Genomic DNA, 112,166 nt, shown 5'->3' with positions numbered 1-112,166 from the left:
CGGTCAGGGACCGGGCGATGACCACCGAGCCGCCGCCGTGGAGCAGAACGCTGCCGAGCACCGTCAGGGTCATGGCGTACAGGGCGGTGTCGGCGTACCGCCCGTCCGGCAGCGCGTTGAACGCGAGCAGGCCGAACACGATGGAGGTGGTACCGCGTGGTCCGAGCGCGCCGACCATGAGCCGTTCCCGCCAGGTGAACGTCGAGCCGAGGAACGCGAACATGATCGGGAGGACGCGCACGACGGTGAGCGCGGCGAGGCAGAGCACGACGGCGGGCCAGTCGATGCCCTCGCCCAGGGCGAGCACCACGGCGTTGCCGAAGAAGAACCACATGCACATCGTCATCATCGAGGTGGTGTCCTCGATGAGCTGGAAGTCCGAGGCGTGGGGAGCCGAAGCGCCCCGTCGGCGGACCGGCGCCTGCCTGACATAACGGAACGCGATCCCGCACACGAACGAGGCCACGAAGCCATTGCCGTCCGTCGCCGTGGTCACGGTGTAGGCGAGCAGCGGTGTGACCAGCACGACGATCCGCCGGGACTGCTCCGTCATCCACTCCGCGCGGTCGGCCATGTTGATCAGCCACGCCACCAGCGCTCCCAGCACGAAGCCGGCCAGGAGGGCCTTCAGCGCGAACGGCACGGCCGTGCCGAGGGCCTGCATGGGAGTGCGGGTGACGGAGTCGGTGCCGACGAGGATCAGCGCGAACAGGAAGAGGGGCGAGACGATGCCGTCGTTGTAGCCGCCCTCCACGTTGAGCACGCTGCGCACCCTCGCCGGGATGCGCCGGTCGCGGACCAGCGTCTCGGCCGGAGCGAAGTCGGTCGGGACGACGATGCACGCGACGAGCAGCAGCAGCGCCACCGGCAGTCCGGGCAGCAGCAGCGTTCCCAGCAGCACCATCGTGACCAGGCTCAGCGGCAGGGCCACCAGCAGTGCCCGCGCGGCGGAGCCGGGGTCGTTGCCGAACAGTCGCCCGCCCGGCAGCTCGGTGGCGTCGACGAACAGCAGGACCGCCAGGATGACCTCGGCCACATGCTGGGCGACCTCGGAGTTCAGGGTGACGGCGATATGGCTGTGGGTGAACACCCCCGTGATCACGCCCGCGAGCACCAGCACCAGAGGAGCCCGCACATGCCGTCGCTCCAGCCGGCCGGCGATCAGCGACCACCCTGCCACCACCGTGGTGATCACAATCAGGACAGAGATCATGTGAATCCGCTTCTGAGCTCGGAACAGGCCTTGTGGCCGCCCCACCGGGACCTCCACAAGGGCGTCGACCGGTATGAGCGCAGGCAGACGGTACATCGGACGAGGCCCGGCGGCCGGCACCGGCCCTTGCGCCCGGCTCCGGCATACCGCCGCCGGATCCCCGACCGGGCGGAGCGCGGTCAGAGGCGGCGGGCCGCGCGCAGCCTCTTGCGCGGCGCTCCGGGCGGTGGGGACGGCGGCCATGGTGAAGGTCCCTGGGTCGGTGTTGAGGCGGAATGGCGTTCCCGGGGTGCCCGCCCGCAACTCAGCGGACGCGATTCGCCAGTCGGGTGGCGCTGTTGAGCAGGTACTCCAGCGGTCCGCGTCGGAAGAAGCGGGACCAGATCGCAGCGAACGCGGTGGCCCCGAGGATGAAGCAGAGCAGCAGCGCGGCGGAGGCCGACTGCGGCGGGGTTGCCGCTTCGCCGGGCAGGGCGAGGATGACCAGGATGTGGCCGACGTAGAGGGTCAGGGACATGGTGCCGACGGCGATGATCGGAGTTGCCGCTCGGCGCAGCCAGGGCAGTCGGTCCAGCGCCACCGTCAGGCACAGGAGCGTGGTGATGGCGATCCCGATGCTGCCGACGAGGTCGAACGTGGAACCGGTGTGCGGCTCGGCTGCCAGTAGCCCCCACGCGTCGGGGCCCCACAGCCCACCCCCGACCGGCGCGTCGAAGGATCCCGCCGCCATGCCGGGGTCCTTCATGGCACCGGGGTCCTTCATGGCGGGCATCCCGGCCATGATCTTCTCAGCGCCGCCGGTCAAGCGGAGCGCCAGCCACGAGACGCCGTATCCGAACGCGATGAGCGCGGGACCGACCACGGCCAGCCGCCGCCGTACCGCGCCGGAGGTCAGATCCAGTCGGCCCAACGCCATGCCGGTGACCACGAATGTCATCCAGGTGATCGCCGGGTAGAGGCCGGTGAGGAGAAGGTCGAGCACGCCCACGCCGGAGAGTCGCGCGATCGGATCCCAGAAGTCGATGGTGTTCACGATCGACTCGGTGAGCAGTGCCCGGATGACGTACGCCAGCTGCGGCGTGACGACCGCGAGCGCGACCGCGGTGATCGCGAGCGTCCTGGCCCGCAGCCGCAACAGGGGCAGGGCCAGCAGGAAGTACGGCGCGTAGAAGTTGAGGATCCCGGCGCCGCCGAAGTTGGTCATCGCCAGCGCGCTGCCCACCACCAGCAGGATCACGGCCCGGATCACGATCCGGGCCCTCGCCTGCCGGCCTGCCAGTCCGGTTTTCGGCTCGAGGCGACCGGCGATCAGCATCAACGAGAACCCGGCGAGGGTGGCGAACAGCGCCGACGCCCGGCCGCTCGCCAGGCCCAGGAACCAGTCGCCGACGCCGCCGCCCGGCGTGGGTGCGGGGCCGACGTGCACGGTGAACATCCCGAACACGGCCAGTGCACGGGCGAGGTCCACCCCGACCAGCCGCGCCATCGGCGCGGGGCGCTGCGTCGCCGTGCCGGACTCGGGTGAGGGCAGGGGCCGGGGAGGCGCCTTGTCGGCGCTTTCGATCTCGGTCACCGGGACAACCCTGCCGAGGCGGGGGGCGGTCGACCATCCGCCGGGCTTCGGAAGATGTCCCGCCGGTCGGCCGACTGCCCCCTCCGATCGGCGGGGGTCGGCATTGCGCCGCGCAGGGGCCGGCGGCCTCACCCGGTTCGGGTGCCGGTTCGACGCGCGAGCCCAGCTGGGGGTGTCTACGCTTGAGTGGCAACCGCCGGGCAGGCAGGGGGGATCGCCGCGTCGAGCGGTTGACGGTTCAACTCCCTACACCACCAGAAGGCGGTCCCACCATGGCCACTGCATCTGAGACTCCTGTACTCGACACGATCACCGCCATGACGATCGATTCCCTCGAGCGCTGTCACATGGAGGACCGGACGCTCCTCCTCTCCCGCATCGCCGCACTCGTGGCCATGGACGCACCGGCGATTTCCTACATGGCGCACATCCCTCCCGCGATCAAGGCCGAGTTCACAGTCGAGCAACTGCAAGACCTGCTCGTCGCCATCGCCCCCGTCGTGGGGACAGCACGCGTGATGTCGGCAGCAGGTCACATCGCCGAGGCGTTTGGTGTGGCGCTCGCACTGGCCGAGAGCGAAGCCGAAGCCATCGCCCAGGCCGAAGCCGACAGCCGTACCGGCACCTGAGGGCGCACCCTCACCGCAGTGAGGATGACCGCGATGAAGTCGCGCGCCGCGCGGCACCGGGGCCGGCAAGGGCGGCGGACGCCCGCGTGGAGGTCCAGTGCATCAGACGCTCGAGCGGACCGCGGCCGAGGAAGCGGCGCCACAGACCGCAGAACACCACGGCAGCGAGGACGAAGCCGAGCAGCGGCACCCAGGGGTGCGCGGCCAGGGCCTGTGCGGACGGCAGGAACCGCAGCGTCACCACCTGGGCCGTGTACGTGGTCAGGGACAGCGCCCCGACAGCCGTGAGCGGCGCGAGCAGCGTGCGGTGGCGGTCGCCGGCGAGCAGGCAGAGCGCGAGTACCGCCAGGGCACAGCCGCCCGAGCCGACGATCTCGAACGGGGTTCCGCTGTGCGGGCCGTCGAGCAGCAGCCTCGCCGGAGTGTCGGTGGGGACGGTTCCGAGGTGCGACCTCTCCATCAGTTCCAGCGGGTCCCTGCCGAGTCCAGCGGCCACCGGACGCATGAAGTCCAGCGTCGGCTGTATGGCCTGGAGGCCTCCGAAGACGTGCAGCGCCAGCCAGGAGCCGCCGCTTCCGACGACGGCGAGAGCGGCACCCGCGGCGAGCAGCCGGAGGCGGATCGCCGCCGATCGGAGGTCGAGACGTCCGACGGCGACCCCGGCGAGCACGAGCGGCATCCAGGTCATGACCGGATAGGTGCCTTCCAGCAGGAGACGGAGGAGCCCCGATCGAGCCTCCGGCCACGAGGTGAGATCACTGAACTTCAGCGTGCCCCCGATGGTGCCGACGTCCCCTTCCACCTCGCGCCGGATGAAGAACGACATGACCGGCCCGGCCACCGCCCAGGCGGCGGCGAGTACCGCGAGGAAGCCGGGCGGCAGGCGGAGGAGCGGCAGCGCCAGCAGGAAACAGAGGGCGTAGAACGGCAGGATGACGACGACCTCGGTGCTGAACTGAGCCAGTGCCATACCGAGGACGAAAAGGATCGCGGCGCGCACGGCGATCAGGGCCCGGTCCCGTCGCCGTGCCACACCGTCGTGCGGCCGGCTGCCTCCGGTCAGCAGGGCCAGTGACACCCCGGCGAGCGTGGCGAACAGGATCGAGGCGTGCCCGTCGCTGACAGCCCCCATGAATTCGGCAGGGAAACCCGCTTTCCGCCCGTGTCCGGACAGGATCAGGGCCGGACCGATGTGCGAAACGAACATTCCCAGAACAGCAAGTGCCCGCGCCAGATCCACCCCGTCGAGACGACCGCTCTTCAGCGGAATCGACGGCGGAACCGCGGGCCGAATTCTTGGTTCCGCGTGAATTGATGAGGTCATGCGAGCACGCTATGTGTTGATCCGGCCACGCTCGCCGAGTGCCTCGCCATGGCGAGAGCGTCAACTCAATGTGATGCCATTGGCGCGTCAGCCGTCATGCGGTTCCTCGAACACGGCCAGAGAGCCGTCCGGCTCGAGCCGCAGCACGCGGGGCCGTGGAGTCTCCCGGGACGGCGACCGCTCGGCCGGGTCCGGCTCGGCATGAAGTTCTCCGTAGCGCTGATGGTAGAGATCAACCGCTTCGCGGAGCGAGCATCCTCGTACCTCACGGATCGTCTTCACGGCGAGGATGGTGCGCCCCTCCAGAATGTCGCGATCCACACTCTCCGGCAGTTCCGCCACACGTTCTCCCCTACGGTTCGGAATGACGAGTCGACCCTTCCTGCACCCGTCTGCCGTATGCGTGGCGATCCACCCCGTCTCCCGCGGAACTGCCGTGGGAGACGGGGTGACGGGTCTTCGGGGCGGGCAGGCGGCTCAGTGGACGCTGTCCAGCTTGGCCCGCTGTTCCGGGGTCAGGTCGAGGTCCACCGCGCCCAGGCTCTCCTCCAGCTGTGCCACGGACGAGGCGCCGACCAGCGGGAGAACGGGGATGTCGCCGCCCATGAGCCAGGACAGCACGACCTGGTTGACGGTCGCGCCGGTCTCGGCGGCCACCTCGCGGATCGCCGTCAGCCTGGGCCGGGTGCCCGCGTGGTCGAAACCGGGGCCGAGCGGCTTGTCGTCGCGGACGTACGCGCCGGCGATCAGAGGGGAGTACGCGACCTGGGTGAGCGACGGGTTGGCGCGGAGGTAGCTGAGGAGCTCACCGCTGACCAGGCCCTGGTTGCCGTCGGGGGAACGCATGCTCGGGATGTCGGTGCGCTGGCGCAGGTAGCTGTGGTGGTGCTGGAGCACCTCGTAGCCGGGAACACCGGATGCGGCGGCCAGGGCGCGGGCGCGCTCGATCCGCCACGACCAGTGGTTGCTCGCGCCGAGCAGGCCGGTCACTCCGTCCGCGACCACCTCCGCGAAGCCCTGGACGGTCTCCTCCAGCGGGGTCCGCTCGTCCATGATGTGCGCGTAGAGCAGGTGGATCCTCTCGATGCCGAGGTTCTCCCTGCTGCGCTCCGCCGACTCGCGTATCACCTTGGCGGACAGGCCTTCCACGTCCAGGCTGAAGGTCTCGGTGGGCTGGTTGGGGCGGGCACCGAGCTTGGTGGCGATGGTGATCTCGTCGCCGATCCCGCGGCTGCGCAGCCAGCGGCCGACGAGCTGCTCGCTCTCGCCGCCCTGTGTGCCGTTCACCCAGAACGCGTAGTTGTTCGAGGTGTCGACGAACGTGCCGCCCGCCTCGGCGAACCGGTCGAGGATCGCGAACGAGGTTGCCTCGTCGACGGTGGTGCCGAAGGTCATGGTGCCGAGGCTCAGGACGCTGACCTCACGACGGGTGCCGGGTGTGCTGCCGATGACGCGGTACTTCATGGTGGACCTTTCAGTGGTGGGAGGTGGCCGGCCCGGCGACGGAGGGCGCGGCACGGACCGCCGGATCCGCGAGCGGCTCCGGAACGGCGGTACCGGTGTGGGGTGGCGAGGAAGTGGCCGCCGGTGTGCACGCCCTGGCGGAGCGAGCCGGTGTGGCGGTTCCCCCCAGGGCTTCGTTCAGGAGTCGGTCCGTCCCGGGCCGTCGGGAGGGACCACGGCACGGACAACGGACCACAGCGTCTCCGGCAGACCGCACAGAGCGGGCTGTTCGAGTGCCGTCTCCCGTACGGCGGCCGAGATCACCCGGAACGGTTCCGGGCCCCGGACCGGGCGTACGACGACAGCGGTGACCACCGCAGGCGGGACCTGAAGCCGTCTCACATCGAACATGCAGCTCAGGTTAACCGGAGAGGTGAAACCATTCAGTCGTTCTGAATACATGACTGAGACACCGTCAACAAAGCCCTGCCATCGAGCGGTTCCTGAGCGCACGACCCCGGCGGTCGTGATCGCGGGCCGGGGCACGGCCAGTGTCGGCCCCCTGCTCGTCGGCACCGTACTGCGCAGGCGAACCCCGACGTAGGCTCCACGATAGATCCGAGCTTTTTTGGAGACCCAGCAAGAAGACGACGGGGCGATCTTGACCATACAGCCCATGAAACAGGCATATTGACGAGTTGATGTCCCACCCCTGGACGCCACAGTTGCGCAGCATCTATAAATTCATCCGATGTAACCGAACTGGCGACCCAGGACCCAGGAGCCGCACCATGTCCTCCGCACCCCTGAGCAGACGTTCCCTGATCAAGGCCGCGGCCCTCGCCGGAGGCGTCGTGGCCTTCGGGCTGCCGCAGGCGCTATGGCCTGCCACCGCCGAGGCCTACTCCGTCCCCTCCAAGATGGACTGGTGGTACCAGGCCCGGTTCGGGATGTTCATCCACTTCGGGTCGTACTCCTACCTCGGCCACGGCGAATGGGCGTTCAGCACCGAGAGCTGGAAGAAGGCCGACTACCAGACCCAGGTGTCCGCGCACTTCGATCCGACCGCGTTCGACGCGGCGGCCATCGCCCGACTGGCCGCGGACGCCGGCATGAAGTACCTGGTGATCACCGCCAAGCATCATGAGGGCTTCGCCATGTGGGACACCGACGTCCCCGGGTTCACCGACACCACCGGCACCAAGCGCTACAACATGCACGACTACGCCGGTGTCCAGGGCGATCTGCTGGCTGCGCTCAAGACCGAATGCGAGGCGCGGGGCGTCAAGTTCGGGCTCTACTACTCGATCCTGGACTGGAACCACCCTTCCCAGACCATCCGGGGCGGCGGTCTCACCGCCATGGCCTCGATGGCCGCCCGCACGGGTTACATCGCGGACATGAAGGCCCAACTGCAGGAGCTGCTGGACCGCTACGACCCGGCGCTCCTGTGGTTCGACGGCGACTGGTTCGGCGACCCCGCGAGCCCCACCCTCCAGGACTGGTGGCTCAAGTCGGACGGCGTCGACCTCTACAACTGGCTGATCGCCCGCAAGCCCGGGCTCGTCGTCAACGAACGGGTCAAACGGGACCTCGGTCTGGGCGACTACGCCGTCGCGGAGTTCGGTGTGCCCGCCGCGCCGCTGGACCGCCCGTGGGAGCGGTGCGACACCATGAACGGCGCCTGGGGATACAACGCGGGTCTGGAGAACTCCTACCGGCCCGTCAAGGACTTCGTCCAGGAGCTCGTCACCTGCGTCTCGCGGGACGGCAACTTCCTGCTGAACATCGGGCCGAAGGGCGATGGTTCGGTCACCGCCGGATCCGTGACCGTTCTGCGCGGCATGGGCTCGTGGATGGCGACGTACGGCGACAGCGTGCACGGAGCCACGGCGAGTCCCTTCGCCACCGACCCCTCCTGGGGCACGGCCACCAAGAAGGACGGCAAGCTGTTCGCCCACGTCTTCTCCTGGCCCACGGGCGGTGTGCTCCAGATCCCCGCGCTCACCAACACGATCAACCGTGTCTACCTGATGAACAACCCCTCCGCTTCCCTCGCTTACACCGTCGGCGGCGGCCGGATCAGCGTCACCGTCCCGGCCACCGCCCCGGACGGCAGTGACTCGGTGGTGTGCGTCGAGGTCAGCGGCGTCCCCCAGGCGGCCGGCGGAGCCCGGGTGACGGTGTTCCAGGACGTGGGGTACTCCTCGGCGAGCGCCGAACTGAAGCTGGGCGGCTACACCTCCTCCCAGCTGTCGGCGGCGGGGGTGGGGCGCGCGACCATCTCCTCGCTGAGGGTGCCCCGGGGGTACCGGGTGACGGGCTACTCCGGGGACGACTTCAGCGGCACGGTGTGGACGTTCACCTCCGACAATCCCGACCTTCGAGCGACCGGCAACAACGACGCCATCGTCTCGCTGAAGGTCACGTTCGATCCGGCCACGTACTTCCGGCTGATCAACGTCACGAACGGGCTGGCCCTGGACAGCGGCGGCAACGTCGCCAGTGGCTCGAACCTCAAGCAGTGGACGCCGGTCGACAGCACCAACCTCCAGTGGCAGGCCGTCGACCTCGGCAACGGCTACTACCGGCTGGTCAACCGCACCAACGGCATGGTCGCCGACGGCTGGGGCTCGACCGGCGACGGCTCTCCCGCCCGGCAGGCGGCCTGGAACAGCGGCGACAACCAGCAGTGGCAGATCACGGACCGCGGCAACGGCCAGTACTCCCTCGCCAACCGCACCACCGGGCTCGTCCTGGACGGCGGCGGACAGGTCCCCTCCGGATCCGTGACCAAGCAGTGGACCTGGGTGAACAGCACCAACCTGCTGTGGACCTTCCAGCCCGTCTCCTGACCGGCCCGCCCCGGCCCGGCGGCCGACGGCGCGACCCCGCCGGGGTCACCCCGCGACGGCGTCCCTCGGTGCACTGTCCGCTTCCGGGGTCCCCTGGGCGTCCGGTGACACGGCGGGGCCCGGAACGGAGACGAGCGTCCGGGTCGCCCTCCCGCGGGTGACCCGGACGTAGCCGTAGATCACCGAGGTCATCGCCAGGACGAGGAGAGGCCCGGCCACCTCGGGAAGGGTGGCCATCTCCATGGGCAGGTAGCGGTAGGACACCAGGAGGGCGGCGAAGACCGCTGTGCCGTAGGCGACCAGCCGGATGCCCGGCCGGTCCCAGCCGCGCTGCTGTGCGCGCAGGGCCGCCTCGATGGTCAGGGCGAACACCACGCCGGCGACCAGGTCCACGCCGTAGTGGTAGCCGAATCCCAGCGTCGCGGCGAGCGTGACGACCAGCCAGAACGTGCCCGCGAACCGCAGCAGCCGCGGCGCCCGGCGGGTGTGGACGAAGATCGCGACGGCCCATGCCGTGTGCAGGCTGGGCATGCAGTTGCGGGGCGTGATGCCGTCGTATGTCATCGGGGCCGGAGTGCTGACCGGCAGCGCCGTGTGCGGCCACAGGTCGGCCGCCGCCCACTCGACGCCGCCGGTGCCGGAGGCGCCCGGGCCGTAGGCGAAGACCGGTCCGACCACCGGGAAGAGCATGTAGATGCCCGGCCCGAGGAGGCCGATCACCAGGAAGGTGCGCACCACGTGGTGGCTCGGGAAGCGGCGCTCGGTCGTCACGTCGCGCAGCTGGTAGAGGGCGACGACGACGGCGGCCACCGCGAGCTGGCCGTAGACCAGTTGGAGAAGGTGGGTACTGAACGGCGCCGTGGCCTCGACGAGACGGCCCGCCGCCCAGGACGGGTTGCCCAGCGCGTGATCGGCCGTCGCCACGTACTGGTCGAGCACCGTAGGGCGGGTCTTCGCCGTGATGAACAGCCAGGTGTCGCCCGTCTTGCGGGCCGCCACCAGCAGCAGGCCCAGTCCGACGCCCTTCAGCAGCAGGACGCGTTCACCGCCGGTGCGGCGCGTGACGGCGACCACCGCGAAGCCCAGCATCACCCACAACGCACCCGTGCCCACGGAGTGGCCCTCGACCGTCTCGGCGCCGGCCGCCCGGCGCACCACCAGCAGGACGGCGTCGATGCCGAGCGCTGTGCCGGCCGCGATGAACCGTTGCCGCCAGGTGAGCACCACCATCATCAGCGCCAGACCGCCGTACAGCGGCCCCGGCTTGGGGGCGAAGACCAGCGCCTTCACCTGGGTGCTGACCGGGCCCGGTTCGCCGTAGCGGCGGGCGGCGATCTCCAGCGCGACGAGGAACGCGAGGGCCACCACGGCCGCCGCACCCCACAGCACCGCGCGCCGATGGCGCCACGCACCCCACGACGTCATGCCGCTTATCCGCGAAAACACCCGCGATGCCCTGGCTATCAATCTTTTGGCCGATTCATCCGAATGGCTGGGTTGATGGAGAGCGATGGAGGGACCACCGCGAGTTCGAACATGCTAACGGAGTCGGAGTCCGGCGGATCGGCCGCTCTGCCGCAGACCGGACACATCAGCCGGCGTGGCTCCGCCCCGCTCCTCACGAGCCCGGCCGCTCCGCCGGCCGTTGGGCCCCACGCGCTGCCGTCCGGTGAGGCCGGCCCGGCGCCGTCCCCCTCACGCGCTCACCCGCACCGCGGCCCGGACCAGTCCCGCGACCCCCCGGGACCGGCTGTGGGGCGGCCAGGCGATCAGGGTCGTGACCGTGGGCGCGTCCCGTACCGGCACCGCGGCCAGGCCCTCACGCAGGTGCGTCCGGCAGGACTCCGGTGCGATCCAGCAGGCGCGGCCGAGCGCGATCAGCTGGAGCAGCTGTGTGTGGTCGCGGGCCTGCGGGCCGGGGCCGTCCGGGTAGGTCCCGTCGGGGCCGGGCCAGCGCGGCATCGGCAGGTCGGGAAGGCCGGTGACGTCGGCCGTGCGCAGATGGGGCCGGTCGGTGAGGGGGTGTCCGGCCGGGAGCAGCACGACCTGGCCCTCCGTGCAGAGTTCCTCGGTGTCGAGGCCGGACGTCGTGTCGAACGGCAGGTGCAGCAGCGCCACGTCGGCCCGGCCGTCCCGCAGCATCGGCCCCTGCTCGCCCACTCCGCACAGGAGCAGATCGACGGTGACCGCGTCGGGCTCGGCGGCGTAGGCGTCGAGGAGTTTCGCCAGCAGATCGCCAGACGCGCCGGCCTTCGTGGCGAGGACCACGCCTGCCCGGCCGGTGGGGGCGAGCGCGGCCCGGCGGGTGCGGCGTTCGGCGGCCTCGACGGCCTCGAGCGCCGCGCGGGCCTCCCGCAGGAGCACCGCCCCGGCCTCCGTCAGGGTCACCGCGCGGCTGCTGCGTTCCAGCAGTACTGCCTGCAGGCGCCGTTCGAGCTGCCCGATGGCCCGCGACAGCGGAGGCTGCGCGATCCCGAGCCGCCGCGCGGCCCTCCCGAAGTGCAGCTCCTCGGCCACGGCCACGAAGTACCGCAACTCCCTTGTCTCCACGGCGTGATGGTACTGCCCCGAGCTGGGTCGATACCGGTGCGGTATCGCCGCCCACCCGATCGGTGTTGGCCGTCGGCGACCGGGCCCGGACAGGATCGACGGCATGAGCGAACAGACGATCGCGCTGGTGACCGGCGCGAACAAGGGAATCGGATACGAGATCGCGGCCGGTCTGGGCGCCCTCGGCTGGAGGGTCGGGGTGGGCGCCCGGGACGAGGAGCGGCGCGAGACCGCCGTGGCGAAGCTGCTGGCGGCCGGCGCCGACGCGTTCGGCGTGCCGCTCGACGTGACCGACGACGCGAGCGTGACCGATGCCGTCCGGCTGGTCGAGGGCAGCTCGGGACGTCTCGACGTGCTGGTCAACAACGCCGGGATCACCGGCGCGGCGCCGCAACTGCCCACCTCGGTCGATCCGGCGACGGTGCGGACGGTCGTGGAGACCAACGTGATCGGCGTCATCCGCGTCACCAACGCGATGCTGCCGTTGCTGCGCCGCTCGCCCTCGCCGCGGATCGTGAACATGTCCAGCGGGGTGGGCTCACTGACCCGGCAGACCACGCCCGGCAGCGAAACGGGCCCGATCGCCGTCGCCTACTCACCGTCCAAGACCTTCCTCAACGCCGTCACCGTGCAGTACGCCAAGGAGCTCCAGGACACGAACATCCTCGTCAACGCCGCCTGCCCCGGCTACTGCGCGACCGACCTCAACGGGTTCCGCGGCGTCCGCACCCCGGAGCAGGGCGCGGCGATCGCGATCCGGCTCGCGACCCTGCCCGACGACGGCCCGACCGGTGGCTTCTTCGACGACGAGGGCGAGGTGCCGTGGTGACCCCGGGGGGAGCGGCGGGTTCCATCAGCTGAAGGCACCTTCAGGTGGACCGGGTCGGAGTCGTCGTCACCGACGGTGACGATGATCTGCTCCCCCACGGCCTGCTCAGCGGGACCTGGGGATGTGACCTTTGTCGCCGGGCGGCGTCCCGGCGCGTTCACCGGCACGGTGCCCACCGACGGGCCTGACAGCGACGCATCTCCCATCGGAGGAGGTCACAGGACGGGTGCGCAAAGGTGCGGCAGGAAGGCCCGTCCCCCTGGAGGGCAATATCTGCGCCCTCAAAATGAGAAATAGGAGCGGGGCCCACCGAATATTCCTCGATCGCCCGCCGGACCGGAATTATCGAACGGGCACGGGACGGAACCGCCGTGCTACTGTCGATCTCAGTTGCAGGTGTGGTTGCCAGAAGGTTCATTTCCTACGGGGTAATCAGCACGGCGACACGGAATTACCAGAAGGTTAATTCCTGAAACCGCCTCCGAAGGAGAAACAAATGGCTACCGGCACCGTGAAGTGGTTCAACTCTGAAAAGGGCTTCGGCTTCATCGAGCAGGACGGCGGCGGCCCCGACGTCTTCGCCCACTACTCGAACATCGCCACCCAGGGCTTCCGCGAGCTGCTGGAAGGCCAGAAGGTGTCGTTCGACATCGCGCAGGGCCAGAAGGGCCCGACGGCCGAGAACATCGTGCCCGCCTGACACCGGCGCTCGCGCACATCTCGCAGCTGGGGCCCGCACCTGAAGGGGTGCGGGCCCCAGCTCGCTGCTTTTCGCCGCCGGTCCGACCGACCCGGCCGCATCCACTCCGGCTCGTCTCGAGATTCTCTGCGCCGCTCCTCTGCTGCGGATTTCCTTGCTACGCGCCCCGTCAAGGAAGGTCTCGCATGAAGCGTGCCCACACATCCCGTACCCGTGACCGTCACGCGCGGGGTGACGGTGCCGACCGCCGCTCCCGGAGCCACGGAAGCCGCCGCGCTCCCCAGGGCGAGTTCGCCCCGCCGAAGACGGTCACACCCCCGCTGCCCGCCGTCGAGGCGTTCGCCGATCTCGCCCTGCCCGCAAGACTGTTGGCCACGCTCGGCCGGGAGGGCGTGACCGCGCCGTTCCCGATCCAGGCGGCGACCCTGCCGAACTCGCTGGCCGGCCGTGACGTCCTCGGCCGTGGCCGGACCGGCTCGGGCAAGACCCTGGCCTTCGGCCTCGCCGCACTGGCCCGGACGGCGGGGCGGCGTGCCGAGCCGCGCCAGCCGCTCGCCCTGGTCCTCGTGCCCACCCGCGAGCTGGCCCAGCAGGTCACCGACGCGCTCACCCCGTACGCCCGCTCCGTGAGCCTGCGGCTCGCCACCGTCGTCGGCGGCATGTCCATCGGCAGGCAGGCCAGTGCGCTGCGCGGCGGAGCCGAGGTCGTCGTCGCCACGCCCGGACGCCTCAAGGACCTCATCGACCGGGGCGACTGCCGTCTGGACCACGTCGACATCACGGTCCTCGACGAGGCCGACCAGATGGCCGACATGGGCTTCATGCCGCAGGTCACCGCCCTGCTCGACCAGGTACGCCCGGGCGGACAGCGGATGCTGTTCTCGGCCACCCTGGACCGCAACGTCGACCGGCTGGTCCGCACGTACCTGCACGACCCGGTGGTGCACTCCGTCGACCCCTCCGCCGGCGCCGTCACCACCATGGAGCACCACGTGCTCCACGTGCACGACGCGGACAAGCACCGGACGACCACCGAGATCGCGGCGCGGGACGGCCGAGTGATCATGTTTCTCGACACCAAGCACGCCGTGGACCGGCTGACCCGGCACCTGCTGAGCAGCGGGGTCCGTGCGGCGGCCCTGCACGGCGGCAAGTCCCAGCCCCAGCGGACACGGACCCTCGGCCAGTTCAAGAGCGGGGACGTGACGGTACTGGTGGCCACGAACGTCGCGGCGCGCGGGATCCACGTCGACAACCTCGACCTGGTCGTCAACGTGGACCCGCCCAGTGACCACAAGGACTACCTTCACCGCGGCGGCCGTACGGCCCGTGCCGGCGAGTCCGGCACCGTCGTCACCCTGGTCACGCCGGGCCAGCGTCGCGGTATGAGCCGGCTGATGACATCGGCGGGCATCACCCCCCAGGTCGCCCAGGTGCGTTCCGGCGAGGCGGAGCTGAGCCGCATCACGGGCGCCCAGGCCCCTTCCGGCGTACCGGTCGTCATCCCCGCGCCGCGCGCGGAACGCCCGCGCGGCGCGTCCGCTTCGTCCCGGGGCCGCCGGGGTCGCCGCCCCGCCGGCGAGGCGGCGCGACCCAGGGCACAGCGGCGGACAGGCTCCGGATCGGCCGCGTAGACCGGCACACAGACCAGTGAGGGCCCTGCCGACGCGCGTCGGCAGGGCCCTCACTGCCGTGTCGCCACGCGACCGGACGCCACAAGATGCCTGCTCCCGGCAGATTCCAAAATCTGTCTTTGTCAGAGTAGACATTGGCGCTCACCGGAGCTAGCCTTCTTCTCGTAGACATGGTCAGACAAAATCCGAGGAAGGACGGAGGAGCAGACGCCATCAGGATCGCCCGGCCGAGGAGCTCTCGGTCCGGGTACCGCAAGACCCCGGATTGGATGGTGGTCCCCGGTCACGCAGCCGCGATCCCCGCACCCCTCCCGCAGCCGGGCCGGGTAGCGGAAACAGAAGGTCGGCACCGCATGAGGGCCGACAGATGGTGTTGAATTTCCTTCGGGGCCCTGGTGCCGTACGGCGCCAGGGCCCCTCGACGCGTTGTACTACGAGGTGACATGCCAGCAGATACCCCGCTCAGTGATCGTCTGGACGACGACGACTACCCGGCCTACACCATGGGCCGGGCCGCCGAGATGCTCGGCACCACCCCCGGCTTCCTGCGGGCCATCGGCGAAGCACGTCTGATCACGCCGCTGCGCTCGGAGGGCGGGCACCGCCGGTACTCCCGCTACCAGCTGCGGATCGCCGCGCGCGCACGCGAGCTCGTCGACAGGGGAACCCCGATCGAGGCCGCCTGCCGCATCGTCATCCTCGAGGACCAGCTCGAGGAGGCTCAGCGCATCAACGCCGAGTACCGCCGTGCAGCGAAGGAAGCCTCCAGCGGTTCCGATTCCGGTTCGAGCTGACCACGTGACAGCAGGCGGGCCCGTCGCCCGCCCGGCATCGTGCAGCCCCAGGTCGGCGACCTGGGGTTTGTTGTTGCCTCCGCACCACGTCCCGGCCCCGCCCCTGGGCCAACCGGACACGCCCCTCATCAGGTCAACCGTCCCGGACCCTTGACTCGTCAAGCGGGAGTGGCGATTCTCGTCGCACGCTTTGCGAGGTCATGACAAGAGGGTCTCGCTGATCCGCCGACCGAGGGACGTGGGCTGTGACCGGTTCCGGACGCCCGTACCACAGGCGCGAGAACGTCACCGTGGTGTCGCTCCTGCTGCTCGTGCTGTCGATCGCGCTCGGGCCCACCCCGAGTGCGGCCGCCGGAAACGACTGGTGGGAGCCGACCGCACGGCCCGCCCCGGACTCCCGCATCGGCGTCACGGGCGAGCCCTTCACCGGCACGAACGCCAGGGGCGAGGTGCGCGGGTTCGTCGACGCCCACGACCACATCTTCGCCAACGAGGCCTTCGGCGGCCGCCTGATCTGTGGAAAGGCCTTCTCGGAGCAGGGCGTGGCCGACGCGCTCAAGGACTGCCCCGAGCACTACCCCGACGGCTCGCTCGCGATCTTCGACTTCATCACCAACGGCGGCGACGGCAAGCACGACCCGAACGGCTGGCCCACCTTCAAGGACTGGCCGCGGCACGACTCGCTGACCCACCAGCAGAACTACTACGCCTGGGTCGAGCGGGCCTGGCGCGGCGGGCAGCGGGTGCTGGTCAACGACCTCGTCACCAACGGCGTGATCTGCTCGGTGTACTTCTTCAAGGACCGCCCCTGCGACGAGATGACGTCCATCCGGCTGCAGGCGAAGCTGACGTACGACATGCAGGCCTTCGTCGACAAGATGTACGGCGGGCCCGGCAAGGGCTGGTTCCGGGTCGTCACCGACAGCGCGCAGGCCCGCAAGGTCATCGAGCAGGGCAAACTCGCGGTCGTCATGGGCGTGGAGACCTCCGAGCCGTTCGGCTGCAAGCAGGTCCTGGACATCGCGCAGTGCAGCAGGGCCGACATCGACAAGGGGCTCGACGAACTCCACGCGCTCGGCGTGCGCAGCATGTTCCTGTGCCACAAGTTCGACAACGCCCTGTGCGGGGTGCGGTTCGACTCGGGCGCGCTCGGGACGGCCATCAACGTCGGGCAGTTCCTGTCGACCGGCACGTACTGGAAGACGGAGACGTGCAAGGGCCCGCAGCACGACAACCCGATCGGCAACGCGGCGGCGCCCGAGGCCGAGAAGAAGCTCCCGGCGGGCGAGGAGGTCCCCTCGTACAGCGCCGACGCGCAGTGCAACGTGCGTGGGCTCACCGACCTCGGCGAGTACGCCGTGCGCGCCATGATGAAGCGCGGCATGATGCTGGAGATCGACCACATGAGCGTCAAGGCCACCGGCCGGGTGCTCGACATCTTCGAGTCCGAGTCCTACCCCGGCGTGCTCTCCTCGCACAGCTGGATGGACATGGACTGGACCGAGCGGGTCTACGGCCTGGGCGGCTTCATCGCCCAGTACATGCACGGCTCCGAGGGCTTCGTCGCGGAGGCGAAGCGCACCGAGGCCCTGCGCGACAAGTACGGCGTGGGCTACGGCTACGGCACCGACATGAACGGCGTCGGCGGCTGGCCGGGACCGCGCGGGGCGGACGCGCCGAACAAGGTCACCTACCCGTTCCGAAGCGTCGACGGCGGTTCGGTCATCGACCGGCAGACCACCGGTGAGCGCACCTGGGACCTGAACACCGACGGCGCCGCCCACTACGGACTCGTCCCGGACTGGATCGAGGACATCCGCCGGGTCGGCGGCCAGGACACCGTCGACGACCTGTTCCGGGGCGCCGAGTCCTACCTCGGCACCTGGGCCGCCTCCGAGAAGCACGAATCCGCGGTCAACCTCGCGGCCGGCGCCGACACTTCGGCCAGTTCCTCGGAGTGGAGCCTGTTCACCAGCTACAAGCCCCACCGGGCCGTCGACGGCGACCGCGGCACCCGGTGGGCCAGCGACTGGAGCGACGACCAGTGGTTCCAGGTCGACCTCGGCTCCGCGCGGACCGTCGGGCGGGTCACCCTCGACTGGGAGCGCGCGTACGGGAAGTCGTACCGGATCGAGCTGTCGACCGACGGCACGACCTGGCGGACCGCCTGGTCCACCACCGCCGGTGACGGCGGTCTGGACACCGCGCGGTTCGCCGGCACCCCCGCCCGCTACGTCCGCGTCCACGGTCTGGAGCGCGGAACCGGCTGGGGCTACTCGCTCCGTGAGGTCGGCGTCCACAGCGGCTGACCGCCACGAGAGGGGCTCCATGGCACGGTTGCCGTCCGCCGAGCGGCGGCGACAGCTCACCGAAGCGGCGATCAGGGCGATGGCCCGGGACGGCGTCCCCAGGACGACGACCCGGTCCATCGCCGCCGAGGCGGGCGTCTCGCTGAGCGTCTTCCACTACTGCTTCGACTCCAAGCAGCAGCTGATCGAGTCGGTCATCACCACCATCACCGGGCACTACGTGAGCGTGGTGAAGGAGGCCATACGACCCAGGGCCACCCTGGAGGAGACCGTCCGGGCCGGTTTCCAGGCGTACTTCGACCATGTGCGCGCCCACCCCGACGAGCACATGCTCACCTACGAGCTCACGCAGTACGCGCTGCGCCAGCCCGGTTTCGAACACCTGGCACGCCGTCAGTACGAGCTGTACGCCGAGGCGTACACCGAACTCATCGACCAGCTGCGGCAGTCCATGGGGCTGCGCCTGCACGTGCCCGTGCCGGTCCTGGCCCGCTACCTGGCCGCCATGACCGACGGACTGACGCTCAACTACCTGGTTCTGGGCGACGACCCGGCCTGGGCGGGCAGCCTCGACACGGTCACCGCGCACGTCGCCGGGCTGGTGCGGGAGAACTGACGGCACACTCCTCCGAATTGGTTGTCATGGGAACGCCACTGAGGGGCATTCGAACAAAACAAGTCGAAACAGTGAGGAGAGTGCGGCCCGTTCGGTCCGCGCCATCGACAACTGGGAGTTTTCCATGGCGAGTTATGGCGGTTCCTCTGCCGCGTCCTCCGGTTCGCGCGCCAACGGCCTGGCGATCGCGAGCCTGTGCTGCGGCATCATCGGCCTGTTCTTCCTGAACATCGTCCTCGGCCCGCTGGCCATCGTCTTCGGTGCGGTCGCCCGCCGTCAGGCGTCGGTCCGCAACGGTGCCGGGATGGCGAAGGCCGGCATCATCCTCGGCATCGTCGACGTGGTCCTGTGGCTCGTCCTCCTGGCCGTGGCCAGCAGCAACGGCGGCTTCAGCTGGTACGTGGGCGGCTGACGGCCGTCCGACCGACGTGGGGCGTGCGGCGGACCGGCCGGCGCCGGTCCGCCGGGTCAGGGGGCCGTTCCGGTCCTCTTGCGGGCGCGGTAGGCGGCTGCCTTGATCTTGTTGCCGCAGGAGTCCATTCCGCACCACTGCCGTCGCATGCCCCGCGAGCGGTCGATGTAGATCCGTGTGCACTCCGGGTTCCCGCACTCCTTGAGCAGGGGCACGTCCGGGCCGCTCAGGAGCTCGACGGTGTGCCGCGCCACCATGGAGAGGGCCTCGTCCGGCGTCGCCTGCGTCCAGCGTCCCGACGGGGTGAGCTGGGGCACGGCGGGCGGCGTACGGGCCGCGTTGTTCACCACGGTCAGCGCCGCCCCGTCGTACTCCTCCCCCAGCCGGCGGGCGGTGACCAGCCGGTAGACCGCTTCCCGTACGGCCCTCGCCCGCTCGACGTCCGCCTCCTGGCCGGGCGAGACGGCGTCGACCAGGCCGGACTCCACGTACCACGCGGTCAGCCGGTCCGGCGTCACGAACATCTCGAACGGTGCCGAACGGCGCGCCCGGAGCGTGGCGGCGAAGTCGAGTGCCGGGTTCCCGCAGACGAAGACATGGTCCAGATTCACGTCACCATTCTGACCGGTGACCCATGGTGCGGCAAGCCTCAGAGGCGGTCGGTGCTCGTAGGGGCCGGTGAACCGGTCGCGCTACGAGGCGCCGCCGCCCGGGGCGGTGAACGGGTCCCGCTCGACGTCGAGGGTGACGGCGGGGACCGGGATCACGAGGGGGTGGCGAGCCGCTCCTCCAGTGCGTCGTAGCGGCGCTGCGCACACCCCCACTACGCCATCACCCCTGTAACGGGTGACACCGAAAGAGAAGTGATGGCGGTCAGTATTCGTACGGGCCGTCGCCCCTCGTGGAGTCGGGGCGGGCACGGCCGGGGACCAGGCGGCGGTAGGCGGCGCGGGCGTGGACGAGTCGGGCCAGACCCGTGCCGATGAGGGCTGCGGTGAACAGGCAGGCCAGCCAGGTGGTGTCGCGGTGACCGGCCCAGGTGAGGACGCCGGCGGGCGGTATGGCGAAGCCGTTGAGGAACAGCCAGCACATCACGGCCGTGCCGGGAGCGGCGGTGAAGCGTGCGCACAGGCCCAGCAGGGCGGCCAGCAGGGACAGCGCGAGCAGGGCCAGTTCGGGCCGGTCCGGCCCCACCGCGGTGTTGAGAAGGGCCACCAGTGCCAGTGCGCCCGCCCCGGCCCCCGCCCAGACCAGCGGCGTGGCCACGGGCTGGGGCACGGGCCTGGCTCCGGTGGCCAGGGGCTTCCACTCGATCATGCCAGTGTTTCCTTCCGGTCCTCCTGGACGGAATTCTCCCCTGGTTGCCGCGGCCGGCCCCCGGGGTGCTCGTCAGCGTGCCAGCCGGTCGCCCTCCGGAGAACAGCCGATCCGGACAGCCACTGCCCGCTCAAGGGCGGGCGGCAGCGGTCGCCTTGGGCGTCTCGGCGACCGGCCCGGCGGCCGGCGTCCGGTCCGGGCGGCGGACGACGCGGCGGGCGAGGGGCTCGGTCCAGCGGGCGGCGAGCGGGCCGAGGACGACCAGGATCAGGACGTAGGCGGTGGCCAGGGGGCCGACGCGGGGTTCGGCGCCGACGGCGAGTCCGGCGATGACGATGGAGAACTCGCCGCGGGCGACCAGCGTGCCGCCCGCGCGCCAGCGGCCCCGGGGCGAGATCCCGGCGCGGCGGGCGGCCCACCAGCCGGTGGCGATCTTCGTCAGGGTGGTGACGACGGCCAGGGCGAGTGCGGGCAGCAGCACGGGCGGAATGGCGGCGGGGTCGGTGTGCAGCCCGAAGAAGACGAAGAACACCGCGGCGAACAGGTCCCGCAGCGGGGTGAGGAGGCTGCTGGCGCCCTCGGCGACCTCGCCGGACAGGGCGATGCCGACCAGGAACGCGCCGACGGCGGCGGAGACGTGCAGCTGCTGGGCGAGACCGGCGACCAGGAGCGTCAGCCCGAGGACGGCCAGCAGCAGCATCTCGGCGCTGTCCGAGGACACCGCGCGGCTGACCAGGCGGCCGTGCCGCAGCGCCACATAGAGGACGGCGCCGACCGTGCCCAGCGAGATCAGCAGTGTGACCGCGCCGCCCGCGAGGCCCGCCCCGGCCAGCAGGGCGGTGAGGATCGGCAGGTACACCGCCATGGCCAGGTCCTCCAGGACCAGCACGCCGAGGACGACCGGTGTCTCGCGGTTGCCGAGGCGGCGCAGGTCGCCCAGCACCTTGGCGATGACCCCGGAGGAGGAGATCCAGGTGACACCGGCCAGGGCGACGGCGGCCACCGGCCCCCAGCCGAGCAGGAACGCCATCGCGGCCCCGGGCACGGCGTTGAGGATGAAGTCGACGGCCCCGGACGGGTACTGGGTTTTCAGCGTGGTGACGAGTTCGGAGGCGCTGTACTCCAGGCCCAGCAGGAGCAGCAGGAGGATGACGCCTATCTCGGCGCCGGTGGCCACGAACTCCTCGCTGGCCCGCAGCGGCAGGATGCCGCCCTGGCCGAAGGCGAGCCCGGCCAGCAGGTACAGGGGTATCGGCGAGAAGCCCACCCGTCCGGCGAGGCGTCCCAGGAGCCCCAGGGCGAGGATGATCGCCCCGAGTTCGATGAGCATGGCGGTGGTGTCGTGCACGGGCGTCTGACCTCCGTTGATCGGGTCTGCGGCGTCTGTGCCAGGGGGCGTGAGCGCCCGGGGGTACGGCTCGGTGAGCGGGGGGGGGTGGCAGAGGGGGCGTGACCTCGCGCGCCGGGCGACGGGCCCGGGCCACGCGGTGTGCGGCGCCGGCGGTCCGCTGCGCTCCGGCCGTCATCGGGCGGGCTACGCGTGACACGCCATGTCACGCCGCGAGGCCGGGCGTCGGGGCAGGCATCACGCGCCGGCGTCACACGTCGGGCGAGAGGGGACCGCTATGCGGCGCGGCCGGTATCAGGGACGCCGTCACGGGCGGCGTTGTGGACGCGGACGGGCACCACTCGCCCCATGTCACGCCCCCCTCACGCCGGCCCTGGTAGCGGGCGGCCACTGTGTCGTCGTACCGAGCGGCCGAGCGACTGTGCGCGGCCACGCTCAACCGAGCGTAATGGCTCGGTAAAGAATCCTAGCGCACGTCAACCTTCCTCCGTCGTGCGACAGTTCTGAAGGCGACGGCCGGCATCCCGGTGACGGGCCGTCGCCCCTCATGTGCCGGCCGACCGCCGCACGGCCCGCGGCGACGCGCCGAGTTCCTTGCGGCAGGTCTTGTTGAAGGCCTGGAGGTCGGGGATGCCGACCGTCGCCGCGACGGCCGGGATCGCCAGCGTCGACGCGATGAGCAGGTGACGCGCGCGCTCCATACGGCGGCGCCGCACCCAGCCGACGACCGTGTGCCCGGTGCCGTCGCGAAACAGCCGGGTCAGGTGCGTGTGCGACACCCCCGCGGCCCGGGCGATCGCGGGAACGCTCAGCGGGTCGGCCAGGTGCTCCTCGATGTGGGCCATGGCCGCCCGCAGCGCCGGGTGCCGGGCATCGGAGGGCGATGCGGCCGCCTCGGCCAGGCCGGTCGTGCGCCACAGCACCGTCCACAGTTCCGCCGAGGCCCGGACCGGGGACTGGGCACTCGCCGAGATCGTCTGGCGCAGCAAGGCGCTCAGCGCCGCCGCCTCCGCACCGGCGTCCTGCATCGCCGGCAGCCGCCGCCGCTCCCCGTCGCCCGGCAGCCGGAAGTGGGCGTACAGATGCTCGCAGCGCGGGGCGTCGTAGTGGAAGTGCACCTCGGTGCCGGGCGGTACGAGGCTGAGGTGGCCGGGGCGGATCGGGTGCCGGGCGTCGTCGAACTCCAGGGTGCCGGAGTAGCCGTAGAGGTGGAGCTGCCACAGGTGCGGGAGGCGGAAGACCTCGTGCGGGCCGGCCGAGCCGTGCACGCCCACGCCCGCGTGCACCAGGTCGGGCGGCAGGTCGAGGGGGAGTTCCACGAAGGTCGCCATGGTGGAAAATTACCAGTGGTTGCCGATTACAGCCCACGACTGCGGGGCCACGCGCTTCTACGGTTGCGTCATGTCAACCACCACACAGCTGTTGAGCTCCGTCGAGGTGGCGCGGTTCACGGCCCACGGTTTCCTGCGCCTCGACGGCGTCGTGCCCCGCGAGATGAACGAGGAGGCGCTCGGGCTCTTCGCCGCCGGGACGCTGCCCGCCGTGCCCTACGGCACTCCGGTGCCGGCGGCCTTCCCCGACGGTTCCTTCACCCGCCGGCTCCTCGGACTGCCCGCGGTGGCGGGTGCGTTGCGGAGCCTGGTGGGGCCGGATCCGGACGTCGACCACCACTACGTTCACACCCGCATGCCCCGGGAGGGCAGTGCGCAGGCGCTGCACGCCGACGCCCTCATCGACGTGCGGCCCGACGCGTTCGACGTGCAACTCATGTACTACCCGCAGGAGGTGACCGCCGACATGGGCGGCACGCTCGTCGTCCCGGGCAGCCATCTGCGGCGCATCAACGAGTCCGACACCGGCCGCTACCAGAACCTGCTCGGCCAGACCCGGCTGACGTGCCCGGCCGGGACCGTGCTCCTGATGCACCACGGCATCTGGCACGGCGGGCGGCGCAACGACAGCGACACCGTGCGCCACATGTACAAGATCCGCTTCAACCCGACCGTGCCGCAGGTGCGGCTGTGGGACACGCGGGACCTGGACTCGCCGGCGGTGCGCGAGGAGCTGGGGCGTTTCTTCCCCTGGTACGAGCAGGCCACCGGCCGGCTGGAGATCCACAACCGGGTCCTGCTGTGGCGCTCCCTGTCCGCCGACCCAGGCTTCGACATCGAGCACTGGGCCACCCGCATCGCCAACCGTCCCGGCGCGTCCACCCCGCCCGCCACGCCCTCCGCACCACCCGCAGCACAGAGGAGCACCGTATGACCACCACCCGGCAGCAGGTCCTCGTCCTCTACCTCGACAACTCGGCCCTCGATTCCCGGGTCGTCGGCTGGGCCCGCTACGACGGCACGGGCACGACCCGTCCGACCACCGGCGACAGCGACGAACCCCCGTACAAGTCGGGGGTCGACGCCCTGGAGGACGGCTGGCGGCTCTTTCAGGCGTCCCCGCTCGTTCCGCCGTATCCGGGCGCGGAACACGCGACGTCGTTCCTCAAGCACGAGTTCTTCTTCGAGAAGCTCGTGCGCCGGTGAGCCCGGACGCCCCGAGCGCGCTTCTGCGGTTTCCGGGCCGGGCATGACGAAACCCCGGGTGAAGACCCGGGGTCGGTTCGTCCTCGTGTGCGGGTGCTCAGACGAAGGCGCTCTGGCCCGTGATCGACTTGCCGACGATCAGGGTGTTCATCTCGCGGGTGCCCTCGAAGGAGTAGATCGCCTCGGCGTCGGCGAAGAAGCGGGCGATGTCGTGCTCCAGCAGGATGCCGTTGCCGCCGAAGATCTCCCGGCTCCAGGCCACGACCTCGCGCATCCGGGAGGTGACGAACGCCTTGGCCAGCGAGGAGTGTTCGTCGCGGAAGATGCCCGCGTCCTGCAGCCGGGCGAGCTGCGTCATCATGCCCCAGGAGGCGGTGATGTTGCCCAGGCTCTTGACCAGCAGGTCCTGCACCAGCTGGAAACCGCCGATCGGGCGGCCGAACTGCTTGCGTTCCCGGGCGTAGTCCAGGGCGAGTTCGTAGGCGCCGACCATGACGCCCAGCGCCTGCCAGGCCACTCCCGCACGGGTCGCGCGCAGGATCTCGGCGACGTCGCGGAAGGAGTCGATGTTCTGCAGCCGGTTGGCCTCCGGCACCCGGACGTCGGTCAGGGTGATCTCGGCGTTCTCCACGATCCGGAAGGCGATCTTGCCCTCGATCTTCACGGGGTCGAAGCCGGGCGTGCCCTTCTCGACGACGAAGCCCTTGACGTGGTTGTCGTCGAGGTCGCGCGCCCACACCACGACGTAGTCGGCGAAGGTGGCGTTGCCGATCCACTTCTTGGCGCCGTTCAGGACCCAGGTGTCGCCCTCGCGCTTGGCGGTGGTGCGCATGCCGCCCGCGACGTCGGACCCGCCGAGCGGCTCGGTCATCGCGAACGCGCCGATCTTGTCCATGGCGGCCATCGCCGGCAGCCAGCGGTCGCGCTGCTCCTGGTCGCCGCCGGAGTAGACGGAGTACATGGCCAGGCCGTTGTGGACGCCGAAGAAGGTGGACACCGAGGCGTCGGTGCGGGCCATCTCCATGGCCATCGTGCCGCTGAGCAGGTTGCTGACGCCGGGACGGTGCTCGCCGTAGCCCTCGTAGGGGAGACCGGCGAGGCCGCTCTCGCGGAACAGGCCGATGAGCTCCGTCGGGAACTGGTCCTTGCCCCAGTTCTCGTTCACCAGCGGCTTGACCTCGTCGCGCATGAGGGCGCGGGTCTTGAGGAGGAGCTTGCGCTCGTCGTCGGGCAGCAGCGCCTCGTAGTCGTAGAAGTCGGCGACCAGCTGGTCCTGGAGAGGTTCTTGCGTGGTGGTCATCTCAGTTCTCCTCCTTGTCCGCGCTGTCCAGGGCTGCCAGGACAGCGAGTTGCCTGCGGTCGCGCGTCTCGGTGAGCTCCGAGTACGTGGAGGAGCCGTAGGCCTTTTCCACGGCTTCGATGAGCCGTTCCTGTGCTTCCTCTTGTTCCTTCTGTTCCATGTCATGCGCCGGGGTGCCGAGTCCCGCGCCGGTCTTCTGCATCGACTTGCCGATGTGCTCGACCAGGTGCCGGTAACCGCCGGGTCCGCCGCCCAGGTGCGCGCCGAGGAACGGCCCGACGGTGGCCCAGCGCAGGCCCAGCGAGTTGATCACGACCTTGTCGAGGTCCTCGGGGGTCACCACGCCCTCCTGCACGAGGTACGCGGCCTCGCGGCTGAGGGCGTTCTGCAGGCGGTTGCCGACGAAGCCGGGGATCTCCTTGCGCTCGACGACCGGGGTGCGGCCGACCGATGTGTAGAAGTCCACCGCGTCCAGCACGGCGTCCTCGCCGGTGCGTATCCCGGGGACGACCTCGACGAGCGGGACCAGGTGCGGCGGGTTGAAGGGATGGCCGATCAGCACCCGTGCGGCGTCCTCGTCGGACAGCTCCCCGGTGAACGCGCTCGACGGGATCGCCGAGGAGGAGCTGAGCAGCAGGGCGTGTGCGGGTGCCTCCCGGGCGAGCGTGGCGAACAGGTCCTTCTTGAACTCGGCCCGCTCGGGTCCGTTCTCCTGGACCACGTCGGCGTCCCGGACGGCCTCGGCGACGTCCGCGGCGAGGTGCACGCGGTCGGCGAGGCCGGTGACGTCCAGGCCGCGGGCGGCCAGATGCGGGGTGTAGGTGGCCAGGGCCTCGTCCACGGCCTCGGCGAGGTCGGGGCGCGGGTCGCTCACCCGGACGGTCAGGCCGTGCGCGGCGAACAGCGTGGCCCAGGACAGTCCAATGGTCCCGGCGCCGATCACCGCGGCGGTACGGAAGGCGCGGTTCATGACGCGGCTCCCTTCAGGTAGTCGTGGACCGGCTCGACGCCTGCCAGCGTCAGGTCGGTGAGGATGTGGCTGGCGGAGACGACGTCCAGCACCGGCAGGTCGGCCAGCGGGGCGAGCACGTGCTGGAACAGCTGGAGCCGGGCGGGGCCGGTCCAGGCGCCCTTGACGGTGACGTCGGTGATGCGGGTGCGGACGAGTTCCTGCACGCGCGGCAGACCGTCGTAGCCGGGGATCGTCTTCAGCATGAAGGTGGGCACGGTGATCTGTGCCTCGGCCTCGGCCCGGTCCAGCTCGTGGTGCTTGTAGCCCATGGTCGCGGTGGCGACCCGCAGGCTGCCGTGGTCGAGGGTGCCGACGAGCGCGCCGGAGTCGACGTACAGCGCCGGGGAGCCGATGACCTTCGGGTAGGCGGAGACCTCGCGGCCGGAGGCGGTGGCCGGGAAGTTGTCCAGGTGCATCGTGTGCAGGTACTCGCCCCGTTCGCCCTCGAAGCTGACGGGGATCGCCTGGCCGGCCTCGGTGTAAGGGCCGTAGCCGCTGACGTCGCCCATCTTCATGACCTCGAACCGGACCAGCGGCTCGTCGATCCGCAGCGGTTCGGGGACGACGGCCCGCAGCGCGTCGGGATCGGTGCGGTAGACGACGTTGAGGTACTCGCGGTCGGTGAAGCGCGGCACCATCGGCGCGTACGCCGGGCTGGTGAGGGGGGTGGTGACGTGCTGTCGTACGTCTGCGGCCATCATGTCCGGCTCACCGCCCGGTCCAGCGCGCGGGGCGGCGCTCGGCGAAGGCGGTCATGCCCTCGCGTACGTCGTCCGAGGCCATCAGCGACTTCATCCGCGTGCGCTGGAAGGCGAAGGCCTCCTCGTCGGACGCCCCCTCTGCGGCGCGCACCACGCGCTTGACCGCGGCGAGGGCGAGCGGGGCGTTCTCCGCGACGCGTTCGGCCAGCCGGAGCGCCTCGGCGACGGCCTGCCCCTTCCCGGTCACCCGGTTGGCCAGGCCCAGTTCGCCGGCCCGGCGGCCGTCGACGGGGTCGCCGGTCAGCAGGAACTCCATCGCCAGGTGGTGCGGGATGCGCTGGGGCAGCCGGATCACGCCGCCGCCCGCGGCGATCAGACCGCGCTTGACCTCGGGCAGACCGAACCGGGCGTCCTCGGCGGCGACGATCAGGTCGCAGGCCAGGGCCAGTTCGAAGCCGCCGCCCATGGCGAAGCCCTCCACGGCGGCGATGAGGGGCTTGTCCGGCCGGGCCTCGGTCAGGCCGCCGAATCCGCGGCCCTCGACGTCGGGCGACTCGCCGCGCAGGGCCGCCTTGAGGTCCATGCCGGCGCTGAACGTGCCGCCCTCGCCGGTCAGGACGCCGACCCGCAGGGCGGGGTCGGCCTCCAGCTCGTCGAGAGCGTCGGCCAGCGCGGTGGCGGTCGCGGCGTTCACGGCGTTGCGGGCCTCGGGGCGGTCCAGGGTGATGAGCAGGGTGGAGCCGATGTGTTCGGTGCGCACGACGGGAGATGCGGGGGCGCTCATGGCTGTTCCTCCTGTGACGGTCTGCTGACGATCAGCGGGTGGTGGCGTCGAGTTCGGCGAAAACGTCCTCGGTGTCCTGGCCCGCGACGGGAGCGAGGCGGCGGATCGAGCCGGGGGTGGCGGAGAAGCGCAGCGGGATGCCGATGGTGCGGACCGTGCCCTCGGTCGGGTGCTCGACGCTGTCGAGCAGGTGGCCGTCACGGACGTAGGGGTCGTCGTGGGCACGGTCGAGTTCCAGCACCGGGGCCATCGGGATGCTGTGCTTGGCGCACACCTCGGCCCACTCTTCGGTGGTCAGCGCCGGTGCGCAGGCCGCCAGCAGCTCGGCCAGGTCCTCGTGGTCGGCGCTGTCGATGGCGTCGCCGTTCACGCGCGGGTCCTCGGCGAGGTCCGGGCGTCCGGCGGCGGTGAAGAAGTCCCGGTAGTTGTGCGGGTTGTACGGCATGACGCAGGCCAGACCGTCCTTGGTGCGCACGGCCTTGTGGCCCTTCAGCATCGACAGCGCGAAGCCGGTGGGGCCGGTCTCGGGCACGTGGGTGTGGCCCGCGAGGTGCTCGACCAGGTTGAAGGCGATCAGGGTGTCGGTCATCGGGATCTCGACGAGCTGGCCCTGGCCGGTGTTGTTGCGGTGCAGCAGGGCGGCCAGCACGCTGTAGGCGATGGTCAGCGAGGAGACCTTGTCGCCGATGATGGTCGGCAGGTAGACGGGCTCGCCGAGCGCCCGGTCGGCGATGTCGACCAGACCGGAGGCGGCCTGCACGGTCTCGTCGTACGCGGCGTTGCCGGCCCGGTCCGAGTCGCTGCGGAAGCCCTGGGCGTGCGCGTAGACGAGGCCGGGGTTGCGGGCGGCGATGTCGTCGTAGGACAGGCCCAGGCGGTGCAGGGCGCCGGGGCGCATGTTGGTGATCAGTACGTCCGCGGTGTCGATCAGCCGCAGGGCGCGCTCGCGGTCGGTGTCGTCCTTGAGGTCGAGGGCGACGCTGCGCTTGTTGCGGTTGACGTTGAGGTTCAGCGGGGTCATGCCCGGGGTGGTCTTGTAGTGGCCCACGCGGACGGTGTCGGCCGGCGACTCGATCTTGATCACGTCGGCGCCCAGGTCGCCGAGGATCTGGGCGGCGTAGGGGCCCATCACCACGGTCGAGAGGTCGATCACGCGGACGCCCTGCAGCGGGCCGGCGACGGTGTCATTGATGTCCGCCATCGGTTTCTTCACTCCTTCGCTCGCCATGTGTGTGTATCTGGAAACTAAGTTAGCGCGGCGAGCCTGCGAGGGGAAACGAATGGCATGACCGAATAACGAAAAGCGGTATGACCACAGTGGTCATACCGCTTTTCGTGAAGGTTTTACGGTGATTATGAGTGGAGCGGCTCGGCGAACACCTCTCGAGCCACCTCAATGACTTCCCGCAGGTCACCGCCGTTGGCTCGGTCCTTGCGCCAGATCAGACCCGTCTCCAGACGGGGGTGGAAATCGGAGAAGGGAAGGACGGTGACGTTGTCGAGACGGTAATTCTGCACCGGACTTCTCGGATCCAGCATGGAAATGGAGAACGCCAGACCGCTGGAGACTATTTCGGAGATTCCCTCGAATGTGGCGGTGCCCAGTTCGATGCGCTGCTTGATGCCGAGTTCGGCGAGCTGCTGGTCGAGGCCGCGGAAGTAGGCGTTGGTCACCGCCGTCGGAGAGCCCGCGTAGGCGAGTTCCGCCAGTTCCGCGAGGGCGACGGACTCGCGCCCCTCGAACCGGTCCCGGGGCACGACCGCGCCGAGCCGCTCCGACATCACCGGCATCTGCTCCAGCGCCGGATCACCGCCGGCCGGGAGCCGGGCCAGCGTCAGCGCCAGCCGGCCGTCGCACACCGCGTCGACGAGCCGGTCGGTGCCGCCGGGCCAGCGTTTGATCTCGAACCGGTCGCCGACCCGCTCGGCCAGGGCGTCCATCCGTTCCCGCAGGTCGGGATGGACGCCGGTGGGCACACCGAGCAGCAGGGTGGTGCGCTGCGGGCGGGCCGTCTCGTCCAGCCGCCACTTGATGGAGTCGACCTGCTCCAGTACTCCGCGGGCGATCGGCAGCAGCGCGTTGCCGGCCGCGGTGAGCCGTACGTGATGGGTGTCCCGGTCGAACAGCCGGTGCCCGACCTCGTTCTCGAGGTCCTTGATCCGCCGGCTCAACGGGGAGGCGGCCATGTGCAGTTTGCGGGCGGCGGTGGAGAAGTTCAGTTCTTGGGCGACGGCGAGGAAATAGCGCAGGTGCAGGAGCTCCACGGGATCAAGCCTAAAGGGTGGCGCCCAGGTCAGGGCGGTCCGCGCCCCGCTGGACGACTTCGCCGCCTCGTTCCCGCACCAGCCGAAGCAGCGGCGCGAACCGTCCCGTCAGGTCACCCCCTTGCCCGCACGAACACTGTGATCAATGGATAAATCGCCTAGAATTTGCCGGAGTTGACTTCAGCTAGGGGTGAGGATGCGCTCTGCCGTCACCAGCTCCCCGGAAGGCCGGCCGACCTGATGTCCCTCCTCCCCGAGCCCGGGCCGGATGACCTCGATCCCCCGCCCGCCTCCCTGGCGGGGCCCGAGGGTGATGCCGTGGCCTGTGGACCCGGTGCGGCCGCGCGTACGTGGGTGGCCCGAATCGCTATGCCCTCCGTCATGGCGCTCGGTGGCGCCGTCGTCTCTTACGCCAGCGTCGGCGAGGGGTTCGCCGGAAGCCCGTCCCTGTCCCAGGTCGTCGCCACGGGCCTGACGGCCGGCATCACCTATCTCGGTACGGCTGCCGTGACCGACCGCGGCGTGGCGGATCCGCGTGGTGTCAGCGAACCGCGCGGGGCTCAGGACATGCCGTCGGAACAGCCGACCATAGCCCTCTGCTACCTGCCAGGGGAGCGGACCTGGGCGGACTGGACCGCCACGGTACTGGTCCGCGCCGGGTTCACCGTCCTGCGGCGGGGCGGACTGCCGCCCCGGGACGACGAGCCGGAGCAGGCCGTACAGCAGCTTCTGGACGGTGCCGACAGCGCCCTGGTCCTGCTCCCCGAGGTCCCGCCGCAGAACCTGGCCCATTACACCGGATGGCAGCACCAGCTGATCGCCGCCCATGAGGCGGGCGAGCCGATCAGCTGGATCCGCTATGGATCACTAGATCTCTGGGGCGACGCGCGGCAGGGGGAGGCCGATCCGCTCGAGACGCTGCCCCACGACGCCTGTCTGGACCTGTCGTCCCGGGAACCGGATGTGGCCGCGTCCGCTCTGGTGACACGACTCCACCGGTTGGGCCTCACACCAGGGGGTGCGGTGACAGACGTGGCACTCCTCGCCGCTGGGCTCGGCTACCCCGCATGGGGCGCGGCCATCACCAACTTCCCCCCGCGCAACCCCCACTTCACGGATCGTGACACTGCTCTGGCCACGCTCGCGCAGTGCTTGCTCTCGGACGACGGCGGGTCCCGCCCCGACGCCGGTGGCTTGGTGGGTCTGCCGGGAGTCGGCAAGACCCAGACAGCGCTGGAGTTCGGACATCGCTTCGGCAGCCACTACGACGTGGTGTGGTGGGTCAATGCCGAGCGCCAGGTGTCGTTGAGCGGCCAGCTCTCCGAACTCGCACGGACCCTGGGGGCGGAGGAGGTCCCGGACCTGACAGTGATGCTCACCCGGCTCTGGAGCGCTCTACGCGAGCGGAGCCGCTGGCTCCTTGTCTACGACAACGTCGAGCAGCCCCCGGATGTCTCCACTATCTGGCCCCGAGCGTCGAACGGCGACGTGCTGATCACGTCGCGCAACCCCAATTGGGGCTCCCTGGGCGTGACCCGGGTCCCCTTGAGAGCCTTCGACGTGGACGACGGGGAGGCCTTTCTCCTCAAACGCACGCGGGAGTCCGACCGCGAGGCCGCGCGGGACGTCGCCGCCCGGCTGGGCGGTCTTCCCTTCGCCTTGGAGTACGTCGGCGCCTATGTGGAGGAGCGCCGTGCGTCGCTGGCCGGATACCGAGCCCTGCTGGGCGAGGGACCGCGCCACATGTCAGCAGCAGCCGACACGGATTGGTTTGCCTCGGCCATGGCCACTTCCTGGAATGTCAGTTTCGACTCAGCGAACGACGAGAATCCGCACGTCCGGGCGCTGCTCTCCGTCTTCTCCTTTCTGGCGCCGGACGACATCCCAAGAGACCTGGTCCCCGAGCACGTGGGTGTCGTCGGCGGGGAGCGAGGGGGGCTGCCGGCCACGCGAGCCGAGTACGACCGCGCGCTGGCGGTCCTTGTCAGGCTGTCGCTGGTCGACGCCACGGAGGACCGCATCACCATCCACCGCCTGGCTCAGGAGTACGTGCTCAGTCGGATGGCCGGCCCCGAGGAACAGCGCTGGGCGGTCTGTTCGGCCCTGGCCTTGGTGAACGCGGCGTTCCCTCTGGAGCCTTCGAGCCCGGCGTCCTGGGTGACGTGCCAACGTCTCATGCCGCACGTTCTGGAACTCACCGAGGCGCGGGCGGCCCACTCCCCGCTGCTACGGGAGCGCTGTCCCGCCGTATTGGGATCACTGCTACTGCGTGCCGGACGCTATCTGCACCTCCGGGGCGAACACCGTCCGGCGCGGGCACTGCTGGAGCAGTCTCTGGAGGTGGAGTCGTCACGAGTGGAACCCGACCGACTGGCGAGGGCCACGGTGCTCGCCGCACTCGGCCGTGTCTACTACCACCAGGCCGAGCTGAGGGAGGCCCGCCGCGTGATCGAGCAGGCCATCGCGGCGGCGGTCGGCGAGCTCGGCGACCAGGATCACTTCGTGGGCCGGCTGCGCCTCCATCTGAGCCGAATTCTGAGAGAGTCGACCGCATTCGAGGAAGCCGAGCGGGTCGCCCTTGAGGTGCTGGAGCACGTGCGTCAGTCCGACGGCGTCCGGCCTCCGCTGGTAGCGGAGGCGTGGGTGACGTACGGAGACGCCCTGTGGAGGCGCGGCCGTCTCCAGGAAGCCGCCGACGCCTACCGCAAGGCGCTCGAGGTGCGTTCGGCCCTGCCGGACACCCCGGCCATCGACATGGCCACGTGTCACAAGCATCTCGGCATCATCAGCAGGGAACTGGACGACCTCGACACAGCGGAGCAGGAACTGCGCACGGCGCGCACCCTGCTCATCGCAGACTACGGGGCCGACTACGGGGAGAACCACCGCGACGTGATCGATGTCGACGGTCATCTCGCCGAGGTCCTGCGGCGCTCGGGGCGCCTGGAGGAGGCGTACGGACTGCTGCGGCGGGTTGTCGCGGTGCGGGAGGAGGAGTTCCAGGACCACCCGGATGTGGCGGGCAGTCTCACGAAACTGGGTGCGCTGCTGTGCGACCAGGGCCGCTACGAGGAATCGATGTCAGTGCTGAACCGGGCCGTCGCCATGTTCGAGCGGTGCATGGGCAGTGAGCACCCCTACGTTGCCGACGCGGTGGTCGAGCGCTCCCTGACCCGGCGTGCGGCGGGGGACCAGGAGGGCGCGGTGACTGACATCGACAGGGCCGTGTCCCTCTATGTGGCCCGGTATGCGGTCGGGCACCCCGACCTCGAGCGGGCGCAGCGTGTGCGGCAGGCGATCACTCCGTAGGAGCGGGCGGGCCGTACTCCGCCCTGTACGCACGCCGCCGGGGCGGCCGCTTTCTCCCTCGGCTCGGATGGGCCCGCCTCCCGAACGCGAGGTCCGCGCCCTCGTGGAGAAGGTCGCTTCAACACCGCGATGGCCTCCTGACAGCTGCCGAGCGAGTGAATACGACCTTTTCCGTACAGCGATCGTCGGCGCACCGGGAAGGCATGCCCCACCTCCGACAAGCGATGGGCGGGAGACAGCCATGCCGAAGTTCCTCATTCAGGCCGGCTACACCACCGAAGGCACCAAGGGCCTGCTCAAAGAAGGGGGCAGTGGGCGCCGGGCCGCCGTGGAGCAGGTCGTCAGCGGGCTCGGGGGGCGGGTCGAGGCGATGTACTTCGCCTTCGGGGACGACGACGTCGTGATGATCGTCGACTTCCCCGACAGCGTCTCCATGGCGGCAGTCAGCCTCACCGTCAAGGCCAGCGGGACCGTCCGCACCCGGGCGACGCCGCTGCTCACCGTCGAGGAGATCGACGGGGCCGTCCGCCGGGAGGTCACCTTCCGGGCGGCGGGAGCGTGAGGGGGGTATGCGCCCGCGGCGAGGCGTCGCGCCCCGTCACGCCGGCTCGGACACCCGGCGATGGCCGGAGAGGACGACGAGCCCGCCGATGGCGGCGAGGCCCGTCAGGACGGTGCCGAAGAGGGTCGTACCGGCCGGCAGTCCCACGGCGTCCATGAGGTAGCCCGTGGATACCGGGAGCAGGCCGGCCGGGATGTAACCGCCCACGTTCAGCGCGGCGTTGGCCTCGGCGAGGCGCTGCGCCGGAACGGTGGAGTTGAGCAAGGACAGTCCGCCGAGCTGACCCATGCCCTGACCGGCCCCGGCGAGCAGGGCGGAGGCGACGAGCAGCACGACCGAGGAAGCGTGCACGGCGGCGATCAGCGCGGCCATGCTGAGGGTGGTGCTGATCGCACCGGCGGTCAGGATGGTGCGCCGGGGCAGCTTCTGCACGGCGAACTGGACGCCGGTGGCGGCGAGGAACATGACGAACGCCATGGATCCGGCGACGATCCGGCTGGTGGTGCCGAGCAGTTCGGTCAGCAGGGTGGGGCCCAGCGACAGCACGAAGGACGTGGCGGTGATGCCGGGGGCGAACACCGCGATGCCGAGAGTGAGGTGGATGCCGTTGCCGTGCGGGACGCCGGGCACGCGCAACCAGGCGCCCTCGCCGCGGGCGGCGGGGCGGCGTACCGGCATGTGCAGCACGGCGAGGACGGCCGTGAACAGCAGAACCGCCTCGACGACGAAGACGGTGGCGGTGGGGGCCGGGAGCGTCTCGGACAGCACGCCGGCGAGCAGCGGGCCGAGGCCGGCGCCGAAGACCATCGCGCACGAGGCGAGCAGGGCTGCCAGCCGCTTGCGCCCAGGGCCCGCCACGTCCGTCACGGCGGCCATGCCGGCGGAGACGACCGCGCCGACGGCGATGCCGGTGAACAGCCGGGCGACGATCAGTGCGGCGACCGACGTGGCGGTCGCGAAGATCGCGCAGGCGGCCAGGGCGAGCGCGAGGGCGGGCAGCAGCACGGCTTTGCGTCCCAGCCGGTCGGAGACGACGCCCGACATGAGCAGCGAGCCGAGCAGTCCGACGATGTAGAAAGCGAAGACGACGGTCAGGGTGCCCTTGGAGAACCCGATGTCGCGCTGCCACAGCACGTACAGCGGGGTCGCCGCGTTGGACAGCACGAAGACGGCGGTGACCGGCCAGGCCGTCAGCCAAACCCACCAGGTGGGCGTGGGCGCCGTGGGCGGGGCCGGTTCCGGCTGTGCGGCCTGCTGTTCGTCCACCGTCTCGGCGAACAGGGTCCGGCTCTGCGACATGAGGTGCTCCCTCCGGCGAGGTTGGTACGAGTTTTCTCGAACCTAGCATGCAGTACGATTGAACTCGTACAAAGGATTTCGGCGACAGGGAGCTGGCCATGTCCGCGACGGTTCGACAAGCGCCGGTCGTCAAGGTGGTGCCGGAGCCGGAGAACCTGCCCGATCCGCTGCCCGAGCCGGCGGTCGGTGAGCTGCGGCTGGAGACCGTGCTGGGCGCGCTGAGCGACCCGCTGCGCCTGCGCATCGTGCGCAAACTCCTGCTCGAGTCGGAGGCGTTCGACCACTCCTGCGGCTGGTTCGGCCTCGACCGCCCCAAGTCCTCCCTCACCCACCACTTCAAGGCATTGCGCGAGGCCGGCGTCACCCGCCAGCGCCAGTACGGCCTGGAACGCCGCAGCCACGTCCGGGTGGACGACCTGAACGCCCGTTTCCCGGGGCTGCTGGATCTGGTCGCGGCTTGGACACCGCCTGACGCGCCCTGAAACGGGGCTTCCCCGTCCGGCGCGTGAGGCCACCGCCCCCGTTACGGTTTCGGGAATCGGCCGCACACGAGGGGGCGTACGTCGGCATGGGCACACGAGGGCAAGGGCGAGGGCGGGAGCGGGGCAGGGCCCTCGCGACGGCTCATCCGCTTCTGGTCGACATCGGCGTCGCGCTGCTTGTCCAGGGCGCGATGACCATGCCGTTCCTCGTGCCGCGCGCGCCGGGGCTGCCGCCGGCGACCTGGGCCGCGTACGGGCTGAGCACGCTCACCGTCCTGCCGCTGGTCTGGCGCAGGCGCGCCCCCGTCGCCGTGCTGTTCGCGGTGCTGGCCACCAGCGCGCTGTACCGGCTGACCGTCGACGGGCCGGGACAGCCGTTGCCGTACACCGGGCTGATCGTCACCTACACCGTCGCCGCGCTGGCGAGCCCCCGCAAGCGGCTCCTGACCGGACTCGTGCTGCTGGCCGCCGTGCCGGTCGGGGTGTGGCTCAACACCCGGTCGGCCCGTGAACTGACCTTCTCGCTCTTCGTGTTCGCCTCCGCCTACGGGTTCGGGCGGCTGACCGACGCCCGGCAGCGGGCCCACCGTGTCGAGGCCGAACAGGCCGCCGCGCGCGAACGGGCCCGGATCGCACGGGAGATGCACGACGTCCTCTCCCACGCCGTGAGCCTGATGATCGTGCAGGCCGAGGCCGGACCGGTGGCCGTGCGGGTCGCGCCCGATCGGGCCGTGGCCGCCTTCGACGCCATCTCCGCGACCGGGCGGGACGCCATGACACAGTTGCGGAACATGCTGGGCGTGCTGCGGGACGACGCCGACGAGCCCGGTTCCGCCGCCCCGCGCGAGCCGCAGCCCGGACTCGCCGCCCTGCCCGGTCTCCTCGACCGGGTGCGCGGGGGCGGACTCGACGTGACGTACCAGGCCGTCGGCGACCTCCGGCCCGTTCCGGAGGGCGCCGGGGCCACCGTCTTCCGGGTGGTCCAGGAGGCCCTGACCAATACCCTCAAGCATGCGGACGCACGGTCGGTGCACGTCCGATTGCACTACGGGGCAGACGAGTTGGGGGTCGTTGTGATCGATGACGGAAAGGGACCGCGAGGGACGTCCCGCCGGGGCGGGCACGGGCTCGCCGGGATGCGGGAACGGGCGGCGGCGCACGGGGGCAGCGCGACCGCGGGGCCCGGCGCGGACGGGCGGGGGTTCGAGGTGCGGGTGCGGATTCCCGTGCCCGAGGCGGCGGAGGCCGGGCGATGACGCTGCGTGTCGCCGTCGCCGACGATCAGGAGCTCGTGCGCAGCGGCTTCGCGATGATCCTGGACGCGCAGCCGGACATCGAGGTCGTCGCCGAGGCGGGTGACGGGGCCGAAGCGGTCGAGGCGGTACGGCGGCACGCTCCGGACGTGGCGCTGCTCGACATCAGGATGCCGCGCATGGACGGGATCGAGGCCTGCCGCGCGATCAGCGCCCTGGGCGACTGCCGGACCGTGATGCTGACGACCTTCGACTCCGACGAGTACGTGTACGACGCGCTGCACGCGGGCGCGAGCGGCTTCCTGCTCAAGGACGTCCGCCGGGACGACCTCGTGCACGCCGTGCGGGTCGTCGCCCGGGGGGACTCGCTGCTCGCGCCCTCCGTCGCCCGGCGCCTGGTGGAGCAGTACACCCGGCCCGCCGCCGCCCGGAACCGCCGGCCCGATCCCCGGCTGGACGTCCTGACCGCCCGGGAGCGCGAGACGCTGCTGCTGCTCGCGCGGGGCCTGTCGAACGCCGAGATCGCCGCGGAACTGGTGGTCAGCGACCACACGGTGAAGACGCACGTCGGCAACGTGCTGGCCAAACTGGGCCTCAGGGACCGGATCCAGGCCGTGATCTGTGCGTACGAGACGGGCCTCGTCGCCGCCGGGGATCCCCCGCCGGGGGGAGGGGCCCGGGCCGGGTCCTCCCCCATGCCGGCGAGAAAGTGACGCCGCAGGACCACCGGCGGAGGCGATCCGCGCGGCGGCTCCGCTCCGGAGGATGAAGGCGTCGCACAACGTCGGCCCCTCTCACCGGAGTTCGCCATGAAGACCCGTACTCGTCTGCTCACCGCCGTCGTGCTCGTCGCGGGCATCGCCGCAGGACCGGCCGTGCTCCCGGCCGCCGCCTCCGCCCCGGCCGCCCCGACGGCCGCACGCGTCACCGCGGAGCAGTCCCCGGACACCGCCCTACAAGCCGCGATCGCCGGGCTGCCCGCCGCCGACGCCACCGCCGCACTCGTGCGGGTAGGGGGCACGGAAGGGGTGTGGCGGGGCAGTTCGGGCGTGCACGACCTGCGGTCCGGACGGCCCGCGGATCCCGCCGCCCGCTTCCGCGCCGGGTCCGTGACCAAGGTCTTCACCGCGGCGGTCGCCCTGCGACTGGCCGAGGAGGGCCGCCTGGACCTCGATCGCACCGCCCGCTCCTACCTCCCGGACCTGATCCCGGCGTCGTACGCGGGCGTCACCGTCCGGCAGCTCCTGAACCACACGCACGGCATCCCGGCGCCGGACTTCCCCGGCACCACCGTCGAGGAGTGGTACGCGAACCGTTTCCAGGTCCACGACCCCGAGGACATGGTCCGTTCGGCGACGTCGAAGAAGCGCGAATTCGCGCCGGGCGAGCGGCAGCACTACCTCAACGTCGGGTACACCATCGCCGGCCTGCTCATCGAACGCGCCACCCACGACACCTACGAGCGTCAGGTCGCCCGGCGGGTGCTCGGGCCGCTGGGACTGCGCGACACGTACTTCCCGGGGGCGAACCCGCGCATCACCGGGCCGCACAACCACGGCTACCAGACCATGCGGCTCGACGACGGCACGACCGGACTCCGGGACGTCTCCGTGTGGGGGTCGACGGACGGCTGGGCGGCCGGGGACATCGTCTCGACCACCGCCGACCTGGAGCGGTTCACGCAGGCCCTGTTCCGTGGACGGATCGTGCGCGGGCCGCTGCTGGAGGAGATGTTCACCCTGCCCGAGGCGAGCGACTTCGAGACCGGGGAACCGGCCGCCTACTCCGTCGGTCTGTCCATGAAGGTGCTCGGCGGGCGGGAGGTCTGGGGCAAGACGGGCGGGCGCTGGGGATACAACGCCGCCATCGCCTCCACCCGCGGCGGCTCGCGCACCCTCGTCTACAGCGTCAACTCCACCGACGCCAAGGGCCGGGGCATGAACCGGACCGCCGAGAAGATCATGGTCGCGGCCTACGGCAGACCGTGAGCGGGGCGGGCGCGGGGCTCACGCCGGTGGCGTCGCCCGCACGAGGCCCGTCTGGTACGCGATGACGACCAGCTGTGCCCGGTCCCGGGCGTGCAGCTTGGTCATGGCCCGGTGGATGTGCGTGCGGACGGTCAGCGGGCTGAGGGTGAGGTCGTCGGCGATCTCCGTGTTGGACCTGCCCTCCGCGGCCAGGGCCATCACCTCGCGTTCGCGGACGGTGAGCTCGGCGAGGCGCTCCGGCGGTGCCAGGTGGGTGCCGGGGGCGGGGGCCATGAGGAAGCGGGTGATGAGGGAGCGGGTGGCGACGGGCGACAGCAGGGCCTCGCCGGAGGCCACCGTGCGCACGCCGTCGAGCAGGGTGTCGGCGGTGACGTCCTTGCCGAGGAAGCCGCTGGCCCCGGCGCGCAGGGCCTGGGCGACGTAGTCCTCGGTCTCGAACGTGGTGAGGATCAGGACCCGGGTGGCGGACAGCTCCGGGTCGGCGCACAGCTCGGAGGTTGCGGTCAGGCCGTCGGTGCCGGGCATGCGGATGTCCATGAGGACGATGTCCGGGCGCAGCTTCCGGGTCAGGGCGACCGCCTCGGCACCGTCGGACGCCTCGCCGACCACCTCCATGTCCGCGCAGGAGTCGATGAGGATGCGGAAGGTGGCCCGCAGCAGGGCCTGGTCGTCGGCGAGCAGCACCCTGATGGTCATGCGGTGGTTCCTTCGGAGAGGTGGGAGGAGGGTTGCAGGGGCAGCGCGGTGGTGACCTCGAAGCCGCCCTGGGGGCGGGGCCCCGCGCACAGTTCGCCGCCGATGGAGAGGGCGCGTTCGCGCATGCCCATGACGCCGAAGCCGCGGCCCCGGGGGACCTCCGGCACGCTGGGGCCGTCGTTGGTGACGGTGATCAGCAGCCGGGAGCCGGTGTAGACGAGCAGCACGTGGGCGGTCTCGGCGGTGGCGTGCTTGGTGACGTTGGTGAGGGCTTCCTGCACGATCCGGTACGCGGTCAGGTCGACGCCGGGCGACAGCGGCCGCGGTTCGCCTCGCGTGGTGACCGTGACCTCCAGGCCCGCCGACTCGCACGCCGAGACCAGCTCCGGCAGGCGGGACAGGCCCGGGGACGGTTCCAGTCCCGAGGAGCCGGGGGCGTCGTCGTCGCGCAGCAGGCCGAGCGTGGCCTTCAGTTCCCGCAGCGCGGAGGACGTGGTGCCGGTCAGGTCGGTGAGGATCTTCCGGCTCTGTTCGGGGCTGGTGAGCGCGAGGTGCGCGGCCGTGCCGGCCTGGGCGTTGGCCAGGGCCATGTGGTGGGCCACCACGTCGTGCAGCTCCCGGGCGATGCGCACCCGCTCCTCGGTGACCCGCAGGCGGGCCTCCTCCTCCCTGGTGCGCTCGGCGTGTTCGGCCCGGGCCCGCAACGACTGGAGGTAGGCGCGCCGCAGCTGCGTCATCTTGCCGGCGGCGAGCGGCAGCATCAGCCAGAAGATCGGGCCGATCGTCCGGAGCAGCAGGGAGACGTGGTTCATGGAGGCGGAGAACACCGCCGCGAGCGTCACCGCGAGCAGGACGGGAAGGCCGTGGACGCGGGTGGACCTGCGGTCGGTGAGGGCGGCCAGCCAGTAGAGGGCAGCCATGACCGGTGCCAGCAGCAGGGGTGTGACCAGGTAGCCGAGCGCGACCGCGGCCACCGTGCAGGTCCCGGCCACGACGACGGCGGTGCGCGGGTGGGTGCGGTGCTTGAGCAGGACGAGGCAGGCCACGCCCATGAGGGCGGTGGCGGCCTTGTCATGGTCCGGCGGGTCGGCACCGGGCATGGTGAGCGTGCCGCCGAGGGCGGTACAGCCCATCAGTGCCAGGACCATCGCCAGATCGACGAGGAACACGTGGCGTGCCGAGAATTCCTCGAGGCGATCCTGGTAGCGCCGCTCCGGGCTGACGTTCATCGGGCTCTTTCGGTCGGTGGGGCTTCGACCATCGTGGTCGAGGTCGAGCGGGAACGCCCGAGGGGCCGCCCGTGTCCTTCACCACGGACGGCCCGGCGTGCGGGTGTCTCAGGTGCGGGCCGGCTCCAGGTCGCGGGCGCGGTCCCCGGCCGGTACCGGCTCCGGCCGGCTGAGGCCCTCGCCCTCCACGTCGACCCGGGGCAGTGCCCGGTCCAGCCACTTCGGCAGCCACCAGGCCTTCTCGCCGAGCAGGGCGAGGACGGCCGGCACGATCGCCATCCGTACGACGAAGGCGTCGAAGAGGACGGCGGAGGCCAGCCCGAAGCCGATCATCTTGATCATGGAGTCGCTCTCGCCGATGAACCCGGCGAACACCGCGATCATGATGAGGGCAGCGGCCACGACCACCCGGGCGCTGTGCCGGAAGCCGGACGTGACGGCCTGGGCGGGCGACTCGCCGTGGACGTGGGCCTCCCGCATCCGGGAGACGAGGAACACCTCGTAGTCCATCGCGAGGCCGAAGACGATGCCCACCAGGAAGATCGGCATCAGGCTCATGATCGGGCCGGTCTGCTCCACGCCGAGGAGCTCGGCGCCGTGGCCCTGCTGGAAGACCACCACGACCGCGCCGAGGGAGGCCAGCACCGACAGCAGGAAGCCGAGGGCCGCCTTGAGCGGGACGAGCAGGGACCGGAAGACCACCAGCAGCAGCACGACCGCCAGGCCGACCACGACGATCAGGTACGGGACCAGCGCGGCCTGCACCTTCTCGGCGATGTCGATGTTCATCGCGGTGCTGCCGGTGACCTCGTAGGTCGCGCCGGTGCCGGATTCGAGGCCGGGGCGCTCGTCCCGGATGGTGGTGACCAGGTCCTTGGTCTTCTCGTCGGTCGGCGCGGTGGAGGGCACGGCCGAGAAGACCGCGGTGTCGCCGGCTTCGTTGAAGCGGGCCGGGGAGACGGACACGACGCCCTTCGTGCCGCCGATCTCCTTCGCGATCGTGCCGGCGGCGGCCTTCGGGTCGGCGGCGCCCCTGGCGTCCACGACGACGGTCAGCGGCCCGTTGAAGCCCGGCCCGAAGCCCTCGGCGAGCGCGTCGTAAGCCCGGCGCTCGGTGGAGGAGACCGGCTTGGCCTCGTCGCCGGGCATGCCGAGCTGGAGATCGGCGGCGGGCAGGGCGAGGGCGCCGAGGCCGACCACGCCGAGGAGCAGCACGGGGAGGGGGCGGCGCAGCACGAACCGCGCCCAGCGGGTGCCGGCGTTGTCCCCGGTGCCCTCCTCGATCCGGCCGCTCCTGCGGGCCCGCCGGGTGAGCACGGCGTTCGGCCAGAAGCCGAGGAGAGCGGGGACGAGGGTGAGGGCGACCAGTACGGCGACGACGACCGCGCCCGCGGCGGCCAGCCCCATCTTGGTGAGCATCGGGATGCCGACCACGGCGAGCCCGGCCAGCGCGATCACGACGGTGAGCCCCGCGAAGACGACCGCGGAACCGGCCGTGCCCACGGCCAGCGCCGTCGCCTCCTGCGGCGTGCGGCCCTTGGCGCGCTCCTCCCGGTAGCGGGAGACGACGAACAGGGCGTAGTCGATGCCGACGGCGAGGCCCAGCATCATCGCCAGGGTGCCGGTGGTCGTGGACAGGCCCAGGGCGCCGGCCAGGGTGAGGATCGTGGCCATGCTGACGCCGACGCCGACGACGGCCGTCAGCAGGGGCAGCCCGGCGGCGGCCAGCGAGCCGAAGGTGACCAGGAGCACCACGGCGGCTATCGCGACACCGATCACCTCGGCCGCGCCGCCCGGGCCGCCCTCGGCGCCCAGCGCGCTGCCGCCCGCCTCGACGGTCAGGCCGGAGTCCCGGGCCTGCTCCAGGGCCCGCTCCAGGTGGTCGCGGCCGGCGTCGGTGAGGTCGGCGGACTCGACCTTGTAGGTGACTGTGGCGAAGGCCGTCCTGCCGTCCTCGCTGACCGTCTTCGCCCGGAACGGGTCGACGGCGCTCGCGACCTGCGGGCCGTCACCGAGCTCGGCCACGGTCTTCTCGACGGCCTTCCTGTTCCCGGCGGCCGTGACCTTCTCGCCGCCCGGCGCGATGAAGACGACCCTGGCCGTCGCGCTGTCGGCCGTGGCCCCGGGGAAGCGCTGCTCCATCAGGTCGAACGCCTTCTGGGACTCGATGCCGGGCATCGAGAACCCCTCGTCGCCGGCCGCCGGGGCCTTGACGGAGCCCAGCCCCACGGCGGCCAGGACGGCCGCCCAGACCAGGGCGACGTACCAGCGCCGCCGGAAGGCCAGACGGCCCACTCGATACAGGAAAGTTGCCACGGCAGGAGGTCTCCACATCTGGTGTCGGACGTCTGCCCAGCCTCTCCGTGGGGGGCCTGTCCCGTCGTCGTGCGCCTGCCGACAATCTCCGGTACTCGGATCGCAGTACGCGAGGGCGCCGGGTCCACCCCGGGTACGAGATTCCCGAGCCTTCTGAACCGGCCTGTGCTACCTTGGCTGGCGTTGCAGTTTTGGTTCCCAGAGACTTCGAGTGCTCTTTCGACCTTTGTCGACGCGAGCACTCTTTTTTGTTTCCGAGGATTCTCGGATCTCCTTAGGGTGATCATTTCGGCGACTACGGGTCCGCAAGGTGCGGGCCCTGAGTACTGCCCTCAAGGGAGATTCATATGGCTACCGGCACCGTGAAGTGGTTCAACTCGGAAAAGGGCTTCGGCTTCATCGAGCAGGAGGGTGGCGGCCCGGACGTCTTCGCCCACTACTCGAACATCGCCACCTCTGGCTTCCGTGAGCTCCAGGAAGGCCAGAAGGTCACCTTCGACGTCACACAGGGCCAGAAGGGCCCGCAGGCCGAGAACATCGTTCCCGCCTGACGCGTACGCGCATGCCCTGACCGGGGCCCGCACCCTCGCGGTGCGGGCCTCGGCTCGTTTTGTTTGTCTCCGGCTCAACTCTTGCGAATCCTGCGGCACCGCGGTGCCGTCGCGCATTCCTCGACGCGTGCCGCATCGAGGAAGGTTCCCCATGGACCGTACGGCTCGCAGGAACAACGGCTCTCCCCACTCCCGAGGCAACGGGTCCCGATCCCGTAAGCCGGCCGGCCAGGGCACGGCCTCCCGCCCGTCCGGCGGCGGCCGCGGCGGGCGCCGCCCCGCCCCCAGCCGGGAGTTCGCACCGCCCGCCACCATCACCCCGGCGCTGCCCGCCGTCGAGGCGTTCGACGACCTCGACCTGCCCGAGCGGCTGCTCGCCGCGCTGCGCTCCGAGGGGCTGACCGCGCCGTTCCCGATCCAGGCGGCGACCCTGCCGAACTCGCTGGCCGGGCGGGACGTCCTCGGCCGCGGGCGCACCGGCTCGGGCAAGACGCTCGCCTTCGGGCTCGCCCTGCTGGCCCGGGTCGACGGGCGGCGGGCCGAGGCCCGGCAGCCCCTCGCCCTGGTCCTCACGCCGACCCGCGAGCTGGCCCAGCAGGTCACCGACGCCCTCGCCCCGTTCGCCCGCGCGCTGCGGCTGCGGCTCGCCACGGTGGTCGGCGGCCTGCCGATCGGACGGCAGGCGAACGCGCTGCGCAGCGGCGCCGAGGTGGTCGTCGCCACGCCCGGACGCCTCAAGGACCTCATAGACCGAGGCGACTGCCGTCTGGACCACGTCGACATCACCGTCCTCGACGAGGCCGACCAGATGACCGACATGGGCTTCATGCCGCAGGTCACCGCCCTGCTCGACCAGGTGCGCCCGGGCGGCCAGCGGATGCTGTTCTCGGCCACCCTGGACCGCAACGTCGACCGGCTGGTCCGCACGTACCTGCACGACCCGGTGGTGCACTCCGTCGACCCGTCCGCCGGCGCCGTCACCACGATGGACCACCACCTGCTGCACGTGGAGGACGACGACAAGCACGCCACCACGACCCGGATCGCCGCCCGCGACGGGCGCGTGATCATGTTCCTGGACACCAAGCACGCCGCCGACCGGCTGGCCAAGAAGCTGCTCGCCGTCGGCGTGCGCGCCATGGCCCTGCACGGCGGGAAGTCCCAGTCCCAGCGGACCAGGACCCTGGCCCGTTTCAAGGACGGCCAGGTGTCGGTGCTGGTGGCGACCAACGTGGCCGCACGCGGCATCCACGTCGACAACCTCGACCTCGTCGTCAACGTGGACCCGCCCGGCGACCACAAGGACTACCTGCACCGGGGTGGCCGCACGGCACGGGCCGGGGAGTCCGGCACCGTCGTCACGCTGGTCCTGCCGCACCAGCGGCGCGAGATGACCCGGCTGATGTCCGATGCCGGGATCACCCCGCAGATCACCCGGGTCCGCTCGGACGAGGCCGAACTGAGCCGCATCACCGGGGCCCAGGAGCCCTCGGGCGTGCCCGTCGTCCTCGCCCCGCCGGCCACCGAGAAGCCCGCCGCGCGCACGGGTTCCGCGTCGAACGGACGGCGGAGCAGGCCGTCCCGGGGCCGCCGCCGCTGAGGCACCGGGCGGGGCGCCGCCCGGCGCGGCGGGGGTACATCCGCGGGCCGGAAGAGCGCCACGACGCCCCCGCCGCCCGTCGCACAGGGGCGACGGCGAACGGGGGCGTCCCGGTGAGGGGCGTGCGGGGGCGTCAGCCGCTCGTCACATCCGTCACCGTCCAGCGCTGGTTGGAACCGGAGTTGGGCTGCCACAGGCCGACGGAGGCGCCGTCGCTGGTGGACTGGCCCGAGACGTCGGGGAGTTGGCCGGTGGCGGCGTTGACCAGAGTCCAGGTGCCGTCGCCGGTCGTGGACATGATCCACTCGGCGGCCCGGTCGCGGCGGCCCTCGTCCGGCTCGGCGACCAGGGCGCCGTCACGGACGGCCAGGCGCTTGTCGGAGGCCGTCTCCGTCAGCACGTACCGCTTGCGGTTGTCCGAGCCGCGGACCTGCTCGACCCGCCAGTGCTGACCGCTCGGGTCGGTCGCGTTCGCGCCCTTGATGACCAGTCCCGTGCCGTTGCCGGCGATGGTGAGGTCCTTGCCGCTCTGGACGCCCGTGAGGCGGTAGGTGTGACCCTTGCGCAGCTCGGCGGCGTCCTTCGCGACACCGGAGACGCCCTTGACGAGGAAGGACGTCACCGACTGGGCGGGCACGGTGAGCGTGGCCTGCTTGCCGGAGACCCGGACGGCCTTCTGCTTGTCCAGCTTGCCGTCGGCGCTGGTCACCACCGGGGTGACCGTGGCGCGGGAGGAGACCCGGCCGAACTTCGACAGGTCGAGCGTGACCTCGCGCGCCTCGGTGGCGCTGTTGACGTGGACGACGGTCGCCGCGTCGCCCTTGCGGGAGATCGCCGCCGTGCTGGAGGTGTCGTTCGTCTTGATCAGCCGGTCGCCGGGCTTGATGTAGTGCGTGAAGTTGCGGGCGGTGTCGAACTTCGTGTTCGTGTAGATCGGGCAGGACTTCAGGGTGTCCTTCGAGGTGCAGCTGAACGGGAGCTGGATCTCACCCCAGTTGCCGCCCTTGGCGGACTCGCCGCCCGGCTTCATGTTGTCGTAGTCCTCGACGGGCTGCCAGAACACCCAGGCCTTGGGCTCCAGTTCCCGCAGGTCGTCCACCATGCGCTGGGCGAGGCCCAGGCCGGGCCGCATGTCCGTGAAGCTCTGGCCGTCGCCCCAGTCGCCCTCGACCTCGCTCATCCACAGCGGCTTGTCGGCGGCCTTGGCCAGGTCGCGGACGGTGGTGCGCTGGCCGGTGCCGTAGGTGTGGACGTTCATCTGGCCGACGAGGTCGCGCACGTCCTGGGGGTAGGAGTTCCAGTTCGTCGCGAAGGTGCCCGGGTTGGTCTCGTCCATCGCGGATATCTCCGCGTGCGAACGGGACTTCTCCAGCACCGGGGCCAGGGCGCGGATCACCTTCTGCTGGAGCTCGGGGCCGATGTGGGCACCCTCCTGGCGTCCGCCGACGGGCTCGCCGTCGGGGCCGAGCTTGGTGCCCCAGTAGTTGGTGTTCGGCTCGTTGAAGGGGTCGAGGGTGTCGACCTTGATGCCGTGCGCCTTCTCCAGCCGCTCGGTCGCCCCCACCAGGTACTTGGCGAAGTCGTCGACCGACCCGGGCTTCAGCTGGTCCTTGCCCGCGTCGAAGTTGCCGGAGACGTAGCCGCTCTCGGTCATGAACCAGGGCGGGGAGTTGCTGAAGGTCTCCCAGTGGGTGATGTCCTTCTTGATGCGGTCGACCCACCAGCGCTGGGTCTTGTCGGCCTTCTTGTTCCAGTCGGCGGGGTCGTCCGCGTCCCACCAGTCGACGTCCTCGCGGGTGGTGCCCGCCGGGGCCTTCCACCAGCCCTCGACCGCGCCGCCGGCCCGCAGGTAGTCCTTGACGTCGGGGGCGTTGCCGCCGCCGATGTTGTAGCGGGCGATGTTCAGGGCGAGGCCCTCGTCGCCGAAGAGCAGCTTGTAGAGCTTCTCGCGGATCGCGGGCGGGTAGTCGCCGGTGGCGTTGGCGAACCAGACCAGGCTGGTGCCCCAGCCCTCGAACTTGTCCCCCGCGTAGGAGGGGTCGGGCCGGACGGTGACCCCGGCGGCCGCGGCCCCGGCCGGCTCGGCGTGCGCGGCGGGCAGGGTCGTCGTGGCCAGGAGGGTTCCGGTCGCCACGGCGGTGACGCCGATGGCCCCGAGGAGCCTTCTCTTACGGGTGCGGTGTGCCATCTCGAGTACTCCAGCTCTTCTGCGTGCCGCGCGTCCCGGCGGGCGCAGAGATCGGGGCCTACGTGGTGCGACTGGTACGGGTTCGGCGGGTTCTCGTACGGTTTCGGCTAGGCAATGTTTACGTAAACATCCACTGGCGGGATGTCTACACTGTCCGAATCTCAGGGGTCAAGGACTCGGTCCGGACCGAAATCCGCGCCCGGTGCGCCGTGAGGGAAGCGAGGGGCAGGTGGGCACGGTGAACGGCGAGAGCGAGCCGGGCGGCACGAGCCGTACGAGACGGCGTGCGGCCCGCCCCCGCCAGGGCGCCTCCATGGCCGACGTCGCCCGGCTCGCCGGGGTCTCCTCCCAGACGGTCTCCCGCGTCTCGAACGGCTTCCCGGGCGTCAACGCGGACACCCGCGCACAGGTCCTGGCCGCCATGCGGGAACTCGGCTACCGGCCCAACAGCGCGGCCCGGGCGCTGCGCCGGGGCGAGTTCCGCACACTCGGCGTGATCACCTTCTCGCTCTCCACCATGGGCAACATCCGCACCCTGGAGGCCATCGCCACCTCCGCCGCCGAGCACGGCTACGCCGTCACCCTGCTGCCCGTGGCCGTCCCCACCCAGGACGAGGTGAACGGCGCCTTCTCCCGGCTGGGTGAACTCGCCGTGGACGCCGTCATCGTCATCATGGAGATCCACCTGCTCGACGCGGCGACGGTCTCCCTGCCGCCCGGCGTACAGGTCGTGGTGGCCGACTCCGACGCCGGGGACCGCTACACCGTCGTCGACACCGACCAGGCGGGCGGCGCCCGGGACGCCGTGCGGCACCTGCTGGACCTCGGTCACGACACGGTGTGGCACCTGGCCGGCCCGGAGGGCTCCTTCGCCGCCCAGCGCCGCGCCAACGCCTGGCGCGACACGCTGACCGCGGCAGGCCGCGTTCCGCCACCGCTGGTCCGGGGTGACTGGTCGGCCGAGTCCGGCTACCGGGCGGGCCTCCTCCTCGCCGACGACCCGGACTGCACGGCGGTGTTCACGGCCAACGACCAGATGGCCCTGGGCCTGCTCCGCGCCCTGCACGAACGCGGCCGCCGCGTCCCCGACGACGTCAGCGTCGTCGGCTTCGACGACATCCCCGAGTCCGCGTCCTTCCTCCCGCCCCTGACGACGATCCACCAGGACTTCGCGCAGGTGGGGCGGCTGTGCGTGGAGGGGGTGCTCAGCAAGATGCGCCAGGCCGGGGCGGAGCACGGGACGACGCTGGTGCCTACGCGGTTGGTGCGGCGGGAGAGTACTGCGCGGAGGCGAAGCTGAAGGGCGCGGGCGAGGAAGCCCGCAGCCATGCGGGCCGCGCCGGGTTTCTAGGCCTGTCTTTCCACTCGCGGCGTCACCAGCCTCAGTCGCTCCGGCTGCCGTGACGTCCACTGGCCGGGTCCGCACTCGGGGCGCAGCACCCAGATCACACCGGCGAGGACATCCGTGACGACACCGAGCCGGTCATTGGCCTCGTCACGGACCACGTCGCCGACCCAGGGGCTCGCATGCAGTGTCGGGAGGCGTGCCGAGTGCTTGCGTCCTTGTTCGAGCTGACGGATCACATCGACGGACACACCGGAGCGTTCCGCCAGTTCCTCCTGTGTCAAAGAGGCCAGACGGCGCAAGCGGCGCAGGGTCCGTCCCAAGTCATCGTCAGCCACGCTGCCACGGTACGCCGCGACGGAGTGGGGGGCCTGGCAACGCCGTGAATGGATCAAGCAACCGCACTGCCGTTCCCGGAAGGCCAGGAGAGGACGACACGCATGACCGAGCCCTACCCCGACGGCATCGAGCCGTACGCGCACGGCATGCTCGACGTCGGTGACGGAAACCGCGTGTACTGGGAGGTCTGCGGGAATCCCGCGGGCAAGCCCGCTGTCGTGCTGCACGGCGGGCCCGGGTCCGGGGCGGGGCCGTTCTGGCGCCGGCTGTTCGACCCGGCGGCGTACCGCATCGTGCTCCTCGACCAGCGCGGGTGCGGACGCAGTACGCCCGACGCCGCCGATCCGCGGACCTCGCTCGCCGCCAACACCACGCATCATCTGATCGCCGACATCGAGCAGTTGCGACGGCACCTCGGCATCGGGGAGTGGCTCGTCCTCGGCGGCTCCTGGGGCGTGACCCTCGCGCTGGCCTACGCCGAGCGGCACCCCGGGTCGGTGTCCGAGCTCGTCCTGTTCAGCGTCACCAACACCACGCACCGCGAGGTGGAGTGGGTCACCCGGGACATGGGGCGGATCTTCCCCGAGGAGTGGGCCCGCTTCCGGGACGCCGTACCGGAAGCGGATCGCGAGGGGAACCTGGCCGCTGCCTACGCCCGGATGCTCGCCGACCCCGATCCGGCCGTACGGGAGCGGGCGGCGCGGGAATGGTGCCGGTGGGAGGACGTGCACGTCTCCACCGTCCCCGGGCACCGGCCCGACCCTCGCTACGAGGACCCGTGTTTCCGGATGCGCTTCGCCCGCCTCGTCACGCACTACTGGCGGCACGCCGCGTTCCTGGAGGACGGGGCGCTGCTGCGCGACGCCGGGAGACTGGCCGGCATCCCGGGCGTGCTGATCCACGGCCGGATGGACATCAGCAGTCCCCTGGACGTCGCCTGGCGGCTGGCCCGGGTGTGGCCGGACGCCGAGCTCGTCCTGATCGGCGAGGAGGGACACGGCCTGTCGGGGACTTCCACGACGGCGGCGCTGATGGCGGCCACCGACCGGTTCCGGCCGGCCTGAGGGAGCCGCTCCCGGGCCGGGCGGCAGACCGCGGGCGTGAGCGATCCCTCACGGATCCCTTCCGCACGGCTCTGGCCCCGCCGGTCCGCCCCGCCGAGGCTGGACACCATGAATGATCACGCTGCCGAGTCCGAGGACGTCCGCCGCTTCCGGGGGCGGCTCGGGCTCCCCGGCCTCGTCGACGTGCACACGCACTTCATGCCCGAGCGGGTCCTGCGCAAGGTCTGGGAGTACTTCGACTCCCTCGGGCCGCTGACGGGTGGGCTGGAGTGGCCGATCACCTACCGGGAAGCGGAGGCCGAACGGGCCGGGATACTGAGGGAGTTCGGCGTAAGGGCCTTCACCTCGATGCTCTATCCGCACAAGCCCGGCATGGCCCGCTGGCTGAACGGCTGGGCGGCCGGCTTCGCGCACCGCACCCCCGACTGCCTGCACACCGCCACCCTCTTCCCCGAGCCGGACGTCGAGGCGTACGTCCGGGAAGCCGTCGAAGCGGGCGCGCGGGTCTTCAAGGCGCATGTGCAGGTGGGGGCGTACGACCCGGCCGACGACCTCCTCCGGCCGGCGTGGGGCCTGCTGGCCGAGGCCGGGATCCCCGTGGTCATCCACTGCGGTTCCGGTCCGGCGCCCGGCAAGCACACCGGCCCGGGGCCGATCGCGCGGGTGCTGGCCGAGCACCCCCGGCTGAGGCTGATCGTCGCGCACATGGGGATGCCCGAGTACGAGGATTTCCTCGACCTCGCCGAGCGGTACGGGGAGGTGCGGCTGGACACGACGATGGCGTTCACCGACTTCACCGAGGCGCTCGCGCCGTTCCCGCGCCGGGCCCTGCCCCGGCTGGCCGGCGTCGGCGACCGCGTCCTGCTCGGCTCCGACTTCCCCAACATCCCCTACCCGTACCTGCACCAGCTGGAGTCACTGGAGCGGCTGGGCCTCGGGGAGGAGTGGCTGCGGGCGGTGTGCCACGACAACGCGGCGGAGCTCTTCGGGCTGTGAGGCCCGGGGTGCGCCGAGCGGCCGTATGCGGCACTTCAGGGGCTCCGGGGCCCGGCGGTGGGGCCCGGCGGGCGGCCGGGCGGCCGTACCGAAGCCGAGCCGGCGCGCCCCGGTCAGCCGATGTCCACGACCCGGGCCCACGCCGGGGGCGAGTCCGGGACGTACTCGGGGTTGGACTCGTCGTAGGCATCGCTCCCGTACTGGCGCGGGAAGAGGCCGATCACCGTGCGGCACGGGGGCCGGGTGTCCGGCCAGGGGGTCTGGCCGTCGGTCAGGACGACCACGACGTCGGGGGACGGGCGGGTGCGCAGGGCGCGGGTGAAACCGGCCCGCAGGTCCGTGCCGCCGCCGCCCGTGAGCGCGATGCCCTCCTCACGGCACAGGCGGCGGGCGAGCCCGGCCGAGGCGTCGCAGGGCACGACCGTGACGAGGTCGCGACGGCCGCCCACGGCCCGGGCGATCGCGGCGACCTCCAGGAGCGCGCTGCCCAGTTCGGCGTCGCTGACCGAGCCGGAGGTGTCGATGACGACCGACACGCGCGGCGGGCGGCGGCGCAGACTCGGCAGGATCGTGCCGGGCAGGGCGGTTGAGCGCCGGGCGGGGCGGCCGTAGGTGTAGTCCTCGCCCGCGCCGGGGCCGGACGCGGCCGAGCGGACCGCCGCGCCCAGCAGTTCCCGCCACGGCTGGGGCGGGTGGAAGGCCTCCTCGGCCCAGCGCCGCCAGCTCTTCGGGGCCCTGCCGGGGCGGCCGGTGATGCCCTGCGCGACCCGGAAGCGGACCGCGTCCCGCTCCTGCTCGCTGAGGCCGTGCGCACCGCCCGGGCCCAGTTCCCACTCCCGGTCCAGGCCGTCGGCGCCGCTGCCGCAGTCCAGCCAGGCCAGGTCCTGCATCCTCGGGCCCACGGCGAACTGTCTCAGGTACTCCTCCATCAACTCGCCCTCGGCCAGACCGAGATCGCCCGGTACGACGACGTCGTCGGGGCGGGTCAGGCCGTCGCCGTAGACGTCGTCGTTGATCTCGAAGTCGGCGGCGATGTTCATCCGCAGCCGCTCCCCCGGGCCGTGCAGACCCCGCTCCTTCGCGACCCGGTCGCTGCGCCCGTGGTGGTCGCGCAGCAGGTGCGACACCTCGTGCACCCACACGCCCGCCAGCTCCTCGACGGGCGTACGGTCCACGAACCCCGGCGACACGTAGCACCGCCAGTACCGGTCGACGCCCATGGTGGGAACACGCCGCGACTCCACGACGTGCAGGGCGAAGAGGGCGGTGGCGAGGTAGGGGCGGACGCGGGCGGCGTGCAGCCGGGCCGTGAACAGCTTGCCCCGGTCCAGGGCTCCGGAGGCGGGCCCGGGGGTGGTCTCGCGGGCGGGCCGTGGGGAGGTGTCGTGGGCGGGCCCGGGTCCGCCCGGGGCCGTCGCCACCGGCCCGTCATCGCCCGAGCCGCCACCGCCGCTGTTCGTCGTCGTCTTCATCGTCCCGCCTTCGCCGCCGCCGCGACCGCGGCCGTGGTGCGGTCCGCCCTGCGGGACAGGGTCACCACTCCGGCCAGGCGCTCGATCGACGCCGGGACGTCCCAGTCGTCGCGGCGCAGGGACGCGAGGGTGGTCGCGGGGACGACCAGCACGTCCGGAGGGCCGGTCTCCAGGGCTTTGACCAGGAGCGTCCAGGCGGCGTCCCAGCGGGCCCGCTCCGGGCGGTTGCGTACCGCCGCCACGACCCCGTCCAGCGCGGCCTGCCGCAGATCCCCGCGTTCGGGCAGCACCGCACCGGCCGGGTCGGCCAGCAGCGCCTCGGGGTCCGGGAGGTCCATCCGGTCCAGGCTCGCCAGGAGTTCGAGGCCGGGCCCGTCTCCCACCGTGCCCCTGACCAGCAGGGAGAGGACGTCACGGGAGGAGCCGGCCGCGGTCGCGAAGGCGATCAGATGCAGCGTCATCTCCCAGCTGCGCGGGGACGGCCAGGGACCGCCCCGGCGCATCTCGCCGCTGGGCAGCCGGTGTGCGAGGGCGGGACGGGCGGCCAGCAGTCCGCACACCGCACGGCGGGCGAACTCCACGGCCTCCGGCAGCCTCCCCGGGTCGAGCCGGGGCAGGGTCGCCCGCGGCCAGATCCCGCCCAGGCCGCGGACGACGACGTCGGTGTCGTGCGTCCACTGCAGGTGGACGAAGCGGTTGGCGAGCGGCGGGCTCAGTTCCCAGCCGTCGGCCGCCGAGGAACGCGGGTTGGCGGCGGCCACGATCCGTACGCCCGGCGGCAGCCGCAGCGCCCCGATCCGCCGCTCCAGCACGAGCCGGAGCAGGGCGGCCTGCACGGCGGGGGGCGCGGTGGACAACTCATCGAGGAACAGCAGCCCCCGCCCGGCCCGCACCAGGCGCACGGCCCAGTCCGGCGGGGCCAGCGGCACACCCTGCTCGGCCGGGTCGTCGCCGACGATCGGCAGCCCCGCGAAGTCGGACGGCTCGTGCACGCTGGCGATCACCGTGGTCAGCGGCAGATCCAGGGCCGCGGCGAGCTGGTTCAGGGCCGCGGTCTTGCCGATGCCCGGCTCGCCCCACAGCAGTACGGGCAGGTCGGCGGCCACGGCCAGGGTGAGGGCCTCCAGCTGCGTGTCGGGGCGCGGTTCGGTCGTGGTGTCCCGCAGCAGGGCCAGCAGGTCGCCGGCCACGTCGAGCTGGTCGGCGGTGTCGGACAGGGACGAGGTGTGAGTGCGCATGTGTGATCACCAGTTGCCGGTGGTGGGCCGTCTCGGTGGAGCGAAGAGCCGTCGGAGGCAGGGCGGTTGACCCCGGTTGGGTCAGGGCCGCGTCACATGTGGCGTGGGTGGGGGCCGTCGTCGCGGGAGCGGCGGCGGTCCCAGGGGCGCAGGCTGCTGGGCGAGGGACCCTCCAGCCCCGCCCGGAACAGGCCGTGGGCGATGCGTCGTCTGGCGGCCGTCTCCAGAACGTCCCGCAGCGGGCCGTCGCGCAGCACCGCCTCGGGGCCGAGCAGGCTCTCGACCGCGGCGAGCGCCCCCGCGGTGTCGCCGTGGTGGAGGCGTTCGCGGACGCCGGGAAGGCACTCGGGCCTGCGGTGTGCCTCGTCGACGGCCCGCAGACAAGGCAGTGGCGGTCCGCCGAACGCGGCGAGCAGTTCCTCCCGCCGGACCTCGGCCGGGTCGTGGTCGAGGGCGGCCAGGACGCCGTCGACCAGCCCGATCCGGTGCCGGGCGCCCCGGCATTCCACCACCCGTGGATCACCCGCCCGCTCCGGCACCGGCCGGGTGCCGGACCGCTGCGCGCCCAACGCCGAGGCGACCAGCGGGTGCAGGCGCCCGGGGTCGATCGCCCCGGCCCGCAGCAGTTCGAGGTCGGGCAGCACCCAGGTCGCAGCGTCGGGCAGCACGGGCAGCGAGGGGTCGGGGGCGCGTGCGTACGACAGGGCGGCCTGCTCGCCGCCGTCGGACAGGTCGAGGACGACGCGGTGCCGTGCCCCGAGCCGTACGCCGACCCGGCCGCCGGACCGGCCCTCGGCCCGCAGCAGGATCGCCGCCTCGGCCGCCCACCGGTCCACGGCACACCGCTTCCCGTCGGGGAACGGCCCGGCAGGCGGCGCCCCGGCGGTCTCCGGGATGGGACCGCCGTCGCCGGCACGCGCCCGCAGTTCACCGGTCCGGCGCGCGTCCCACAGGTGACGGTGCAGGTCGAGCCGGAAGCGCCGGCTGGGCCGGGGGTGCGGATGCCGCCGGTCCCTGTCGTGCCTGCGGGAGGCGTCCCACAGGGCGAGGCTGATCCGCTGCCCGGCGTCCGCCCAGGCGGGCGGCGTCCGCGCCACGAGGTGCAGCGCTTCCGTGCCCGTGCCGTACCGGGCCAGGGTCAGGGTCAGGCCCGGCCGCAGCAGCCCGTAGGGAGCGACCCGAGGCATGTGCCAGCGCAGCAGGTCGGGAGCGAGGTGGCGGAGGTCTGCGCGGAGCAGGGCGGCGAACTCACTGCCGTGGCGCCGCGCGAGGAGACGGGGCCGGAGGTCGGCGTCGACGTTCGCGGCGGCGCAGGCACCGGCCCAGTCACCGGCACGGCGGCGCGCCGTCGCGGTCTCGATCATGGAGGGCGGCACGGCGAACTCGCGCACGCGCGGCCAGAAGGAAAGCGGGACGTTCCCGTTCGCGAGGTCGGTGAGCATCAGCACTCACCTTGCGCGGACGGGTCCCCCAATCTGTTCATGGAGTGAGTGGTCATCGCGTCGGATGCTAGCGGTCCCGACTCCCGGGCGCAGCCGAGTATTCCGGAGCCACCGCGACGACTTTGCCGTCTCTTTACAACCCGTCCTGCCGCCGCCTCGTCTCTCCGCACGATCTGTCACCCAGCCCGCCGACCGTCGGGCGGACGACGAAGGAGTGCGATTCATGCGCCGAACTGTCCTCAGCGCCCTGGCCCTCGCGGGCACCGCCGTACTGCTGGGCACGGGGCCCGCGTTCGCGGACGGGGCGACGACCCCGAGCCCGGTCCCGTCGGCCGCCTCACCCACCGTCCGGCCCGCGGAGAGCGCCGAACCGACCCGGGCGCCCGAGCCGACCAGGGCGCCGGCCGAGGACGAACCGACCCGGGCGCCGGCCGTGGACGAGCCGACCCGGGCACACGACGACGGCCAGGTCTCGGTCCGGCCGAGCGGCGCGCCCGACACCGGTGTGACGGCGTCCCGGGACGCGGGGACGGGCGGCACGGCGATCGGCGCGGGCGCCGCCGCGGTGCTGGCGCTGGGCGGCGGCACCGTCCTCGTCGTACGCCGCCGCCGGGCGACCGGGGCGTGAGCCCGTTCTCCAGGCGCGCGTTCGCGGCCGGGGCGCTCGCGTCCCTGCTGACGGCGTGCGGCGGCCACGGAACCACCGGCCCCGAATCCACCGGCCGCGCCACCACCGGCCCCGGCACCGCCGGTCACGGCACCACCGCGCGCCGGCCGGGCACCACCGCCCGGCAGGTGCCGGTCGACGGCGCTCGCCCCCTGGCCCGTTCGGTCCCCGTCCGGCTCCTGATCCCGGCCATCGGCGTCGACACCCCGGTCATCCGGCTGGGTCTGGCGGCCGACGGCACGGTGCGGGTGCCGCCGGTGACGGACCACGACCGGGCGGGCTGGTACCGGCACTCGCCGACCCCCGGCGAGACCGGCCCGTCGGTGCTCCTCGGCCATGTCACGGTCGGCCCGTACGGTGACGGCGTCTTCCGTCACCTCGCCCGGCTGCGGCGGGGCGACCGGATCGAGGCGCGCCTGGAGAACGGCACGACGGCGGAGTTCGCCGTCACGGCCGTACGGACCGTCCCGAAAACCGACTTCCCGGCGGACGACGTCTACGGGAACGTGGACCGCCCCGAGCTGCGGCTGATCACGTGCGGCGGAGCGCGCACCGGGGACGGCTACGCGGACAACGTGATCGTGTTCGCGGCGCTGAGCGGCGCGGACTCCCCCACCTCTGGAGAGCGTTGAAACGGTCCCGAGAGAAGGCGGCGTCCGAGCTGTTCGCCGCCCTCTACCCGCGCCTGGCCGGCTGGTGCCGCCGGCTCGTCGACGACGACGGAACGGCCCACGAGATCGCCTCGGAGGCGTTCACCCGGCTCTGGGCCCGCTGGACGTCCGTGGCGGAACCGCGCGGGTTCCTCTACGTCACCGCGGCCAACCTGGTCCGGGACCACTGGCGCAAGCTGGAGCGCGAGCGCCGGGCCCTGCACCGCGTCACCTCGGAGGCCGCCGTACGCCCGCCCGACGAGCAGAGCGACCCGTCCGTGCGGCTGCTCGTGCAGTCGCTGCCGGAACGACTGCGCGTCCCGATCCTCCTCCACTACTACGCTGACATGCCGATCCGGGAGGTGTCCGCGCTGACCGGGCGCAAGGAAGGCACCGTCAAGGCCGATCTGCACGCGGCCCGGGAACTGCTCCGCGTCCACCTGAGGAGAAGCCTTGACCACTCGTCTTGACGGCGACCCGGGCGATCCGGAGCACGCCCCCGACGACCCGCTCGCCGTGATCCTGCGCCCCTCCTCCCCCGGCTACCTGGGTGCTCCCGCCGGCCAGTACCAGGCGATCCGCCGCCGTGCGGCCCGTCGCCGCCTGCTGCGCGGCGCGGCCGGGGCGGGCCTGTGCTGCGTCGCGGCGGCCCTCATCGCTCTCCCCCTGCGCCACACCGCGTCCGAGCACCCCCCGACCCCGACGATCCCGATGGCCCCGCCCACCACGCGGCCGGCGCCGGCCACCGACTCGACGCCTCCCACCCCCGTGCCGTCCCCGTCCGCCTCCCGCTCCCGGCCCTCGCCCCCGGGCACCGGCGCCCCCCGCACGACCGAGCCCGGCACCCTCGCCCCCGAGAAGGCGACCGGCCGGAGGGAGCCGTCCCGCGCCCCGTCGGCCACCCCCACCGCGATCCGCCCCGTGCCGTCGGAGGCCCGGCCGGCCACGGACCGGGAGACGGTGCCCGACAACCGCTGACCGGCACCGGCCGGAACGCGGATCAGTCCCCCGGCCGCTGCCGCCGCATCCGCTCCGCCACCTCGCCCGCTTCGGTCTCCCACCAGGGCCGGACCAGTTCGGCGGGCCCCTCCGGGGTGGCCGCGGACACGAGTTCGCCGTCGAGACGCCGGTCCAGTACGGCCGTCCGGTCGCGCTCGTCACGCACCCACCGGGCGAGGACCGCCAGCAGGAAGGGGACCGCGACCAGTTCGGCGATACCCAGCATGGCGCCGCCGCCGAGCTGCTGGTCGTGCAGGACGTCGGGGGACCAGGGCGGCGCGTGGTGCAGGTACCAGGCGCCCGCGATGAGGGTGCCGTGCGTCATGACCACCAGTCCCGGGAGCCCGTCGACGACCCCGTCCAGGAAGACCAGGGCCGCCCGGACCGGGTGGGTGCACCAGGCGGGCAGCGCTTGCTCGCGGGACAGCACCGGCAGGACGAACAGGCAGCCGGCCGCCAGCAGATGGAGGTACATCAGCTCGTGCAGCCGGCCCACGCGCAGCGCCGTGGCGAAGTACGGAGTGAAGTAGAGGGTCAGTTCGGTGGTCAGCACCAGCACGGTGCTGACGAGGGGGAACGTCAGCAGCCTGACCAGCCTGCCGGTCAGCATCCGCCGCAGCCGGGCCGCGCCGCGCTCCGGCAGCGCCTCCACCGCGAGCCGCAACGGGTCGCCCAGGGCGAGACCCAGCGGCGCGAGCAGGTCGAGTCCGATGTTCTGCACGGCGGCCGGCCAGAACAGTTCACGGTCGTAGACGGCCAGGCCGGACATCGTGGCCACGACGATCGTGCCCAGGCCGAGCAGCACGAACGCGGCGAGCCGGGCGGGCGGCCAGGCCCCGCCCCGCCCGCGCACCCGGACGACGCCCCAGACGTAGAGCCCGCCCAGCACGGCGACGAGCAGCAGGGCGGGGAGGTCCGGCTGCCACGATCCCAGCAGCCGTCCGGGGGTCGCCTCCGGCAGGTACACAGCCGACAGTTCGCTCACGAGCGGACGATAGCCGCCGAAGTTCAGGGGGGCGGCGGCAGGGTGGACGAGCGCGCACGGCGTCTCGTCATGACGTCCGAAGGTCCTGGGTAGCCTGGCCGTATGGCACTTGCATGCACCGCTCTGCCGCACTGCTTCCTCTGACGCCGCGGTGAGGACGGCGACGTGAGTCCGTCACGTCGCCGTCCTCGGCGTGCCCCCCTGCCGCCGGTTCACGGCGGCCGGCTGCGCGCGCCGACGACTCACCGTCCGCCGCCCGCACGCGACGCGCCGCCCCGCCGCGGCCTCCGCGTTCCGAGGAGCATCCCTTGCCTTCCGATCGTCTTCTGTCCGTCCTGACCTGCCCGCTGTGCCCGGCCGCCCTCGAACACACCGCCGGTGCCCTGCGGTGCGCGAGCCGGCACACCTTCGACATCGCCCGCCACGGATACGTCAGTCTGCTGACCGGCCGCCGGCGGGCCCCGAGCGCCGACTCCCCCGGCATGGTCCGCAGCCGCGCCGCGTTCCTGGGCGCCGGGCACTACGGCCCGCTCGCCCGCACCCTCGCACGCCTCGCCGCGGAACTGGCCCCGCCCGACGGCGTCGTACTGGACGCCGGGGCTGGCACCGGTCACTACCTCGCCGAGGTCCTCGACGCCCTGCCCCGGGCGCTGGGTCTGGGGCTGGACAGCTCCGTTCCCGCCCTGCGGGCGGCGGCCCGCGCGCACGCCCGTGCCGAGGCCGCCTGCTGGGACGTGTGGCAGCCGTGGCCGGTGCGCACCGGCGGCGCCGACCTCGTGCTCAACGTCTTCGCGCCCCGCAACGGGCCCGAGTTCCACCGCGTCCTCGGCCCGGACGGGGCGCTGCTCGTCGTCACACCCACCGGAAGGCACCTGCAAGAACTGCACGAGCCGGTCGGGTTGCTGGCGGTCGACCCGAGGAAGCAGGAGCGTCTGCGCCGGTTGCTGGACACGCGCTTCCGGCTCGATCACACCGAGCCGCTGGAGTACGCCATGCGCCTCACGCCCGGGGACGTCACCGGCCTGGTGGGCATGAGTCCGACGGCGCATCACCTCACCGCCGCGCAACGGGACGACCGTATCGGCCGGTTGGCGGCGCCCGTGTCGGTGACGGCCTCCTTCGCCGTGTCGGTGTTCCGGCCGCTGCGGGCCGGTCAGTAGCCCTTGCCGGCGATGTGCTCGCGCTGCGCCGTCGTGAGCATGTGAACCATGAGGGCCGCTGCCCCGGCCGCGGCCACGATCACCAGATCGGCGGCGAGCAGGGGCAGAACGCCGTGGTAGGCACGGGCGATGACCTCGTCCGTGTCGTCGGCGTAGATGATCCCGACGCCACCGGCCAGGCCGGCCAGCCACAGGCCCCACCACCAGTTCACGACGGCGGGCAGCCGCCGCTCGGGGAAGACCGAGCGGTGGACGTCCGCCACGACGCCCCGGGGTATCCACAGGTTCGCCACGGGCACGACCCAGCCGAACCAGAGCCAGCCGTAGCCGTAGCGGGGGTTCGCGCCGGAGAGAGCCTTGGCGTTGTCGCGCACCCGGTCCAGCCAGAACAGGAACGCGATCGCGCAGACGGCCGTGACGCCGGCGCCCACGGAGGAGACCAGGTGGTAGGAGTCCTCCAGGGCGTTCAGCGGACGGTGCACCCCGCCGCCCTGGTCGGGCGGGCCGGACGCCGGCTCGCCCGCGACGGCGAGCCGGATGTGCCACACCGCCCGGACCAGCCAGGCGGCTCCGGCGAGGGCGAGGGCCACGACGGCGCAGCGGGCCGTTCCCCGGACGGGGCGCAGGCCGGGCGGAGGATCATGGGGGGAAGACTTCTGTTCGATCACCCCGTCATCCTGTCGCAAGCAGCTCGGCGGCCCTGCCCTCCTCGTCGAACCGCACCTGCAGGACGTGGTCGACGGCGTCCCGGTCGAGGGGGCCGAAGACGTGCGGGAACAGGACGTCACCGGAGACACCGGGCGGCGGGGCGGGGGCCGCAGCCTCCCACTCGACCCGGGCGGTGAGCCGCGCCTCGTCGAGGGCGAGCACCAGCAGGGGTTCGGACGCGTCCCGGTAGAAGGCGTTGACGACGGCCAGCGTGGTCGCCTCGTCCGGGGAACAGTGCACGAAACCCTCCTCGGCGAGGGAGGCCGGCGCGTACGTCCGGCCGGTGGCGGTGGTCCAGACGGTGTGCGGTACGACGTGATAGATCATGGCCCTGTTATAGACGGCGGCGGCAGCCCCGGGAGCCCCAGGGCGGCCACGGTCCGCCGGGTCACCTCGGCGATCAGGGCGTCCGAGGGCTCCGTTTCACCGCGGAAGGCGGGGCGCGCTCCCGCCGCAGCGGCAGGCTGCGGCGGGCTTCCGTCACCGCGGACGGGAGTCACGCCCTCGCTCGCCGGTCAGAGCTGGAACTCGGCCGGGGACACCCCCAGCGTCGCGCAGGCCTCGCGAAGGACCGTCGCCTCGGCCTGGGAGAAGTGGCCGTCGGCACCGGCGATGACCATGCCGGTCTGGATCACGGCCCTGGCCTCGGTGGGCTTCTTGGCTGCCTTCGCGATCTCCTGCATCGCCTCCGACTTGCCGAGCTGGAAGTTGGCGGTCAGCTGGTCCACGTGCTTGCCGAACCGCTGCCGGAGCTGCTCGGGCGGGAAGTTCTGCAGGACGTCGTTACTGAGGATCATGGACTCGACCTGCTGGCGCTCGGCCGGGTCCACATGTCCGTCGGCCGCCGCGACCAGGGCGCACATCGCCATGCTCGCGTCCCGGTACGCGCCGCTCTTCAACTCGTTCTTCAGCGAACCGAGCTGCGTCTTCAGCAGGCCGACCAGCTGGGCCTTGCCGCCACCGCCGGACCTCGTCCCGCCGCCGTGCCCACCGGTCGTCGCGCCCCGCGCCCCCTGGCCCTGCTGGAAGGCCTTGGCCTGGTCCTTGAGCCGGTCCCACACTGCCATTGACGTCACCTCGGTACTAGTCGGCATCACCCGGCGCACCTGCTCACGCGCGCACACCCGTCCAACGCCCGGCCCACAGGCAAAGGTTCCGCAAAACGAAGGGCGACGGCGGTGCGGGGCGCGGCGCGCCATGGGAGGGGAGGCCGGGTCCGGCTCCCGAGCGGCACACGCGGGGACGCGACGGCCGGACCCGGCCTCTGGCCGCAATCTGCCACCCCGGGACCCGCGCCGCCTCCCGGGAGGGCCCGAAGGAGGACGGGCCGGGCGGGCCTGTGATGATGAGCGCATGTCGACCGTCGCCACGCTCGCGGTGCTGGCCCTCGCCGCGCTCCACGCCTACATCCTGGTGCTGGAAATGTTCCTGTGGACCACGCCGAGGGCCCGGGCGGCCTTCGGCACCAGCGCCGAGTTCGCCGAGGGGACGAAGGCCCTGGCCGCCAACCAGGGCCTCTACAACGGCTTCCTCGCCGCCGGTCTGGTGTGGGGCGCGGTGGCGTCCGACCCGGTGGGCTTCCAGGTCTCGGTGTTCTTCCTGGTGTGCGTGGCGGTCGCCGGGGTCTACGGCGCCGCGACCTCGAGCAGGAAGATCCTCTTCGTGCAGACCGTCCCGGCGCTGGCCGCCCTGGCCCTGGTGCTGCTGGCGCACTGAACGGCGGGGCGGGGCGTCACACGCCCTGGGTGACGGCCCGCTCCATGAGCCGGCCGGCCTCCTCCACCGCCGTCGCGGGCGGCACCACCAGCAGGTCGTAGCGTCCCTGGCCGGGCGCGAGCAGACAGACGGTGTGCGGCGCGGAGGGCGAGTCGTTGTGACCGACGTGCACCGCCTGCCCCGCGACGACCAGCTGCGCCGGGCAGTCCGGCCAGGTCTCCCCGTGGACCAGGACGCTGTCGATGCGCCCCCAGTCGTGTGGGAGCACGCCCAGCAGTCCGGTCAGTTCCTCTGCCAGGTCGTCCGACCGGGGCCACCACGCGCCGTCGATACGCCGTGCCGTGCGGCCGTGGGGCGTCGGCCCGGCGAGCCGTAGCCGGACTTCTCGCGGCGCGGGGAGCGGTGCCGGTGATGGGGAGGAGGCGGAGGCGGAGGTCATCGGGGGGCTCCTGCTGCGGACCGGGGGCGGGCGGAAGACCACCCGAGGGCGGCCGGAAGACCGGTGCGGCCCGTAGGTGCGGCCCGTGGTCGCGGCACACCCTCCGTCCTCCACGGTACTCCGCGGGGCAGCAGGATATTCCGGGCGCTTTATCCCATTCCGTCGGTGATACTTGGGGCATGAGTACGGCTACGTATGCAGAACTGGCGGCGTCGTCGGATCACGCGGTCGCCGTGACCATCGCCTTCGTCGGCGGGCTGATCGTGGCCTGCGCGCTGATCTGGGCCGTGCGGGTCGGGATGCAGGTCATGGACAAGGACACCCATCACCCCGCACCCGAGGAACAGCCGCACCTCCCGGAGGGCGGGCCGGTCCGCGAGACCAGGGAGATGCGGGAGCCCGACGACGTGCCGGTCGTGGCACGCGACGGCCAACGGCTCATGCCCCATGAGCTCCACCGTGCCAGCACCAGGACCGGCAAGGACCAGAAGCCGCGCCGCTGGTCGCCCGGATCCAGCGGATCGTTCGGCGGCGGCGGGCTCGGACGCACATGACGCCGCGAGGCCCGGGAGCCGGCGGACCCCGGGAAGACGGCACGTCGGCCTGGCACCGCAGGCGCTGGGCGACGGGCGGGGCGGCCCTGGTGCTGGGCCTGTCCGCCGTGCTCGCGGGCTGCAGCGGCGACGACACCCCCGCGGACACCGTGAGCAGGGCGGAGTCCGCCGTGGGGTCGATCGCCTCGGGGGCCTCCGAGGCGGCGGAGGCGGTGGAGTCCGCCACGGCCGAGGCACAGCGGCGGCTCGACGACATCCAGGACGGCATCGACGTCAAGGGCGACGTGAAGACCGGTGCGCCCGTCACCGGGTCCGACGGCCGGGTCCGCACGGAGGTCACCGCCCGCAACACCGACGACGCGACCCGGTCCTTCGCCGTCCAGGTCGACTTCCGCGACGGCGCGGGACAACTGGTCGACACGGTCATCGTCACGGTGGACCACGTGCAGGCCGGCCACTCCGCCACGGCCACCGCCCGCAGCACCCACGACCTCTCCGGTGAGGTCCGTACCGAGGTCGCCCGGGCGGTCCGCTACTGATCCGCGCCGGCCGGGGCGACCACGATGTCCACCTGCTCGCTCATCGCACTCACCCCGTTCAGAGCGGCCACCGCCTGCAGCCGGTTGGCGCCGGCCGGGAGGGCCGGGCCCGGGGTGCAGGCCCAGGTGCCGTCGGGGGCCGCCGTCGTCGTGCACACCTCCCGGCCGTCCTTGTCACGGACGGTGACCCGGGCGCCCGGGTGAGCGGTGCCGGAGACCTCCGGCCGGGGGGACAGCGGTACGCCGGACAGCGGACGGGTCAGGACCGGTCCGGCCAGGCCCACGGTCACGGAACACCGCCCGACGGCCCGCGGCACGCCCCGCGCGTCGGTGAACCTCAGGGAGCAGCCGGACAGCCGGACGCCCGGAACGGCATCCGCCGGCACGGCCAGTACGAACGGGAAGACCCGGTTCCGTCCGGCCGCCGCGCCCGTCACGGTGTAGGTGGCGCTGCGTCCGCCGGCGGCGACCGAGCCGCGGTATCCGGAGGCGGCGAGCGGCGTGCCGGTCACCCGCGCCCCCCGCGGCGCGGTCAGCGTCAGCACGGCCCCCTCGAAGACCTTCTCGACGCCCACGACCCCGACGATGCCCTCCCGCCCGGGCGCGATGATCGCGGCACCCCACAGCGCGCCCTCCCGGGCCGCCGCGGGCGGGGCGGGGCCCCCGACCACCACCGCGACCAGAGCCCCCGCCACGACTGCTGTCCTGCTGTACCTGTTCATCGCGGGCTGTACCTGTTCATCGCGGGCGGGACTCCCTGTCCGTGCACGGTCGGTGGCACGATCCTCCCCGCCACCCCCGCCCATGGCTCGCCCTGCTGGGCCAGGCGAGTGGGGCCCGCAGAAGGACGCCGACGGCCCGAGACGGCACTACATCGGAACACTCACCGCCCGAGCCACACCGTCGTGTCCGGCCCGAGCCGGCCGTCCTCCAAGGGCGCGCTGCTCAGCAGCACCTCCCCCGCCGGCACGTCGACCGCCGCGCCGGAGAGGTTCGTGACGCACCGCCACACCTCGCTGCGGTCGAACCCGAGCACGCCCCGCGGGGTGTCGTCCGCCCAGGTCAGCTCCTCACCGTCGAGGAGCTTGCGGCGCAGCCTCAGCGCCGTGCGGTACAGCTCCAGGGTGGAGCCCTCGACCCCGTCCTGGGCCTCGACGGCGTAGGCGGCGAAGCCGGGCGGCTGCGGCAGCCAGGCACCGCCCGGCCCGAAGCCGTACGACGGTCCGGTCGTCGTCCACGGCAGCGGCACCCGGCAGCCGTCACGGCCCTTGCGGACGTGGCCCGTCTGCTCCCAGATGGGGTCCTGGAGCACCTCGGTGGGCAGGTCGGCCACCTCGGGCAGGCCCAGTTCCTCACCCTGGTAGACGTAGGCCGAGCCGGGCAGCGCCAGCATCAGCAGCGTGGCCGCCCGGGCCCGGCGCAGCCCCGCCGCCTCGTCGACGGCCGGGGCGTGACCGCCGGCCAGGAGCCAGGCGTTGAGGTCGGTGCCGGGCGGCAGCGCCAGCCGGGAGGCGTGCCGGATGACGTCGTGGTTGGACAGCACCCAGGTGGCCGAGGCGCCCGCCGCCCGGGCGGTGGCGAGCGAGTCGGTGATGACCTGCCTCAGCTCCTGCGCGTCCCACCCGGCCTGCAGGTACTCGAAGTTGAAGGCCTGGCCCAGCTCGTCCGGGCGGGCGTACAGCGCCCGCCGGGCGCCGGGCACCCACGCCTCGGCGACGGCCATGCGGGGCGGGCGGTAGGCGTCGAGGATCTTGCGCCAGTCGCGGTAGATCTCGTGCACGTCGTCGCGGTCGTAGAAGGGGTGCGTGCCGGGCGGCAGCGCGGTGAGGGCCTCCTCGCGGCTCAGCTCGGGCCGGCCGAGGTCGCGCAGGGGTTCGCTCAGGTCCTTGACGAGGGCGTGGGCGACGTCGACGCGGAATCCGTCGACGCCGCGGTCGGACCAGAAGCGCAGGGTGGTGCGGTGGTCGGCGCGGACCTCCTGGTTCTCCCAGTTGAGGTCGGGCTGCTCGGGGGCGAACAGGTGCAGGTACCACTGGCCGTCGGGCACCCGCTTCCACGCGCTGCCGCCGAAGACGGACTGCCAGTCGGTGGGCGGGAGTTCGCCGTGCTCGCCGCGGCCGTCCCGGAAGACGTAGCGGTCGCGGGCGGCCGAGCCGGGCCCCGCGTCCAGGGCCTCCTGGAACCACGCGTGCCGGTGCGAGGAGTGGTTGGGGACGATGTCGACGATGACCTTCAGGCCGAGGCGGTGGGCCTCGGCGACCAGGGCGTCGAAGTCGTCGAGGGTGCCCAGGCGCGGGTCGACGTCCCGGGGGTCGGCGACGTCGTAGCCGCCGTCGGCGAGCTCGGACGGGTAGAAGGGGCTCATCCACAGGGCGTCCACGCCCAGGGCGGCGAGGTGGCCGAGGCGGCGGGTGATGCCGCGCAGATCACCGAGTCCGTCGCCGTCGGCGTCGGCGAAGCTGCGGGGGTAGATCTGGTAGACGACGGCCTGGCGCCACCAGTCGGGGTCCCGGGACGACAGGTCGAGGGTCGAGCGCTCGGTCACGCGGTCTCCTTCGCAGGGCATACGGGCGACTGCATTGAATCTGTCCAGAATGCCGGAAAAAGGAACCATCGCGTCGATCGGAGCAATCCATTCCTGCTGTGACGAAAGTGTGATGGCGGTGCAACTTCCTTTGCATTACCGCAGGTTGACAGTGTGCTGCGGCACCGCCACCATGGGGCCACTGAGGCACATGTGACCAATGAGCCCAGTGCTTCTCAGACCACTCACTTCCTGGTGCGGCCCGGCAGCCACGCGCTGCCCGCATGCCGCCACCCGGGTTCGGCACACGCCAAGAAATGGGATACGCATGTCCATAGCGAGACGTGTCACCGCGCGACGCCTGCTGGGGACGAGCGCCGCGGCCCTCGCCCTCTGCGCCGCCACCGCCACGACCGCCTTCGCGCACGGCGCGCCCGGCGGAGACGGCTGGTCGTCCGGCGGCGACTACAAGCCCGGGACGGGCGCGGGCACGGAGACCGGGACCGATCGCTGCCAGTTCTCGCTCGACGGCACGAACTTCTACGACTCGGTCAAGGTCGACGACCAGAACCTGAAGCCGACCGAGGACGGCAAGGTCCACATCAAGGTCCGCGCCGCCGGTGACGCGGCCACCTGCACGGCCTCCCTCGCCTCCTACCTCGCCCACGGCGCGACGTTCGCGACCTCCGGCGAGCAGGTGTTCGTCGACTTCGACTCCGTGACGGTCAAGCAGGGCGGCACCGACTCGCTCGACATCGCCATCCCGGACAAGGGCTGCTTCGGGCAGATCGACCTCTACCGGGGCGCGGTGAAGTTCGACGGCAAGCTGGACGCGAAGGACGGCTTCGAGCACGGCGAGCTGCCCAAGGGCCCGGACCGCCCGGTCATCAAGGACAAGCTGATCGCGGCCTGGAACGGCGGCACGAAGGACTGCACCACCACCCCGCCGCCGGCGGAGACCGAGCCGCCCGCCTCGACGCCGCCGGCGAGCCCGTCCGAACCGGCCGAGGAGACCACGCCTCCGGCGTCCCCGTCCGAGCCGGCCGAGCCCTCGACGCCGCCGTCCTCCGACACGGACACGCCCACCCCGAGCGCCTCCGAGTCGACGCCCGTCGCGCCCAAGCCGAACGGCGGTGGCGGCGACCTCGCCGAGACCGGCGCCGACAGCAGCACCGGCCCGATCGCCCTCGGCGCGGCGGCCCTGCTGGCCGGCGGCGCGGCCCTCGTCGTCGTGACCCGCCGCCGCGCGGCGAAGCGCGGCACCACCGGCGCCTGAGCCAGTCTGCTTCCACCAGCGCCCCGCCCTGCCGAGTCCCCCCGGGACCACGGCAGGGCGGGGCGCAGCGACTCCCTCGAGAACCCACGGGGCCCGACGGACGACCCGACGCGGTGAAGGAACCAGGCCTCTCGGGTCCCGGGCACCGACCAGGGCTGCGTTCTACGGCAGAACAGCCGTCGGCATCGTCCGGCCGTAGAGCTCGTCGAGGCCGATCAACAGGACACCGCCCCGCTCGGCCTCACCGCGCAGGGCATCGCTGAAGCCGGCAGCGCTGAAACAGGCCAGCCCGCAGTGCGTCGTATCCATCCCCCGTCCGGCGAGGAGCTCTCTGGCCCGTTCCAGACGTTCCAGATGGTTCGTCCCCATGACGGTTCCCCACTTCGCCTCGCCGAGCAGCGCGACCGCGGGCCTGTCTCCACCGGATCCCGACTCCACCACGGCCACGTCGATCTGGATCTGCCGACGTTGCCTCGAGTCGGTCACCACACCACTTCCGACGTCACCCAGTGACGTGCCGAGCAGCGAGCGGCCCGGTCCGAGCACGTACTCCCGGCACAGCGCCTCGAAATGCGGGCCGGCCACCTGCGCGGCGAAGCGCTCGGCCGACCGCGGCCATACCTCTGCGGCCTGACCGCTCTCGAGGCGGGCCCAGGCCGGACGCATGATGGCCTCGTAGAAGGTGATCAGCGGCTCGGTGATGCGGTACTGCGACTTGCCCGCCCGGAAGATGTCCGCCTCCCGCACCAGCAGGTGACTGTCCTCCAAGACATTGAGCGGATGCGAGATGTCCACGGACTTGCGGCCTATGTAGCCGGCGATGCCTCCTCGCGTCGCGTTGCCCTGCGCCACAGCCGCGAGCACCGAGTGGTAGAGCGCCGTGTCACGGATGTCCGCCTCCTCCGCAAGCAGATACCGGGCTTCCCGGAACAGCGGGCTGAACGGCGCCAGGACGGTGCGGCAGACCCAGTCGTCGAAGTCGCCCATACTCGCGGGAACGTCATCGGCCAGGAACTGGCGGCGGTACGCAGGGGTCCCTCCCACAACGGCGTGCAGCCGCGCGGCCAGGGCGGGCTCGTCGGCGACACCCCAGAAGTCCGCCGCGGCCCGGTACCCGAAGGGACGAACGACCAGTTCCAGTTGCGCCCGGCCACGCAGCGGTGCGGTGCTGGCCAACAGCCCGCCCATGACGGACATCGCCGAACCGCACAGGAGCAGCCGCATGCCGCTCTCCTCGATCTGGAAGCGGTCGATCACGCGCTGGATGAGCGAGGGGAGCTCCGGGGTCGCCTTCACCAGATACGGGAACTCATCGATGACCACGAGGAAGGGGCTGTCCCGCCGCCCGGGAGCGGCCAGACCGAAGAGGTAGGAGACCGCGTCGTCCCATGACGCGAAGGAGAAGGGCGCCGGCGAACCCACGTGCTCAGCGAGAGCCGCGCTGAACTGGCGGAGGGACTCCGCCTCCGTCCCGGCCGTGGCCCCGAAGTAGAAACCTCCGCACTGCTCGACGAGTGCCCGCAGAAGATATGTCTTTCCCATGCGTCGTCGACCGCTGACGATACCGAGCATGGCATGGGACGACGGCCGGTTCGCGAAGGAGCTGAGCGCTTCCCATTCGCTCCCGCGAGCGTAGATCCGCGACGGCTTGTCCGGTCCTGACCCACGGCGCATGAGAACTCCCGAACCGAATAGGACTACACCCCTAAGGAGTGTAGTCCTAAGTCGAGGGTCATCCAGCGGGGAAGCCCCCGATCTCGTCGACGCCGCACGCCTCTCCAGGCCCCGGGCGTTCTCAGGCCCGGGCGTTCTCACGCCTCGACGGTCGACAGGTACAGCTTCACGTAGCGCTCCACGTCCACGTCCAGCCCCACGTCGACCAGCGGCTGTTCGCGTGTGCCCTCGTGAAGCTCCGACTCGCCGGGCCGGGGGCGGCGGTCCACGATCGTCATCCCGCGCGTCGGTCCGGTCGCGAGGGACACGTCGACCGGAAGGCGGTGGGTCGTCAGGCCCTCGGGGTCGGCGACCGCGCACACGGCTCCCGCGTCGCCGAGGCCGCCGGACGTCTCGGCGGGGTCGTCGGGGCGGCTGTCCGGATGGGCCGGGCGGTACGAGAGCAGTTCCCCGGCCAGCCGCGCCCCGGGCTCCCCGCTCGTGCGCAGCCTCCGCACGTCCGCCGCGGGAACCACGACCCGGTTGAACACGTCCAGCCCGTACATCGTGATCGGCACCCCCGCGGTGAGCAGGATCGCGGCCGCCTCCGGGTCGTGCCAGACGTTGAACTCCGCGACGGGTGTGGCGTTGCCGACGGCCGCCGCGCCGCCCATGAAGACGATCCGCTCGATGCCCCGGACCACCTCCGGATGCGTGCGCAGGAGCAGCGCGATGTTGGTGAGGGGCGCCGTCGGGATGAGGGTGACCGGGCGCGGGGAGGCGAGGATCTCGCGCCGCAGCAGCGTCACCGCGTCGACGTCGGCGGGCCTGCGGGACGGCTCGGGCAGCCGCAGGTCCCCCATGCCGTCGCGCCCGTGCACGTGCTGCGCCGAGCGGGGGGCCTCGATCAGCGGCCGCTCGGCGCCCCGGGCGACGGGGATGGGGGGAGCGCCCGCCTGTTCCAGCACCGTCAGGGTGTTGCGCACGACGCCGTCGACATCCGTGTTCCCCGCCACGCAGGTGATCGCCCGCACGTCGAGCGCCGGGTGCCGTACGGCGAACAGCAGGGCGAGGGCGTCGTCGACACCGGTGTCGCAGTCGATGATCACCGGGATGGGCCGGCCGTCCGTCACGGGGGACTCCTTCCAGATGGCTGCCGCGGGAAAGCTCCGCGGGAGTGACCCTACGGCTTGGACGACGGCCCGCTCCCGGCTCATCGCGGGCGACCCGAGCCGGCACGTCCGGGCCGTACGGCGACACGAACGGACGCGGCGATGATTCCGGCCCCGCCGGACGGTCGTTACGGGCAGGAGACGACGAAGGAGTCACGCCATGCCCGCACAGCGACCGACGACCGAGCTCGACGCCCGCTACAGCTCCGCGCTCACCCCCCGTCCGGGTGCCTCGGAGGTCACCGCCACCCCGTGGGACGAGGCACAGGGACGGCTGGCGGCCGCCGAGATCTTCTGGGTGTCCACTGTGCGGCCCGACGGCCGGCTGCACGTCACGCCCTGCATCGCCGCCTGGCACGAGGGGGTGCTGTACTTCTCCACCGGCCGCACCGAGCAGAAGGCGAAGAACCTCGCACACGACGCGCACTGCGCGCTGACCACCGGGGCGAACTCCCTCACCGACGGGCTCGACCTCGTCGTCGAGGGCACCGCCGAGCCGGTCGGCGACCCGGCCCTGCTGGAGGAGGTGATCACGGCGTACGAGACGAAGTACGGGCCGCACATCACCTCCCCCGAGGGCACGTTCCACGGCATCGGCGACGCGTTGCGCGGCGGCGAGGTGGTGTTGTTCGCGGTGGCCCCGGACACGGCCTACGGCTTCGGCCGGGACAACGGCGTCTACAGCCACACGCGGTGGACGTTCTGAGCCCGGGTTTTCGGACGGCGGGCGCGGTGCCCGGTCCGCTCACCCGGACGGCCCGTATCGCTGGTGGCCGGACGGTCGCGGTGGTGCCGTAGGAGCACGCACCCGATCTTGGAGAGCGGCCCCGCCCCGAGGCGCCTCCTCGAGCCCCCCGCAGGAGGCACCCGATGACCCACCCCTCGGCCACCCGTGCCCTCCTGGCCTCCACGCTGTCCGTGACCGCCCTGCTGGGCACGGCCGGCTGCACGGTCGGCGACGCACCGCGGCCCCGGTGGTTCTCCGCCTCGGCGTCCGCCTCCGGCGCGTCCCCCGCGGTCGAGCGGCCGTCCGGTTCCCGAGCCGCCCTCACCGAGGCACAGGCCCGGGCGGCGCTGGTCACCGAGGCCGATCTGGGAGAGCCGTGGACGCCGTCGCGGGGCGCGCGGACCTGGCGTGACGGACTGCTCAAAGCGACCACGCAGGACCAGGACTGCCAGCGGCTGCTGGACGTCCTCTACACGGAGGAGCCCTTCGGCACACCGAAGGGCCCGCAGGCGACGTCCGCGCTCGACGACGGCGACACCGACGCCCAGTTGCGCTACCGGGTCGCCGCCCACCCTCCGGCGGAGGTGGACCGCACGCTGGACTGGCTGAAGTCGCTGCCCGGCAGGTGCGGCGAGTTCACGGCCACGACCACCCGCGGCGTCGTCCAGGGTGTGGAGGTCCGCGACCTGCCGCTGCCGCCGGTGGGGGACGCCCGGCAGGCCCTGCGGGTCATGCTGGCCGGCGAGACGGAGGAGGGGGAGCTGACCTACCTCACCATGGACCTCGCCGCCGTACGCGTCGGCGAGGAGGCGATCACCCTCACCAACGCCGGCCTGGACGAGGTGTACGCGGAGGTCACCCGGCAGACCGCCGAACTCGGGGCGCAGCGTCTGACCGAGATCAGGAAGCAGGGCAGGGCACAGATCTGAGGCCGCGCTCCTCGGCGTTCAGTAGCGGTCGAACCGCGTGCGGTGGGCGAGCACGTCCCGCGCCACGTCCTGGGCCGTACGCCCGTGCGCGAAGGCGTCCGCCCGCAGCCGCGCCAGCGCGTCGTCCGCGCCCACGCCGAGCTGCGCCATGATCATGCCGACGGCCTGGTAGACCTCGTCGTGGTCGGCGGCCAGTCCGCTCAGCCAGTCGTCCCCGTCGAGCGTCCCGGGCTCGTCGCCGTGCGGCAGTGCCATCAGGGCCACGGTCATGACACCGGCCACGACCCGGGCCGTGTGCAACTCGCGGTCGGTGAGCCCGCCAGGGCGGTCGCGGTAGAGGTCCAGCGTGCCCACGCACACCGCGCCGCTGCCCAGCGGCACCGCGTACACCGCCCGCACCCCGGCCTCGGTGGCCTGCTGGGCGAAGACCGGCCAGCGTCCGGCGTCCCGGCCCGTGGTCAGATCGCAGGCGAGGACGGGCGCGCCGTCCTCCAGCGCGCTCTGGCAGGGGCCGTCGCCCAGCGTGGCCTGGATCCGCGCCAGGTGCGCGGCCTGCTCGCTGCTCGCGCTCAGCTGGACGGGCATGCCCTCGCTGCGCAGGGACACGCTCGCGCCGATCACCGGCAGCAGTTCCACCGCCACCTCGCACAGCCGCCCCGGCACCTCTCCGGGCTCGGCACCCCGCACGCCCCTGGCGATCGCGTCGGCGGCCCGGGCGCCGTCCGGGTCAGGGCCGCCACCCCCGGCGCGGCCGGGGCCCGGGCCGCCGTCGGGAGCGTCTCGGGGATCGTCCCTGGGCCGCACGACCACCGCCTCCTTCGCTCACCGCGGCTTGCACCGTCGACGGTTTCCGGGAGCGGGGCCATGGCGGAAGCGGGCGGCCCGCGACCGCGCCACCAGGCCGCCGTGCGACCGGCCGGACGACTGTGCCCGGTGCCCGCCGCGCACCGGGCCCGGCCCTCTCGGAACCGTGCCCCGACTACCCGTTACGGGTGGGGCAAAACACCTGCACCGGGCCCGGGCGGGGGGTCTCAGCGCTTCTCGTACGGGTCGTCCGGCTGCGGCACCCGCCGTACGGAGCCGGCGTCGACGACCGGTGGCCAGGCGGCGTCCGACCCCGGCTCGCCCTCGGGGTGCCACGTGCCGGTGACCGTCACCCAGGTGTCGACCGGCGGGGCCGGCGCGCCGCGCACCTCGGCCTCGACGGCGGTGGCGTCGGCGGCGCAGCAGGAGACGAGGAGGCGGGTGACGTACCAGGTGCCGTCGTCGTCACGGGTGACGAAGCCGGTGAGGCGAACCGTACGGCCCTCCAGGGAGCGGCCGCTGTCGTAGACCGCGCGGGAGCCGAACTCCCCGAGGGCGAGGTCGACCGGGTTCCCGGACGGCAGGGCCGGGAAGGTCCCGACGCCCCGGGCGGCACGCCGACCGGCGTCGCGTTCGGCGCTGTAGGAGCCGAGCGCGGGCGGCGGGAAGAGCAGGAGGGCGAGCGCGGGAAGCGTGAGGAACCAGGCGACACGGGGTCCGGCGGGGCCGTGATCGTGCCCGGTGTGATCGCTTCGGTCCCCGGGCCCGTGCTCGTCCTCCGCCCGGGTCAGCACCGCCGACACCGTCCCCAGCAGCACCAGGGCCATCCCGGACACCACCAGGTAGGGCCGCAGCCCCGCCTGGACGTACCGCAGATACAGCTCGCCGAAGAGCGACACCCGAAGGATCGCCGCGCCCGTCAGGACGAGCAGCACGGCAGGGCCGTAGCGCCTCACAGCAGCCACCACCCCACGAGGACGCTGCTCACCACGGCGACCAGCCAGGTCGCCGCCGAGAACCGCACCGCGAAGGCCCTGCCGAACGTGCCCGTCTGGAGGGCGATCAGCTTCAGGTCCACCATCGGCCCGACCACCATGAACGCCAGTCGCGCGGTCGGTGAGAAGCCGCTCAGCGAAGCCGCCACGAACGCGTCGGCCTCGCTGCACACGCACAGCACGACCGCCAGCAGGGCGAGCAGCAGCACCGACAGCCAGGCCGACCCGGTGAACACCTCCAGCAGCGACCGCGGTACGACGACGGCGAACGTCGCCGCGGCCGCCGCCCCGACGACGAGGAACCCGCCCGCGTGCAGGAAGTCGTGCTGGAGCCCCGCGGCGAAGGCGCGCGGGCCCCCGCCCGGCTGCTGCCCACCGCTCCGCTTCGGCAGCCGCAGCCACTCCTCGCGCCCGAACCTCGCCCACAGCCAGCCCATCACCACGGCCGTGCCGAGCGAGGCGAGCAGCCGGCCGAGGACCATCTCCGGCTGCCCCGGGAAGGCGATCGAGGTCGCCACGAGCACGACGGGGTTGATGGCGGGCGCCGACAGCAGGAAGGCGAGCGCGGCCGCCGGCGCGACGCCCCGCCGCATCAGGCTCCCCGCCACCGGCACGGAGGCGCATTCGCAGCCGGGCAGCACGACTCCCGCCGCCCCGGCGACCGGCACGGCGAGCACCGTGCGGCGGGGCAGCAGCCGCTGGAACACCCGCTCGGGCACGAACGCGCCGATCGCCGCCGACACGACGGTGCCCAGCAGCAGGAACGGCACGCCCTGGACGGTGATGGCGGTGAACACCGTCCACCAGGCCGCGACCGGCGGGGTGTAGAGGTCGAGGGCCAGCAGGGGCCCGAGGACCGACACCACCGTCACGACGGTGAGCAGCGCGGCCCCTGAGAGGACGGCGTACACCAGGGCCCGCAGGCCCAGCCGTATGCCGTCGGCCATCGTCCGTCGGTTGTCCACGCGCGCCCGCCCCGGTCGTTCACTTTCCCGGAGGGAGGCTAACCCGCACGGCTGTGCGAGGACACGGTTTCGTCAGAGGGGAGGCTGGGCGGGCGCGGGCCCGAGGGTGGTGGTGCCGGGGGCCGTGCGGTGGCCGAGGCCCGTCCGGTAGGCGTCCAGGGCGGCCTCCACCCGCCCGGTCCTGCGCAGCAGGTCGCCCAGCAGCCGGCACAGGTCGGCCAGGTCGCCGGCGGCGCCGGCCCGCTCCAGCAGGCTCAGGGCACGGACGTAGTGCTCCTCGGCGTCCTCGGTGCGGCGGGCGTCCTCGGCGATGATGCCGAGCAGCCGGTGGGCGGCGGCGGAGTGGACGGCGCCCCGCTCGGGGGACAACTGCCCGAGGACGTCGTGGAGCAGGGCCGCCGCCTCGTCGGACCGGCCGCGCCGGTGCAGCACGTCTGCCAGCTCGACGGTGACCTGGCTGCTGTAGAGGGCGGCGCGCCGGGCCGACAGCATGCCGAGGGCCTGCCGCAGCTCCTCCTCGGCCCGTTCCAGCAGGCCGTCCTGGGCGTGGACGTAGCCGCGCATCCAGTGGCAGTTGGCGAGTTCGGTGCGGATCTGCAGGCTCCGGTACAGCTCGGCGGCCTTGGCCAGGGAGGCGTCGGCCTCGGCGAGACGGCCCTCGGCGACCAGGGTGCGGGCGACGGAGCGGTGCATACGGGCGACCAGGGCGGGGTCGCCGGACTGCGGGGCGAGGGCCAGGGCGAGCTCGGCGGCCTGGGCGGCGCGGGCGTGCGCGCCCATGTCCATGTAGGGGCCGATGGCGCTGGCGTAGAGCAGCAGCAGGGCGTCCGGGTCGTGCAGTCCCCCGCGGTTGAGTTCGTCGAGGGTGGTCTCCAGCAGGTGGACGGCGTAGCGGAGTTCACCGGCGAGGTAGTGCGCCACGGCCCGTCCGCGCAGGGCCGGGACCCGGGCGGGCAGGGGGGCGCCGGCCAGGCACTCCTCGGCCCGCTCGAAGTACTGCCGGCCGGCGGCGAGTTCACCGGTCTCCAGGGCGCACTCGCCGAGTCCGAGCAGGGCGGCGGACCGCTCGGCCGTCAGACCGTGCGTCCCGGCCTCGGCGAGCAGCTCGGCGTACTGCCCGGCCGCCGCCTCGGCCTCGCCGTCGGCCAGGGTGCGCTGGGCTTCGATGAGGCGCAGCCGCAGCCCCGTGACGAGCCGGGCCGAGTGTCCGCCGGCGAGCTCGTCGAAGGCGACGCCCAGGCGCTCCGCGAGATGCCGCAGCGCGTCGTCGGAGGGCCGCACCCGGCCCGACTCGAGGGTGGAGATGTAGGCCGGTGTGTACACGGGTTCCGCCAACTGCCGCTGCGTCAGTCCGCGTTCCACACGCAACCGCTGCACTCGGCGCCCGATGGTCCCCGGATCGTCACGCTCCCCCACGCCAACTCCCCCTGTGGCTCTTGCCGTTCGCCCGGAACTGCCCCTAGGTTAAACGGAGTGTTAAGCAGGATTGTCGAACCTGATTAATACGCTGCCGCCGTAGTCGCCGCCCCCGTTGCGAGGTCGCCGTGCTCGAACGCACACGCACCGCCGAGCGATACGCCCGAGGCTTCACCGCGGCCCTCGTCGCGGTGGCGACCCTGTTGCTCGCGGCGAACGCGGGCCCGGCCCGGGCGGAGACCCCCCGGCCGGAACCCCGGGCCGTGGCGGACTCCCGCTGAAGCGCGTCAATCGGGCAGGACCTTCCTCAACGCCTCGTCCAGGCCTCTCGCGATCTCCGTGTCGCCCGGCCGGCCCCCGCTCGGGCTCGGGCCGTACAGGGCGTCCAGTGCGGTGATGAGGGTGTGCGTCACCGCGCCGTAGAGCGGAGTGCGGGGGCGGTGCACGCCCTCGCGGAGGGACGGGAGCAGGATGTCCCGGGAGAAGCTGACCCCTTCGGCGATCCGGTCGGGGGGAAGGCCGACGGTGCCTTCGCCGGTGGGTGACGCCGAGGGGGTCTCGGCGTATGCCGGGGCGTGCCGGCACGGGGGAGCGGTGCCGGGTTCCTGGTAGGCGGAGACGCGGGTCGCGGCGAAACCGGCGCGCAGCAGGCAGCGTTCGCTGTCCGGGTCGGTCAGGAAAGCGATCAGTTCCGCCGCCTTCGCGGCCCGCTGCTCGGTCGTGGAGGCGGTGACGGCGAGGTTCTGCCCGCCGAGGACCGTCCTGCCGGGCAGCCGGGTCACCCCCAGGTCCTCCCCGTAGGTCTCGTACAGGGCGGGGTAGACGTACGGCCAGTGCCGCAGGAAGGTGGTGCGGCCCTCCGCGAAGGCACTGAGCGACTCGGCCTCGCGGGACTCGGTGGCCTCGTCGAGGGTGTAGGGCGGGGCCGTGCGGGCCCGCAGCTCGGCCACGCCCGCCGTGAGTTGTTCCACGGTCGCCGCGTACGCACCGTCGCCGTCGGTCAGCCGGAGTCCGGGCACGGCCGAGGAGAACGCCTCGATCGCGTTGACCGTGCGGCCCTCGTACGGGGCGAGCTGGGTGGCCCAGCCCTCGTGGCCCTGGGAGCCGAAGTGCTTCTTGACGGCGTCGATCTGGTCCCGCAGCCGGTCCCAGGTGACCCCGTCGCTGAGGTCCGTCCGGGAGACACCGGCCTTCCGCAGATGGTCCTTGCGGTAGTACAGCAGCCCGGCGTCGCTGTTGAACGGGACCGCGTACCGCTCGCCCTTCCAGTACGACGTCCTGTCCACGGACGGGATGATGTCGTCCGGGGACCTGACCGCCGCGTCGGTCAGCGGGCGGATCAGGTCCGCGGCGGCGAACTCCGGAACCCAGGTCACGTCCAGGTTCACCACGTCGTACTCGGCGCTGCCGGACTGCAGGGCGCCGAGCAGCTGGCTTCGCTGCTGGTCGGCGGAACCGGGCAGTTCCACCAGCCGGGCCTGGAAGCCCTGCGTGCCCTCCTCGGCGTTCCAGACGTCGATGAGCTGCTGGCGGATGCCGTTCTTGCCGGTCACGTCCTGTCCGCTGGCCACCACGATCCGGCGGCGGTTGTCGGCGTCCGGCGGCTCTTCCCGTACGTCACCGCCGGTGCAGGCGGCCAGGAACAGCAGGATCAGCACGGTCAGCACGGTCAGCGGGGACGGCGGCACGGGTACGGCGGCCGGCGGTCGTCGGGCCATCATTCCTCCCCCGTTCCGATGCGGGCGACCTCGTCACGCAGCGCGGGCACGAGGTCGTCCCCGGCGTCCAGGCAGCGGCCCTGGGAGGCCTCCGCGACGCGGGTGCCGGGGCGGTCCCGGTCGCAGCCCCCGGACTTCAGCGTCACCATGGCCACGGGCACGCCCGACTCGCGTGCCCGGTTCTCCACCTCGCGGAGGTGGTCGCCGGCCAGGCGGTTGTCGTCCTCGCCGTCGGTGAGGTACACGATCAGCTGCGGCCGCTCGTCGCCGGCGCCGCGCTCCCGCATGAACGCCAGGGCGTCCAGCAGGGCGGCGCGCGGATCGGCTTCGGCGTCCCGCACCCGGGCGCCTTCCTCGCCGGCCCTGAGGGCCTTCTCCGCCTCCGCGCGGGGGTGCGTGCCGAAGTCCAGCAACCCGCTGTGGGTGGGTCCCCCGACCCCGTGCACCGCCCACACCCCGTACTCGTCCCCCCTGCCGAGCCCCGTCAGGGTCTGCTTGAGGATGCCGGGGCCACCGCTGGGCCCGTCCCACAGGCCGGCCATCGAGCCGGAGCTGTCGAGGAGGAACAGGACGCGGCCGGGTCCGTGCGCGTTGCCGTACCGCTCCAGTGTCCTGTCCAGCCGTGCCGCGTCGGCGGGGTCCGCCGGCGGAACGACACTGGTCAGCCCGTGGTCGGCCGCCTTCCCGGCGAGCAGTCCCCGTTCGCCCGTCGCGGCCCTGAAGCCCTGCCGGCCCAGCACCTCCCGGCCGCCCTCCCCCGTCAGCCAGTCGCGGAACCGGTCCACCCTGTCGTCCCGCGCCTGGACGTCCCGGTCACCGCCCTCCCAGCGCACCCGCACGAACGTCGGTTCCAGACCGGGCACGTCGTCGGGGTAGACGGCGGTGCGCCCGGCGCGCGTGACCGAGTGGCAGCCGACGCCGCTCCTGAGCAGGAATTCCGGCACCAGGACCGCGCTGCGGTCGTCCGCGGCGTCGTCCGCGGGCAGCGTGCACAGCAGCCTGACGGCCGAGGGCTCGGGCCGTCCCGCCCGGCTGATCAGCTCCTCGGCGCGGCGCACATCGGCCCCGTCGCCGTACAGCCCCACCGTCGCCAGCAGCGCCGCGTCGCTGAACTCGGGGTCGGGCCTGCGCACTTGTGCCCTGCCGTCCGCGTCCTTCAGGGCCCCGACGAGCTTCGGCAGCGACTGCCCGGTGGGCGGGAGGCCGGCGTCGAGACCCTCCGGGACGGCCAGCACGACCGGTGAGTACGCGAACGGCCCGTGGTCCGGTTCCAGCCGGGCGAAGACGCGTTCCACCTGCGCGTCGCCGGCCCGGTCGACGTCCGCGCGGGTCGCGGGGATCCACACGTCCGGCTGCGGGCCGATGTCCCGCTGCGGGTTGACGTCCTCCCTCGGCTGCTGCCAGGGATCGGAGTGCTCGCCCAGCGCGGTCACCACATGAGCGGCACCGGCGCTGTAGACGGTGACGCCGCTGCGCGGGCAGCCGTCCTCCGTGGTGTTGGCGTCCGAGGCGAGGTAGCCGTCCGCGGCCGCCCGGATCGCCGGCTCCAGGTCGGGATCGGTGAGGACCCGCAGCTCCAGGGGCGGTTCGCAGGGGCCGGATCCGCCGGTCAGGGTCAGGACTCCGTAACCGGCGGCACCGATCGCGACGAACGCCAGCACAAGCGCCACGACGGTGCGGCCGAACAGGCCGATGGGCTTCCGGACGCGGTCGAGCGGCCGCCGGAGCCAGGAGAAGCGGCCGGTGGTGTCCTCGGTGCCGCCGCCGTGCGGGTCCACCGGTCCGGCCGCCAGCAGCACGTCCGCCTCCGGGTCCCACGGGGGAGCCAGTGCCTGTGGCCGCTGCGGATCGTCGTCCTCCGCCTTGTACTTCGCCGCGGCCATCCGGTCCTTCACGGCGGCGTACAGCCCGGAGAGCCACACCTCGCCGCCCCCGTCGAGGACACGGGCGAGTTCGCGGGTGAACGGCGTCGCCGCGTCGGCGTCCCCGCCCAGGATGCAGCGGTTGGGCTGCACGCTCATCAGCAGCAGGATCTTGTCCTTCTTGCGCCTGGGATCGTCGAAGCGGTGCCAGATGCCCGCGGCGTTGCCCGCGTAGCAGCAGTCGAGGATCACCACCACCTGCTGGGCACGGCTCTCGACGAGCTCGCCGAGCACCTCGCTGAAACTCACCGAGCCGGGCAGCCCGTCGCCCGTGAGGACGCGGGCGGTACGCATCTGGAGGTGCAGTTCGCTGCCGGAGGTGGAGGTGACGGCGTGCCCGGCGAAGTAGAGCAGCAGCAGCCCCTCGGCGTCACGGCAGGCGCGGCGCAGCTCCACCGTGAAGTCGTCCGGGGCCGGCGAGGCCAGGGTGCGCACCTCACCCGCGCCGAACACCCCGCCCCGGCGCAGCGCGTCCTCCAGTGCCCTGCGGTTGCGCCGCACGGCCGGGAGCTGGCCGTTCACGCCCTGGGCGTCGTCCGGGGCGGTGTGGTCGTACTCCGACACACCGGCCAGCAGCGCCCGGTTCACCTTGCGGCGCGGGTCGAAGCGGCTCACCGCCCTACTCCCCGTCGGGGTCCAGCGGGCGGATCTGCGGCTCGGGATCGCCGCCCTGCAGCCTGCGGCGGTTGTTGGTCCAGGTCTTGACCGCGCGGGTGGTGTACTCGGTGAGTGCCACGATCGTGACGACGTCACCGAGGAGTTTCAGCACGAGTTCGAGGTCGGGCCCGAGCCGCCCCGGGGTGCCGTCCGTGGCGGGCTGCGCCTGGATGCGCAGGTGTTGTCCGGAGACCAGTTTCTCCAGTGGTTCGTCGCGCTCCAGCCAGGTCTTCAGAGCTCTGACGTCATCCACGGTCGCGCCGGCGCCCAGCCGTACGCGCACGCCTAAGACAGCCACTTCGTCCCCCTCTGTCATGCCCGACATCATGACACCGGGGCGGGCCCCGGCGGCAGACCCGTGACGTGACCCGCGCAAGCCATTGCACGCCCCCTTCACGCCAGGCGCACACGACGGACACGGCTCAGCCCTGGGTCTGCAACTGCCTCAGCTGCCGCTGCACATGGTCCAGCGCCCCTTCGCGCCGCCCGGGCACCCGCCCGCGCAACGCGGCGAGCGCGGCGCCCAGTTCGCGGGCCGGGGCCGGCTCGCGTACCTGGCCCCACTGGTGGTGCGCCCGGTCCACGGCGGCCTCGACGGCGGGGGCGTCCGGGGCCTGCCCGGCGTTCAGGCGGGCGGTGGCGATCATCAGCCAGGTGCGGCAGCTGCGGGACGCGTCCCCGGCGAACATCGCGAGGTCGGCCCGCACTTCGGCCCAGTGCAGGGCCTCCTCGGACGCGGGCCCGTGGCCGGTGACGGCGGCCTGTTCGTGCCGGGCGGCGAGCGCGTCGGCGTCGGCGTGCCGGCCGGACTGGACGGCGGCGGTGATGGCGGCGTGCGGATCCCCTGCGGCCGGGCCGGGCGTGCTCAGCACCAGGTCCTTGCCCGCGCTCTCCGGCGCGATCCGGGTCAGGGCCTGCTGGTGCAACTGCTCGACGGGCGGCCGGAACCCGCTGCGCAGGATCGTCGCGACGGCCTTCATGTACGCCGGCTGCGCGACGCCGCGTCGGGACGGCGGGGGCGCGATCCGCCCGTGGACGGCGTTGCCCCGCCCCGAGTCCAGCGGGGTGCTCCGCAGCAGCTCCCAGGTCTCGGCGTCGGCGTGCAGGTCGAGCAGGAGGGTGGTGGCGCCGGCGGGCCTGAGCCGCAGCTCCTCCCGGAACCAGTGCCAGGGGAAGGCGGTGTAGCGGGCGGTGGAGGGGGTGGTGCGGGCCAGCGCGAGGTGGGGCAGGCGCTGGCGGCGGTCGAGCTGGAGCTGGCCGGTGACGTACACGGTGAGCGGACCGGGGGCCGCGGCGGCGGCGCGCAGCCGGGTCAGGACGGCCTGCGGCTCCAGCGGGTCGGCGAGCTCCACGACGTTGGCGGTCTCGGTGCCGGACAGCACGGCGGGCGCCACGGCGGCGAGGACGGGGAGCACGGAGGCGGCGTCCACCAGGCGCCCCTTGCCCACCGGCGAGGCCGCCAGCAGCAGCACGGTTCCGGGCATCGCCCCACCCCCTGTGTCGATCACGTACGTCAGCACGGTAACCGCTGCGGCTGCAAAGGTGGGCCCCAGGACCGCAAACGTCCGCCTTCGGGGGCTTCTGCCCCGGTCCGCTGAGGGCGCCGCAACGGCAGCGTCCACGGTCCGGTCCGCTCCGCCGACTTGCCACGGGCCGCGCGCCGGTGTGCGCTGGTTGCAGGGGCAGGGACAGAGAGGAGAGCTGTCATGGCTCACGCGGCACCCGTCTCACGCACGATGACCATGCCCCGGCGCAGGCCCGACGTCTTCGGCCCGCGGGTCCACCTCGCCGTGAAGGTCGGCCTGCCCATCGTGCTCGGGCTCACCTACGGCTACTGGGCCGCTGCCATCCGGCGCGACGCCGGGCCCATCACCGGCTGGAACCTGCTGTTCGGCTTCGTCACGGCGCTCGTGTTCGCCCTGGTGTTCGCCGCCGTGTGCGCGCTGGCGCCGCTGCTGCCCCGTGAGCTGCACGCGGTGTGCTGGTTCGTCTTCTCGGGCTGTGCGGTCGGCTTCCTGTACAGCCAGTCCGGTGCGTCCGTGTACAGCTCCAGCGGCCTGGGGCTGGTGGTGGGGGCAGCCGTCTTCGCGATGGTGTTCTACCGCTACTACACGCACGAGGACGCCGCGGGCCGGCGCATCGGCTGAAGAGGCTCGGGACACCACTCGGGACACCCGTTCGGGGGGTCCCGCCGGAGCGCTCCCGCGAAACCGTTTCTCGCAGGTGGCACGGCCCCGCGGCACGGCAGGCGGGCGGCCGGACGGCGTCGCAGCGCTCGCGGGTCAGGCCCGGTGCGTCTTGCCTGGAAGGGTGTCCGAGCGCGACCGGGCGCCCCTGGCCGGGAAGGCGCCCCCACGATCGCGGAACGTCCTGTCGGCCGTTCTGCTGCTCCTCGCGTGCCTCCTCGTGCCGTTCGGGGCGCTCGCCTCCTGGGCGGCCCACGGACTCACCGACACCGGCCGCTACGTCCGGACGATGGCACCGCTCGCCACCGACCCGGACGTGCGGCGCGCGGTCGCGGACGCCGTCGGGGACGGTGTCCTGCGGGAGGCCGGACGCCGGGCCGGCACCGGCCCGCTGCACGGGGCGGCCGGGCCCTTCGTGCACGACGCGGCGCGCTCCTTCACCCGCACCGAGGCGTATCGCGCGGCCTGGGACGCGGCGAACCGGGCCGTTCACGACGCGGTGCTGCGCGCCCTGCGCGACGACGGCGCCAAGGGCACCCCCGTCACCGTCGACCCCGCTCCCGTCATCACCCGATTCAAACGGCAACTCGCCGACGACCACGTGCCGTTCGCCCGCCGCATCCCGGTCACGCACACGCGGATCCCGGTGCTCCCGGCCGACGACGCGGACCGACTGCGCAAGGGGTACCACGTGCTGGACACCGCCGCCTTCTGGCTGCCGCTCACCGCCGCCGTCCTCGCGGTCGCCGGGATCGCCGTCGCCGCCTGCCGCCGCCGCGCGGTCACCGCCCTCGGGCTGGGTACGGCGCTGGGCGGCGCGCTGCTGGTCCTGGCCGTCGCGATCGGCCGCCGCCTCACCCTCGCCGACCTGCCCGACGCCCTGCACCGCCCGGCCGCGGGAGCCGTCTACGACGCCCTCACGGCCACCCTGCGCACGGTGTCCTGGCTGCTGTGCGTCCTGGGGCTGGCGGTCGCGGCGTGCACCTGGGTCACGGGCCGGTACGGTCCCCGGCTCGCCGCGCGGCGACGTGCGCGAGGGTCCGCAGTGCCCGCCGCAGATCCGGTTCCGGAGCCGACGCGAGGCCGAGCCTGACGGCGTCGGGGGTGTGCCCGGAGGCGACGGCGAAGGCGGGCCCGGGCGTGACGGCGATGCCGTGCGCGGCGGCGGCGGCCGTGAAGGTGTCGGCGCGCCACGGGGCGGGCAGCTCCCACCAGGCGAAGGAGGACGCCGGATCGGACCTTACGGCGAAGCCGGTGAGCTCCTCGGCGAGGATCCGCTGCCGTCGTGCGGCGTCCGCCCGCTTGGCCGCCACCAGCCGCGCCACCGTCCCCTCCCCGGCCCATCGCACGGCTGCCTCCAGCGCGAACCGTCCCGCGCTCCAGCCGCCCGACCGCACGGCGTCGGCCACGGCGGCAACCCGGTGCGGGGGCACGACGAGGAAGCCGACGGTGAGCCCCGGGGCGACCCGCTTGGAGAGCCCGTCGACGACGTGGGTGAGCGCCGGGGCGTGCACGGCGAGCGGATCACCGGGCTCCCGGAGGAAGGACCAGATGCGGTCCTCCACCACGGGCAGGTTCAGGTCGTGGAGCAGCTGGGCGAGTTGCAGCAGCCGCGGCCGGCTCGTCGTCCGGGACGTCGGGTTGTGCAGCGTCGGCTGCAGGTAGAGGGCGGACAGCGGGGCCGTGCGGTGCGCGGCGGCGACGGCCTCCGGGAGCAGCCCGGCCGCGTCCCCGGCCAGCGGCACCAGGGTGATGCCGAGCCGCGACGCGATCTCCTTGACCAGCGGGTACGTCAGCTGCTCCACCCCGACCCGGCCGCCCGGCCGGACCAGCGAGGCCAGGACCGCGGCGATCGCCTGCCGGGCGTTGCCGGTGAACAGCAGCCGCTCCGGGGCGGGACGCCAGCCCGGGGTGGTGAGCACCGAGGCCGCGGCCTCCCGGGCGGCCGCGGTGCCGGTGGCGGCGGCCGGTGACAGCGCCTCGGCCAGCACGTCGGGACGCAGCAGCGGCGCGAGCACCGGGGCGAGCAGTTCCGGCTGGCCGGGTGCGGCAGGGTAGTTGAGCTCCAGGTTGACGGGGGTGGCGACCGGGGCGGGCTCGACGAGCGCCTGCCCCGTCGGCCCGGCCGGTGCGGCCCGTACGAAGGTGCCGCGCCCGACCTCGCCGACGACCAGGCCGCGGCGCACGAGTTCGCCGTAGACCCGCCCGGCCGTCGAGGAGGCGATGCCCCGCCGCCGGGCGAACGCCCGCTGCGGCGGCAGCCGTTGGCCGGGCCGCAGCCGTCCGGTGGCGATGTCGTCGGCGATGCGGTCGGCGATGCGCCGGTAGTCACTCATCGGCCGGTCTCCCCCTTGGATTGCACCGAGAGCAAAGATCTTATTGCACCGAGTAGTCGGGCGCCCTAGGGTCGACGCCATGGCACCCTTCCTCGCATACGAGGACAAAGGCACCGATCCGCATCGGCTGCCCCTGGTCCTCGTCCACGGCCACCCCTTCGACCGCACGATGTGGGCCCCGCAACTCGACAGGTTCCCGGGTACCCGCCGTGTCATCGCCCCCGACCTGCGCGGCTACGGCGCCTCCCCGACGGCCCCGGCCGTCACGGACTTCTCCGCGTTCGCCCGGGACATCGAGGCCCTGCTGGACGAACTGGAGGTGGAGTCGTTCGTGCTCGCGGGCCTGTCGATGGGCGGGCAGATCGTCATGGACTGCTACCGGCTGTTCCCCGAGCGCGTCCGCGGCCTGGTCCTCGCGGACACCTTCCCGGCGGAGGAGACCCCCGAGGGCGTGCGCATCCGCGACACCATGGCCGACCGCCTCCTCACCGAGGGCATGCGCGGCTACGCCGACGAGGTCCTGGAGCGGATGGTCGCCCCGTACGCCTCCGCCGAGGTCAAGGCGCACGTCCACGCCATGATGACGGCCACCGCGCCCGAGGGCGCCGCCGCGGCCCTGCGCGCCCGGGCCCGCCGCCCCGACTACACCGCCCTGCTGCCGCGCGTCTCCGTCCCGGCCCTGGTCGTCGTGGGGGCAGACGACACCTTCACCCCGGTCTCCGACGCCCGGGCGATGCACGCGGCCCTCCCTGACTCCCGGCTGCACATCGTCGAGGGGGCGGCACACATGCCGAACCTGGAACGCCCGGAGGTGTTCGATCACGCGCTGGAGGAATTCCTGGCCCGGGTCGACGCCCGGCAACCTTCCTCCGCCCCGCCCCGTCTGTGAGGGAGGATTCGCGCATCCCACCCCGCGAACGGAAGGCCGGGCCTTGAACACCGCCGCTGCCGAGTGGACCGCCAGGGACGACGGGCGCGAGCACCGCCCGCCCGGACGGCGGTTCGGCGCCCGGTGCGCGGGGCTGCTGTTCGCCGGAGTGAGCGTGGTCGTCGGCTTCCGGACCGCCGACAGCGACGGCATGACCCCCGTCCCGCAGCTCCTCGCCTTCCTCCCCTGGCTGCTCGTCCCCACCGCCGCGGGACTGCTCCTCACCCTGCTGTCCCGCTGGTGGCCCGGAGCCGTCTGGGGCGTGATCCTGCTCGGGCTGCTGGCCTGGTTCATCGAGCCGTACGGCAAGGTCGGCGACCCGGTGGGCCGCCCGGTCGCCGGCCTGCGCGTCCTGACCTCCAACGTCGAGTTCGGCCAGGGCACCGGCTCCCTCGTCGCAGCCGTCCGCCGCGAGAAACCGGACGTGGTCTTCGTGGAGGAGTGCGACTACGCCTGCGACGCCCTGCTGAAGCGGGACCTCTCCCCGGACTACCCGCACCGCCGGGCCGTGGAGGGCGGTGGCTCCGAGGGCTCCGTCATCCTCAGCCGCTTCCGGCTCCGGCCCACCGCGGGCGTGCCCGGCACGATGGGCATGCCCGGGGCGGTCGCCGACGTCGACGGGCACGCCGTACGGCTGCAACTCGCCCACCCGATGCCCCCGCTGCCCGGCCAGGTGGACCTCTGGCGCCGCGAGCTCGGCGCCCTGCGGGACGCGGCCGGCTCCGACCCGGCCACCCCTCTCGTCCTGGCCGGCGACTTCAACGCCTCCCAGGACCACGCGGCCTTCCGCCGCATCCTCGACACCGGCCTGAGCGACGCCTCCCGCCTGGACGGCTCCGACCGCACCGCCACCTGGCCGGCCCGGACGGCCCCGGCGTTCGGCGCGCAGATCGACCACGTCCTCGTCTCGCGGGACTTCGGCGCGAGCCGCACCCGCATCCTGGCCCTGGCCGGCACCGACCACCGCGCGGTCGTCACGGACCTCACGCTCCACGCGCGCCGCTGACCCGGCCCGGTGCGCCCACACGAATACGGCCGCCCCTCGTGACAGGGCGGCCGTATCCGCATGGGGGTCCTAACGGGCCGACTTCTCCAGGGCCTTGTCCATCGCCGCCGCGAAGCCGTTGGCCCACAGCCGGTTGACACGGGACCGCTCGGTGGCGTTCGGGACCGCGTTGGTGCAGGACGGGCCGGGGCCGCCACCGGACATCAGCTCGCTGCACGGGCCCGAGTAGTGGTCGGGAAGACCGAGGACGTGACCCGTCTCGTGGGCGGTGACCCGGGTGGAGTCGTACTGCTGGTTCTGCCGGTAGTCCAGGAAGATGTAGCCGCTGCCGTGACCGTCGGTGGAGGCGTACGAGCCGCGGGAGTCGTTGCCCTCCCGGTAGCTGAAGTCGGCCGCCGCGGCGGAGCCCGACTGGAGCTTCACGTTCGACACCGAGCTGTTCCATATCTGGGTGCTGCGCGCTATCTGGGCGCTGAACGTGGGCGCGCGGGAGGCGTCGTAGACGACGGTGACGGCCGCGGTGGCACTCGGGTTCTCGGCACGCTTCTCGGCGACGGACTTCAGGACCGCCTGGAAGAAGGCTCTGTTCGCGTCGGATGCGGCCGACGCGGCGGACTCGGCCGACTCGGCCGGCTGTGCGACGAATCCGGCGTGGGGCTCCGCGGCCGGGGACGCCGCGGCGGGGGCAGCCGTCCCGAGCCCGGCCATCGTGAGGCCGAGACCGAGAACCGCCAGGGAAGACAGGGACTTTCGCATCGAGGACTCCTTGGGTGGGGTTGAGTCTCACCGGTGAGTCTCGGTGCCTGTGCGGCGCCTGTGATGATGGCAACCAGGGATAGGACCGGGTTATCGGCTGCCCAATTCACCTAATTAAGCGATGGATTATGTGGCTGGTTAACGCCGCGATTCCGCCTTAGCCTCACAGAGCATGGAGCTCGAGGTGAGACACCTCCGCGCGCTGTGCGCCATAGCCGACACCGGCAGTCTGCACCGCGCCGCCCGGCAGCTGGGCGTCGCCCAGCCGTCGTTGAGCACCCAGCTGCGGCGCATCGAGCAGGAGCTGGGCGGGCCGCTCTTCCTGCGCTCCCACACCGGCTGCCGCCCCACCCCGCTGGGCCGCCTGGTCCTCAGCCGGGCCCGCCCGCTGATGGCCGACCTGCACCTGCTGGTCACCGAGGCGAGGGCGGCGGCGTCCGGCGGCACCGAGCTGCGCGTCGGCTCGACGGCGAGCAAGGCCCTCGCGGGCTGGCTGCGCCGGCTGCGCGCCCACGGCCGCAACCCCAGCCTCCACATGAACGTCTCCCCCAACGCGCTGCTCCGCATGGTCGCCGACGGCCAGCTCGACGTGGCCTTCGTGCACGAGGTGGAGGACTGTCCGCTGCGCATCCCCGCGGAGCTCCGGCTGCGCGTCCTGGTGGAGCGCGAACCGCAGTGCGTGTCCCTGCCCGTCGACCATCCGGCGGCCGCCAAGCAGGAGGTCGAGCTGACCGACCTGGCCGGCGACCGCTGGATGATCGACCCCACCGTCGACGGCGAATGGGACGCCGTCCAGCGGATGTTCCGCGACGCCCGCGTCAGCCCGCACGTCCTGCACGGCGACTACCACACGGCCGACGCCCTGGTCGCGACCGGCGAGGTCGTCACCGTCTGCCAGCCCACCCGCACCCCGCGCCCCGACATGGCGGTGCGCCGCCTGAAGGGCGACCCGCTCGGCGTGCGGCTGCTCGCCGCGGCCCGCACGGAGACCGTCCTGGACGGCGTCTACCCCGCGCTGGAGGAGGCGTACGGGGAGGTGGCCCGGCAGGCACCGGCGTACCGCGAGTGGCGGGCGCCGGAAGGGCCGGCACCCGGCGGCCACCTCAGACCGCCGAGCCCGGCCCTTCCTTGAAGCAGGGGCGCCGACCTGCGGCTCAGACGCCGATGTCGGACCCGTCCGCGCGCCACACGGCCACCACGGCCGGGCGGACGTACGTCCCGGGCCCGTCGGGCCAGGTGCTCGCGGGCCGCTCCACGGACGCGCCGTCGATCTCGCCCGGGTGCTGCACGGAAACCAGGACGCGCCGGTCCTGGACGATCGGGCCGCAGGTCTCGGCGCCCTTCGGCACGGTCAGGAACTGCTTGAGCTCGCCGCGCCGCTCGCCCCGGGTCGCCACGCCGAACAGGCCGTCGTGCGAGCCGAGCTGGGCACCGTCGGTGGAGATCCACAGGTTGCCGTAGGGGTCGAAGGCCACGTTGTCCGGGCAGGAGATCTGGCTGACGGCGTCCTTCGGGAACCCGGCGAAGTACGTCGCCGGGTCGTCCGGGTCACCGGCCACGAGGAACAGCGACCAGGCGAACCGGGTGCTCTCGGGCCGGTTCCACCGCTCGGTGAGCTCCAGGACGTGTCCGTGCTTGTTGGCGTTGCGCGGGTTGGCCTCGTCCGCCCAGGCGTTGGAGCCGACACCCCGGTTGGTGTTGTTCGTCAGGGCGACGTACACCTTGCCCGTCACCGGGTTGGGCTCGATGTCCTCGGGCCGGTCCATCTTGGTGGCGCCGACCTTGTCGCCGGCGAGCCGCGTGAAGACGAACACCTCCTCGGCGCTCATCCCCTCCACGTGCGAGACGGCACCCTTCGCGGTGGCGGTCGCCAGCGGGATCCACTGACCGCTCCCGTCGAACTCGCCGTCGCCGGGCAGCTTGCCGGTGCCGTCGATCTCGATCGCCGGGGAGTCACCGGTGAGCTTGGCGACGTACAGCGTCCCCTCGTCGAGCAGGGACAGATTGTGCTCGCGGACGGCCCGGGAGGTGCCGTGGCGCATCCGCTTGCTGCCGACGAACTTGTAGAAGTAGTCGAACCGCTCGTCGTCACCGGAGTACACGACGGGACGGCCGTCGTGCGTGAGCCGCACGGTCGCGGCCTCGTGCTTGAACCGTCCGAGGGCCGTGTGCTTGCGGGGCGTGGAGTCCGGGTCGTACGGGTCGAACTCCACGACATAGCCGAACCGGTGCACCTCGTTCGGCTCCTGGGCGACGTCGAACCGCTTGTCGAACCTCTCCCACTTCCGCTCGCTCGCCCCGGTACCGATGCCGTACCGCTTGTCGGTCGCCCGGCCGCTGTTCGCGAAGTACTGGTTGAAGTTCTCCTCGCCGTGCAGGGTCGTTCCCCACGGGGTGACACCGCCCGAGCAGTTGTTGATCGTGCCGAGCACCTTGGTGCCACTCGGGTCGGCGGAGGTCCGCACGAGCTCGGACCCGGCCACGGGCCCGGTCAGCCGGAACTCGGTGGTGGCGGTGACGCGCCGGTTCAGCCGGTGCCGGGGGACTGGGGTGAGCCTGCCCGTCTTGCCGTCCCCCTCCACGACGACGGCGGACAGCCCGTGCGCGGCCCAGGCGATCTCCACCTGCTCCCGGGTCGGGCGGGCGGCGTCGTACCCCCGGAACATCAGGATCTCGTCGGTGTACTCGTGGTTGGCGACGAGCAGCTGCCGGCCGCGCTCACCGGGCAGCGGCAGCAGGGCGAGGAAGTCGCAGTTGTACCCGAACTGCCCGGCCTGGGCCTTGGCGGTCTGCTTCTCCGGGTCGAAGGCGGGCGCCCCGCGCAGAATGGGCTCGCCCCAGCGGATGACGACGTTCTGCCGGTACCCCTGCGGCACGGTGACCGTGTCGGCGGTGTTGGGCGCGACGGGTGCGAAACGCAGCCCGCGCGCACCCTTGGTCTTGCGCCGGGCGGTCTCCGAGGCCGCGGCGGCGGCCGGTCCCGCGGCCGGTGCGGCGACGGCCTGCGGGGCCCGGGCGGCACCGACGGCACCCGCCCCGGCGGCGGCCACGGTCACGACGGCCGCGGCACGCATCATCGACCGGCGGCCGATCGCACCGGCGATCACGTCACCGACGTACTCGTTGGAGCTGGTGTTGGGCACCTCGTGGAAGCAGGCGTCACCACATCGGAAACGACAGGTCATGGCGGACCGGCCGCCGGGGTGCGAACCGGACGGAGTCCCGATCAACGGCAGCAGCTTGCGCACTTTACTCTCCCCTGGGATGCCCTTGGTGTCAGCGTGACCGTAGGTGCGCATACGTGCGGTAGCCGGGCGCCCAGGTGAACAACGAATGAACCCCCGGCTGCCGTACGGGGGTTGTGGCGATTCAGCACGGCGACACCCGCACCGGCCGGATGCGCTCTTGACAGAGTGGGCCCGGCACAACAGACCCTGCCCAAGATCACACAGGAGGGCCGCTAACCTTACGTGTCCGTCCTGGCCAGGGATTGACGGGCTTCAACTCACGCGAAGGGTTGCGCGCACATGGGCATTCTCACTCGGTTGCGGAACGCGTTCGGACGGTCCCGCAAGTCACAAACCGCCGAGGCGGAGGGTGCGGCGCGTACGGCGACCGCTGGCGAGACCGGCGGGGCCGAGGGCCTGACCAGCGAGGACACCGGCCGCGAGGCCGCTGCCGCGCCCGCGTCACCCCCCGCCACGGACCCGAAGGTCCCGTCCCCCTCCCCGGAACCGCAGCCCACGCCGTCGGCCGGCGTCCCCGAGCCCCGCACGTCGGACTCCGGGGAACACGACCTCGTCTCGGCGGCCTTCGACCATGTGACGGTCCCGAGGCCGACGCGGTCGACGGAGGGCGAGCGGGGCGCTTCGGCGGAACGGGCGGAGGCGGAGGAGCCGGCGGGTGCCGGGGCCTCCGAGGCTGTGGCGGAGCCGGCGGGTTCCGGGGCCTCCGAGGCTGTGGCGGAGCCGGCGGGTGCCGAGGGATCGGCGGGTGCCGAGAAGGCGGCTGCCGAGGAGCCGGCGGTGGTCGCGGAGCCGACTGCTGTCGAGGAGCCGGAGACGGCGGAGCCTGCCGCGGCGGAGAAGGCCACGGATGCGGAGGCCGTGACGGAGACGCCGGAACCGGCCGCAGTCGCCCCGGCGACGACCGAGGAGCCGAAGCCGACGGCAGCGGAGAAGCCTGCAGAGGCGGAGGCAAAGGCGGAGGCGGAGGCGGAGGCAGAGGCGGAGACGGACGCCAAGCCCGAGCCGCAGGCGGAGACGCCCGCAGAGCCGAAGCCCGAGCCGAAGCCCGAGGCCGAACCGAAGCCCGAGCCCGCAGCCGACGCGAAGCCGAAGGCCGCGCCCAAGGCCGAGCCTGAGGCCACGCCGAAGCCTGAGGCCGACTCCGGGACGAAGTCCGAGAAGACCCCCGAGGCCGAGGCCGAGGCCGAGGCCGAGGCCGACGCGGTGACCGCCGACAAGGCGTCCGCCGAGACGAAGCCGAAGGCCAAGCCCAGGACTACGAAGAAGACCACGACGAAGGCCACGACGAAGGCCGAGCCCGAGGCCACGCCGAAGGCTGAGGCCGACTCCGGGACGAAGTCCGAGAAGACCCCCGAGCCCGCGGCCGCCGACGGCGACACCGCGCCGCAGGGGCCACCCGCACCCGGCGACGAAAGCCGCACGGATGGTGCGGGTGGGAAGAAGAACCCGGCCGAAGGCGAAGCCGAGGCCGGACCCGCCCTCACCCTCGCCGCCCTCAAGAAGCACGCCCCCGGCCTCACCACCGCCTACAAGGCCGCCACCACCACCCTCGAGAAGAACGACCTCACGGGCACCCGCGCCAAGGTCTACCTCGTCCTCGACCGCTCCGCCTCCATGCGCCCGTACTACAAGGACGGCTCCGCCCAGGCCCTCGCCGAGCAGACCCTCGCCCTCGCGGCGCACCTCGACCCCGAGGCCACCGTCCCGGTCGTCTTCTTCTCCACCGAGCTCGACGGCACCGGCGAGATCACCCTCACCGAGCACGAGAACAAGATCGACGACCTGCACGCGAGCCTCGGCCGCATGGGCCGCACCAGCTACCACGCGGCCGTGGAGGCGGTCCTCGCCCACCACGACAAGACCGCGGACCCCGCCGCCCCCGCCCTGGTGGTCTTCCAGACCGACGGCGCCCCGGACGCGAAGACCCCCGCCAACCAGGCCCTCACCGACGCCGCCAAGAGCCACCCCGCCGTCTTCTTCTCCTTCGTCGCCTTCGGAGACCCGGAGAACAAGGCCTTCGACTACCTCCGCAAGCTCAAGACCCCCAACACGTCCCACTTCCTCGCCGGCGAAACACCTCGCGAGCTCACGGACAAGGAGCTCTACGAGGGCGTACTGGCGAACTGGCGCCCGTAACCCCCACCCCACCTCGCCGCCGCCCGCGTCCCACCCCGCAAAAGGGGAGGCGGGCGGCGCACCCATGTCAGCTACGATTTCAAGGTTCGTAGACGACCGAGACCACGAGATCGTCACCCCGCGTAGCGACTTGGGAGCAGCCCGCGATGGCTCGACACCTCATCACCAGCGCCCTTCCGTACATCAACGGGATCAAGCACCTGGGCAACATGGTGGGGTCCATGCTCCCGGCGGACGTCTACTCCCGTTACCTGCGCCAGCAGGGCCACGAGGTCCTCTACATCTGCGCGACGGACGAGCACGGCACCCCCGCGGAGCTCGCCGCGAAGGAGCAGGGCATCCCGGTGGACGCGTTCTGCACCGAGGCGCACCACCAGCAGAAGGCGATCTACGACGGCTTCAACCTGGCCTTCGACTACTTCGGCCGCAGCTCCTCCCCGCAGAACCACGAGATCACGCAGGAGATCGCCCGCGAGCTGAAGGCGAACGGCTTCATCGAGGAGCGTTCGATCCGCCAGGTGTACTCGAACGCCGACGGCCGCTTCCTGCCCGACCGGTACATCATCGGCACCTGCCCGCACTGCGGCTACGACAAGGCCCGCGGCGACCAGTGCGAGAACTGCACGCGCGTCCTGGACCCGACGGACCTGATCGACGCCCGCTCGGCGATCAGCGGCAGCAGCGACCTGGAGGTCCGCGAGACCAAGCACCTGTTCCTCCTGCAGTCGGTGCTGGCCGGCGAGGTCGAGGCGTGGGTCGACGAGCGCGCCGACAACTGGCCGGTCCTGGCCTCCTCCATCGCCCGCAAGTGGCTCACGGAGGGCCTGCACGACCGCGCGATCACCCGCGACCTGGACTGGGGCGTCCCGGTCCCGGCCGACACCTGGCCGGACCTCGCCGCGGAGGGCAAGGTCTTCTACGTCTGGTTCGACGCCCCGATCGAGTACATCGGCGCGACGAAGGAGTGGGCGGACCAGGACCCGGAGAACCGCGACTGGCGCTCGTGGTGGTGGGAGTCGGACGCGAACGTCCACTACACGCAGTTCATGGGCAAGGACAACGTCCCCTTCCACAGCGTGATGTTCCCGGCGACCCTGCTGGGCACCCGCGCCCCGTGGAAGAAGGTCGACGTCATCAAGGCCTTCAACTGGCTGAACTACTACGGCGGCAAGTTCTCCACGTCCCAGCGCCGGGGCGTCTTCACGCACGACGCCCTCGACATCCTGCCGGCCGACTACTGGCGCTACTTCATGATGGCGAACGCCCCGGAGTCGGACGACTCGTCGTTCACCTGGGAGCACTTCACCGCCACGGTGAACAAGGACCTGGCCGACACCCTCGGCAACTTCGTCAACCGCGTCCTGTCCTTCTCCAGGAAGCGCTTCGGCGAAGAGGTCCCGGCGGGCGCCGAGCCCGGCGAGGCGGAGACGAAGCTGGGTGACGAGATCGCCCGCCTGCTCGCGGAGTACGAGGCCCAGATGGAGGCCATCCAGTTCCGCAAGGCGGCGGCCGCGCTGCGCGCCCTGTGGTCGGCGGGCAACTCCTACCTGGAGGAGAAGGCCCCCTGGCTGGAGATCAAGACCAACCCGGAGGGCGCGGCGCTCACCCTCCGTACGGCGATGAACCTGATCCACCTCTACGCGGTGGTCTCCGAGCCGTTCATCCCGACGTCGGCGAAGAAGATGCGCGAGGCGTTCTCCCTGGGGAACGACACGGCGACCTGGGTCACCGCGGACGAGGCCCGCTCCCTCACCGCCGTCCCGGCCGGCACCCCGTTCACCATTCCGCCGGTCCTCTTCGCCAAGCTCACGGACGAGGACCTGGAGTCGTACAAGGAGCGCTTCGGCGGCGAGTCCGAGTAACTCCCGCCCCACGCCCGCCCCTAGGGGGAACTCCTCCTGGGGGCGGACGCGTTCTCCGACCGGCTCGTCCTCAGGCTCATCGCCCTCCGCGGCCCCTGTTCGTAGGATGAGTGAGGCATCCGGCCCACCAGGCGGTCCGGGCAACCAACCGGGGGACACCATGGCACTGTTCGGCAACGCGCACACCGTGAATCCGCAGTCGGCCCAGCAGGACTACGCCCGTCTCCTCGGCCACGGCGAGCAGGTGCACGCCGCGTTCCTGCTGATCCGCGACACCATCCTCTTCACGGACCGCCGCCTGATCCTGATCGACAAGCAGGGCATCACCGGCAAGAAGGTGGAGTACCACTCGGTCCCCTACCGCAGCATCACCCACTTCTCGGTGGAGACGGCCGGCACGTTCGACCTGGACGCCGAACTGAAGATCTGGATCTCCGGCACCCCGGCCCCCATCGAGAAGACCTTCACCAAGGGCGTCGACATCTACGAGGTCCAGGCGATCCTGACGCAGTTCGTGGCGAGGTAGGCCGGGAACGTTTCTCCCAAGCCCGAAAGAGTGAACGCAGCACTATGTGCTGCATATGCCAGGGGCTGCGGGGGGCGGGCCTAGCTTGCGCACATGGTCACATCAACCCATGAGACCTCACACCGGATCTTCCAGGACCATCCGGAGGTTCTCACTCCAGTCTTCGAGGCATTGGGTCTGCCCCCACCCGCGAAGGCGATCATCGAAGCGCTCACACCCGATGCCACGGAGATCAAGCCCCTGGAGCGTCGGGTGGACACGGTGCTCAAGGTCGAGCCGTCCGAGGGAGACGGCTTTCTCATCGCCGTTGAGTCCCAGACCGCCCGGGCCCCGGACAAGGGGATCAGCTGGTCCTACTACGTGGCGTATCTGCACGCCAAGTACGCCATGCCTGTGCTGCTCGTCGCTGTCTGCAAGAGCCGACGGACCGCGTCCTGGGCGGCGGGGCCCTTCGAGTGTCGCGTCCGAAGCTAGGCAACGCAGATCACCCGTCCCTTCGTGCTGGGCCCTGACAATGTTCCGCCCATCATCGACGAGTCCGTCGTAGCCCGTCACCCGGCACTGGCCACCTTCTCGGCCATCGTCCATAGCGAAAGCGCAAACGCCCCCGCCATACTGAAAATGCTGGCCCACGCTATGCGGTCGTTCGACCGAGCCACAGCAAAGTACTGGTGCGAGTGGCTCGAAGTCGGACTGGAGAACACTCCGGTCCGGGAGACATGGAGAGAGCTGGAGAAGATGGTCGCCACATACTTTCCGGGCAGGGGAACCCTCTTCGAGGAGACGTACCTGGAGGGCAAAGCCGAGGGCAAAGCCGAGGGCAAGGCCGAGGGCAAGGCCGAGGGCAAAGCCGAGTCGATCCTGAGCGTGCTGGAGAAGCGTGGCATCCGGGTACCCGCGGCAGTCCGGGATCGCATCACCACCTGCACCGACCTCGACACTCTCACCCTCTGGTTCGACCGCTCCTTGACGGCTACTACGGCCGACGACCTGTTCGTCGAACACTGAGCGACCCGCGGCCTCCTCCTCGTCGAGGCCCTCGCCGACCGCTGGGGCGTGCTGCTCGGTCCGGTCCCCCGCAAGACCGTATGGGCAGAACTCGATCTGCCGAACCTCTGCCCAGCGCCAATCGCCCCGGGCACCGGCGAGCGGCGCTGAGGCTCTCCGACTGCTAGGGCGTCAGCAACGCCGCGAGACGGGTAGCGGTCCGCTCGCCAGCACGCTGCCTGATCAAACCCTCCTTGGCGGCAGCACGGAGTCGGATCTGCGCGTCGAAAGCCCCATCCTTGGTCACCCGGGCGGTGACGACAACCGGGTTCATACCGCCTGCGCCACCGCCCACGACGGCACGGATCGTCCGCTGACCCTCACCGGATTCCGGCACCGGGTCGACCCTGCGCCCGGCTCGTTCGAGAACGGAGGCGACGCGCTCGACGGCGTCGTCGAACGGCAGGGCGACGGCCAGGTCGATCTCGTGAACGTTCTTCCTCATCAGCCTGGCCACGAAGCGGGTCAAGCCACCCCCAGCCCCGACGGCAGCAGCCAGCGAGGCGAGCTCATCGGCCAGTATCCGGTCCTCGTGGTCGTCCACACGCGTCCCCGTTCTCGTTCGGCCGACCACGATTACCACGAACCGTCGCGCCCACCCCGAAGAAGCCGGCCTTCGCGACGCCGAGCGGGAAGCGCAAGCCGTAGGACATCCACACCTTGTGGATGAAACGTCACCGCGATCGCCAGGCCCCGGATGATCACGATGCGGGGCGGCGGGGCGGACGGTCAGGACCGGCCTGCTCACGTCCGCCCCACGCACCGTCGTCAGCCCGTGGCCGCCGACGCCGAGGGCGATGCCGACGTGCCCGGCTGCGCCCCGTCTCCCGTGCCGTCGTGCGTCGCCTCGGGGTCGACGCCCATGGTGAGCGCGGCGACGACGCCCCTCGCGATCGCGCCCTTCTTGTACTTCAGCTTCAGCAGCCCGCCCTCGGTGCCGTTGCCCGGGTAGATGGTGTCCTCGTCGAGGGTCGTGCGGGTCGTGGTGTTGGTGGAGTACGGCGCGACCTCGGCCGTGGCCAGCACGGACGCCTCGTCGAAGAACAGCTGCCCGGTGTGGCAGGTCGTGCCGCCCTCGTAGCCCGCGTCGGTCCAGGTGCCGTTCACATGCACCTTGGTGTGGATGTGGACGCAGCGGCCCTGGTACCAGCCGGGGAAGACCGTGCGGAAGACGACCTCGCCCTTCTTGTCCGTCCGCCACGTTCCGCGCAGGTAGCGCTCGTCGTCGGTGGGCTCCTCGTGACCCCCGCCGCCCCCGCCGCCGCCTCCCGGGGGCGCACCCGTCGGGCTCCCGGTAGGAGAGCCGGTCGGGGTGCCGGAGGGCGGTGTGCCGCCGCCTCCGCCACCGCTGCCGCCCCCGCTGCCCATCGCCTCGTACCCGGAGTACAAGCCCAGCGCGTTGCAGTGCCAGACGTCGACGGCCGCGTTCGCCAGCGGCTTGCAGGTGTCGGCGTCGATCACCTTCAGACGCAGGGTGAGCGGGATGCCCTCCTGGTCCTCGGTGATGTCCCGGCGGAGTTTGTCCGCGTCGATGTAGTAGGGGCCTTCGGTCGTCTCGGACGTCAGCCTGTAGCAGGCCTCGCCGGAGGTCCCGGCCGTCTTGCCCCGCGCGGCCGTGGTCTCCTCGCCGGCGAACGCGCCCGCCGCGAACGAGCCGCCGACCCCCGCCGCGACCACCGCACCGGCCCCCGCGACGAGGACCTTGCGGCGCGTCAGGTCCCTCTTGTGTTTCGGCCCTGGGGCCGTCTCCTGTTCCGTCATGGGAAGGAAGCTAGGGAGCACGGTTGTCAGGAGCCTTGGTGAGAGCTGGGTGAGAGCCCTGCAATACGAAAGTGGCTCGGAACCGGCGCCGGTTCCGAGCCACTCACGGGCGTCCAGGAGAACGCGAAAGAACTACTTCGGCTGCGGCTTGCGCACCGAAAGGTGCAGCTCCTTCAGCCGCGCCTCGTCCAGCTCCGTCGGCGCGCCCATCATCAGGTCCTGGGCGTTGCCGTTGAGCGGGAAGGAGATGGTCTCGCGGATGTTGGGCTCGTCGGCGAGCAGCATCACGATGCGGTCGACGCCCGGGGCGATGCCACCGTGCGGCGGGGCGCCGAAGCGCAGGGCCCGCAGCATGCCCGCGAACTTCTCCTCGACGGTCTCGCGGTCGTACCCGGCGATCTCGAAGGCCTTGAGCATGATCTCCGGCTCGTGGTTCCGGATCGCGCCGGAGGACAGCTCGACACCGTTGCAGACGATGTCGTACTGCCAGCCGAGGATGTCCAGCGGGTCCTGGTTCTCCAGGGCCTCCAGGCCGCCCTGCGGCATGGAGAAGGGGTTGTGCGAGAAGTCGATCGCGCCGGTCTCCTCGTCCTTCTCGTACATCGGGAAGTCGACGATCCAGCAGAACCGGAACACGCCCTCCTCGAAGTGCCCGGCACGCTTGGCGGCTTCCACCCGGACCGCGCCCATGATCTTGGAGACCTCGTCGAACTCGCCCGCGCCGAAGAAGACGGCGTGGCCGGCCGCGAGGGACAGGCGCTTGGTCAGCTCGGCGACGTTCTCCTCGGTGAGGAACTTCGCGATCGGGCCGGACAGCGAGCCGTCCTCGGCGACGCGGACCCAGGCCAGGCCCTTGGCGCCCTGCGAGACGGCGTAGTCGCCGAGCTGGTCGAAGAACTTGCGCGGCTGGCCGGAGACGTCCGGCACGGGCAGGGCGCGGACGTGCTTGCCGGCGAACGCCTTGAACTCCGAGCCCTCGAAGATGTCGGTGATGTCGACGAGTTCGAGCTGGGCGCGCAGGTCGGGCTTGTCGGAGCCGTACTTCAGCATCGCCTCGCGGAACGGGATCCGCGGGAACGGCGAGGTGACGTGGCGGCCGCCGCCGAACTCCTCGAACAGCTCGGTCATGAGCTTCTCGACGGGCTGGAAGACGTCCTCCTGCTCGACGAAGCTCATCTCGATGTCGAGCTGGTAGAACTCGCCCGGCGAGCGGTCGGCGCGGGCGTCCTCGTCACGGAAGCAGGGCGCGATCTGGAAGTACCGGTCGAAGCCGGAGATCATCAGCAGCTGCTTGAACTGCTGGGGCGCCTGGGGGAGGGCGTAGAACTTGCCCGGGTTCAGGCGGGAGGGGACGACGAAGTCACGGGCGCCCTCGGGGGATGTCGCGGACAGGATCGGCGTCGCCATCTCGTTGAAGCCCAGGGCGACCATCTTCGAGCGGATCGAAGCGATCACCGACGACCGCAGCATGATGTTCTTGTGCATGCGCTCGCGGCGCAGGTCCAGGAAGCGGTACTCCAGGCGCCGCTCCTCGTTGACCCCGTCCTCGGTGTTGATCGTGAACGGCAGCGCGGCGGCCGCGCCGAGCAGCTCGACCTCGCCGACCTCGACCTCGACCTCACCGGTCGGCAGCTCGGGGTTGATGTTCTCGGCACCCCGGGAGACGACCTTGCCGTCGACGCGGACGGTCGACTCCTTGGAGAGCTTGTCGAGGGCCTCGTAAGCAGGGGTGCCGGGACGGGCCACGAGCTGCGTGATGCCGTAGTGATCGCGCAGATCGATGAAGAGGATGCCGCCCAGGTCGCGCCGATTGTGCAGCCAGCCACTCAGCCGGACGTCGCTGCCGACGTCAGAGGAGCGGAGCTCGCCGCAGGTGTGGGACCTGTACCGATGCATCGTCGTTCATCCAGTCTTCGCTGATCGGGGTCTGTGTTTCACGTGAAACGCCTCCCCAGCGTACCGGGCAGGCGAAGATCAGCTCTCCCCAGTTGTCGATCGCGCACGCGGTGGCCGTCGCTGCGGCGCGTGTCGCCATCGGTGGCAGCGGGCGAGCGCGTCTTCTTAAAGTAGGGCAATGCGCACTGGCGAGCCTCTGCCCGCCGTGGGGGAGGCCCTCGCCGCCCTCGCGACCGGCCTGTGGCATTGGGACACCGCCACCGGGCTGGTCACGGTCGATGCCGAGGCGGCCCGGTTGCTCGGGCTGCCCGCCGAACAGGTCAGCCTCACGGAAGCCCAGGCCCGGGCCCGGCTGCACCCGGTCGACTGGAACGAGATCACCGGTGTGATCCAGCTGGCCGTGGCCGAGGGCACCCTCGCCGAGGTCCGGATCCGGATCATGGACGAGCAGGGCCGGGTCGTCCGGATCGTCCGCAGCCGCTCCAAACCGTCCTTCGACCGGGCCCTCAAGGCGTACCGGATGATCGGCACGCTGCAGGAGGTCACCGAGCCGACGCCGGGCACCCCGGCCGGGCGCAGCGCGGTGACCGGTGACTGGCGGCGCTCCCGGGAGGCGTTCCTGCTGGACGCGGGCCGGGCACTGGCCGAGGCGCGCTCCACCCAGGAGGTCCTGCGGGTCACGGCCAACCTGTCGATGCCCGGCTTCTCGCCGGACGGTCTGGCGGTGTTCGGGGTGTCGGGCGATCGCCTGACGGTCATCGGCCACCACGGGCAGCAGCGGGGCACCGAGAACCCCTTCTCGGAGATGCCGCTGGACACCGACTACCCGGCCGCCGAGGTGGTGCGGACCGGCCGGGCCGTGTACCTGTCCTCCGCCGAGCAGTACAAGGCCCGCTACCCGCTGACCTGGCCACTCGCCGAGCGCTTCGGCCGCCGCTCCTGGGCGTTCCTCCCACTGACCGTGGCCGGACGCACGATGGGGGCGTGGATGGCGGCGTTCACCTACCCGGTGGCGTTCACCCCCGACGAGCGGTCCGTGCTGGCGACGGTGGCCCGGATGCTGGCACAGGCCCTGACCCGGGCGGGCCTGGCCGAGAGCGAGCGGGCCCTGACCGACGGCCTCCAGCGCACGATGCTGCCGAGGCTCGGACCACAGCGCATCCCGGGCATGAGCGTCGCCGCCCGTTACGTCCCCACCGGCGGTGGGCTCCAGGTCGGCGGCGACTGGTACGACGTGATCCCGCTGCCCAGCGGACGGTTCGCGCTGGTCATCGGTGACGTACAGGGCCATGACGTCCGGGCTGCGGGCCTGATGGGCCAGCTGCGGATCGCCCTGCGGGCCTACGCGTCGGAGGGCCACCGCCCGGACGCGGTGCTGTCGCGGGCCTCCCGCTTCCTGCACGGCATCAGCGACGAGGACCCGGCCGACGCGCGCTTCGCGACGTGCGTGTACGTCGAGGTCGACCCGTCGACCGGAGTGCTGGACATCGCCCGCGCCGGACACCCGGACCCGGCGATCCGGATGGCCGACGGCACGGTGATGACCCGGCCGACGTCGGGCGGGCTGCCGCTGGGCATCGACCCGGACGCCGACTACCCCACGACCCGGCTCACCCTGGAACCCGGCGAGACCATGCTGATCTGCACCGACGGCCTGCTCGAGACCGGCGGCCACGACCTGGAGACCGGCTGGCGGCGGCTGCGCCTGATCCTGGAGGAGCACAAGGGCGATCTGGAGGAGCTCGCCGACACCCTGGTGCAGGCCGTGCACGGGCCGTCCTCGCACCACACCACCGGCCCGCTGGCGGACCGCCGCGAGGACGACATCGCGGTGCTGCTGCTGAGCCGCGAGGGCGGGGGCTGCGGCTGCGGCGACGCGATGACCGTACGGCCTCCGGCGCGGCGCTCGGTGCTGACCGTCGCGCAGGCCGAGCCCGAGCGGGTCGCGGTCGCCCGCCAGCAGCTGCGCGAGCTGCTGCACGACTGGGCCTCGCGCGACCAGGTCGACTCGGCGGTGCTGCTGCTGTCGGAGATGCTGACGAACGTCCTGGTGCACACCGACTCCGACGCGCTGCTGGTCGCCGAGATCACCGGCGAGGTGGGCGGGCGGCGGCTGCGCATCGAGGTCACCGACGCCGGCGACGACCTGCCGCACCGCCGCAGCCCCGGTGAACTGGCCTCGTCCGGCCGCGGCCTGGTGCTGATCGAACTGCTCGCGCACACGTGGGGCGTGGATCCGCGCGGCGAGGGCAAGAGCATCTGGTTCGAGCTCTACGAGTCCACGAACGGCTCGGGCGACGGCTCCTGGTCCCTGTAGCGCCTGCTCTCGTCAACTCGCTGACCGAATCCACCCTTTCGGGTGACCGTCGGGTGAGTGACGGCGACGTCCCCTGCACCCCCTGCACGATGACTGCCCTGGCCGCATTCCGACCGCAGGCAAGGAAGTCGCATGGGCAAGTCCGCATCCCGGGAGGACCGGGGCAAGAGGTCCTCGTTCTCCGTGTCGTACGAAGGCGGCGGCCAACGCGACCCTTCCACCCAGGTCAAACTGGGCCGCCTCTCGTACAAGGGCCCGGCCACCGCCATGGTGGCCGTCGCCGCGGTCGCCGCGGTCGGCGTGATCGCCTACCAGTGGCTCGACGGCCAGGGCAGCGCCGGGGGCACGGGGGCCGGGCCGGGCACGAGCGTGACGTCGGGCGCCGACGCGGCCTCGGACCCGAACACGGCGACCTCGGCAACGGGCCCCACGACAGCACCGGCGCCGACCGTGTCCAGCCCGCCCGCGTCCAGCCCGCCCGCGTCCCGGCCCGGCAGCGCGGCTCCGGCGGCCGCCGGCAACACGGGACCGGCGGTGGTCCGGGAGCACCGCAAGGTGGTGCTGCGGCCCTCGGGCAGCGTGGACCTGGACTTCACCAATGGGTTCTCCGACATCACCTATTCCATGCCGTCGAACGGCAACGGCTGGACCATCGGCGGTGACAGCGGCGACCTCGCCACCGTCGACGGCCCCGCGACCGCCGAGAACTGCACCGCGGCCACCGACTTCGGGTTCACCATCGACCAGAAGAACATCCGCAAGGGGCTCACCGCCTGCGTGCTCACCGACGAGAACCGGGCCGCGGCCATCACCTTCCTCGGCTGGCAGAAGGACGACAACGGCCTGTCCTCGGTCACCATGGACGTCACTACCTGGGAGAAACCCGAAACGGAGTGACCGTCCCTTCTTGAAGTCCTCGAAGGCGCCAGCCGTTCGTCGAGGGCGTGAAGGGCTGACGCGATCGACAGAATCGATGCTTCTGTCTACTTTCGGGTGAACATCCTTGCTATCGGGGCGAGTTACACCTCCGCGCGCCTACGTTTCGACGCGGAGGTGATGCTCGATGAACGAGCAGAACAACACGCGCAAAGACGCGATCGACATCAACGACTTCGTGTACGCGGCCACCGGGGCACGGGTGCGGAGGCTGACGATGCCGGACGGGACGCACTGGTTTCCCGCGGCGGATGTACTCAAAGAGCTGGGGTACAGCAATCCTCGGAAAACTCTCGCGGACCATGTCCCCGCAGAGCACCGAGAGACGCTTGAGAGCGTAACTGGAGCTTACTCTCTCAGCGTTCCCGCAGGTCGGGAGTGGCGACGAGACATGAACGTCATCGATCTCCAGGGTCTGATCCGCTTGGTGAACGCCTGCACCAAACCCTCGGCCCAGCCCTTCAAGACCTGGGTCTCCGAGGTCATCGCCACCATCCAGCGCGACGGCTCCTACTCCCTGGAACCGGCCCCCGTACAACAACCCGCCGCTCCCACCGCCTACGCCGTACCGCCACAGCTCGCCGACGCACTCGTCCGGCTCGAAGAGCGCGGCGCCCGGACGGACGCGGCGCTCCGGCAGATCGACGACAAGCAGAACACGATCGCCGAGATGCTCCGCGACATCACCAGGACGCTGCGCCGCTCCGACGACCGCGCCCGCCCCGTCCAGGCACCGGAGTTGACGCCCCAGCAGCTTCTGGCCAACTGGAAGGCCAGGAACCTCGTCGTCACCGAGGACGTCCACGCGGTGGCGGCCCACCTGGCCCCGGCACTGCTGCACGGAGGCGCCGGCTACAGCGTGGAGGAGATCTCCGTATGCACCGGGCTGTCACCCGACCGTGTCCACGACAGCCTTGAGCTGCTGTCCGAGCAGGAATGCGTACGTCAGGTGGGACGCGCTCCGAACGGCGCCCCGTTCTACGTGCTGCCGTAACGGCACCGACAAGAAAGGCCCGAAGTCGCAACAGGAGTTTGCGGCTTCGGGCCGTGTCGTACGTTACCCGGCTCAGCGGCTCTGCAAGCCACCCTCAGACATTCCATGCACGGCCGGGATGGTTCCCAGCCGTCCCTTCTGGAAATCATCGAACGCCTGCTGGAGTTCCTCACGGGTGTTCATCACGAAGGGACCGTAGTGGGCCATCGGCTCGCGGATGGGCTGTCCGCCGAGCAGGACGACCTCCAGGTCCGGCGTGTGCCCGTCCTGCTTCTCGTCCGCGCGGACGGTCAGCGAGGAGCCCGCGCCGAAGACGGCCGTCTGGCCCATGTGGACCGGGCGCCGCTCGGCACCGACCGCGCCCTTGCCCGCCAGGACGTACGCGAGACCGTTGAAGTCCTCGCGCCACGGCAGGGTGAGCTCCGCGCCCGGCGCGAGGGTCGCGTGGACCATCGTGATCGGCGTGTGCGTGATGCCGGGACCCTCGTGGCCGTCCAGCTCACCGGCGATGACGCGCAGCAGCGCGCCGCCGTCGGGGGAGGTGAGCAGCTGGACCGAGCCGCTGCGGATGTCCTGGTAGCGCGGGGCCATCATCTTGTCCTTGGCCGGGAGGTTCACCCACAGCTGCAGGCCGTGGAAGAGCCCGCCGGAGACGACGAGATGCTCGGGTGGGGCCTCGATGTGCAGCAGGCCCGAGCCCGCGGTCATCCACTGGGTGTCACCGTTGGTGATGGTGCCGCCACCGCCGTTGGAGTCCTGGTGGTCGAAGATCCCGTCGATGATGTACGTGACGGTCTCGAAGCCGCGGTGGGGGTGCCAGGGGGTGCCCTTGGGCTCGCCCGGCGCGTACTCCACCTCGCCCATCTGGTCCATCATGATGAACGGGTCGAGATGGCGGTAGTTGATCCCCGCGAACGCCCGGCGTACCGGGAAGCCCTCGCCCTCGAAACCGCTCGGAGCGGTCGTGACGGCAAGTACGGGACGGGCCACGGCGTCGGCCGGCGCGGTCACGCGGGGCAGCGTCAACGGGTTCTCGACGGTCACTGCAGGCATGTCGGTTCCTCCTCGTGTACGCCCAGTTTAGTTGAGCGTTGAACTTCCTGCCACCCAGAACAGAGAAAACCGGGAGGGCATTCCCGCCCGGGGGACGGCGCAGCGAACCACGGGAGGCGGGCACGGCGAAAGGCCGTCACCCGGTTGCGGGGTGACGGCTCTGGGACACTGGCCTGAGGTTCGCCTACGGCCTGGAGGTCGTCCCCGACGGCCTGCCCTGCGCCCGCCGAAGTGACTACGGCCTGGTCTCAGCCGCCGTACATGCGGCGCATCGCGAACTCGACCATCTGCTCCACGGCCTTCGCGTCGAACACCATGCGGTGCTCGCCCTCCATGTCGAGGACGAAGCCGTAGCCGGTCGGCAGCAGGTCCAGCACCTCGGCGCCGGTGATCACGAAGTACTTGGACTCCTTGCCCGCGTACCGGCGCAGCTCCTTGAGGGTGCTGAACATCGGGATCACCGGCTGCTGGGTGTTGTGCAGGGCGAGGAATCCGGGGTTGTCGCCGCGCGGGCAGTAGACCTTCGACGTCGCGAAGACCTGCTGGAAGTCCTCGGCGGCCATCTGCCCGGTGGTGAAGGCGCGCACCGCGTCCGTGAGGGAGGGCGGGGACGGCTCGGGGTACAGCGGCGGCTGCTGCCCGTACCCGCCGGACATCGGCTGCTGCGGAGGGGCGTACTGCCCTTGCGGGCCCGCTGTCTGGTCGTAGCCGTACATGAGCGCAAGCGTACCGAGAGCGGCCGGGCGGGCGGACCGGTACCGCCGGTCCGGGAAACCGACAGCGAGTCGACAGCGCGCGGACCGTGGATCGCCACGGTCCGCGCTCGTAGCGTCGTGGCATGAGCGCACGCCCCGACGACAGCCCTCCCGAGCACGACGGAGGCCTCGCCCACGACCTTCCCGTCCTCGCCCGCCGCCGGATGATCCGGCTGATGGCGGGCGTGAGCCTGGTCCCGCTGGCGGGCTGCACGTCCGAGTCCCGGGAGAGTGCCCCGGCGTCGTCCTCGCCCGGCGGGTGCGCGGAGATCCCCGAGGAGACGGCCGGCCCCTTCCCCGGCGACGGCTCGAACGGTGTGAACGTGCTGAGGGAGAGCGGGGTCGTGCGCCGCGACATCACGCGGAGTTTCGGCGACTCCGCGGGCGGCACGGCCGAGGGCGTGCCGCTGACGGTCCGGCTCACGGTGGTGGACGCCGCCTCCGGCTGCGGGGCACCGAAGAAGGGCGCGGCCGTCTACCTCTGGCACTGCGACCGGGAGGGCGCCTACTCCTTGTATTCCGAGGGAGTCACGGAGGAGAACTATCTGCGGGGCGTGCAGGAGACGGACGACCGCGGCCGGGTCGTGTTCACCAGCGTCTTCCCGGGCTGCTACCCGGGCCGCTGGCCGCACCTGCACTTCGAGGTCTACGGCAGCCTCGCGGACGCCACCGCGGCGACGTCGACCACGAACACCTCGCAGCTCGCCTTCCCGAAGGACGTCTGCGACGCGGTCTACGCCACGGACGGCTACGGCGCCAGTGTGCCGAATCTGGCCGGCCTGTCCCTGGCGGACGACGGTGTTTTCAGCGACGGCCACGACCGTCAGCTGGCGACGACGACGGGCAGTGCGAAGGACGGCTACACCGCGGCATTGACCGTTCCGGTGTGACCTGTCACATGATGACGGATCGGGGTTGCTTCTTATTACCGACGGGTAGCATCATCGTAGCTACTTGTTGGTACGTGAACTAGCGCGAGGATCCAGTGCCTCGCCGATCTCTCTACGGAGCCGGGAGCCGTCGCCATGGGGCACTACAAGTCGAATCTCCGCGACATCGAGTTCAACCTCTTCGAAGTACTCGGGCGCGACAAGGTGTACGGCACCGGCCCGTTCGAGGAGATGGACGTCGAGACCGCCAAGAGCGTCCTGGAGGAGCTGACCCGCCTCTCGGAGAACGAGCTGGCCGAGTCCTTCATCGACGCCGACCGCAACCCGCCGGTCTTCGACCCGGAGACCAACACCGCGCCGGTCCCCGCGTCCTTCAAGAAGAGCTACCAGGCCTTCATGGACTCCGAGTACTGGCGCCTGGGCCTGCCCGAGGAGATCGGCGGCACCACCTCGCCCCGCTCCCTGATCTGGGCCTACGCCGAGCTCATCCTGGGCGCCAACCCGGCCGTGTGGATGTACTCCTCGGGCCCGGCGTTCGCCGGCATCCTCTTCGAGGAGGGCAACGAGGTCCAGAAGCACATAGCCAAGGTCGCCACGGAGAAGCAGTGGGGCTCCACGATGGTGCTCACCGAGCCCGACGCGGGCTCCGACGTGGGCGCCGGCCGCACCAAGGCCGTGCAGCAGGAGGACGGCTCCTGGCACATCGAGGGCGTGAAGCGCTTCATCACCTCCGGTGAGCACGACATGTCGGAGAACATCCTCCACTACGTGCTGGCCCGCCCCGAGGGCGCCGGCCCCGGCACCAAGGGCCTGTCCCTGTTCCTCGTCCCGAAGTACCTCTTCGACTTCGAGACCGGCGAGCTGGGCGAGCGCAACGGCGTCTACGCCACCAACGTCGAGCACAAGATGGGCCTGAAGGCCTCCAACACCTGTGAGATGACCTTCGGCGACCGGCACCCCGCCAAGGGCTGGCTGATCGGTGACAAGCACGACGGCATCCGCCAGATGTTCCGCATCATCGAGTTCGCCCGCATGATGGTCGGCACGAAGGCGATCTCCACGCTCTCCACGGGCTACCTCAACGCCCTGGAGTACGCCAAGGAGCGCGTCCAGGGTCCCGACCTGGCGAACTTCATGGACAAGACCGCGCCCAAGGTCACCATCACCCACCACCCCGACGTGCGCCGCTCGCTCATGACGCAGAAGGCGTACGCCGAGGGCATGCGCGCGCTGGTGCTGTACACCGCCTCCATCCAGGACGAGATCCAGGTCAAGGAGGCCGCCGGCGAGGACATCTCCGCCCTGGAGGCCCTGAACGACCTGCTCCTGCCCATCGTCAAGGGCTACGGCTCCGAGAAGGGCTACGAGCAGCTCGCCCAGTCGCTGCAGACCTTCGGCGGCTCCGGCTTCCTGCAGGAGTACCCGATCGAGCAGTACATCCGGGACTCCAAGATCGACACCCTCTACGAGGGCACCACGGCCATCCAGGGGCAGGACTTCTTCTTCCGGAAGATCGTCCGCAACCAGGGCGCCGCGCTGAACTCCCTCGCCGAGGACATCAAGAAGTTCCTGGCGCTCGGTGAGGGCGGCGAGGAGCTCGGCGCGGCCCGCGAGCACCTGGCCAAGGCCGCCGTCGAGCTGGAGGCCATCGTCGGCCTGATGCTCACCGACCTCGCGGCCACCGAGCAGGACGTCAAGAACATCTACAAGGTGGGCCTCAACAGCACCCGCCTGCTGATGGCCTCCGGTGACGTCGTCGTCGGCTACCTGCTGCTCAAGGGCGCCGCGGTCGCCGCCGCGAAGCTGGAGACGGCCACCGCCAAGGACAAGGCCTTCTACACCGGCAAGATCGCCGCCGCGAAGTTCTTCGCCGCCAACGTCCTGCCGGGCGTCACCCTGGCCCGCAAGGTCGCCGAGGGCGTCGAGCTGGACCTGATGGAGCTGGACGAGGCCGCGTTCTAGATCTTTCACGTCCTCCGTCCGAGGGCCCGTTCCCCTACCCCGGGAACGGGCCCTCGTCCGTCGCTAAGGTGAACCCATGACCGAACGAGCCCGCTTCGACCGCGGCCACACCGACGACCTCATGACCTTCCTGGCGGCGAGCCCCTCGCCGTACCACGCCGTGGCGAACGCCGCCGAGCGGCTGGAGAAGGCGGGCTTCAGGCAGGTCGCCGAGACGGACGCCTGGGACGGGACGAGCGGCGGCAAGTACGTGCTGCGCGGCGGCGCGATCGTCGCCTGGTACGTGCCGGAGGGCGCAGCGCCCCACACGCCGTTCCGGATCGTCGGCGCACACACCGACTCCCCCAACCTGCGCGTCAAGCCGCTCCCCGACAGCGGGGCGCACGGCTGGCGCCAGGTGGCCGTGGAGATCTACGGCGGACCGCTGCTCAACTCCTGGCTGGACCGCGACCTCGGCATCGCCGGCCGCCTCACCCTGCGCGACGACTCCACCCGCCTGGTGAACGTCGACCGGCCGCTGCTGCGGGTCCCGCAGCTCGCCATCCACCTGGACCGCTCGGTGACGGCCGACGGCCTCAAGCTCGACAAGCAGCGGCACATGCAGCCGGTGTGGGGCCTCGGCGGCGACGTCCGCGACGGCGACCTGATCGCCTTCCTGGAGGAGACGGCCGGCATCCCCGCGGGCGAGGTCACCGGCTGGGACCTGATGACGCACTCCGTGGAACCGCCCGCCTACCTGGGCCGCGACCGCGAGCTGCTGGCCGGTCCGCGGATGGACAACCTCCTGTCGGTGCACGCGGGTACGGCGGCCCTGGCGGCCGTGGCGTCCGGGGCGTCCGCCCCCTCCTCCATCCCGGTCCTGGCCGCCTTCGACCACGAGGAGAACGGCTCCCAGTCGGACACCGGCGCGGACGGGCCCCTGCTCGGCAACGTCCTGGAGCGCTCCGTCTTCGCCCGCGGCGGCTCCTACGAGGACCGGGCCCGCGCCTTCGCCGGCACGGTCTGCCTGTCCTCCGACACGGGGCACGCCGTCCACCCCAACTACGCGGAGCGGCACGACCCGACGCACCACCCGCGTGTCAACGGCGGCCCGATCCTCAAGGTCAACGTCAACAACCGCTACGCCACCGACGGATCGGGACGCGCGGAGTTCACGGCGGCCTGCGAGGCGGCCGGCGTGCCCTTCCAGTCCTTCGTCTCCAACAACTCCATGCCCTGCGGCACCACGATCGGCCCGATCACCGCCGCCCGGCACGGCATCAGGACGGTCGACATCGGCGTGGCCATCCTGTCGATGCACAGCGTGCGCGAACTGTGCGGCGCCGACGACCCGTTCCTCCTCGCGGGCGCGCTGGCGGCGTTCCTGGAGAGGTAGAACGGGCCGCCACCGCATGGGTGTTCCCTTCGGGGGTACCCGGTGTTCCGGGACCGGAACGGCCGGACCGTACAGGGAGGCGACACAACATGGGCCTCGGCGGATGCATCATCCTCATCGCCGTGGGAGCCATCCTCACGTTCGCGACCGACTGGGACATGCAGGGGGTCAACCTCGACCTGGTCGGCATCATCCTGATGATCGTCGGACTGATCGGCGTCACCACGTTCAGCAGCATCGCCAGGCGCCGACGCGTGGTGGTGCCCCCCACGACCCCGGTCGTGGACGACCCGGCGGTGCACCACCACCGCCGCGACGGCTACAGCGACGGCTACGGGGTCTGAGCCCGGACGCCTCGCCGCTGCGCAGCGGTTCCGGCGGACGGCAGGGTTCAGCCCTTCGGCCTATCGGCGGCGTTGCACCACCGGCCGCCGGGAAGCCCTCGTCTCATGAGATTCCTCGTGTACGACCGGCTTCTCGGCTTCGGTGACGACTACTGGATCGAGGACGACCGCGGCAGCAAGGTGTTCCTCGTCGACGGCAAGGCCCTGCGGCTGCGGGACACCTGGGAGTTGAAGGACACCCAGGGGCGCGTTCTCGTCGACATCCACCAGAAGATGCTCGCCCTGCGCGACACCATGGTGCTCCAGCGCGGCGGGGAGCCGCTGGCGACGATCCGCAGGAAACGGCTGTCCCTGCTGCGCAACCACTACCGGGTGTCCCTGGCCGACGGCAACGAGCTGGACGTCAGCGGGAAGATCCTCGACCGGGAGTTCGCCGTCGAGTACGACGGGGAGCTGCTGGCGGTGATCTCCCGGCGGTGGCTGACCCTGCGGGACACCTACGGCGTGGACGTCGTCCGCGAGGACGCGGATCCGGCGCTGCTGATCGCGGTGGCGGTGTGTGTGATCCACCTGGCGGAGAAGGAGCAGGAGGACTGAGAGCGCCGGTCAGGGCCGGCGAGGAGGCTGAAGGCCCAGCACCCGGTCCTTCAGCGCCGGGAACTGCTCCCGGGTGGTGGCGACCTTCCCCGGGTCGAACTCCACCGCGAGGACCTCCTCGCCGGCACCGGCCTGCGCCAGCACCTCGCCCCACGGGTCGACCACGATCGAGTGACCGGCCTGGGGAACTCCGGCGTGCGTCCCGGCCGTTGCGCAGGCCAGGAGGAACGTCTGGTTCTCGACCGCCCGTGCCTGGGCCAGCAGCGTCCAGTGGGAGCGGCGGCGCTCCGGCCAGCCCGCCGACACCACGAGCGTCTCGGCACCGGCGTCGACCAGGCCGCGGTAGAGCTCGGGGAAGCGGAGGTCGTAGCAGGTGGACAGGCCCAGGGTCGTCGCGGGCAGACGCACCGTCACCAGCTCGCTGCCCGCGCCCATCAGCACGGCCTCGCCCTTGTCGAAACCGAAGCGGTGGATCTTGCGGTAGGCGGCGGCCAGATCGCCGGAGGGGGAGAAGACGAGGGAGGTGTTGTAGAGCGGCCCGTCAGGGTCCCGCTCCGGGATGGAAC

Annotated in this window: 104 protein-coding genes and 2 pseudogenes (2 of these 106 cut by a window edge); 53 read left to right on the top strand and 53 right to left on the bottom strand. The window is 71.9% G+C overall.

What is annotated here, in order from left to right; genetic code table 11:
• Both ADK65_RS13970 and ADK65_RS13965 read right to left on the bottom strand, forming a co-directional pair.
• Positions 1-1,213, bottom strand: the 5' portion of a protein-coding gene (locus ADK65_RS13970; RefSeq protein WP_063788010.1) for a cation:proton antiporter. 140 nt of this gene lie to the left of the window's left edge; 1,213 of the gene's 1,353 nt are visible here — the first part of the coding sequence; it begins with the start codon at positions 1,211-1,213; the stop codon falls past the left edge of the window.
• A 304-nt stretch (positions 1,214-1,517) separates the two neighbouring features.
• Positions 1,518-2,786 (bottom strand): DUF418 domain-containing protein, encoded by a 1,269-nt coding sequence (locus tag ADK65_RS13965; protein WP_053670400.1) that lies wholly within the window; start codon positions 2,784-2,786, stop codon positions 1,518-1,520.
• Between the two features lie 272 nt (positions 2,787-3,058).
• On the opposite strand from ADK65_RS13965, the gene ADK65_RS13960 reads away from it, so the two are divergent.
• Positions 3,059-3,415, top strand: coding sequence for a hypothetical protein (locus tag ADK65_RS13960; protein WP_053670399.1), 357 nt, complete (start codon positions 3,059-3,061; stop codon positions 3,413-3,415).
• Between the two features lie 10 nt (positions 3,416-3,425).
• Here ADK65_RS13960 and ADK65_RS13955 read toward each other — a convergent pair whose 3' ends face one another.
• The 4 genes from ADK65_RS13955 to ADK65_RS38545 form a co-directional block, all read right to left on the bottom strand.
• Positions 3,426-4,739: a heparan-alpha-glucosaminide N-acetyltransferase domain-containing protein gene (locus ADK65_RS13955; protein WP_078955949.1), complete on the bottom strand. Its 1,314-nt coding sequence runs from the start codon at positions 4,737-4,739 to the stop codon at positions 3,426-3,428.
• Positions 4,740-4,826: 87 nt separating this feature from the next.
• Positions 4,827-5,081: a hypothetical protein gene (locus ADK65_RS13950; protein WP_053670397.1), complete on the bottom strand. Its 255-nt coding sequence runs from the start codon at positions 5,079-5,081 to the stop codon at positions 4,827-4,829.
• Between the two features lie 135 nt (positions 5,082-5,216).
• Positions 5,217-6,203 carry an aldo/keto reductase gene (locus ADK65_RS13945; RefSeq protein ID WP_053670396.1) on the bottom strand — a complete coding sequence of 329 codons (987 nt, stop codon included), beginning with the start codon at positions 6,201-6,203 and terminating at the stop codon, positions 5,217-5,219.
• Between the two features lie 177 nt (positions 6,204-6,380).
• Positions 6,381-6,593 (bottom strand): hypothetical protein, encoded by a 213-nt coding sequence (locus ADK65_RS38545; RefSeq protein WP_159038779.1) that lies wholly within the window; start codon positions 6,591-6,593, stop codon positions 6,381-6,383.
• 380 nt (positions 6,594-6,973) lie between these two features.
• Here ADK65_RS38545 and ADK65_RS13940 point away from each other — a divergent pair, with 380 nt between their 5' ends.
• The gene (locus tag ADK65_RS13940; protein ID WP_053670395.1) at positions 6,974-9,037 is read left to right on the top strand and encodes an alpha-L-fucosidase; all 2,064 of its coding nucleotides are present in this window, start codon (positions 6,974-6,976) and stop codon (positions 9,035-9,037) included.
• Positions 9,038-9,082: 45 nt separating this feature from the next.
• On the opposite strand, the gene ADK65_RS13935 is transcribed toward ADK65_RS13940, so the two are convergent.
• A complete protein-coding gene (locus tag ADK65_RS13935; RefSeq protein ID WP_199825623.1) occupies positions 9,083-10,462 on the bottom strand; it encodes a phosphatase PAP2 family protein in 1,380 nt (459 codons plus the stop codon).
• A gap of 270 nt (positions 10,463-10,732) precedes the next feature.
• Positions 10,733-11,587: a LysR family transcriptional regulator gene (locus ADK65_RS13930; RefSeq protein ID WP_053670394.1), complete on the bottom strand. Its 855-nt coding sequence runs from the start codon at positions 11,585-11,587 to the stop codon at positions 10,733-10,735.
• A gap of 103 nt (positions 11,588-11,690) precedes the next feature.
• On the opposite strand from ADK65_RS13930, the gene ADK65_RS13925 reads away from it, so the two are divergent.
• The 7 genes from ADK65_RS13925 to ADK65_RS13895 all read left to right on the top strand — a co-directional run bounded on the left by ADK65_RS13925 (position 11,691) and on the right by ADK65_RS13895 (position 18,881).
• The gene (locus tag ADK65_RS13925) at positions 11,691-12,416 is read left to right on the top strand and encodes an SDR family oxidoreductase (RefSeq protein WP_053670393.1); all 726 of its coding nucleotides are present in this window, start codon (positions 11,691-11,693) and stop codon (positions 12,414-12,416) included.
• A gap of 496 nt (positions 12,417-12,912) precedes the next feature.
• Positions 12,913-13,116 carry a cold-shock protein gene (locus ADK65_RS13920; RefSeq protein WP_053670392.1) on the top strand — a complete coding sequence of 68 codons (204 nt, stop codon included), beginning with the start codon at positions 12,913-12,915 and terminating at the stop codon, positions 13,114-13,116.
• Between the two features lie 185 nt (positions 13,117-13,301).
• Positions 13,302-14,750: a DEAD/DEAH box helicase gene (locus ADK65_RS13915; RefSeq protein ID WP_078955947.1), complete on the top strand. Its 1,449-nt coding sequence runs from the start codon at positions 13,302-13,304 to the stop codon at positions 14,748-14,750.
• A 443-nt stretch (positions 14,751-15,193) separates the two neighbouring features.
• Positions 15,194-15,544 (top strand): MerR family transcriptional regulator, encoded by a 351-nt coding sequence (locus tag ADK65_RS13910; protein WP_053670391.1) that lies wholly within the window; start codon positions 15,194-15,196, stop codon positions 15,542-15,544.
• Between the two features lie 245 nt (positions 15,545-15,789).
• Positions 15,790-17,853: a discoidin domain-containing protein gene (locus ADK65_RS13905; RefSeq protein WP_053670390.1), complete on the top strand. Its 2,064-nt coding sequence runs from the start codon at positions 15,790-15,792 to the stop codon at positions 17,851-17,853.
• 19 nt (positions 17,854-17,872) lie between these two features.
• A complete protein-coding gene (locus tag ADK65_RS13900; protein WP_053670389.1) occupies positions 17,873-18,469 on the top strand; it encodes a TetR/AcrR family transcriptional regulator in 597 nt (198 codons plus the stop codon).
• A gap of 124 nt (positions 18,470-18,593) precedes the next feature.
• Positions 18,594-18,881, top strand: a complete 288-nt coding sequence (locus tag ADK65_RS13895; protein WP_053670388.1) for a DUF4190 domain-containing protein — start codon at positions 18,594-18,596, stop codon at positions 18,879-18,881.
• Between the two features lie 56 nt (positions 18,882-18,937).
• Here the strand turns inward: ADK65_RS13895 and ADK65_RS13890 are convergent, their stop codons facing one another.
• The 4 genes from ADK65_RS13890 to ADK65_RS13875 all read right to left on the bottom strand — a co-directional run bounded on the left by ADK65_RS13890 (position 18,938) and on the right by ADK65_RS13875 (position 22,877).
• Entirely contained in the window at positions 18,938-19,492 is a 555-nt protein-coding gene (locus tag ADK65_RS13890; RefSeq protein ID WP_053670387.1) for a CGNR zinc finger domain-containing protein, read from the bottom strand.
• A gap of 262 nt (positions 19,493-19,754) precedes the next feature.
• Complete coding sequence (locus ADK65_RS13885; protein ID WP_053670386.1) at positions 19,755-20,198, bottom strand: hypothetical protein; 444 nt, start codon at positions 20,196-20,198, stop codon at positions 19,755-19,757.
• A gap of 130 nt (positions 20,199-20,328) precedes the next feature.
• Complete coding sequence (locus ADK65_RS13880) at positions 20,329-21,546, bottom strand: cation:proton antiporter (RefSeq protein ID WP_053670385.1); 1,218 nt, start codon at positions 21,544-21,546, stop codon at positions 20,329-20,331.
• 545 nt (positions 21,547-22,091) lie between these two features.
• Positions 22,092-22,877: an AraC family transcriptional regulator gene (locus ADK65_RS13875; RefSeq protein ID WP_053670384.1), complete on the bottom strand. Its 786-nt coding sequence runs from the start codon at positions 22,875-22,877 to the stop codon at positions 22,092-22,094.
• 70 nt (positions 22,878-22,947) lie between these two features.
• On the opposite strand from ADK65_RS13875, the gene ADK65_RS13870 reads away from it, so the two are divergent.
• Positions 22,948-23,811 (top strand): phytanoyl-CoA dioxygenase family protein, encoded by an 864-nt coding sequence (locus ADK65_RS13870; protein ID WP_053670383.1) that lies wholly within the window; start codon positions 22,948-22,950, stop codon positions 23,809-23,811.
• Positions 23,808-24,083: a hypothetical protein gene (locus ADK65_RS13865; RefSeq protein WP_053670382.1), complete on the top strand. Its 276-nt coding sequence runs from the start codon at positions 23,808-23,810 to the stop codon at positions 24,081-24,083. Before ADK65_RS13870 ends, ADK65_RS13865 begins: the two co-directional genes overlap by 4 nt.
• A 97-nt stretch (positions 24,084-24,180) precedes the next feature.
• Here the strand turns inward: ADK65_RS13865 and ADK65_RS13860 are convergent, their stop codons facing one another.
• The 6 genes from ADK65_RS13860 to ADK65_RS13835 all read right to left on the bottom strand — a co-directional run bounded on the left by ADK65_RS13860 (position 24,181) and on the right by ADK65_RS13835 (position 30,145).
• On the bottom strand, positions 24,181-25,383 hold the full coding sequence (locus tag ADK65_RS13860; protein ID WP_053670381.1) for an acyl-CoA dehydrogenase family protein: 1,203 nt from the start codon (positions 25,381-25,383) through the stop codon (positions 24,181-24,183).
• A 1-nt stretch (position 25,384) separates the two neighbouring features.
• Positions 25,385-26,353 carry a 3-hydroxyacyl-CoA dehydrogenase NAD-binding domain-containing protein gene (locus ADK65_RS13855; protein WP_053670380.1) on the bottom strand — a complete coding sequence of 323 codons (969 nt, stop codon included), beginning with the start codon at positions 26,351-26,353 and terminating at the stop codon, positions 25,385-25,387.
• Positions 26,350-27,096: an acetoacetate decarboxylase gene (locus tag ADK65_RS13850; RefSeq protein ID WP_053670379.1), complete on the bottom strand. Its 747-nt coding sequence runs from the start codon at positions 27,094-27,096 to the stop codon at positions 26,350-26,352. Before ADK65_RS13850 ends, ADK65_RS13855 begins: the two co-directional genes overlap by 4 nt.
• A 7-nt stretch (positions 27,097-27,103) precedes the next feature.
• Entirely contained in the window at positions 27,104-27,880 is a 777-nt protein-coding gene (locus tag ADK65_RS13845) for a crotonase/enoyl-CoA hydratase family protein (protein ID WP_053670378.1), read from the bottom strand.
• Positions 27,881-27,911: 31 nt separating this feature from the next.
• Entirely contained in the window at positions 27,912-29,081 is a 1,170-nt protein-coding gene (locus ADK65_RS13840; protein ID WP_053670377.1) for a CaiB/BaiF CoA transferase family protein, read from the bottom strand.
• A 152-nt stretch (positions 29,082-29,233) separates the two neighbouring features.
• Positions 29,234-30,145: a LysR family transcriptional regulator gene (locus ADK65_RS13835; protein ID WP_053670376.1), complete on the bottom strand. Its 912-nt coding sequence runs from the start codon at positions 30,143-30,145 to the stop codon at positions 29,234-29,236.
• A gap of 381 nt (positions 30,146-30,526) precedes the next feature.
• Between ADK65_RS13835 and ADK65_RS13830 the strand changes: the two genes are divergently transcribed.
• Both ADK65_RS13830 and ADK65_RS13825 read left to right on the top strand, forming a co-directional pair.
• Entirely contained in the window at positions 30,527-33,454 is a 2,928-nt protein-coding gene (locus tag ADK65_RS13830) for a tetratricopeptide repeat protein (protein ID WP_159038778.1), read from the top strand.
• Positions 33,455-33,695: 241 nt separating this feature from the next.
• Positions 33,696-34,016 (top strand): GYD domain-containing protein, encoded by a 321-nt coding sequence (locus ADK65_RS13825; RefSeq protein WP_053670374.1) that lies wholly within the window; start codon positions 33,696-33,698, stop codon positions 34,014-34,016.
• 36 nt (positions 34,017-34,052) lie between these two features.
• Here ADK65_RS13825 and ADK65_RS13820 read toward each other — a convergent pair whose 3' ends face one another.
• Positions 34,053-35,315: an MFS transporter gene (locus ADK65_RS13820; RefSeq protein ID WP_053670373.1), complete on the bottom strand. Its 1,263-nt coding sequence runs from the start codon at positions 35,313-35,315 to the stop codon at positions 34,053-34,055.
• Between the two features lie 98 nt (positions 35,316-35,413).
• Here ADK65_RS13820 and ADK65_RS13815 point away from each other — a divergent pair, with 98 nt between their 5' ends.
• The 4 genes from ADK65_RS13815 (at position 35,414) to ADK65_RS13800 (ending at position 39,038) form a co-directional block, all read left to right on the top strand.
• Positions 35,414-35,797, top strand: a complete 384-nt coding sequence (locus tag ADK65_RS13815) for an ArsR/SmtB family transcription factor (protein ID WP_053670372.1) — start codon at positions 35,414-35,416, stop codon at positions 35,795-35,797.
• Positions 35,798-35,883: 86 nt separating this feature from the next.
• Positions 35,884-37,053, top strand: coding sequence for a sensor histidine kinase (locus tag ADK65_RS13810; RefSeq protein ID WP_053670370.1), 1,170 nt, complete (start codon positions 35,884-35,886; stop codon positions 37,051-37,053).
• Complete coding sequence (locus tag ADK65_RS13805; RefSeq protein ID WP_053670368.1) at positions 37,050-37,763, top strand: response regulator; 714 nt, start codon at positions 37,050-37,052, stop codon at positions 37,761-37,763. The genes ADK65_RS13810 and ADK65_RS13805 overlap by 4 nt, the downstream gene beginning before the upstream one ends.
• A 96-nt stretch (positions 37,764-37,859) precedes the next feature.
• On the top strand, positions 37,860-39,038 hold the full coding sequence (locus ADK65_RS13800) for a serine hydrolase domain-containing protein (RefSeq protein WP_053670367.1): 1,179 nt from the start codon (positions 37,860-37,862) through the stop codon (positions 39,036-39,038).
• Positions 39,039-39,056: 18 nt separating this feature from the next.
• Here the strand turns inward: ADK65_RS13800 and ADK65_RS13795 are convergent, their stop codons facing one another.
• The 3 genes from ADK65_RS13795 to ADK65_RS13785 form a co-directional block, all read right to left on the bottom strand.
• Entirely contained in the window at positions 39,057-39,734 is a 678-nt protein-coding gene (locus ADK65_RS13795) for a response regulator transcription factor (RefSeq protein ID WP_053670365.1), read from the bottom strand.
• The gene (locus ADK65_RS13790) at positions 39,731-40,963 is read right to left on the bottom strand and encodes a sensor histidine kinase (RefSeq protein ID WP_053670363.1); all 1,233 of its coding nucleotides are present in this window, start codon (positions 40,961-40,963) and stop codon (positions 39,731-39,733) included. The genes ADK65_RS13795 and ADK65_RS13790 overlap by 4 nt, the downstream gene beginning before the upstream one ends.
• Before the next feature lie 108 nt (positions 40,964-41,071).
• A complete protein-coding gene (locus ADK65_RS13785; RefSeq protein WP_159038777.1) occupies positions 41,072-43,279 on the bottom strand; it encodes an MMPL family transporter in 2,208 nt (735 codons plus the stop codon).
• A gap of 347 nt (positions 43,280-43,626) precedes the next feature.
• On the opposite strand from ADK65_RS13785, the gene ADK65_RS13780 reads away from it, so the two are divergent.
• Both ADK65_RS13780 and ADK65_RS13775 read left to right on the top strand, forming a co-directional pair.
• A complete protein-coding gene (locus ADK65_RS13780; RefSeq protein ID WP_003991681.1) occupies positions 43,627-43,830 on the top strand; it encodes a cold-shock protein in 204 nt (67 codons plus the stop codon).
• Between the two features lie 151 nt (positions 43,831-43,981).
• A complete protein-coding gene (locus ADK65_RS13775; protein ID WP_053670359.1) occupies positions 43,982-45,430 on the top strand; it encodes a DEAD/DEAH box helicase in 1,449 nt (482 codons plus the stop codon).
• Between the two features lie 133 nt (positions 45,431-45,563).
• Here the strand turns inward: ADK65_RS13775 and ADK65_RS13770 are convergent, their stop codons facing one another.
• The gene (locus ADK65_RS13770; RefSeq protein ID WP_053670357.1) at positions 45,564-47,618 is read right to left on the bottom strand and encodes a glycoside hydrolase; all 2,055 of its coding nucleotides are present in this window, start codon (positions 47,616-47,618) and stop codon (positions 45,564-45,566) included.
• A gap of 313 nt (positions 47,619-47,931) precedes the next feature.
• On the opposite strand from ADK65_RS13770, the gene ADK65_RS13765 reads away from it, so the two are divergent.
• Positions 47,932-48,918, top strand: a complete 987-nt coding sequence (locus tag ADK65_RS13765) for a LacI family DNA-binding transcriptional regulator (protein ID WP_053670507.1) — start codon at positions 47,932-47,934, stop codon at positions 48,916-48,918.
• Between the two features lie 224 nt (positions 48,919-49,142).
• Here ADK65_RS13765 and ADK65_RS38825 read toward each other — a convergent pair.
• Positions 49,143-49,301, bottom strand: a pseudogene (locus ADK65_RS38825) (helix-turn-helix domain-containing protein); the annotation flags it as partial.
• Between the two features lie 102 nt (positions 49,302-49,403).
• Here ADK65_RS38825 and pip point away from each other — a divergent pair.
• Together pip and ADK65_RS13750 are read left to right on the top strand one after the other, a co-directional pair.
• The gene (gene pip, locus ADK65_RS13755; RefSeq protein ID WP_053670355.1) at positions 49,404-50,366 is read left to right on the top strand and encodes a prolyl aminopeptidase; all 963 of its coding nucleotides are present in this window, start codon (positions 49,404-49,406) and stop codon (positions 50,364-50,366) included.
• A gap of 108 nt (positions 50,367-50,474) precedes the next feature.
• Positions 50,475-51,362: an amidohydrolase family protein gene (locus tag ADK65_RS13750; RefSeq protein ID WP_053670353.1), complete on the top strand. Its 888-nt coding sequence runs from the start codon at positions 50,475-50,477 to the stop codon at positions 51,360-51,362.
• Between the two features lie 113 nt (positions 51,363-51,475).
• Here the strand turns inward: ADK65_RS13750 and ADK65_RS13745 are convergent, their stop codons facing one another.
• From ADK65_RS13745 to ADK65_RS13735, 3 genes are all read right to left on the bottom strand, one after another.
• The gene (locus tag ADK65_RS13745) at positions 51,476-52,834 is read right to left on the bottom strand and encodes a DUF2201 family putative metallopeptidase (RefSeq protein WP_078955946.1); all 1,359 of its coding nucleotides are present in this window, start codon (positions 52,832-52,834) and stop codon (positions 51,476-51,478) included.
• Positions 52,831-54,072: an AAA family ATPase gene (locus tag ADK65_RS13740; RefSeq protein ID WP_053670351.1), complete on the bottom strand. Its 1,242-nt coding sequence runs from the start codon at positions 54,070-54,072 to the stop codon at positions 52,831-52,833. The genes ADK65_RS13745 and ADK65_RS13740 overlap by 4 nt, the downstream gene beginning before the upstream one ends.
• A gap of 92 nt (positions 54,073-54,164) precedes the next feature.
• On the bottom strand, positions 54,165-55,514 hold the full coding sequence (locus tag ADK65_RS13735; RefSeq protein ID WP_053670349.1) for a hypothetical protein: 1,350 nt from the start codon (positions 55,512-55,514) through the stop codon (positions 54,165-54,167).
• Positions 55,515-55,737: 223 nt separating this feature from the next.
• Between ADK65_RS13735 and ADK65_RS13730 the strand changes: the two genes are divergently transcribed.
• Genes ADK65_RS13730 through ADK65_RS13715 form a run of 4 tightly spaced genes read left to right on the top strand, consistent with a single transcriptional unit; the run spans position 55,738 to position 57,809 of the window.
• A complete protein-coding gene (locus tag ADK65_RS13730; protein WP_053670346.1) occupies positions 55,738-56,142 on the top strand; it encodes a hypothetical protein in 405 nt (134 codons plus the stop codon).
• Positions 56,139-56,813, top strand: a complete 675-nt coding sequence (locus tag ADK65_RS13725) for a class F sortase (protein WP_053670344.1) — start codon at positions 56,139-56,141, stop codon at positions 56,811-56,813. Before ADK65_RS13730 ends, ADK65_RS13725 begins: the two co-directional genes overlap by 4 nt.
• Positions 56,810-57,301, top strand: a complete 492-nt coding sequence (locus ADK65_RS13720) for an RNA polymerase sigma factor (RefSeq protein WP_053670342.1) — start codon at positions 56,810-56,812, stop codon at positions 57,299-57,301. The genes ADK65_RS13725 and ADK65_RS13720 overlap by 4 nt, the downstream gene beginning before the upstream one ends.
• Entirely contained in the window at positions 57,285-57,809 is a 525-nt protein-coding gene (locus ADK65_RS13715; RefSeq protein ID WP_063788009.1) for a hypothetical protein, read from the top strand. Before ADK65_RS13720 ends, ADK65_RS13715 begins: the two co-directional genes overlap by 17 nt.
• 22 nt (positions 57,810-57,831) lie before the next feature.
• Here the strand turns inward: ADK65_RS13715 and ADK65_RS13710 are convergent, their stop codons facing one another.
• Entirely contained in the window at positions 57,832-58,815 is a 984-nt protein-coding gene (locus ADK65_RS13710; RefSeq protein ID WP_107092281.1) for a cytochrome c oxidase assembly protein, read from the bottom strand.
• Between the two features lie 308 nt (positions 58,816-59,123).
• Between ADK65_RS13710 and ADK65_RS13705 the strand changes: the two genes are divergently transcribed.
• Complete coding sequence (locus tag ADK65_RS13705) at positions 59,124-59,975, top strand: putative RNA methyltransferase (protein WP_053670340.1); 852 nt, start codon at positions 59,124-59,126, stop codon at positions 59,973-59,975.
• Here the strand turns inward: ADK65_RS13705 and ADK65_RS13700 are convergent.
• The 3 genes from ADK65_RS13700 to ADK65_RS13690 form a co-directional block, all read right to left on the bottom strand.
• Complete coding sequence (locus ADK65_RS13700; RefSeq protein WP_053670338.1) at positions 59,969-60,643, bottom strand: DUF4328 domain-containing protein; 675 nt, start codon at positions 60,641-60,643, stop codon at positions 59,969-59,971. The two genes, ADK65_RS13705 and ADK65_RS13700, sit on opposite strands and share 7 nt — an antisense overlap.
• Positions 60,644-60,647: 4 nt before the next feature.
• On the bottom strand, positions 60,648-61,010 hold the full coding sequence (locus ADK65_RS13695; RefSeq protein ID WP_053670336.1) for a DUF952 domain-containing protein: 363 nt from the start codon (positions 61,008-61,010) through the stop codon (positions 60,648-60,650).
• A 188-nt stretch (positions 61,011-61,198) separates the two neighbouring features.
• Positions 61,199-61,750: a tellurite resistance TerB family protein gene (locus ADK65_RS13690; RefSeq protein ID WP_053670335.1), complete on the bottom strand. Its 552-nt coding sequence runs from the start codon at positions 61,748-61,750 to the stop codon at positions 61,199-61,201.
• A gap of 286 nt (positions 61,751-62,036) precedes the next feature.
• On the opposite strand from ADK65_RS13690, the gene ADK65_RS13685 reads away from it, so the two are divergent.
• Positions 62,037-62,399: a DUF1304 domain-containing protein gene (locus ADK65_RS13685; protein ID WP_053670333.1), complete on the top strand. Its 363-nt coding sequence runs from the start codon at positions 62,037-62,039 to the stop codon at positions 62,397-62,399.
• 16 nt (positions 62,400-62,415) lie between these two features.
• Here the strand turns inward: ADK65_RS13685 and ADK65_RS13680 are convergent, their stop codons facing one another.
• Entirely contained in the window at positions 62,416-62,838 is a 423-nt protein-coding gene (locus ADK65_RS13680; protein ID WP_053670330.1) for a DUF5994 family protein, read from the bottom strand.
• A gap of 179 nt (positions 62,839-63,017) precedes the next feature.
• Here ADK65_RS13680 and ADK65_RS13675 point away from each other — a divergent pair, with 179 nt between their 5' ends.
• Both ADK65_RS13675 and ADK65_RS13670 read left to right on the top strand, forming a co-directional pair.
• Positions 63,018-63,392: a DUF6479 family protein gene (locus ADK65_RS13675; protein WP_053670328.1), complete on the top strand. Its 375-nt coding sequence runs from the start codon at positions 63,018-63,020 to the stop codon at positions 63,390-63,392.
• Positions 63,389-63,931 (top strand): hypothetical protein, encoded by a 543-nt coding sequence (locus tag ADK65_RS13670; protein WP_234352869.1) that lies wholly within the window; start codon positions 63,389-63,391, stop codon positions 63,929-63,931. The genes ADK65_RS13675 and ADK65_RS13670 overlap by 4 nt, the downstream gene beginning before the upstream one ends.
• On the opposite strand, the gene ADK65_RS13665 is transcribed toward ADK65_RS13670, so the two are convergent.
• Both ADK65_RS13665 and ADK65_RS13660 read right to left on the bottom strand, forming a co-directional pair.
• The gene (locus ADK65_RS13665; protein WP_053670327.1) at positions 63,925-64,653 is read right to left on the bottom strand and encodes an Ig-like domain-containing protein; all 729 of its coding nucleotides are present in this window, start codon (positions 64,651-64,653) and stop codon (positions 63,925-63,927) included. The two genes, ADK65_RS13670 and ADK65_RS13665, sit on opposite strands and share 7 nt — an antisense overlap.
• 161 nt (positions 64,654-64,814) lie before the next feature.
• Positions 64,815-66,497, bottom strand: coding sequence for a glycoside hydrolase family 13 protein (locus ADK65_RS13660; RefSeq protein ID WP_199825622.1), 1,683 nt, complete (start codon positions 66,495-66,497; stop codon positions 64,815-64,817).
• 286 nt (positions 66,498-66,783) lie between these two features.
• On the opposite strand from ADK65_RS13660, the gene ADK65_RS13655 reads away from it, so the two are divergent.
• Positions 66,784-67,731 carry an LAETG motif-containing sortase-dependent surface protein gene (locus ADK65_RS13655; RefSeq protein ID WP_053670323.1) on the top strand — a complete coding sequence of 316 codons (948 nt, stop codon included), beginning with the start codon at positions 66,784-66,786 and terminating at the stop codon, positions 67,729-67,731.
• Positions 67,732-67,893: 162 nt separating this feature from the next.
• Here ADK65_RS13655 and ADK65_RS13650 read toward each other — a convergent pair whose 3' ends face one another.
• Positions 67,894-69,273, bottom strand: coding sequence for an AAA family ATPase (locus ADK65_RS13650; protein ID WP_234352868.1), 1,380 nt, complete (start codon positions 69,271-69,273; stop codon positions 67,894-67,896).
• A gap of 269 nt (positions 69,274-69,542) precedes the next feature.
• Positions 69,543-70,517, bottom strand: coding sequence for a nucleoside hydrolase (locus ADK65_RS13645; protein ID WP_053670318.1), 975 nt, complete (start codon positions 70,515-70,517; stop codon positions 69,543-69,545).
• 199 nt (positions 70,518-70,716) lie between these two features.
• On the opposite strand from ADK65_RS13645, the gene ADK65_RS13640 reads away from it, so the two are divergent.
• Entirely contained in the window at positions 70,717-71,262 is a 546-nt protein-coding gene (locus tag ADK65_RS13640) for a pyridoxamine 5'-phosphate oxidase family protein (RefSeq protein WP_053670316.1), read from the top strand.
• A gap of 164 nt (positions 71,263-71,426) precedes the next feature.
• A complete protein-coding gene (locus ADK65_RS13635; protein ID WP_053670314.1) occupies positions 71,427-72,212 on the top strand; it encodes a hypothetical protein in 786 nt (261 codons plus the stop codon).
• A gap of 18 nt (positions 72,213-72,230) precedes the next feature.
• Here ADK65_RS13635 and ADK65_RS13630 read toward each other — a convergent pair whose 3' ends face one another.
• From ADK65_RS13630 to ADK65_RS13615, 4 genes are all read right to left on the bottom strand, one after another.
• On the bottom strand, positions 72,231-73,022 hold the full coding sequence (locus ADK65_RS13630; protein ID WP_053670312.1) for a GAF and ANTAR domain-containing protein: 792 nt from the start codon (positions 73,020-73,022) through the stop codon (positions 72,231-72,233).
• A gap of 221 nt (positions 73,023-73,243) precedes the next feature.
• Entirely contained in the window at positions 73,244-73,972 is a 729-nt protein-coding gene (locus tag ADK65_RS13625) for a TIGR03943 family putative permease subunit (protein ID WP_053670310.1), read from the bottom strand.
• The gene (locus tag ADK65_RS13620) at positions 73,969-74,958 is read right to left on the bottom strand and encodes a permease (protein ID WP_053670501.1); all 990 of its coding nucleotides are present in this window, start codon (positions 74,956-74,958) and stop codon (positions 73,969-73,971) included. The genes ADK65_RS13625 and ADK65_RS13620 overlap by 4 nt, the downstream gene beginning before the upstream one ends.
• A 90-nt stretch (positions 74,959-75,048) precedes the next feature.
• On the bottom strand, positions 75,049-76,392 hold the full coding sequence (locus ADK65_RS13615) for a helix-turn-helix domain-containing protein (RefSeq protein ID WP_053670308.1): 1,344 nt from the start codon (positions 76,390-76,392) through the stop codon (positions 75,049-75,051).
• A gap of 128 nt (positions 76,393-76,520) precedes the next feature.
• Here ADK65_RS13615 and ADK65_RS38820 point away from each other — a divergent pair, with 128 nt between their 5' ends.
• Positions 76,521-76,673 carry a hypothetical protein gene (locus tag ADK65_RS38820; protein WP_199825621.1) on the top strand — a complete coding sequence of 51 codons (153 nt, stop codon included), beginning with the start codon at positions 76,521-76,523 and terminating at the stop codon, positions 76,671-76,673.
• A gap of 6 nt (positions 76,674-76,679) precedes the next feature.
• Here the strand turns inward: ADK65_RS38820 and ADK65_RS13610 are convergent, their stop codons facing one another.
• The 4 genes from ADK65_RS13610 to ADK65_RS13595 form a co-directional block, all read right to left on the bottom strand.
• Positions 76,680-78,110: an extracellular solute-binding protein gene (locus tag ADK65_RS13610; RefSeq protein ID WP_053670306.1), complete on the bottom strand. Its 1,431-nt coding sequence runs from the start codon at positions 78,108-78,110 to the stop codon at positions 76,680-76,682.
• Complete coding sequence (locus tag ADK65_RS13605; protein ID WP_053670304.1) at positions 78,110-80,647, bottom strand: caspase family protein; 2,538 nt, start codon at positions 80,645-80,647, stop codon at positions 78,110-78,112. The genes ADK65_RS13610 and ADK65_RS13605 overlap by 1 nt, the downstream gene beginning before the upstream one ends.
• 4 nt (positions 80,648-80,651) lie before the next feature.
• Positions 80,652-81,005, bottom strand: coding sequence for an effector-associated constant component EACC1 (locus ADK65_RS13600; protein WP_234352867.1), 354 nt, complete (start codon positions 81,003-81,005; stop codon positions 80,652-80,654).
• Positions 81,006-81,111: 106 nt separating this feature from the next.
• Entirely contained in the window at positions 81,112-82,173 is a 1,062-nt protein-coding gene (locus ADK65_RS13595; protein ID WP_053670300.1) for a hypothetical protein, read from the bottom strand.
• Positions 82,174-82,395: 222 nt separating this feature from the next.
• Between ADK65_RS13595 and ADK65_RS13590 the strand changes: the two genes are divergently transcribed.
• Entirely contained in the window at positions 82,396-82,836 is a 441-nt protein-coding gene (locus tag ADK65_RS13590; protein ID WP_053670298.1) for a hypothetical protein, read from the top strand.
• Between the two features lie 163 nt (positions 82,837-82,999).
• Positions 83,000-83,968, top strand: a complete 969-nt coding sequence (locus ADK65_RS13585) for a hypothetical protein (protein ID WP_053670296.1) — start codon at positions 83,000-83,002, stop codon at positions 83,966-83,968.
• Here the strand turns inward: ADK65_RS13585 and ADK65_RS13580 are convergent.
• The gene (locus tag ADK65_RS13580) at positions 83,865-85,211 is read right to left on the bottom strand and encodes a PLP-dependent aminotransferase family protein (protein WP_053670293.1); all 1,347 of its coding nucleotides are present in this window, start codon (positions 85,209-85,211) and stop codon (positions 83,865-83,867) included. The two genes, ADK65_RS13585 and ADK65_RS13580, sit on opposite strands and share 104 nt — an antisense overlap.
• Positions 85,212-85,290: 79 nt before the next feature.
• Here ADK65_RS13580 and ADK65_RS13575 point away from each other — a divergent pair, with 79 nt between their 5' ends.
• Both ADK65_RS13575 and ADK65_RS13570 read left to right on the top strand, forming a co-directional pair.
• Positions 85,291-86,100, top strand: a complete 810-nt coding sequence (locus tag ADK65_RS13575) for an alpha/beta fold hydrolase (protein WP_053670291.1) — start codon at positions 85,291-85,293, stop codon at positions 86,098-86,100.
• A 43-nt stretch (positions 86,101-86,143) separates the two neighbouring features.
• On the top strand, positions 86,144-87,145 hold the full coding sequence (locus ADK65_RS13570; protein ID WP_053670289.1) for an endonuclease/exonuclease/phosphatase family protein: 1,002 nt from the start codon (positions 86,144-86,146) through the stop codon (positions 87,143-87,145).
• A 69-nt stretch (positions 87,146-87,214) separates the two neighbouring features.
• On the opposite strand, the gene snpA is transcribed toward ADK65_RS13570, so the two are convergent.
• Complete coding sequence (gene snpA, locus ADK65_RS13565) at positions 87,215-87,901, bottom strand: snapalysin (protein WP_053670287.1); 687 nt, start codon at positions 87,899-87,901, stop codon at positions 87,215-87,217.
• A 172-nt stretch (positions 87,902-88,073) separates the two neighbouring features.
• Here snpA and ADK65_RS13560 point away from each other — a divergent pair, with 172 nt between their 5' ends.
• Positions 88,074-89,033: a LysR family transcriptional regulator gene (locus tag ADK65_RS13560; RefSeq protein WP_053670285.1), complete on the top strand. Its 960-nt coding sequence runs from the start codon at positions 88,074-88,076 to the stop codon at positions 89,031-89,033.
• 22 nt (positions 89,034-89,055) lie between these two features.
• Here ADK65_RS13560 and ADK65_RS13555 read toward each other — a convergent pair whose 3' ends face one another.
• Complete coding sequence (locus ADK65_RS13555) at positions 89,056-91,149, bottom strand: PhoX family protein (RefSeq protein WP_053670283.1); 2,094 nt, start codon at positions 91,147-91,149, stop codon at positions 89,056-89,058.
• A 279-nt stretch (positions 91,150-91,428) separates the two neighbouring features.
• On the opposite strand from ADK65_RS13555, the gene ADK65_RS13550 reads away from it, so the two are divergent.
• The 6 genes and pseudogenes from ADK65_RS13550 to ADK65_RS39240 all read left to right on the top strand — a co-directional run.
• A complete protein-coding gene (locus tag ADK65_RS13550) occupies positions 91,429-93,285 on the top strand; it encodes a VWA domain-containing protein (RefSeq protein ID WP_053670281.1) in 1,857 nt (618 codons plus the stop codon).
• Between the two features lie 146 nt (positions 93,286-93,431).
• Positions 93,432-95,147, top strand: coding sequence for a methionine--tRNA ligase (metG, locus tag ADK65_RS13545; RefSeq protein WP_053670280.1), 1,716 nt, complete (start codon positions 93,432-93,434; stop codon positions 95,145-95,147).
• A gap of 160 nt (positions 95,148-95,307) precedes the next feature.
• Positions 95,308-95,673 carry a PH domain-containing protein gene (locus ADK65_RS13540; protein WP_053670278.1) on the top strand — a complete coding sequence of 122 codons (366 nt, stop codon included), beginning with the start codon at positions 95,308-95,310 and terminating at the stop codon, positions 95,671-95,673.
• A 93-nt stretch (positions 95,674-95,766) separates the two neighbouring features.
• On the top strand, positions 95,767-96,147 hold the full coding sequence (locus tag ADK65_RS39780; RefSeq protein ID WP_324614267.1) for a hypothetical protein: 381 nt from the start codon (positions 95,767-95,769) through the stop codon (positions 96,145-96,147).
• A 24-nt stretch (positions 96,148-96,171) separates the two neighbouring features.
• Positions 96,172-96,681, top strand: a complete 510-nt coding sequence (locus ADK65_RS39775; protein ID WP_324614266.1) for a hypothetical protein — start codon at positions 96,172-96,174, stop codon at positions 96,679-96,681.
• 6 nt (positions 96,682-96,687) lie between these two features.
• Positions 96,688-96,831 (top strand): annotated as a pseudogene (locus tag ADK65_RS39240) (ATP-binding protein); the annotation flags it as partial.
• A 13-nt stretch (positions 96,832-96,844) separates the two neighbouring features.
• Here ADK65_RS39240 and ADK65_RS13530 read toward each other — a convergent pair.
• From ADK65_RS13530 to aspS, 3 genes are all read right to left on the bottom strand, one after another.
• Positions 96,845-97,264 (bottom strand): hypothetical protein, encoded by a 420-nt coding sequence (locus ADK65_RS13530; RefSeq protein ID WP_199825620.1) that lies wholly within the window; start codon positions 97,262-97,264, stop codon positions 96,845-96,847.
• Positions 97,265-97,488: 224 nt separating this feature from the next.
• Positions 97,489-98,481, bottom strand: a complete 993-nt coding sequence (locus ADK65_RS13525) for an intradiol ring-cleavage dioxygenase (protein ID WP_053670276.1) — start codon at positions 98,479-98,481, stop codon at positions 97,489-97,491.
• 132 nt (positions 98,482-98,613) lie between these two features.
• The gene (aspS, locus tag ADK65_RS13520; RefSeq protein WP_053670274.1) at positions 98,614-100,377 is read right to left on the bottom strand and encodes an aspartate--tRNA ligase; all 1,764 of its coding nucleotides are present in this window, start codon (positions 100,375-100,377) and stop codon (positions 98,614-98,616) included.
• A gap of 178 nt (positions 100,378-100,555) precedes the next feature.
• On the opposite strand from aspS, the gene ADK65_RS13515 reads away from it, so the two are divergent.
• The 3 genes from ADK65_RS13515 (at position 100,556) to ADK65_RS13500 (ending at position 104,624) form a co-directional block, all read left to right on the top strand.
• Positions 100,556-102,694 carry a SpoIIE family protein phosphatase gene (locus ADK65_RS13515; RefSeq protein WP_053670272.1) on the top strand — a complete coding sequence of 713 codons (2,139 nt, stop codon included), beginning with the start codon at positions 100,556-100,558 and terminating at the stop codon, positions 102,692-102,694.
• A 132-nt stretch (positions 102,695-102,826) separates the two neighbouring features.
• Positions 102,827-103,591, top strand: coding sequence for a hypothetical protein (locus tag ADK65_RS13510; protein ID WP_053670269.1), 765 nt, complete (start codon positions 102,827-102,829; stop codon positions 103,589-103,591).
• A gap of 166 nt (positions 103,592-103,757) precedes the next feature.
• The gene (locus tag ADK65_RS13500; protein ID WP_063788008.1) at positions 103,758-104,624 is read left to right on the top strand and encodes a Bro-N domain-containing protein; all 867 of its coding nucleotides are present in this window, start codon (positions 103,758-103,760) and stop codon (positions 104,622-104,624) included.
• Between the two features lie 72 nt (positions 104,625-104,696).
• Here ADK65_RS13500 and ADK65_RS13495 read toward each other — a convergent pair whose 3' ends face one another.
• Together ADK65_RS13495 and ADK65_RS13490 are read right to left on the bottom strand one after the other, a co-directional pair.
• Complete coding sequence (locus ADK65_RS13495; RefSeq protein WP_053670263.1) at positions 104,697-105,677, bottom strand: pirin family protein; 981 nt, start codon at positions 105,675-105,677, stop codon at positions 104,697-104,699.
• 248 nt (positions 105,678-105,925) lie between these two features.
• On the bottom strand, positions 105,926-106,393 hold the full coding sequence (locus ADK65_RS13490) for an SseB family protein (RefSeq protein ID WP_053670262.1): 468 nt from the start codon (positions 106,391-106,393) through the stop codon (positions 105,926-105,928).
• Positions 106,394-106,515: 122 nt separating this feature from the next.
• Here ADK65_RS13490 and ADK65_RS13485 point away from each other — a divergent pair, with 122 nt between their 5' ends.
• The 5 genes from ADK65_RS13485 (at position 106,516) to ADK65_RS13465 (ending at position 111,600) form a co-directional block, all read left to right on the top strand.
• A complete protein-coding gene (locus ADK65_RS13485) occupies positions 106,516-107,322 on the top strand; it encodes an intradiol ring-cleavage dioxygenase (protein ID WP_053670260.1) in 807 nt (268 codons plus the stop codon).
• Between the two features lie 135 nt (positions 107,323-107,457).
• Positions 107,458-109,284, top strand: a complete 1,827-nt coding sequence (locus ADK65_RS13480; protein ID WP_053670259.1) for an acyl-CoA dehydrogenase — start codon at positions 107,458-107,460, stop codon at positions 109,282-109,284.
• A 76-nt stretch (positions 109,285-109,360) separates the two neighbouring features.
• On the top strand, positions 109,361-110,659 hold the full coding sequence (locus ADK65_RS13475; protein WP_053670257.1) for a M18 family aminopeptidase: 1,299 nt from the start codon (positions 109,361-109,363) through the stop codon (positions 110,657-110,659).
• Positions 110,660-110,748: 89 nt separating this feature from the next.
• On the top strand, positions 110,749-111,003 hold the full coding sequence (locus tag ADK65_RS13470) for a DUF6458 family protein (RefSeq protein ID WP_031118113.1): 255 nt from the start codon (positions 110,749-110,751) through the stop codon (positions 111,001-111,003).
• Positions 111,004-111,108: 105 nt separating this feature from the next.
• Complete coding sequence (locus ADK65_RS13465; RefSeq protein ID WP_053670255.1) at positions 111,109-111,600, top strand: LURP-one-related/scramblase family protein; 492 nt, start codon at positions 111,109-111,111, stop codon at positions 111,598-111,600.
• Between the two features lie 9 nt (positions 111,601-111,609).
• Here ADK65_RS13465 and ADK65_RS13460 read toward each other — a convergent pair whose 3' ends face one another.
• Positions 111,610-112,166: the 3' portion of a carbon-nitrogen family hydrolase gene (locus tag ADK65_RS13460; protein WP_053670253.1), read on the bottom strand. The gene runs 241 nt beyond the window's last position; only the last 557 of its 798 coding nucleotides appear in the window; its start codon lies off the right edge, out of view; its stop codon occupies positions 111,610-111,612.

The sequence above is a fragment of the Streptomyces sp. NRRL B-1140 genome, assembly GCF_001280065.1.
In the GTDB taxonomy this organism is placed as follows: Bacteria; Actinomycetota; Actinomycetes; order Streptomycetales; family Streptomycetaceae; genus Streptomyces.
The sequence above is the reverse complement of the archived record's forward strand: the minus strand, read 5'-3'. Positions and strand labels throughout refer to the sequence as shown.

Bases quoted from the DNA above. Each gene is read 5' to 3' on its own strand.
- ADK65_RS13960 (WP_053670399.1), top strand. From the start codon at position 3,059: ATGGCCACTGCATCTGAGACTCCTGTACTCGACACGATCACCGCCATG.
- ADK65_RS13955 (WP_078955949.1), bottom strand. From the start codon at position 4,739: ATGACCTCATCAATTCACGCGGAACCAAGAATTCGGCCCGCGGTTCCG.
- ADK65_RS13945 (WP_053670396.1), bottom strand. From the start codon at position 6,203: ATGAAGTACCGCGTCATCGGCAGCACACCCGGCACCCGTCGTGAGGTC.
- ADK65_RS38545 (WP_159038779.1), bottom strand. From the start codon at position 6,593: ATGTTCGATGTGAGACGGCTTCAGGTCCCGCCTGCGGTGGTCACCGCT.
- ADK65_RS13940 (WP_053670395.1), top strand. From the start codon at position 6,974: ATGTCCTCCGCACCCCTGAGCAGACGTTCCCTGATCAAGGCCGCGGCC.
- ADK65_RS13935 (WP_199825623.1), bottom strand. From the start codon at position 10,462: ATGACGTCGTGGGGTGCGTGGCGCCATCGGCGCGCGGTGCTGTGGGGT.
- ADK65_RS13925 (WP_053670393.1), top strand. From the start codon at position 11,691: ATGAGCGAACAGACGATCGCGCTGGTGACCGGCGCGAACAAGGGAATC.
- ADK65_RS13920 (WP_053670392.1), top strand. From the start codon at position 12,913: ATGGCTACCGGCACCGTGAAGTGGTTCAACTCTGAAAAGGGCTTCGGC.
- ADK65_RS13915 (WP_078955947.1), top strand. From the start codon at position 13,302: ATGAAGCGTGCCCACACATCCCGTACCCGTGACCGTCACGCGCGGGGT.
- ADK65_RS13910 (WP_053670391.1), top strand. From the start codon at position 15,194: ATGCCAGCAGATACCCCGCTCAGTGATCGTCTGGACGACGACGACTAC.
- ADK65_RS13900 (WP_053670389.1), top strand. From the start codon at position 17,873: ATGGCACGGTTGCCGTCCGCCGAGCGGCGGCGACAGCTCACCGAAGCG.
- ADK65_RS13895 (WP_053670388.1), top strand. From the start codon at position 18,594: ATGGCGAGTTATGGCGGTTCCTCTGCCGCGTCCTCCGGTTCGCGCGCC.
- ADK65_RS13885 (WP_053670386.1), bottom strand. From the start codon at position 20,198: ATGATCGAGTGGAAGCCCCTGGCCACCGGAGCCAGGCCCGTGCCCCAG.
- ADK65_RS13875 (WP_053670384.1), bottom strand. From the start codon at position 22,877: ATGGCGACCTTCGTGGAACTCCCCCTCGACCTGCCGCCCGACCTGGTG.
- ADK65_RS13870 (WP_053670383.1), top strand. From the start codon at position 22,948: ATGTCAACCACCACACAGCTGTTGAGCTCCGTCGAGGTGGCGCGGTTC.
- ADK65_RS13865 (WP_053670382.1), top strand. From the start codon at position 23,808: ATGACCACCACCCGGCAGCAGGTCCTCGTCCTCTACCTCGACAACTCG.
- ADK65_RS13860 (WP_053670381.1), bottom strand. From the start codon at position 25,383: ATGACCACCACGCAAGAACCTCTCCAGGACCAGCTGGTCGCCGACTTC.
- ADK65_RS13855 (WP_053670380.1), bottom strand. From the start codon at position 26,353: ATGAACCGCGCCTTCCGTACCGCCGCGGTGATCGGCGCCGGGACCATT.
- ADK65_RS13850 (WP_053670379.1), bottom strand. From the start codon at position 27,096: ATGATGGCCGCAGACGTACGACAGCACGTCACCACCCCCCTCACCAGC.
- ADK65_RS13845 (WP_053670378.1), bottom strand. From the start codon at position 27,880: ATGAGCGCCCCCGCATCTCCCGTCGTGCGCACCGAACACATCGGCTCC.
- ADK65_RS13840 (WP_053670377.1), bottom strand. From the start codon at position 29,081: ATGGCGGACATCAATGACACCGTCGCCGGCCCGCTGCAGGGCGTCCGC.
- ADK65_RS13830 (WP_159038778.1), top strand. From the start codon at position 30,527: ATGGCGCTCGGTGGCGCCGTCGTCTCTTACGCCAGCGTCGGCGAGGGG.
- ADK65_RS13825 (WP_053670374.1), top strand. From the start codon at position 33,696: ATGCCGAAGTTCCTCATTCAGGCCGGCTACACCACCGAAGGCACCAAG.
- ADK65_RS13820 (WP_053670373.1), bottom strand. From the start codon at position 35,315: ATGTCGCAGAGCCGGACCCTGTTCGCCGAGACGGTGGACGAACAGCAG.
- ADK65_RS13815 (WP_053670372.1), top strand. From the start codon at position 35,414: ATGTCCGCGACGGTTCGACAAGCGCCGGTCGTCAAGGTGGTGCCGGAG.
- ADK65_RS13810 (WP_053670370.1), top strand. From the start codon at position 35,884: ATGGGCACACGAGGGCAAGGGCGAGGGCGGGAGCGGGGCAGGGCCCTC.
- ADK65_RS13805 (WP_053670368.1), top strand. From the start codon at position 37,050: ATGACGCTGCGTGTCGCCGTCGCCGACGATCAGGAGCTCGTGCGCAGC.
- ADK65_RS13800 (WP_053670367.1), top strand. From the start codon at position 37,860: ATGAAGACCCGTACTCGTCTGCTCACCGCCGTCGTGCTCGTCGCGGGC.
- ADK65_RS13795 (WP_053670365.1), bottom strand. From the start codon at position 39,734: ATGACCATCAGGGTGCTGCTCGCCGACGACCAGGCCCTGCTGCGGGCC.
- ADK65_RS13790 (WP_053670363.1), bottom strand. From the start codon at position 40,963: ATGAACGTCAGCCCGGAGCGGCGCTACCAGGATCGCCTCGAGGAATTC.
- ADK65_RS13780 (WP_003991681.1), top strand. From the start codon at position 43,627: ATGGCTACCGGCACCGTGAAGTGGTTCAACTCGGAAAAGGGCTTCGGC.
- ADK65_RS13775 (WP_053670359.1), top strand. From the start codon at position 43,982: ATGGACCGTACGGCTCGCAGGAACAACGGCTCTCCCCACTCCCGAGGC.
- ADK65_RS13770 (WP_053670357.1), bottom strand. From the start codon at position 47,618: ATGGCACACCGCACCCGTAAGAGAAGGCTCCTCGGGGCCATCGGCGTC.
- ADK65_RS13765 (WP_053670507.1), top strand. From the start codon at position 47,932: ATGGCCGACGTCGCCCGGCTCGCCGGGGTCTCCTCCCAGACGGTCTCC.
- pip (WP_053670355.1), top strand. From the start codon at position 49,404: ATGACCGAGCCCTACCCCGACGGCATCGAGCCGTACGCGCACGGCATG.
- ADK65_RS13750 (WP_053670353.1), top strand. From the start codon at position 50,475: ATGAATGATCACGCTGCCGAGTCCGAGGACGTCCGCCGCTTCCGGGGG.
- ADK65_RS13745 (WP_078955946.1), bottom strand. From the start codon at position 52,834: ATGAAGACGACGACGAACAGCGGCGGTGGCGGCTCGGGCGATGACGGG.
- ADK65_RS13740 (WP_053670351.1), bottom strand. From the start codon at position 54,072: ATGCGCACTCACACCTCGTCCCTGTCCGACACCGCCGACCAGCTCGAC.
- ADK65_RS13735 (WP_053670349.1), bottom strand. From the start codon at position 55,514: ATGCTCACCGACCTCGCGAACGGGAACGTCCCGCTTTCCTTCTGGCCG.
- ADK65_RS13730 (WP_053670346.1), top strand. From the start codon at position 55,738: ATGCGCCGAACTGTCCTCAGCGCCCTGGCCCTCGCGGGCACCGCCGTA.
- ADK65_RS13695 (WP_053670336.1), bottom strand. From the start codon at position 61,010: ATGATCTATCACGTCGTACCGCACACCGTCTGGACCACCGCCACCGGC.
- ADK65_RS13690 (WP_053670335.1), bottom strand. From the start codon at position 61,750: ATGGCAGTGTGGGACCGGCTCAAGGACCAGGCCAAGGCCTTCCAGCAG.
- ADK65_RS13685 (WP_053670333.1), top strand. From the start codon at position 62,037: ATGTCGACCGTCGCCACGCTCGCGGTGCTGGCCCTCGCCGCGCTCCAC.
- ADK65_RS13680 (WP_053670330.1), bottom strand. From the start codon at position 62,838: ATGACCTCCGCCTCCGCCTCCTCCCCATCACCGGCACCGCTCCCCGCG.
- ADK65_RS13675 (WP_053670328.1), top strand. From the start codon at position 63,018: ATGAGTACGGCTACGTATGCAGAACTGGCGGCGTCGTCGGATCACGCG.
- ADK65_RS13670 (WP_234352869.1), top strand. From the start codon at position 63,389: ATGACGCCGCGAGGCCCGGGAGCCGGCGGACCCCGGGAAGACGGCACG.
- ADK65_RS13665 (WP_053670327.1), bottom strand. From the start codon at position 64,653: ATGAACAGGTACAGCAGGACAGCAGTCGTGGCGGGGGCTCTGGTCGCG.
- ADK65_RS13660 (WP_199825622.1), bottom strand. From the start codon at position 66,497: ATGCCCTGCGAAGGAGACCGCGTGACCGAGCGCTCGACCCTCGACCTG.
- ADK65_RS13655 (WP_053670323.1), top strand. From the start codon at position 66,784: ATGTCCATAGCGAGACGTGTCACCGCGCGACGCCTGCTGGGGACGAGC.
- ADK65_RS13650 (WP_234352868.1), bottom strand. From the start codon at position 69,273: ATGGGAAAGACATATCTTCTGCGGGCACTCGTCGAGCAGTGCGGAGGT.
- ADK65_RS13640 (WP_053670316.1), top strand. From the start codon at position 70,717: ATGCCCGCACAGCGACCGACGACCGAGCTCGACGCCCGCTACAGCTCC.
- ADK65_RS13635 (WP_053670314.1), top strand. From the start codon at position 71,427: ATGACCCACCCCTCGGCCACCCGTGCCCTCCTGGCCTCCACGCTGTCC.
- ADK65_RS13620 (WP_053670501.1), bottom strand. From the start codon at position 74,958: ATGGCCGACGGCATACGGCTGGGCCTGCGGGCCCTGGTGTACGCCGTC.
- ADK65_RS13610 (WP_053670306.1), bottom strand. From the start codon at position 78,110: ATGGCCCGACGACCGCCGGCCGCCGTACCCGTGCCGCCGTCCCCGCTG.
- ADK65_RS13600 (WP_234352867.1), bottom strand. From the start codon at position 81,005: ATGACAGAGGGGGACGAAGTGGCTGTCTTAGGCGTGCGCGTACGGCTG.
- ADK65_RS13595 (WP_053670300.1), bottom strand. From the start codon at position 82,173: ATGCCCGGAACCGTGCTGCTGCTGGCGGCCTCGCCGGTGGGCAAGGGG.
- ADK65_RS13590 (WP_053670298.1), top strand. From the start codon at position 82,396: ATGGCTCACGCGGCACCCGTCTCACGCACGATGACCATGCCCCGGCGC.
- ADK65_RS13580 (WP_053670293.1), bottom strand. From the start codon at position 85,211: ATGAGTGACTACCGGCGCATCGCCGACCGCATCGCCGACGACATCGCC.
- ADK65_RS13575 (WP_053670291.1), top strand. From the start codon at position 85,291: ATGGCACCCTTCCTCGCATACGAGGACAAAGGCACCGATCCGCATCGG.
- snpA (WP_053670287.1), bottom strand. From the start codon at position 87,901: ATGCGAAAGTCCCTGTCTTCCCTGGCGGTTCTCGGTCTCGGCCTCACG.
- ADK65_RS13560 (WP_053670285.1), top strand. From the start codon at position 88,074: ATGGAGCTCGAGGTGAGACACCTCCGCGCGCTGTGCGCCATAGCCGAC.
- ADK65_RS13550 (WP_053670281.1), top strand. From the start codon at position 91,429: ATGGGCATTCTCACTCGGTTGCGGAACGCGTTCGGACGGTCCCGCAAG.
- metG (WP_053670280.1), top strand. From the start codon at position 93,432: ATGGCTCGACACCTCATCACCAGCGCCCTTCCGTACATCAACGGGATC.
- ADK65_RS13540 (WP_053670278.1), top strand. From the start codon at position 95,308: ATGGCACTGTTCGGCAACGCGCACACCGTGAATCCGCAGTCGGCCCAG.
- ADK65_RS39780 (WP_324614267.1), top strand. From the start codon at position 95,767: ATGGTCACATCAACCCATGAGACCTCACACCGGATCTTCCAGGACCAT.
- ADK65_RS13525 (WP_053670276.1), bottom strand. From the start codon at position 98,481: ATGACGGAACAGGAGACGGCCCCAGGGCCGAAACACAAGAGGGACCTG.
- aspS (WP_053670274.1), bottom strand. From the start codon at position 100,377: ATGCATCGGTACAGGTCCCACACCTGCGGCGAGCTCCGCTCCTCTGAC.
- ADK65_RS13515 (WP_053670272.1), top strand. From the start codon at position 100,556: ATGCGCACTGGCGAGCCTCTGCCCGCCGTGGGGGAGGCCCTCGCCGCC.
- ADK65_RS13510 (WP_053670269.1), top strand. From the start codon at position 102,827: ATGGGCAAGTCCGCATCCCGGGAGGACCGGGGCAAGAGGTCCTCGTTC.
- ADK65_RS13500 (WP_063788008.1), top strand. From the start codon at position 103,758: ATGAACGAGCAGAACAACACGCGCAAAGACGCGATCGACATCAACGAC.
- ADK65_RS13495 (WP_053670263.1), bottom strand. From the start codon at position 105,677: ATGCCTGCAGTGACCGTCGAGAACCCGTTGACGCTGCCCCGCGTGACC.
- ADK65_RS13490 (WP_053670262.1), bottom strand. From the start codon at position 106,393: ATGTACGGCTACGACCAGACAGCGGGCCCGCAAGGGCAGTACGCCCCT.
- ADK65_RS13485 (WP_053670260.1), top strand. From the start codon at position 106,516: ATGAGCGCACGCCCCGACGACAGCCCTCCCGAGCACGACGGAGGCCTC.
- ADK65_RS13480 (WP_053670259.1), top strand. From the start codon at position 107,458: ATGGGGCACTACAAGTCGAATCTCCGCGACATCGAGTTCAACCTCTTC.
- ADK65_RS13475 (WP_053670257.1), top strand. From the start codon at position 109,361: ATGACCGAACGAGCCCGCTTCGACCGCGGCCACACCGACGACCTCATG.
- ADK65_RS13470 (WP_031118113.1), top strand. From the start codon at position 110,749: ATGGGCCTCGGCGGATGCATCATCCTCATCGCCGTGGGAGCCATCCTC.
- ADK65_RS13465 (WP_053670255.1), top strand. From the start codon at position 111,109: ATGAGATTCCTCGTGTACGACCGGCTTCTCGGCTTCGGTGACGACTAC.